General features: G+C 46.5%; 76 protein-coding genes, 3 tRNA genes and 3 pseudogenes (1 of these 82 cut by a window edge). 43 read left to right on the forward strand and 39 right to left on the reverse strand.

The genetic code is table 11. From position 1 onward, the window contains the following. Window positions 1–555, forward strand: partial view of a methionine synthase gene (gene metH, locus QUB37_RS10525; RefSeq protein WP_333161639.1) — the end only. 2,997 nt of this gene lie to the left of the window's left edge; the window shows 555 of its 3,552 coding nt (coding positions 2,998–3,552); its start codon lies off the left edge, out of view; the stop codon is at window positions 553–555. A 240-nt stretch (window positions 556–795) separates the two neighbouring features. Here the strand turns inward: metH and QUB37_RS10530 are convergent, their stop codons facing one another. Together QUB37_RS10530 and QUB37_RS10535 are read right to left on the reverse strand one after the other, a co-directional pair. Next, complete coding sequence (locus QUB37_RS10530) at window positions 796–1,419, reverse strand: hypothetical protein (protein WP_333161641.1); 624 nt, start codon at window positions 1,417–1,419, stop codon at window positions 796–798. Window positions 1,420–1,663: 244 nt separating this feature from the next. Further along, window positions 1,664–1,990, reverse strand: coding sequence for a YbjQ family protein (locus QUB37_RS10535; RefSeq protein ID WP_172184303.1), 327 nt, complete (start codon window positions 1,988–1,990; stop codon window positions 1,664–1,666). Between the two features lie 150 nt (window positions 1,991–2,140). On the opposite strand from QUB37_RS10535, the gene QUB37_RS10540 reads away from it, so the two are divergent. Continuing rightward, window positions 2,141–3,241, forward strand: a complete 1,101-nt coding sequence (locus QUB37_RS10540) for a tetratricopeptide repeat protein (RefSeq protein ID WP_445300019.1) — start codon at window positions 2,141–2,143, stop codon at window positions 3,239–3,241. Between the two features lie 464 nt (window positions 3,242–3,705). After that, entirely contained in the window at window positions 3,706–5,403 is a 1,698-nt protein-coding gene (crtO, locus tag QUB37_RS10545) for a beta-carotene ketolase CrtO (protein ID WP_333161646.1), read from the forward strand. Window positions 5,404–5,475: 72 nt separating this feature from the next. Here crtO and QUB37_RS10550 read toward each other — a convergent pair whose 3' ends face one another. Beyond that, complete coding sequence (locus tag QUB37_RS10550) at window positions 5,476–5,607, reverse strand: hypothetical protein (RefSeq protein WP_333161648.1); 132 nt, start codon at window positions 5,605–5,607, stop codon at window positions 5,476–5,478. A 287-nt stretch (window positions 5,608–5,894) separates the two neighbouring features. Between QUB37_RS10550 and QUB37_RS10555 the strand changes: the two genes are divergently transcribed. The 5 genes from QUB37_RS10555 (at window position 5,895) to QUB37_RS10575 (ending at window position 10,617) form a co-directional block, all read left to right on the forward strand. Further along, the gene (locus QUB37_RS10555; protein ID WP_333161650.1) at window positions 5,895–6,995 is read left to right on the forward strand and encodes a saccharopine dehydrogenase NADP-binding domain-containing protein; all 1,101 of its coding nucleotides are present in this window, start codon (window positions 5,895–5,897) and stop codon (window positions 6,993–6,995) included. A gap of 386 nt (window positions 6,996–7,381) precedes the next feature. Then, window positions 7,382–7,732, forward strand: coding sequence for a hypothetical protein (locus tag QUB37_RS10560; RefSeq protein WP_333161652.1), 351 nt, complete (start codon window positions 7,382–7,384; stop codon window positions 7,730–7,732). A 288-nt stretch (window positions 7,733–8,020) separates the two neighbouring features. Continuing rightward, window positions 8,021–8,542, forward strand: coding sequence for a hypothetical protein (locus QUB37_RS10565; RefSeq protein WP_333161654.1), 522 nt, complete (start codon window positions 8,021–8,023; stop codon window positions 8,540–8,542). 554 nt (window positions 8,543–9,096) lie between these two features. Further along, on the forward strand, window positions 9,097–10,431 hold the full coding sequence (locus QUB37_RS10570; protein ID WP_333161656.1) for a hypothetical protein: 1,335 nt from the start codon (window positions 9,097–9,099) through the stop codon (window positions 10,429–10,431). Window positions 10,432–10,443: 12 nt separating this feature from the next. Further along, window positions 10,444–10,617 carry a hypothetical protein gene (locus QUB37_RS10575; RefSeq protein WP_333161658.1) on the forward strand — a complete coding sequence of 58 codons (174 nt, stop codon included), beginning with the start codon at window positions 10,444–10,446 and terminating at the stop codon, window positions 10,615–10,617. 172 nt (window positions 10,618–10,789) lie between these two features. Here the strand turns inward: QUB37_RS10575 and QUB37_RS10580 are convergent, their stop codons facing one another. Beyond that, window positions 10,790–11,110 (reverse strand): hypothetical protein, encoded by a 321-nt coding sequence (locus tag QUB37_RS10580; RefSeq protein WP_333039230.1) that lies wholly within the window; start codon window positions 11,108–11,110, stop codon window positions 10,790–10,792. Between the two features lie 112 nt (window positions 11,111–11,222). Here QUB37_RS10580 and QUB37_RS10585 point away from each other — a divergent pair, with 112 nt between their 5' ends. From QUB37_RS10585 to QUB37_RS10610, 6 genes are all read left to right on the forward strand, one after another. Further along, a complete protein-coding gene (locus QUB37_RS10585; protein ID WP_333161660.1) occupies window positions 11,223–12,116 on the forward strand; it encodes an ion channel in 894 nt (297 codons plus the stop codon). Between the two features lie 61 nt (window positions 12,117–12,177). Beyond that, window positions 12,178–12,525: a DUF433 domain-containing protein gene (locus QUB37_RS10590; RefSeq protein WP_333161662.1), complete on the forward strand. Its 348-nt coding sequence runs from the start codon at window positions 12,178–12,180 to the stop codon at window positions 12,523–12,525. 150 nt (window positions 12,526–12,675) lie between these two features. Continuing rightward, window positions 12,676–13,851 carry an exonuclease SbcCD subunit D gene (locus tag QUB37_RS10595; protein ID WP_333161664.1) on the forward strand — a complete coding sequence of 392 codons (1,176 nt, stop codon included), beginning with the start codon at window positions 12,676–12,678 and terminating at the stop codon, window positions 13,849–13,851. Between the two features lie 261 nt (window positions 13,852–14,112). Beyond that, window positions 14,113–17,154, forward strand: coding sequence for an SMC family ATPase (locus tag QUB37_RS10600; RefSeq protein WP_333161666.1), 3,042 nt, complete (start codon window positions 14,113–14,115; stop codon window positions 17,152–17,154). An 88-nt stretch (window positions 17,155–17,242) separates the two neighbouring features. Continuing rightward, a complete protein-coding gene (locus QUB37_RS10605; protein ID WP_333161776.1) occupies window positions 17,243–18,412 on the forward strand; it encodes a pyridoxal phosphate-dependent aminotransferase in 1,170 nt (389 codons plus the stop codon). A gap of 16 nt (window positions 18,413–18,428) precedes the next feature. Then, window positions 18,429–20,342: an aminopeptidase P family protein gene (locus tag QUB37_RS10610; RefSeq protein WP_333161668.1), complete on the forward strand. Its 1,914-nt coding sequence runs from the start codon at window positions 18,429–18,431 to the stop codon at window positions 20,340–20,342. A 239-nt stretch (window positions 20,343–20,581) separates the two neighbouring features. Here the strand turns inward: QUB37_RS10610 and QUB37_RS10615 are convergent, their stop codons facing one another. From QUB37_RS10615 to QUB37_RS10625, 3 genes are all read right to left on the reverse strand, one after another. Further along, window positions 20,582–20,782, reverse strand: a complete 201-nt coding sequence (locus QUB37_RS10615; protein WP_333161670.1) for a hypothetical protein — start codon at window positions 20,780–20,782, stop codon at window positions 20,582–20,584. 54 nt (window positions 20,783–20,836) lie between these two features. Further along, window positions 20,837–20,909: transfer RNA gene (locus QUB37_RS10620), tRNA-Thr, on the reverse strand. Window positions 20,910–21,049: 140 nt separating this feature from the next. Beyond that, window positions 21,050–23,206 (reverse strand): WD40 domain-containing protein, encoded by a 2,157-nt coding sequence (locus tag QUB37_RS10625; RefSeq protein WP_333161672.1) that lies wholly within the window; start codon window positions 23,204–23,206, stop codon window positions 21,050–21,052. 379 nt (window positions 23,207–23,585) lie between these two features. Between QUB37_RS10625 and QUB37_RS10630 the strand changes: the two genes are divergently transcribed. The 5 genes from QUB37_RS10630 to QUB37_RS10650 all read left to right on the forward strand — a co-directional run bounded on the left by QUB37_RS10630 (window position 23,586) and on the right by QUB37_RS10650 (window position 33,164). After that, window positions 23,586–24,731 (forward strand): sulfate ABC transporter substrate-binding protein, encoded by a 1,146-nt coding sequence (locus tag QUB37_RS10630; RefSeq protein ID WP_333161674.1) that lies wholly within the window; start codon window positions 23,586–23,588, stop codon window positions 24,729–24,731. Between the two features lie 100 nt (window positions 24,732–24,831). Then, the gene (cysT, locus tag QUB37_RS10635; RefSeq protein WP_333161676.1) at window positions 24,832–25,692 is read left to right on the forward strand and encodes a sulfate ABC transporter permease subunit CysT; all 861 of its coding nucleotides are present in this window, start codon (window positions 24,832–24,834) and stop codon (window positions 25,690–25,692) included. Then, window positions 25,682–26,560, forward strand: a complete 879-nt coding sequence (gene cysW, locus QUB37_RS10640) for a sulfate ABC transporter permease subunit CysW (protein WP_333161678.1) — start codon at window positions 25,682–25,684, stop codon at window positions 26,558–26,560. Before cysT ends, cysW begins: the two co-directional genes overlap by 11 nt. Before the next feature lie 185 nt (window positions 26,561–26,745). Further along, entirely contained in the window at window positions 26,746–27,105 is a 360-nt protein-coding gene (locus QUB37_RS10645; RefSeq protein ID WP_015174211.1) for an NIL domain-containing protein, read from the forward strand. A gap of 710 nt (window positions 27,106–27,815) precedes the next feature. Continuing rightward, window positions 27,816–33,164 (forward strand): DUF4347 domain-containing protein, encoded by a 5,349-nt coding sequence (locus QUB37_RS10650; protein WP_333161680.1) that lies wholly within the window; start codon window positions 27,816–27,818, stop codon window positions 33,162–33,164. A gap of 145 nt (window positions 33,165–33,309) precedes the next feature. On the opposite strand, the gene QUB37_RS10655 is transcribed toward QUB37_RS10650, so the two are convergent. Next, window positions 33,310–33,690, reverse strand: a complete 381-nt coding sequence (locus QUB37_RS10655) for a cytochrome c (protein ID WP_333161682.1) — start codon at window positions 33,688–33,690, stop codon at window positions 33,310–33,312. A 180-nt stretch (window positions 33,691–33,870) separates the two neighbouring features. On the opposite strand from QUB37_RS10655, the gene petG reads away from it, so the two are divergent. Then, complete coding sequence (petG, locus tag QUB37_RS10660; RefSeq protein WP_006632329.1) at window positions 33,871–33,990, forward strand: cytochrome b6-f complex subunit V; 120 nt, start codon at window positions 33,871–33,873, stop codon at window positions 33,988–33,990. 100 nt (window positions 33,991–34,090) lie between these two features. Here petG and QUB37_RS10665 read toward each other — a convergent pair whose 3' ends face one another. The 10 genes from QUB37_RS10665 to QUB37_RS10710 all read right to left on the reverse strand — a co-directional run bounded on the left by QUB37_RS10665 (window position 34,091) and on the right by QUB37_RS10710 (window position 42,859). Next, window positions 34,091–34,309, reverse strand: a complete 219-nt coding sequence (locus QUB37_RS10665; RefSeq protein ID WP_333161685.1) for a hypothetical protein — start codon at window positions 34,307–34,309, stop codon at window positions 34,091–34,093. Between the two features lie 22 nt (window positions 34,310–34,331). Further along, window positions 34,332–35,414: a glycosyltransferase family 1 protein gene (locus QUB37_RS10670; protein ID WP_333161687.1), complete on the reverse strand. Its 1,083-nt coding sequence runs from the start codon at window positions 35,412–35,414 to the stop codon at window positions 34,332–34,334. 93 nt (window positions 35,415–35,507) lie between these two features. Further along, window positions 35,508–36,578, reverse strand: coding sequence for a glycosyltransferase family 1 protein (locus QUB37_RS10675; RefSeq protein WP_333161689.1), 1,071 nt, complete (start codon window positions 36,576–36,578; stop codon window positions 35,508–35,510). Between the two features lie 14 nt (window positions 36,579–36,592). Next, on the reverse strand, window positions 36,593–38,722 hold the full coding sequence (locus tag QUB37_RS10680; protein WP_333161691.1) for a glycosyltransferase: 2,130 nt from the start codon (window positions 38,720–38,722) through the stop codon (window positions 36,593–36,595). Between the two features lie 10 nt (window positions 38,723–38,732). Next, window positions 38,733–39,290, reverse strand: a complete 558-nt coding sequence (locus QUB37_RS10685) for a hypothetical protein (protein WP_333161693.1) — start codon at window positions 39,288–39,290, stop codon at window positions 38,733–38,735. A 239-nt stretch (window positions 39,291–39,529) separates the two neighbouring features. Beyond that, window positions 39,530–40,603, reverse strand: coding sequence for a glucose-1-phosphate thymidylyltransferase (locus QUB37_RS10690; protein WP_333161695.1), 1,074 nt, complete (start codon window positions 40,601–40,603; stop codon window positions 39,530–39,532). Window positions 40,604–40,888: 285 nt separating this feature from the next. After that, window positions 40,889–41,599, reverse strand: coding sequence for a M15 family metallopeptidase (locus tag QUB37_RS10695; RefSeq protein WP_333161696.1), 711 nt, complete (start codon window positions 41,597–41,599; stop codon window positions 40,889–40,891). 45 nt (window positions 41,600–41,644) lie between these two features. Then, window positions 41,645–41,869, reverse strand: coding sequence for a DUF433 domain-containing protein (locus tag QUB37_RS10700; RefSeq protein ID WP_333161698.1), 225 nt, complete (start codon window positions 41,867–41,869; stop codon window positions 41,645–41,647). 123 nt (window positions 41,870–41,992) lie between these two features. Then, window positions 41,993–42,655 (reverse strand): class I SAM-dependent methyltransferase, encoded by a 663-nt coding sequence (locus tag QUB37_RS10705; protein WP_333161700.1) that lies wholly within the window; start codon window positions 42,653–42,655, stop codon window positions 41,993–41,995. A gap of 36 nt (window positions 42,656–42,691) precedes the next feature. Beyond that, window positions 42,692–42,859, reverse strand: coding sequence for a hypothetical protein (locus QUB37_RS10710; RefSeq protein WP_333161702.1), 168 nt, complete (start codon window positions 42,857–42,859; stop codon window positions 42,692–42,694). On the opposite strand from QUB37_RS10710, the gene QUB37_RS10715 reads away from it, so the two are divergent. The 9 genes from QUB37_RS10715 to QUB37_RS10755 all read left to right on the forward strand — a co-directional run bounded on the left by QUB37_RS10715 (window position 42,843) and on the right by QUB37_RS10755 (window position 50,581). After that, window positions 42,843–43,313 carry a MarR family transcriptional regulator gene (locus QUB37_RS10715; protein WP_333161704.1) on the forward strand — a complete coding sequence of 157 codons (471 nt, stop codon included), beginning with the start codon at window positions 42,843–42,845 and terminating at the stop codon, window positions 43,311–43,313. The genes QUB37_RS10710 and QUB37_RS10715 overlap by 17 nt on opposite strands. A 163-nt stretch (window positions 43,314–43,476) precedes the next feature. Beyond that, window positions 43,477–45,165, forward strand: coding sequence for an efflux RND transporter periplasmic adaptor subunit (locus QUB37_RS10720; RefSeq protein ID WP_333161706.1), 1,689 nt, complete (start codon window positions 43,477–43,479; stop codon window positions 45,163–45,165). 342 nt (window positions 45,166–45,507) lie between these two features. Beyond that, window positions 45,508–45,645, forward strand: a complete 138-nt coding sequence (rpmH, locus tag QUB37_RS10725) for a 50S ribosomal protein L34 (protein WP_006632320.1) — start codon at window positions 45,508–45,510, stop codon at window positions 45,643–45,645. A 42-nt stretch (window positions 45,646–45,687) separates the two neighbouring features. After that, a complete protein-coding gene (rnpA, locus tag QUB37_RS10730) occupies window positions 45,688–46,092 on the forward strand; it encodes a ribonuclease P protein component (protein WP_333161708.1) in 405 nt (134 codons plus the stop codon). Then, the gene (locus QUB37_RS10735; RefSeq protein WP_333161710.1) at window positions 46,064–46,456 is read left to right on the forward strand and encodes a PH domain-containing protein; all 393 of its coding nucleotides are present in this window, start codon (window positions 46,064–46,066) and stop codon (window positions 46,454–46,456) included. The genes rnpA and QUB37_RS10735 overlap by 29 nt, the downstream gene beginning before the upstream one ends. Before the next feature lie 201 nt (window positions 46,457–46,657). Next, window positions 46,658–47,806: a membrane protein insertase YidC gene (yidC, locus tag QUB37_RS10740; protein ID WP_333161712.1), complete on the forward strand. Its 1,149-nt coding sequence runs from the start codon at window positions 46,658–46,660 to the stop codon at window positions 47,804–47,806. An 11-nt stretch (window positions 47,807–47,817) separates the two neighbouring features. Then, on the forward strand, window positions 47,818–48,291 hold the full coding sequence (locus tag QUB37_RS10745) for a Jag family protein (protein WP_015174192.1): 474 nt from the start codon (window positions 47,818–47,820) through the stop codon (window positions 48,289–48,291). Between the two features lie 90 nt (window positions 48,292–48,381). Then, a complete protein-coding gene (locus tag QUB37_RS10750) occupies window positions 48,382–48,894 on the forward strand; it encodes a YceD family protein (RefSeq protein WP_333161714.1) in 513 nt (170 codons plus the stop codon). Window positions 48,895–49,072: 178 nt separating this feature from the next. Then, window positions 49,073–50,581, forward strand: coding sequence for an AAA family ATPase (locus QUB37_RS10755; protein ID WP_333161716.1), 1,509 nt, complete (start codon window positions 49,073–49,075; stop codon window positions 50,579–50,581). 78 nt (window positions 50,582–50,659) lie between these two features. Here QUB37_RS10755 and QUB37_RS10760 read toward each other — a convergent pair whose 3' ends face one another. Continuing rightward, window positions 50,660–50,815 carry a hypothetical protein gene (locus QUB37_RS10760; RefSeq protein ID WP_333161718.1) on the reverse strand — a complete coding sequence of 52 codons (156 nt, stop codon included), beginning with the start codon at window positions 50,813–50,815 and terminating at the stop codon, window positions 50,660–50,662. Window positions 50,816–50,825: 10 nt separating this feature from the next. Here QUB37_RS10760 and QUB37_RS10765 point away from each other — a divergent pair, with 10 nt between their 5' ends. The 3 genes from QUB37_RS10765 to QUB37_RS10775 all read left to right on the forward strand — a co-directional run bounded on the left by QUB37_RS10765 (window position 50,826) and on the right by QUB37_RS10775 (window position 54,027). After that, entirely contained in the window at window positions 50,826–51,287 is a 462-nt protein-coding gene (locus QUB37_RS10765; protein WP_333161720.1) for an SH3 domain-containing protein, read from the forward strand. Window positions 51,288–51,745: 458 nt separating this feature from the next. Further along, on the forward strand, window positions 51,746–51,922 hold the full coding sequence (locus QUB37_RS10770) for a hypothetical protein (RefSeq protein ID WP_006632312.1): 177 nt from the start codon (window positions 51,746–51,748) through the stop codon (window positions 51,920–51,922). Window positions 51,923–52,452: 530 nt separating this feature from the next. Next, window positions 52,453–54,027: a peptidoglycan-binding protein gene (locus QUB37_RS10775; RefSeq protein ID WP_333161722.1), complete on the forward strand. Its 1,575-nt coding sequence runs from the start codon at window positions 52,453–52,455 to the stop codon at window positions 54,025–54,027. A gap of 177 nt (window positions 54,028–54,204) precedes the next feature. Here QUB37_RS10775 and QUB37_RS10780 read toward each other — a convergent pair whose 3' ends face one another. The 3 genes and pseudogenes from QUB37_RS10780 to lipA form a co-directional block, all read right to left on the reverse strand. Then, a complete protein-coding gene (locus tag QUB37_RS10780) occupies window positions 54,205–54,732 on the reverse strand; it encodes a transcriptional repressor (RefSeq protein ID WP_190742311.1) in 528 nt (175 codons plus the stop codon). A 440-nt stretch (window positions 54,733–55,172) separates the two neighbouring features. Beyond that, a complete protein-coding gene (gene sigC, locus QUB37_RS10785) occupies window positions 55,173–56,438 on the reverse strand; it encodes an RNA polymerase sigma factor SigC (protein ID WP_333161725.1) in 1,266 nt (421 codons plus the stop codon). 1,046 nt (window positions 56,439–57,484) lie between these two features. Then, window positions 57,485–58,360 (reverse strand): annotated as a pseudogene (lipA, locus tag QUB37_RS10790) (lipoyl synthase); the annotation flags it as partial. A gap of 102 nt (window positions 58,361–58,462) precedes the next feature. Here lipA and QUB37_RS10795 point away from each other — a divergent pair. Continuing rightward, window positions 58,463–58,536: transfer RNA gene (locus tag QUB37_RS10795), tRNA-Pro, on the forward strand. A 55-nt stretch (window positions 58,537–58,591) separates the two neighbouring features. Here the strand turns inward: QUB37_RS10795 and QUB37_RS10800 are convergent. Beyond that, a pseudogene (locus QUB37_RS10800) lies at window positions 58,592–59,286 on the reverse strand (IS1 family transposase). Between the two features lie 29 nt (window positions 59,287–59,315). Here QUB37_RS10800 and QUB37_RS10805 point away from each other — a divergent pair. Next, the gene (locus QUB37_RS10805; protein ID WP_333161727.1) at window positions 59,316–59,771 is read left to right on the forward strand and encodes a hypothetical protein; all 456 of its coding nucleotides are present in this window, start codon (window positions 59,316–59,318) and stop codon (window positions 59,769–59,771) included. A gap of 31 nt (window positions 59,772–59,802) precedes the next feature. On the opposite strand, the gene QUB37_RS10810 is transcribed toward QUB37_RS10805, so the two are convergent. The 4 genes and pseudogenes from QUB37_RS10810 to QUB37_RS10825 all read right to left on the reverse strand — a co-directional run bounded on the left by QUB37_RS10810 (window position 59,803) and on the right by QUB37_RS10825 (window position 62,785). Continuing rightward, window positions 59,803–60,054, reverse strand: coding sequence for a hypothetical protein (locus QUB37_RS10810; protein ID WP_333161729.1), 252 nt, complete (start codon window positions 60,052–60,054; stop codon window positions 59,803–59,805). Between the two features lie 168 nt (window positions 60,055–60,222). After that, window positions 60,223–60,657, reverse strand: coding sequence for a CAAD domain-containing protein (locus QUB37_RS10815; protein WP_333161778.1), 435 nt, complete (start codon window positions 60,655–60,657; stop codon window positions 60,223–60,225). A gap of 402 nt (window positions 60,658–61,059) precedes the next feature. Then, a pseudogene (gltX, locus tag QUB37_RS10820) lies at window positions 61,060–62,502 on the reverse strand (glutamate--tRNA ligase); the annotation flags it as partial. A gap of 133 nt (window positions 62,503–62,635) precedes the next feature. Beyond that, the gene (locus QUB37_RS10825; protein WP_333161731.1) at window positions 62,636–62,785 is read right to left on the reverse strand and encodes a hypothetical protein; all 150 of its coding nucleotides are present in this window, start codon (window positions 62,783–62,785) and stop codon (window positions 62,636–62,638) included. A gap of 101 nt (window positions 62,786–62,886) precedes the next feature. Between QUB37_RS10825 and QUB37_RS10830 the strand changes: the two genes are divergently transcribed. Both QUB37_RS10830 and QUB37_RS10835 read left to right on the forward strand, forming a co-directional pair. Beyond that, window positions 62,887–63,384: a DUF393 domain-containing protein gene (locus tag QUB37_RS10830; RefSeq protein WP_333161733.1), complete on the forward strand. Its 498-nt coding sequence runs from the start codon at window positions 62,887–62,889 to the stop codon at window positions 63,382–63,384. Window positions 63,385–63,483: 99 nt separating this feature from the next. Further along, window positions 63,484–63,693: a hypothetical protein gene (locus tag QUB37_RS10835; protein WP_333161735.1), complete on the forward strand. Its 210-nt coding sequence runs from the start codon at window positions 63,484–63,486 to the stop codon at window positions 63,691–63,693. A gap of 58 nt (window positions 63,694–63,751) precedes the next feature. On the opposite strand, the gene QUB37_RS10840 is transcribed toward QUB37_RS10835, so the two are convergent. The 4 genes from QUB37_RS10840 to QUB37_RS10855 form a co-directional block, all read right to left on the reverse strand. Next, entirely contained in the window at window positions 63,752–64,414 is a 663-nt protein-coding gene (locus QUB37_RS10840; RefSeq protein WP_333161737.1) for a Uma2 family endonuclease, read from the reverse strand. Window positions 64,415–64,577: 163 nt separating this feature from the next. Beyond that, window positions 64,578–64,651, reverse strand: a tRNA-Asp gene (locus tag QUB37_RS10845). 56 nt (window positions 64,652–64,707) lie between these two features. Next, window positions 64,708–65,835, reverse strand: a complete 1,128-nt coding sequence (locus QUB37_RS10850) for an esterase-like activity of phytase family protein (RefSeq protein WP_333161739.1) — start codon at window positions 65,833–65,835, stop codon at window positions 64,708–64,710. A gap of 88 nt (window positions 65,836–65,923) precedes the next feature. Continuing rightward, a complete protein-coding gene (locus QUB37_RS10855) occupies window positions 65,924–67,804 on the reverse strand; it encodes a TM0106 family RecB-like putative nuclease (protein WP_333161741.1) in 1,881 nt (626 codons plus the stop codon). 94 nt (window positions 67,805–67,898) lie between these two features. Here QUB37_RS10855 and QUB37_RS10860 point away from each other — a divergent pair, with 94 nt between their 5' ends. Then, on the forward strand, window positions 67,899–69,065 hold the full coding sequence (locus QUB37_RS10860) for an aminotransferase class V-fold PLP-dependent enzyme (protein ID WP_333161743.1): 1,167 nt from the start codon (window positions 67,899–67,901) through the stop codon (window positions 69,063–69,065). 17 nt (window positions 69,066–69,082) lie between these two features. Here the strand turns inward: QUB37_RS10860 and QUB37_RS10865 are convergent, their stop codons facing one another. The 5 genes from QUB37_RS10865 to QUB37_RS10885 form a co-directional block, all read right to left on the reverse strand. Beyond that, on the reverse strand, window positions 69,083–69,394 hold the full coding sequence (locus QUB37_RS10865) for a DUF433 domain-containing protein (RefSeq protein ID WP_333161745.1): 312 nt from the start codon (window positions 69,392–69,394) through the stop codon (window positions 69,083–69,085). A gap of 26 nt (window positions 69,395–69,420) precedes the next feature. Beyond that, window positions 69,421–69,693: a DUF433 domain-containing protein gene (locus tag QUB37_RS10870; protein ID WP_333161747.1), complete on the reverse strand. Its 273-nt coding sequence runs from the start codon at window positions 69,691–69,693 to the stop codon at window positions 69,421–69,423. A gap of 12 nt (window positions 69,694–69,705) precedes the next feature. Beyond that, a complete protein-coding gene (locus QUB37_RS10875) occupies window positions 69,706–70,263 on the reverse strand; it encodes a hypothetical protein (RefSeq protein WP_333161749.1) in 558 nt (185 codons plus the stop codon). 9 nt (window positions 70,264–70,272) lie between these two features. After that, entirely contained in the window at window positions 70,273–71,661 is a 1,389-nt protein-coding gene (locus QUB37_RS10880) for a ParA family protein (RefSeq protein ID WP_333161751.1), read from the reverse strand. A gap of 123 nt (window positions 71,662–71,784) precedes the next feature. After that, entirely contained in the window at window positions 71,785–73,035 is a 1,251-nt protein-coding gene (locus tag QUB37_RS10885) for a ferrochelatase (RefSeq protein WP_333161753.1), read from the reverse strand. A gap of 579 nt (window positions 73,036–73,614) precedes the next feature. Here QUB37_RS10885 and QUB37_RS10890 point away from each other — a divergent pair. The 4 genes from QUB37_RS10890 to QUB37_RS10905 all read left to right on the forward strand — a co-directional run bounded on the left by QUB37_RS10890 (window position 73,615) and on the right by QUB37_RS10905 (window position 77,310). Then, window positions 73,615–74,199 (forward strand): hypothetical protein, encoded by a 585-nt coding sequence (locus QUB37_RS10890; protein WP_333161754.1) that lies wholly within the window; start codon window positions 73,615–73,617, stop codon window positions 74,197–74,199. Continuing rightward, window positions 74,192–74,917, forward strand: a complete 726-nt coding sequence (locus QUB37_RS10895) for a DUF3120 domain-containing protein (RefSeq protein ID WP_333161756.1) — start codon at window positions 74,192–74,194, stop codon at window positions 74,915–74,917. Before QUB37_RS10890 ends, QUB37_RS10895 begins: the two co-directional genes overlap by 8 nt. Before the next feature lie 194 nt (window positions 74,918–75,111). Continuing rightward, complete coding sequence (locus QUB37_RS10900) at window positions 75,112–75,960, forward strand: alpha/beta hydrolase (protein WP_333161759.1); 849 nt, start codon at window positions 75,112–75,114, stop codon at window positions 75,958–75,960. 108 nt (window positions 75,961–76,068) lie between these two features. Further along, complete coding sequence (locus QUB37_RS10905) at window positions 76,069–77,310, forward strand: pentapeptide repeat-containing protein (RefSeq protein WP_333161761.1); 1,242 nt, start codon at window positions 76,069–76,071, stop codon at window positions 77,308–77,310. A 333-nt stretch (window positions 77,311–77,643) separates the two neighbouring features. Here the strand turns inward: QUB37_RS10905 and QUB37_RS10910 are convergent, their stop codons facing one another. The 3 genes from QUB37_RS10910 to ggt all read right to left on the reverse strand — a co-directional run bounded on the left by QUB37_RS10910 (window position 77,644) and on the right by ggt (window position 81,000). Beyond that, window positions 77,644–77,811: a hypothetical protein gene (locus tag QUB37_RS10910; protein WP_333161763.1), complete on the reverse strand. Its 168-nt coding sequence runs from the start codon at window positions 77,809–77,811 to the stop codon at window positions 77,644–77,646. Continuing rightward, window positions 77,795–78,673, reverse strand: coding sequence for a choice-of-anchor L family PEP-CTERM protein (locus QUB37_RS10915; protein ID WP_333161764.1), 879 nt, complete (start codon window positions 78,671–78,673; stop codon window positions 77,795–77,797). The genes QUB37_RS10910 and QUB37_RS10915 overlap by 17 nt, the downstream gene beginning before the upstream one ends. A 596-nt stretch (window positions 78,674–79,269) precedes the next feature. Beyond that, window positions 79,270–81,000, reverse strand: a complete 1,731-nt coding sequence (gene ggt, locus QUB37_RS10920) for a gamma-glutamyltransferase (RefSeq protein WP_333161766.1) — start codon at window positions 80,998–81,000, stop codon at window positions 79,270–79,272. Between the two features lie 795 nt (window positions 81,001–81,795). Here ggt and QUB37_RS10925 point away from each other — a divergent pair. Both QUB37_RS10925 and QUB37_RS10930 read left to right on the forward strand, forming a co-directional pair. Further along, the gene (locus tag QUB37_RS10925) at window positions 81,796–82,371 is read left to right on the forward strand and encodes a winged helix-turn-helix domain-containing protein (protein ID WP_333161768.1); all 576 of its coding nucleotides are present in this window, start codon (window positions 81,796–81,798) and stop codon (window positions 82,369–82,371) included. Next, window positions 82,332–82,491 (forward strand): transposase (locus tag QUB37_RS10930; protein ID WP_333161780.1); only part of this gene is annotated, 160 nt, incomplete at its 3' end. The genes QUB37_RS10925 and QUB37_RS10930, both read left to right, overlap by 40 nt.

The raw sequence follows: 82,491 nt of genomic DNA on the forward strand, positions 1-82,491 counted from the left end.
AATTCCCTGCATTTGTACGACCCGGAAATTATGAATAACGGGCAAGATGTATCGACACCCGCTGCAACATTCACATTTCCCCGCCAAAAATCGGCGCGACGGCTGTGCATTGCCGACTTCTTCGCGCCCAAAGAATCGGGTAAAATCGATGTATTTCCGATGCAAGTAGCGACAGTGGGAGAAATTGCTACGGAGTACGCGCAAAAGCTATTTGCTAACAATCAATATACCGACTATCTCTACTTTCACGGGTTAGCGGTACAGACAGCGGAAGCAATAGCAGAATGGACTCACGCGCGAATTCGGCGCGAATTGGGCTTTGGTAGCGAAGAACCGGACAATATTCGCGATATGCTGGCACAAAGATATCGCGGTTCGCGGTACAGTTTCGGCTATCCCGCTTGTCCGAACATGGCGGATCAGTACAAGCAACTGGAATTGTTAAAGTGCGATCGTATCAACCTCTACATGGATGAAAGCGAACAACTTTATCCCGAACAATCAACAACCGCAATTATCACCTATCACCCAGCCGCCAAATACTTCACCGCTTAATTTATAGGGTGGGCTTCACACTTTTTTCTGTCGTTTTTCTCGTTCCTTCTCCTCGTTCCCAGGCTCTGCCTGGTAACGCAGATCCAGAGGCTATGCCTCAATATTCCTCAACTTAAAAACCTGGAGGCTATGCCTCCAGAAATGCCTTTCCTGCTAGAACGTGGGAAGGAAAAACCAACAAAAAAGCACCTTAACAAAAGTGCTTTCATGTATATGAACTTTCCGTATCTGACGAAACTTTTATGAGTAATTCCGGGGAGTGCGTGCACCGGCAGATGCTCCTACCATCGAAGCAACTAAACCCAATAGTGAGCCGAATAAAAACGACCAACCAGCTTTCGCAGCATTACCAGCGATATTGCGAGTATCCTGAGCAGTGACGTTAGGCGCTTGGTTCGGCAAATCGACCCCGCTTTGCTGCGCTTGATTAATTGCTTCTCCCGCATTCGCAGCTATGACGCCAAAAGTGCCGGCCACGCCATTTGCTAACAGCCAAGAGCCAATTGTTAAGGTCGTTGCCCACAAAATTGCTCCGTTCAAAAGTGCTGTGTTGCGATTCATAGGGCCGCAAGCGCGAGCAGTTACCCAACCGCCAAGGGCTAAGCTAATTAACAAACTGATAATTGACCAAATTCCGACGCCGGTACCCACGTCCCCTGAAATAGTGCGCGGAGCTCCTGAATTAGCAATGCTGCTCAACCCGATCGCAGCGCCCAATGCACTTAATACCAGTTGTGTGCCGATCGCAATTACCAAACCTGAAAAAATCGGGCCCCAACGTACTCGATCGTGGTATTCCATCACTGAATTTACGACCACGGGTTCGGTACCAACGTTATCTACAGGTCTATTTACGTATGACATAGGTTTTTCTTTCCTCTGAGATTTGCTTTAATTTTTAACAATCTTTCACCTTAACCATTGATTGTGGCTGAGATTGATAAAAACTATATCTGCCTGGGGAAATAACCAGTATCTATGTCTGAAGAAAGAAACAAAAAAGTCATCCGCCCCCAGCCAGCCACTAATGACAGATGACAGATGACTGATGACGGATAACTATTTTATCCAGTTAGAAAAGTTCGCGGACGTATACAGAAAGGACAGCTTAGCGCAGTCTTACAGCCGTCCCAACGGCAGTAATCAGCAGTAAAGCCCCGCTGGAGTCTACATTAATCGTGCCGGTGTCAACTTCCACCCCGATTACGGCATTGGCGCCGAGGCGCTGGGCCCGTTTTTCCAGTTCCGCGAGGGCATCTCGCTGTCCTTTGAGAAACACTTCCTCGTAACTGCCGGTGCGTCCGCCGATGATGTCGCGAATGCCCGCGAAGAAATCTCGCAGGGCATTGGTGCCGTAGACAACCTCAGCAGTTACAATTCCCAGATAAGATTGAATTTCTGCTCCTTGGATGATATCAGTTGTTGTTACAATCATCAGTTGGCCTCAATCGCGAATATTTTGAGTGGGTCTTGTTCTGTAGATTTACTACATCTCGCCGCTCAAAAATTCCTGGTAAATCATAAGTTGTCAGCTTGGCAAGCTGACAGCAACTCGCTCTTCCATTCCACATACTCTTTGAAACACATGGCCGTGCACAAACAAAGTCTCTTGGTATTCAGTACGTTGCTAGTAGCAGGATTCGCTATCGCAGCGCCGCAGATAGCGCTCTCAGCAGAAACATCCGTTCAAGTCAACCCTCAAAATAATTCAGATTTAGATGCTCTGCTGCGACAAGGGCGCGAGTTGGTAGATCTAGGAGACTACAGTAAGGCGATCACCATTTATCAAGAAGCGGCACGTTTAGATACCGAAAACCCGCGCATTTTTTCTGGTATTGGCTATTTAGAAGCGCGTCAGGGCAACTATCAAGCCTCAGTAGAATTTTACCAACAAGCGATCGGTCTGGAACCGAACAATGCTGACTTCCAATACGCATTAGGGTATGCTATGGCGAATTTGCAAAACTATCCTGCAGCAGCCACAGCTTACCGCCGCGCCGCTGCGCTCGATCGCAAAAATGTCAATGCCCGGATCGGTCTTGGAGTGGTACTCTTTCAGCAAAAAGATTACAGCGGTTCTTTTAAAGCATACCAAGAGGCGATCGCCCTCGATCCGAAAAATTGGCAAGCTTATTCTTCAATGGGTTTAGTATTGATCCAGCAGGGAAGTTTTGCCAGTGCTGTCACCGTACTCCAACAAGCAGCCGAACTCGCTCCCAAACAAGCCGGTGTCCAGTTAAAATTAGGCACTGCTTTGCTGCGTGCCGGCTATACTTCCGAAGGGCTAGCAGCTTTTGAAGAAGCTGCCAAATTGGAGCCCCGGAATCCAGAAGTGCAGCTAGAAATTGGCGAACTTCTCCAGGCTCAAAACGACTTCGACGGAGCGCTGGTAGCTTATCAGCGGGCTATTGCGGTGCGACCGAATTTAGTGGAAGCACACGCAGGAATCGGGAAAATTCAACTGAAAAAACAAGATTTTTTAGGAGCGATTACCACTTTTGGGCGAGTGATTAAGCTCGATCCAAACAGGGCCGAAGCTTATTACAATATGGGTACGGCACTCAAAGCACGCGATCGCAAATCCGAAGCGATTGAAGCTTTTAAACAAGCCCTCGACACTTACCGCCAGCAAGGCAACAATGATGGTGCAACAAAAGCTGAGGCGGCATTGCGGGAACTAAAGTAATATTTCTCAAGGTACTAATTGGTAATTGGTAATTGGTAATTAGTTTTGAGTTTTGAGCAAGTAATTTTTGTAAGGCTTAACCCTTCCAATCCCAGGGTTGCGAGGAAGGAAACAATCTCAAAACTTTTTCTCTTGCCTTTTGTCTCTTGCCTCTTGCCTCTTCCTTCGTTGTTTCAAAAAATCGGGTTTATCGGGCAGATATTGCTGGTGCTTAAGTTTTTTGTTAATCACAGATAAACGCGGCTAAATGCGGTATTATACTGGGGCTAGTTTTGATTCTGGCGATCGCTCTGTAAATTCAAGAGGAAATCAGGGCGATCGCAGTTAAAAATTTGCGACAGGCTATCTCTTTTGTAAGATGCTCAAACTAATCTCTTAAGATCAATCTATTTCTATCGGTAGAGACTGGCAACTTGTTAACATTTGTAAAATGAGCAAAATATCCTATCCCCATATCTTCATCTATGCAAACGTATGATGTCATTATCATAGGCGCCGGTCACAACGGGCTAGTCTGTGCGTCTTATCTCCTCAAAGCGGGATATACGGTCTTGTTGTTAGAAAAACGTTCGGTTCCCGGCGGCGCGGCAACTACTGAAGCTGCGATTCCCGAATTGCCGGACTTTAAATTCAATATGTGCGCGATCGACCACGAATTTATCCATTTAGGGCCAGTTGTAGAAGAATTAGAACTGGAAAAACACGGTTTAGAATATCTTTTCTGCGATCCAGTTGCCTTTTGTCCGCATCCCGACGGCAAATATTTCTTAGCGCACAAATCAGTAGAAAAAACTTGTGCTGAAATTGCCCGCTACAACGAGCGCGATGCCAAAAAATATGCTGAATATACAGACTTTTGGCAGCGGGCTTTAGGTGCAATGGTTCCGATGTTTAATGCGCCACCAAAATCCCTCATAGATATTGCAGGCAACTACGATATTGCCAAACTCAAAGATTTATTTTCAGTAATAGGTTCCCCCGACAAAACGCTGGACTTTGTTCGCACGATGCTCACCAGCGCGGAAGACATTCTCAACGAGTGGTTTGACGAGGAATTTATCAAAGCACCCCTAGCAAGATTCGCCGCAGAACTCGGCGCGCCTCCTTCGCAAAAAACTCTGGCTGTAGGCGCAATTATGCTGGCAATGAGGCACAATCCCGGCATGGCAAGACCGCGCGGAGGGACGGGTGCATTAGTGCAAGCGCTGCTTAGTGTAGTGAAAAAATACTCGGGCGTGGTACTTACCGACCAGCACGTCGAGAAAATATTAGTTGATGACGGTCGCGCTGTGGGAGTCCGAGTTGCCAACGGCACGGAATACCGCGCTACAAAAGGTGTCATTTCTAATATTGATGCTAAGCGCTTGTTTCTGCATTTAATGGATGACAGCGATGTCGATGCTGCTGACCCGAATTTGCGGGAAAGATTGGAGCGCAAAATTGTTAACAACAACGAGACTATTCTCAAAATAGACTTAGCTCTCAATGAAATGCCCAAGTTTGAGCGCTGGAATCATCGGGACGAATATTTAATCGGTTCGGTTTTAATTGCAGACTCGGTGAGACACGTTGAAATCGCTCACAGCGACCCTTCAATTGGCCGAATTCCCGACTCAGACCCATCGATGTATGTGGTGTTTCCGACGGTACTAGACCCGTCAATGGCTCCCCCCGGACATCATACGGCTTGGATTGAATTTTTTGCTCCTTACATGATCGAAAATGCTGAAGGAACCGGCCAGCACGGTACGGGTTGGACGGATGAGCTGAAAAACCAAGTTGCCGATCGCTGCATTGATAAATTAGCAGAATACGCCCCCAATATCAAAAATGCAATTATCGGCCGCCACGTGGAAAGTCCGGCGGAATTGGGAGAACGTTTGGGGGCTTTGAAGGGAAATTATTATCACGTTGATATGACACTAGATCAGATGATATTTTTCCGTCCTTTGCCGGAGTTGGCGAATTACAAAACGCCGATCGACGGTTTGTTTCTCACGGGGGCAGGAACGCATCCGGGCGGATCAATTTCGGGTATGCCGGGACGCAATACCGCTCGCGTTTTCATGCACTCGCAGCAGCCTTTCGCCCAGACTTTCGCAGATGCGGCTAACACTCTGAAAGCGAAGGGTAAGTCGGTATTTCGGAGTAATGAGAAGTAAGATTTTTAGGAACCGCATATAAACGCAGATAAACGCAGATGTGATTCATCTGCGTTTGTTTGTATTGATTTATCAGTGGGCAAGTGCGATAATTTTTTCTGGTTGATTCCCTATGAAGGGAAAACGATTTGCGATCGCCCTCAATATCTTTTCTAAATCCGCTGCATCTTTCGCCAAGGCTGGCGGCGGTTCGCGCTGCGTCAAATCTGTTAAAATATTTTGTCATCAGAGAGCATATTCCCTCGAAAAAATTCTCAATATTAGAAGAAAAAGTTAACGCTGAAGCCATTTTTAAACTTAGTATCGCAGCCAAACCTCTAATGAAAGCAAAACAGGCAAGTCGCTGGTAGAAGTCGCTCCCCATCTCCGAATCAGGGCGATCGCCACTGATCCCCCAGCATCTGACATTCTCATAAATTCATACTTTATGTGGATGAAAACGCCGGCCCCAAGTTGAGAAACTGAGAAGTGGCGTTACCCTTTTTTTAGCGATGGCAAACCGAGTTTTGATTGTCGGCGGGCGGGGACGAATTGGCAGCAGCGTTGCCCAAGACCTTGTTACCCATACCGACGCAGAAATTACCGTTACCGGACGCAACTCTGAAGCCTCTATTGGGCCGGGATTGCCGCCGGATCGGGTGCAGTACCAAACTTTTGATTTAGCGGACAGTGCAGCCCTGCAAAAAGCTGTTTCAGAGTCTAATCTTGTCGTTCACTGTGCGGGGCCTTTTCACTACCGAGACGCCAGTGTATTGAAAACTTGCATCGAAGCAGGTGTTAATTATACTGATGTCAGCGACAGCCGCAGTTTTACTCGCAGAGCTTTAGAATTGCGCGAAACTGCTAAAAATGCTGGGATTACTGCTATTATTAACACGGGCATTTTCCCCGGTGTGTCTAATAGCATGGTGCGCCGAGATGTGGAACAATTAGATGAAGCAGAACATATCCATTTGAGTTATGTTGTCGGAGGTTCTGGCGGTGCTGGCGTTACCGTCATGAGAACCACTTTTTTAGGACTGCAAACCCCTTTTGAGGTTTGGGCCGATCGCAAGTGGCAGCAAGTAAATCCCTACAGCGATCGCGAAACAATTGAATTTCCCGCACCCTACGGCAACACAGGGGTTTACTGGTTCGATATGCCGGAAGCCATCACTTTGCCCGAAACTTTCGCCGTCAAATCAGTTGTGACTAAATTCGGTACGTCTCCCGACCTTTACAATCACCTTACCTGGTTTGTTGCCAAGTATTGGCCTGCTAGCTGGCTCAAAAATAACTCCGTGATTGAATTTCTCTCCTACGTCAGTTATGGGATGACCAGTGTTACTAATAGTTTTAGTGGGGTTGGTGTGGCAGTGCGATCGCAAGTGACTGGTCTCAAAAACGGCAAACCGACTAAAGTTTGCTCGACAGCGGTACACCCCAGTGCTGCCGTCGCTACGGGCATCGGTACTGGCAGCATAGCTCAATTAATGTTAGAAGGAAAACTGGAAAAACCCGGAGTTTGGTCGGTAGAACAAGCTCTTTCTACTGAGCTATTTGAACGAGCTATGCAGAACAGAAAACTAGACATAGAGCAGGTTGTTTTGTAGTTGGTAGGTTATTTTTAGCAATTTAAAATGTTGGGAAATGGGATTTTTGTCCGAACTGCGAAGACGCAAAAGACGCGCCTAAATAGAAGAGTCAGGGGCTTCGTAATTGATGAGAAAACCCCTAGATAGGGTTCCTCGCAGGAATTGCGATCGCCCCTGATATGAAATGAGTTCCGCTTGTCTAACTAATCTATCTTTTGGTAGAAGTAATAATAACAAGCAGGCGCTTAAGATATTGGAGGTCACGGGAAACATCCCTTTTGGCTCGCTCTAGATGCGGTAGCTGCGACAAAGATTGCGATTGAACCAAGGTTGTCAATGTGCGATCGCAGTGAAGGGGCGACAAACACCATAATTTTTGCGAAAAAATACCAGGAGAAGTTGATATGAAGCGGGTTTTAAAAGCTCTAGGACAAACATTGAGCCAAAGCATTTTGCTGGTCTGTACCCTGGCGTTCATTGGTCTGCTAAGTCTAGCGGTAGTACCCAGTCAGTCTGCTTACGCAGGTCAAGACAGAACTCAGGCGCAGCCAGAAGCTAAAATTACTGACCCCGCAGAAAGTTTCGAGGATCTGAATCCCCAAGCAGCTTACGAAGAAATAGTCAAAACCTCTCAAAATCCTGCAAAGGTCGAGAAAGCTTACGACGAAAGCTTAAAGGAGTACAAGGGAGAACACCCGCAAGAAGGCATAGTTCAAAAAGCTGAAGATTTGATCGAAAAGGTAACGGGCAACTAATAAATCAAGAGATTTATATCTAACTCAAGTTGCTGGTAAATACACAGCTTCCGTGAGTAAACAATTGAGCCGAGCTCAGAACTCACTTGAACATAATCATCTAGGGTGCGCCTCGGCGCCCCTGATCGCTTTAGAGTAACGTGTAAAACTACTTTTTGAGTCCCGAACTATTTTTTCATTTCCCTGCTTTTTAAGCTAGCAGATTCATCCTCAAGGAAGATGAATAGAGATGAGTTTAAAAGGTAAATTTAATTAAGAGTTACAGTTAGATAAAAGGAAAAAAATATCATGAGCGATGACAAAAAAACGGTACATGAACCTGATGCTAACCTCGACCCGATTTCGGGCGAAACAGGGGCTCATCCAGTCGCAACGGGTATTGGTGCGGCGGGTGCGGGTGCGGCAGGTGCTGCGATCGGCGGTGCCATCGGCGGGCCTGTAGGAGCAGTGGTAGGCGCTGTGGTGGGTTCGTTTGGCGGCGGTTTGGTGGGCAAAGGTGTGGGCGAGGCGATCGACCCCACGGTAGAAGAGGCTTACTGGCAAAGCAACTACAGTTCCCGTCCTTACGTGGACACTAGCGCGACTTACGAAGACTATCAGCCTGCATACCGCACGGGTTATGAAGGATACAGTCGCTATGGCGCTACGGGTAAGAAATACCACGAGATCGAAGACGATTTGCGGCGCGACTACGAAACAAATCGGGGTAAGTCTAAAGTGACTTGGGAAAAAGCTAAGCCCGCCACGCGCGACGCTTGGGATCGGGTGGAACGCGCTGTTCCTGGCGACATTGACAAAGACGGTCGCTAAGGGCTTACGCCAAGTATTTCTCTGTCTTGGAGACACACAAACTCAAGCGTTCCGGTTATTTTTAGCCTGGTACCGGAATGGAGGAAAGTGTTTGAGCAAAAAAACCCGGCTGCAGCGTCTTGGACTGTTGTTGATAGGTGCCACAGTTTTTAACGCGAGTTTAGCGAAGTTTTTGGGGATTTTCAGCCCCTCTCTACATCGGAGAGGGTATTTTTATGCTCCCTTGAAATCGCCTTTTTCAGCACGATTTTTTTTTATTTTACAGGACTGTTCGCTGCGAGAACTCCCTAGAGACGCAGAGGCTTTGCTGTACTCGACGATCGCACTCGTAATAAACGCTTTTTACCAAATCGGGATGCTTCTGTTGGAGATGGGCATTTTTTTTTGACTATTAGCCTTAAAATTAAGCTTATTCAGGACTGAGGCATCGATCGCATATTTCTGTTATTGTTCGCGATGCGCTTTCTTCAATCGCAGCCGGATCGTAAAGCATCGGTGGCTTCAAGTCCGATAATTGTTAATCTAAATCCTCTCATTCTAAATTGGTATTACTTGTGGATGAAATGTTGGAAAGAGCTTGGACACTCAAGCAAAATTTAATTGACTTTGTGCTGGATGCTGAGGGAGAGTTGGCGGTAGCTTTGGAAGCTTATGCTGCTGCTCGATCGATCGGCGAACGCTACGACATTGCTCAGCAAAATCAAGTGATTGACAGTTTTACCGTCGAAGGTAAAGTCGGAGACAAAACGCCGATCGACCTATTTGTCGAAAGTCAGCCGGATTTAACCGAGAGCGATCGTAGCTTGCTCGAAAGTTGGGAGCACAGAAGCTTCACTGGCTTATTTGAAATCACTCAACTTTCCCCCGACAGGTTTGAACTGATGAACTGGCTGACGGCTAAGCACTACGTTGTCAAGCCCAACAGTCCTAATTTTCTTGCAGAAATGTCTCGCTTTAAGTTAGGAGAAATCTTGCTGGCTCGGATTTCTCCCCTTACCGATGACTGGTGGGTACTTTCGAGCTCTCCCATCCTGAAGGGGAAATTGGGTAAGCCGAAGTTGGCGGTGGCGATCGGCAATTTCAAGCAAAATCACAAACAGAACCTGTACAGCGATGCGCCGGAATTGTTAGAGCAAGCTTGGGATTCGGTAGAAAAGTACCACGAAGATTTTACCGAATTTTTTGGCAGCGAGGAAGTAACGCTATCGGGATATCACCTGAATAAACAGTTGGCTGAATTTCAGGAATTTATCACTAAAAAACGCCTAGCTGATATCGGCGTTGATGGAAGTAAATCTCTGGCGGATATCGTTGAAGATGCCGGAGTCGATCGAGAAGAAGTCAAAGCAGCCGCCATCGCCGCAGCAGGTGCCGATGCTAACGCAGTTGAGGTAATGCTCGACAGCAATGCTAGTTCAAAAATGGTAATGCCAAAAGTCGAATTGCCCGATCGCTTCAAGAAAGCCGAACAGGTGACAGCACTTTCTCATCCTCGCTGGGGACAAACCTTTTTGTCTACTTACGCTCAATTTACTGCACTGCTAGCAGCCGAAGACTTTTCAACCGTTCCCGGTTACGAAAAGCTGGTGCGTAACTATCTAGAAGATCCTGCAATTAATGTCTGGATTTGGCAACGGTTAGCTAAAGTTAATCCAGCGAAATTAGAACAAGTTTTGCAAACTGTATTGCAGCGGACTAATTTTCAGATCGATCGCGATTTAGATGCCTTGCTGGAAGAGTTCAAAAAACCCTTAGAACCCGAACTCCCGGAAATTGCCAGCGTTCCCGTGCACCTGCACAACTTATTTCAGGAAGCTTTAGGCGAAGTTAATAAGTCAAAGTCCAAACCGCAGGAGAAAAAGAAAAGCTCTAAAGGCTTTAAATCCTAAGCAACTAAGTTAGTGGCAGACTCCTACACGCTATGCTATCGCATACAGTGTAGGCTGCTCACCAACTCCATCTACTGCTATGCGCTAATGCGCCGGCTTCGCCAAGGGATACTCGATGAGATTGCCGCAGCCAAGGGAAAGCAGGAAGAGAATGGCAATTTCAAGTGCGAGTGCGATCGACCCTAGCCATTTTGGGCGCGTTAGTCTGCATCCCTCGGATAATAAACCATTAAACAAGCTCACAGCTAGCTGTGAGCTTATTGCCCGGTAATATAACTCAATTAGCTTTGCAGTCAGGACTTGAGTTTTTGTTCACCGCGATCGAAAAAACTGAAGTCCTCACTACAAACACCTTTTGTTAATCTTCAACTCGTCGGACAGCCATGCGTTGCAGCGGCAGGCTGAGTATGCTAGAAGCAGTCAACAAGTAAGAAAGAACCGTAGTCAGCTTCAAACTGAGCAATAACCAGCTATCCTCTGGTAGGTGAAGTTTCAGCCCGAAGAAAGAGATGCAGTACACTATCCAGTAAGTAAAGCTCATCTTGATTAGGATTTCCTCGCTCAAAGTGCGATCGTCCGTTGGCTGCGAGTTGCGATTATCACCCAGCAGGACTAGACCCGCAATAGAAGCCACAAAAGAAACCATAACGAGATAGTCATGCCAGTTAAGCTCAACCATTTCTAAACTCCGCTTTTATCCGAATTTTTGGAATCAGACATCAGTCTAAAGGATAAGTTTTCCCGGTCAAAGCAATAGTTACAAATTGAAACAGCCGCAGTTACAAATCGCAATGAAAATCAACCGCAATCACCAGCCACAGGCTCGTTTAGTCAGTCGCCAAGGACAATTCCCCTTAAATATTGTCAAGTTGGGAGTACCTCGCCTGCATTTTGCCGACCTCTACCACAGGCTGCTAACTCTTTCTTGGCCGCGATTTTTCATCCTGATTTGTCTCTCCTATACAGTCACGAATTCTTTATTTGCCTTAGCTTACTTGGCGGGAGGAGATTGCATTGCTAACGCGCGGCCGGGTTCTTTCCCAGATGCCTTTTATTTCAGCATCCAAACAATGGCGACGATCGGCTACGGCGCTATGTATCCGCGCACGGATTACGCTAATACTATAGTCGCGATCCAAGCGCTTTTTGCTTTGTGGGGAGTCGCGATGGTGACGGGACTGGCTTTTTCGAGATTTTCCAGACCAACAGCTAGAGTTATCTTCAGCCGCGTAGCTGTGATCGCTCCTTTCAACGGCGTTCCGACTCTGATGTACCGCACTGCAAATCAGCGTTTCAACCAAATTTTAGAAGCGCAGCAGCGAGCTACTTTGATCCGTGACGAGGTAACAGCGGAAGGAGAATTTATGCGGCGTTTTTACGATTTGCAATTGGTGCGAAGTCACTCTCCGGTTTTTGCATTAACTTGGACGGTTATGCACGCAATTGAGGAGAGCAGTCCTTTGTACCAACTTACTGCTCAAGACTTGATGGAACAGCAAGCAGAAATTGTAATTACGTTAACAGGAATTGACGAAACAGTTTCGCAAACTATTCATGCGCGACATTCTTTTGTGGCGTCTGAAATTATGTGGAATATGCGGTTTGTAGATATTCTTTTGAAATCGGCGACGGGAGGGCGGGTGGTTGATTATACTCGGTTTCACGATGTGCAGCCGGTTGAATGAAAGTTTTGATTTAGCCACCAGTGCTAGAATACCTGTATGGCAAAAAAAAAAATTAATATTTATGAACTCAATAACGGCAAATACGACACTGAAAGAATTGCAACCGCAACTCTTAGCTTTAACTCCCGAAGAGAAGGCTCAAGCTATAGAATTACTAGCCCAAAGTTTAAGAAAATTTTGGTCGGGAATTCAAAAAACTCCCGGCGTGTGCGGCGGCGATGCTTGCATCAGACAAACGCGAATTCCTGTTTGGGTGCTGGTGAATGCTCGCGATTTAGGTATTTCTGAGGCTGAACTCTTAGAAGACTATCCGACTCTGCGTGCCGCTGATTTGGTGAATGCTTGGGCTTATGCTGAGGCATATTCTGATGAGATTGAAATAGCAATTAGAGAACAGGAAGAGGCATAAACTGTGGCAGATATTTATACCGCGATCGCACAAAACATTAAAACTGAGATATTTTACCATTTTAAATCAGGCTTTTATGAACGGGCAAGATGCCCGTTCTTGAAAATGGTACAACATCTCAGTTAACATAAACAAAATACTTCTCGTACTATGCGAATAATTCATACTGCTGACTGGCATTTAGGGCGGCGTTTTCGAGGGATAGATCGCACTTTTGAAATTGCGATCGCCCTCGAACAGATTTTGAAGCAAGCAAAAGCCTTGGATGTCGATGCTGTGCTCGTTGCGGGCGACATTTTCGACGTACCCAACCCTCCCGCTTACGCCGAACGCATTGCTTATAACTTTTTCTGCGAACTCCAAGCAGCAGGAATTCCCGCAATTGCGATCGCCGGTAATCACGATTCGGCATCCCGCATCGACAGCATCGCGCAATTGCTTTCCCTCGCCGGTGTTCGCGCTTTAGGCAAACCCAGGCTTTCCGCCGACGGTGGCACAATTACTATTAATACAAAAAGCGGTAAACTTTGTGTGGGAGCGATGCCTTTTGCTTCCGAACAAAGACTGTTAGATGCTAATTCTCTCTGGCAGTCTGGCGATGCTGATCGCCGCAAAGATTACCGCGAAATCGTAGCATATTTACTCGAAGATTTAAGCAGAGAGTTTAGAGATAATACGGTCAATATTCTCATGGGACACATGAGCATTGACGGCGCTCGATTGGCAAAATCCGAAGTCGCTTATTACACGCGAGAAAAATACCTGCTGTCAGCGCAAACTCTGCCCCCGGAAGCTCAGTATGTTGCCCTCGGACACATCCACATTCACCAGCGAATTTCTGAGACTTCTCCCGCTTATTATTCCGGTTCTTTGATTCAGTTAGATTTTGGAGAAGCGGAACAGGAAAAAGGATTTTGCTTGATAGAAGTTGAGCCGGGAAGTCAGGCAAAGGTGGAATTTAAGCCTGTGGCTTGCCACAAGCCGTTAAAAGTGCTTAAATGTCATAACGACAATCTCGATGAAAGTTTACAAGCTCATCAGTATCATCCGGGTTTCTTGAAAGTAATTGTCGAACTGGACAGTCCGCAAATCGGACTTGCCGATCGAGTGCGCCAAATCTGTTCTCAAGCGCTGTTAATTGAACCGCGCTATCCAGATGCAGCGCTAGAACCGACAGAAATAACTAATATCGATCCCAATAATTTCGATGCGGCAGCAGAGTTTTGCAACTATTATCAAAACCGCTTGGGAACGACACCGAAACCGGCAGTATTGGAGGAATTTAAAAATTTGTACAAGAAGTTTAAGGAAACAGTTAACAATTAAATGGGTAAAAAGATACAATCCAAAATCCAAAATCTCAAATTTCAAATAGTTTTAAGACTGAAACCCACGCTCAATGTCGCTTGTAGTCGAGTCTAGATCCCCCTAAATCCCCCTTAAGAAGGGGAGTAGGGGTTGACTTTGATAATACTCTTGTTCCCCCCTTGTTAAGGGGGGTTAGGGGGGATCGGGAAGACTGTAGAAGGAAGACAGTAGACCTGAATATAACAATCTAAAACCCCAAATCCCAAATCTAAAATCAGTATGCGTCCACTCGAACTTATTCTCGAAGGATTTACCAGCTTCCACCGCGAACAGCGTTTAGATTTTTCTCAACTCGATTTGTTTGCAATTACTGGTGCTACAGGTGCGGGCAAATCTTCACTGTTAGATGCCATGACTTACGCTCTTTTTGGCACTACTACTCGCAGCGGCAAACAAGTAAGTGATTTGGCGAGCCAAGGTAGCGAAAATTTAAAAGTGCAGTTGCATTTTGCTGTGGGTTCGGCACAGTATCGGGTGACGCGAAGGTGGCGTTTCCGTCCGAAATCTCCCGAAAACAAGGTGATTTTGGACAACTGGCAAAATGGTCAATGGGAAACTTTGGGGACGAGTATCGTTGCTGTTCAAAATACCATTGAACAGATTTTAGGAATGGATTTTGATACTTTTACGCGAGCAATTGTTCTACCTCAAGGCAAGTTTGATGAGTTTATTAAAGGGGATACATCAAAACGTCGGGAAATTTTGCGGCAGTTAGCAGGATTTGAGATTTTTGAGCAGATGCGGAAGGAAACAAATGAGCTGGCAAAGTTGCTGAAACAGGAACGGGAAATGGTTGAAAGGCAGCTAGCGGATTTGAGTGCGCCGACGGCTGATGAGGTGGCTCAAAGACGATCGCAACTTTTGATTTTAGAGCAGCAGTTGCCTGAGTTGGATCGCGCTGTGATGAAAGCTCAGAAGGATCTAGATGAAGAGGAACAGCTATTTTCGCAAATTGCTCGCTGGCAAGAGCTACAACAAGAACTGGCTAAATTAAATGCTAATTCTGCTGAGGTTGCAATTTTAGCACAGCGTTTAGAAAGAGCGCAAGCTGCCAATCATTTGCAGGGAGATTGGGCTTTAGTGCGATCGGCTCGCAGTCAGTATGAGACTGCAGAAAGTGCCTCGGTGGCAGCGCGAAAGCAGTTAATTAAAGCTCGCTCTGAGCTGGCAGTAGAGCAGCAGCAACTTGACTCGGCAAAAGCGAAAGAAGAGGTGCTAGGGCCACAAATTAAGGCTCGCGAAGATGCTCTCGCTGCTGCTAAAGTATATGAAGAACAGCGCGCTCAATTAGAAAAAGAAGTGGCGCTTGCCCAAAAAATTCAACAGGAAAAACTCCGCTTTTTTATGGCAGCAGATAAAGACCTGCAAGCTGCTAACACTAAAATTCAAGGCGCGGGTTTTCGAGTTACTCAAGCAGCGGCACAGCTCGCACAGTATTCGCAGGGAGGGAAGCGTTTAGAGCAATTGCAGCAAATTTCACCCTTATTGATGGAACTTCAGCTAATTACCAAGCAGGGAAAAGCTCAGCAGCAACAGTTGGATAAATCGATCGCAGATAAGGAAAAAACTCAACAGAGTTATGTGGAGGTTGCCACTAATTTAGAAGCAGCAGAAATCAGGTTAAAAGAGTGCGCCCGCGAGTTAGAAGTGGCCCAAACCGCTAATGCGGAAGCGGCACGTTTAGAGAGTGTTGCTGCTATCAGAATGTCGCTGAATTCTGGCGATACTTGCCCGGTGTGCGGGGGGGTGCATCCTGAGAGCGAGAGCCTGCCTCCTTTGCCGAATTCTAATATTGTCGATGTCGCTGGTTTGCGGCAGAAATTGGCGGCAGCAAATCAGGTTTTTCAAGATGCTCAAAGGTTGGCTGCTGAGGCAAAAAGTACAGTTTCAGCTTGCCAGCAAAAAGAGTCGGAAATTGCTCAAATGCTGGAATTAACGGGGAATAGAGTTGCCGAATTGCAGCAGCAAATTACTCAAGTTCTGGAAGATTCTCAGTGGGAAAGCTTGGGGTTGCAGCAGGAGTTGGCAATCCTTAAAGAGAGCGATCGCCAATACCGCGAAACCGAACAGCAGTTCCAACTGGCATCATTGGAATATGATAATTTTCAGGAAAGATTTAATTTGGCGGTGGCGACTCAAGCAGCTAAACAGCAGGAATATCAAGATGCGATCGCCGAATCAGACCGCCGCCAGCAGCAGTTCCAAAGTTGTGTAAATGCGCTTTATCAAATTACGGAATATCAACCTTATGCTAATTTAGCAAAAGTCTTAGAACAAGACAAGCAAGACTTGGCAAATCTGCTTAAAGTGGCCGAAAAATCATATCAAACTGCTCAAAATAAGGTTATTCAAGCAGCAGAGAGAGAGCAACAAGCTGGAGAGGCTTTTGGGCAAGCCCAGGCTCATAAACAGCAGCTAAACCTCGATTGGTCAGCAAAATTAACAGCGGCTGATTTCACAGAAGAGACATTTTTAGCAGCGGTTGCGACAGTTAAGGAACAATCAGAATGGGAAAATGCTATTCGCTCTCACCGCGAATCAAAAATTCAGTTAGAGACGCGGGCGAAAGATTTGAGCGAGGCGATCGCAGGCAGAACTACGGATGAGAATACTTTAGCACAAGTGCGATCGGCAAAACATACCGCCCAAGAAAACCTCAAACAAGCCAACAACAACCGCGCCGAACTTTTAGCTTGGATTCAAGTAGCAGCTCAAAATCTCGAACAAGCCGAAAGACTGTCACAGCAAATCACAAATTTCACAGAACAAGAGCAAACTTATCACACCTTAGCGCAGAATCTCAAATCCAACGAATTTCAATCCTACATTTTAGAACATTTAGAAGCAGAATTAGTCGGCAGCGCCACCTTAATTTTGCAAGAATTAACCGAAAATCGCTACAAACTAAAAAACCAAGACGGCGAATACTGGGTAGCAGATAATTGGAACGGTGGCGAAGCTAGACGAGTACGCACTCTTTCCGGTGGCGAAACCTTTGCAACTTCCTTATCAATGGCTTTAGCTTTGTCAGAAAAACTGTCTCAAGGAACTCACTTGGGCAGCTTATTTCTTGATGAAGGATTTGGCACTTTAGATACCGAAACTCTCGAAAGCGTTACTCAAATTTTAGAATCTTTGCGGCAGCGAGAAAGGCTGATTGGAGTGATTACCCACGTTCGAGAATTGGGCGAAAGATTGCCCGCACAGGTTAAAGTTTCTAAATCCCCGCAAGGTTCTAAAATAGAAGTACATAGATCCTGAAGCGGAGAGGCGAGTGCGTGAAATAGTAAACTTGCTTCAGGACGTACATTATCACGAAACCTGCCCCTAGAATTCCCTATAATATATGATGAAAAATCACGCGACTCGAATGCAATCGGTACAGTCGCCCATAATTCCAGTAGTTGGCGAACTGATTCGCCAAAATCCGGGAACGATATCATTAGGACAAGGCGTAGTTTACTACAATCCGCCACAAGAATCATTTGATAAAATCCCGGAATTTTTCGCAAATCCCGACAATCACAAATACAAAGCCGTGGAAGGAATTTCACAATTACAGGATGCAATCGCAGCCAAACTAAAAACCGATAACGGCATAGAAATTAATAGCAAAAACTGCATTGTTGTTACCGCCGGCAGTAACATGGGATTTACCAACGCCATTCTCGCTATCACTTCTGCGGGAGACGAAGTTATTATCCAATCACCTTATTACTTCAACCACGAAATGGCGGCAATTATGGCAAATTGCCGACCAGTGATAGTAGAAACCGATGCCAACTATCAACTTAATATCGATGCTATAAAAAAAGCAATTACGAACAAAACGCGAGCCATAGTTACCATTTCACCAAATAATCCCACTGGTGTTGTTTATTCGGTCGAAGCACTCCGGGAAGTTAACGAAATTTGTCGCCAGCACAACATATATCACATCAGCGATGAAGCTTACGAATATTTTACTTATAACGGTGTCAAACACTGTTCGCCCGCCGCTTTTCCCAACAGCAACGAATATACAATTTCTCTGTTTAGCCTCTCCAAGGCTTACGGTTTTGCTAGTTGGCGGATCGGGTATATGGTAATACCAGAACACTTGCTGGTTTCAGTGAGAAAGATTCAAGATACCATCTTAATTTGTCCGCCCGTAATTTCTCAGTATGCAGCCCTGGGAGCCTTGCAAATTGGTAGAGGTTACTGCGATAATTATGTAAGGGCGATCGCATCCGTGCGCCAACTCGTATTAGACGAACTCAATACCATCCAAAATTTGTGTACAATTTCCCCTGCCTGCGGAGCTTTCTACTTTTTCTTGAAAGTTGATACTGAACTCGATACAATGGAATTAGTAGAAAAATTAATTCGTGAATATCGCGTAGCCGTGCTTCCCGGTACAACATTCGGCATGGATAGCGGCTGCTATTTGCGGGTTGCTTATGGTGCTTTGGAAAAAGCAACCGCCACCGCAGGTATTAGGAGATTAGTTAAAGGTTTGAAGACAATTTTAAACAAGTAAAATAGGAAATTTAAAAATGGTTGCCACTAACTTAAAAGCAAATACAAAGATTCAAGATACTTCCGCTTCAAAACTGGCAGATTTGCGCGATTTGATGGCAGATTACGACTTAGATTGCTATTACATCCCAGCGGTTGACGAACATTTAAATTTATCAGTTCCAGCAGCCAAGCAGCGACGAGCTTGGATGTGCGGTTTTACGGGTTCCGCTGGTGATTTGTTGGTTGGCAAAGATTCCGCTTGGTTGTTTGTGGATTCCCGCTATTACGAACAAGCCGAATTGCAAGTCGATACTGGAATTATTCAAATATCGAAACTCGGCTTAGAAGGAAATTTAACCTTAATTGAAACTTTAGAAAAACTGGCTGTAGAATCGACCGAAAAATCAAGGAAAATTCGCATGGGTTTTGACCCGTTTACTGTAGCGACAGAGCAATATCAAAATTGGGTGAAAAAATTTGCAACTGCGGAGATTGATCTCATACCAATCCGGGAGAATTTGACAGACAAAGTGCGATCGCAAACTCCTTGGCAAACAGCAGAGACTTTACCCGCGATTGATGCAGAACCCATATTTAGCTTACCTGTATCCCTGACAGGAGAAACCGCCGCCGAAAAATTAGCCAGAGTTAGGGAAGCGATGCAAAAAGCCAATATCGATGTGCTTCCGATTACCAACTTGAATCAAATAGCGTGGCTGTTCAATCTCCGAGGCTCGGATATTCCCCACATTCCCATTTTCATATCCTATGCCATTGTTACCACAGATTCAGCGTTTTTGTTTACAAATCCCGAACGAATTTCACCAGAAATCAAGCAAGAATTGCGGGCGGATGTAACTTTGCTTCCCTACGCCGACTATCCGCATACATTAGAAACTTGCGTAAATTTGCCACATAAAGTTCGGGTACTTTTAGACCAGAAACACAGCACAGCAGGCACGTACCAGTTAATATTAAACCATCAAGAAGCGCAGTTATACAACATCGAAATAGTTTTTGATACTCATCCAGTAGAAGGGATGAAAGCTCGCAAAAATCCGGTTGAAATCGAGCAGATGAAATCAGCAAATTTCAAAGCAAGCCGAGCGAAAACTTTGGCTTTAAAGTGGTTGACAGAACAGCTAGAAAATGGTAATGTAGTGACAGAGTTTGATGTCAAAGAAAGCATCGAAAAATTTTACCAGCAAGAAACAGATTTTCAGACTTTAACTTTTAGAACGATCGCCGGTGCGGGAGCCAATAGCTCGATCGTACATTATGGAACCCCCAGCCCAGAAATAACGTTAAAACCGGGGGAACTGCTGTTATTGGACTCAGGCGCGCAATATTTAGCAGGTACAACCGACGATACGAGAACAGTAAGTATCGGAGAACCCACGGCGCTACAAATAGAACACTACACAACAGTCTTAATCGCGCACATCAACTGTGCAATGCAGCAATTCCCCAAAGGAACAACGGGAGCGCAATTAGATGCGATCGCCCGTGCGGTATTATGGCAAGAACAGCTAGACTACGGACACGGTACAGGGCACGGAGTCGGCGCGTTTTTAGCCGGCCACGAAGGGCCAAACGGCATCAGCAAATCTGTGCAGTATCCCCTGGAAGCGGGAATGGTAACGAGCATCGAACCGGGATATTACGAACCGGGATGGGGCGGAATTCGCATCGAAAATCTCTATGTTGTCAGGGAAATGCCATCCAAAAACGGTACGGTTTGGTACGGATTTGAATCGCTGACGTATATTCCGTTTGAGCGCAAATTGATAAATGTCGATCGACTCTCAAAGACTCAACTAGCATGGTTGAATAATTATCATGCTGCTGTAGTCGAGAAACTGGAACCCGTACTTGATGCAGCAACAATTGAATGGTTGAAAAAAGCCTGCGCTGCGTTAGGTAAAATTGATGTTACTGTTAGCCTATAAGCCGATCGTACTCTGCGTGCGCGCCGATCCAAAACCACAAAATACCCTGCTCAATCCCTATACCCAAAGCTCGGTAGTCTTGTCCGGCTCTGACTGACCAATACTTGCCGACTTTTTTGAAATGCAGCGATGGATGAGTTGGATCGGCTTTAAGTAACTCGTAACATCGATGGCTGAAAGCTTTACTGTTTCAGGTAAAGCGTTGTAGCATTCCCAAAATCGACGAGTCGTGTAGTGCATCAAATTTCCCGATAGCGCCCCGCCTCAAAATCTGCGATCGCCTCCTGGGCTAAATCTTCCAACTTACCGCCAGCAATATCTTGTTCTAACTGATCGTCCCAACGCCGATAATCCAACTCAAGAAACCATTCCAAAAGTTGATGAAACTTATCTGGTGGTAGATCCAGGATAGCGGCTTCAATTTGCTCGATCGTCAACATAGAGCTTATGATTTGTAGATAGTTATGTTATATCTATCAAAATTATACTAATAAAGCTGGTGACAGGATTTGAACCTGCGACAGGCTGATTACAAATCAGCTACTCTACCAACTGAGTTACACCAGCAGTGAAAATTAATATAGCAAACTTATAGTCATTAGCGCAACCCCCCCAGCCAACTTTTTTTTCAAATTCGCTCAAAACCCCTCCCCGTACAGGCCAAACCGGAATTGTCTGCCCGCTGCCCACAGCCCAGTGCCAATTAACTAATCGCAGCGCCAAATCTTAATCGTCTGATCCGCACTGCCGCTGGCGAGCAAATTGCCCGAAGGTGCGATCGCCACCGAGTACACCGTACCCGAATGTCCCTTAAGACTGGTCAACAATTCCCCGGTCTGCAAATTCCAAATATTAATCGTATTATCATCGCACCCGCTAGCCAAAGTCAAACCGTCCCCACTGATAGCAACCGACTCGCCCCGACTCACATAATTCTTCAAAATATGCAGGGCCTCATTCGTTCCTAAATTCGGTACACCCTTTCCCCTCCCAGAATTAGTATTTAAAATCCGCAACAAACTGCCCCTATGCAAATTTCGCAGCTTAATCGTATAATCATTGCTCACGCTAGCAAGAATCTGACCATCCGGCGCGATCGCCACAGAATTCACCCCAACATTCAACCCCGAAAGAGTCCGCAGCAACTTGCCGCTTTCCACATCCCAAACCTTACTCGTCGCATCCGAACTGCCACTCGCCAATATTTTACCGTCCGGGCTAAAAACCACCGCATTCACATTGTCAGAATGACCCTTCAAAGTCCGCAGCAACTCACCACTCCGCAAATTCCACAGCTTAATCGTATTATCAGCCCCGCCGCAGCTAGCAATTACCAGGCGCTTCGGGTTAATCGCCACCGAATTCACCTCCATAGAATGTCCCGGAAAAGTACACAGCAAATCGCCGTTGTGCAAATTCCAAAACTTAATTGTTTCGTCCGAACTGCCACTGACCAACATTTTTCCGTCATAGCTAATAGCAACCGAATTTACGCGATCGGAATGTCCCGTCAGAGTGCCAATTAATTCCGTTGTTTCTAAATTCCAAATCTTAATAGTTTTATCCCAACTACCGCTAGCCAAAATTTTGCCGTCAGGGCTAATCGCCAGAGAATTCACAAACGATGAATGTCCCGGCAGCGTAAATACACACCGCCATTTCTGATGTTTTAATTTATGAGCTAATTCCTTCACCCGCTTAGCTGCTGCCTCAGCTTCCTCTCTGCGTTTGAGTTCAGCCTCCTCCAAACGCTGGCGTTCCGCCCTAGCTTTCGCCTCTCGCAGCGCCAGCCGCCGCATCTCTCCCTTATAGACTATTCGCTGCTGCTCCTGAATTTCTTTAAGAGTTTCAATATAGGGTTGGGCCCAATCTTTAGAAAACCATTCCTGAGCAAATTCAGCCTGTAATTTAAATAACTGAGGTTCGTGAGTAAAATCGATATTTAAATAATACAAATCCGCTAAAAAAGCAGCCAATAACTTGTGAATAGTCACAATTATTTGCCGAATAATCCGCAGGCTCAGCTTTTTGTCTTTCCCCTCCGCCTCCAACTGGTGATAAACCTCTTCCCAATTCCAAGGCTGCATCGCCACTAGAGAAACGCTCTGATTGATGACTCCCCAAAAACCCACATGAAAATTAACTTCATAATCGCTGATATCGCTGTACAGTATAGCTGTCGGTACGGGAGACAACACAGTCTGCAACCGCTCCACATCAATATCAGAAATGGATTTTTTGAAATAGTCTCCGTAAAACTGAACCGGGCACAAATCTCCGTGCGGGGGGTAGTGCTGGTTCAAAAAAGCTCTTAACTTAGCCGGCAGCTCGATATTCAGATTGTGGCGAAACGAATCGGGGCAATCTTGGCTAATTTTTGCGGGAGCAACTAACAGCAGCAATCGGTGCTGCTGCTGCTGCAAAATCTGTTCAGTTTCCTGCCTGCTCAAATTAGAAAACCAGTTGTCCCTGTCCCAAATTGTTTGAATTTCGCTCAGCTTAACTCGAATTGCTTCTGATTGAAACTCCCGCATTAAGTCGCGGCAAAGTCGGCTAATTGCCCGCTTATCTCTTACTTCTTGTGCCTTAATTCGATTAGCCCGTTCTTCCTTTACCCTTTCTTCTGCGTCGGCGATCGCGATTAATTCTTGTTCTCTGGCCTGCTGCCGCTGCAAATATCTCATTTGTGCTTTAATCCAGCGGGGGTCTTTTTTGATTTGCTGGTTCAAAGCTGAAGAACCCGATGGCTCAATTTCTGCATAGCGTTCGCTGACAGCGTTTGCCCCCAATCTTTCTCCCAATTCAGAGGCTACAGGCTTCAACAGTTCAATTAGGGTGTCTGAGACGGGGCGGGGTAGGGACATACCAGTTAAAACTTTTTCTTAGTTTAAGGGCGATCGCGCGAGTCAGGCATATCTCGCTGGGGCGGGGACTCTTGGCAGGGCTATTACATTTGGGCGATCGGCCGATGGTATATGTAAGGCGTATCATGCAGGCGTATCGTGCAGCCGCGCAAGTTTAGCACCTTAACTCAATAAGAGTATTTATACACTTTACATTTTACCCCGAATCTGAATCGAAAACACCGACGGAAAAGACTTCAGGATATGCGATCGACCCTGAGTTCCCCCAATTTGTTTTTTTTGTTGCCTTTTGACTCGCTCTTGTCTATAATCGTACTTCACAACCATAATTACGGTATTCCTACCCAATAACCGTAGTTTATCTAGAGGAACAAATATAATGAGCCCGTGGCAACGCCTAACTCAACACCTTTACTGGCCGCAACAGCGATCAGCCAGCACAAATCAATCATTTACTGCCATGAGAAGATTTGTATCGCTATTTTTAGTGGGAATAACTTTAAGTCTGGCCGTTGCATCCTGCAGCCAGGGAAGCACCAACAACCCCGCAGCCACTCCAGGCGGTGCTACCCCAGCAGCTAACAAAGGCAACGTAGAATTAACCCTAGTATCCTTCGCCGTCACCAAAGCCGCGCACGAAGCGATAATTCCCAAATTCGTAGAACAATGGCAAAAAGAAAAAGGCCAAACCGTCACCTTCAACCAAAGCTACGGCGGTTCCGGTTCCCAAACTCGCGCCGTAATTGACGGTTTAGAAGCAGACATCGTACACCTAGCCCTCGCCCTCGACACTCAAAGAATCGAAAAAGCCGGACTAATTGAGCCTGGGTGGGAAAAAGAAGTCCCCAACGAAGGCATAGTCAGCAAATCCGTAGGAGCAATAGTCACCCGCGAAGGCAATCCCAAAGGCATCACAAACTGGGAAGATTTAAGCAAAGACGGAGTAAAAGTGATTACTGCCGATCCCAAAACATCAGGCGTTGCACGCTGGAATTTCCTCGCACTCTGGGGTTCGGTTGTTAAAACCGGAGGAGACGAAACCAAAGCATTAGACTTGACTACTAAAGTCTACAAAAACGTCCCCATCCTGACTAAAGACGCCCGCGAAGCCACCGATGTATTTTTCAAACAAGGCCAAGGCGACGCCTTAATTAATTACGAAAACGAGGTTATTTTGGCTGGTGAGAAAGGCGAAAAACCGACTTATACTATTCCAGACGTGAATGTGTCGATCGATAATCCGATTGCCATTGTCGATAAAAACGTTGATAAACACGGGACTCGCGAAGTCGCCGAAGCATTTGTCAAGTTTCTCTACACCCCAGAAGCGCAGCGAGAATTTGCCAAAACAGGATTTCGACCAGTAGATGCGACAGTAGCGGCGGAACCAGAATTTGTCCAAAAATATGCTCCCATCAAAACCCTATTTACAGCTCAAGACTTAGGAGGCTGGGGAGATATTCAGCAGAAATTCTTCGATGACGGAGCTGTTTTTGACAAAATTCAAGGTTCAATTAGACAGTAGTAGCCGGGGCGGGTTTACGAGATGATTGGTTTTAGGCAATTATTTTTGGTAAAACCCGACCCTACAGCAATTATTTTTTCCAACTCAAAACTCTTCACTTATGGCTGTATCATTTCCAACCAGTAACCCTCAATCTCCAATTCAGCATATCAAAAGGGCGATCGGCAAAATCACATTACCTTGGGGAATCACCCTAGGCTACCTCAGCTTAATGCTATTGCTCCCAGTTGCAGCAATGCTGCTGAAAGCCAGCACAGCAAACCCCGCCGAATTTTGGGCAATTGCCACCAGTCCGATCGCCCTTTCCGCCTACGATGTCACCTTCTTTACGGCATTAATTGCGGCATTAATTAACGGAGTATTCGGCACATTAATTGCCTGGGTATTAGTCCGCTACGACTTTCCCTTAAAACGGATTGTCGATGCAATCGTCGATTTGCCTTTTGCACTGCCCACCTCCGTTGCCGGTTTAACTCTCGCCACAGTTTACAGCGATAACGGCTGGATTGGTTCGCTTTTTGCACCTTTGGGAATCAAGATATCCTTTACTCGCTTGGGCGTAGGTATAGCGATGATATTTATTTCCTTGCCATTTATAGTTAGAACCGTACAGCCAGTTTTAAACGAGATGGAAAAAGACATCGAAGAAGCAGCTTGGTGCTTAGGTGCATCTCAATTTCAAACCTTCTGGCGAGTAGTCTTGCCGCCGCTATTTCCGTCTATTTTAACCGGAGTAGCACTCGGATTTTCGCGAGCGGTTGGCGAGTACGGCTCTACTGTAATCGTAGCTTCTAACATACCGTTCAAAGATTTAATCGCACCAGTATTAATTTTTCAACGGTTGGAACAGTACGACTATGCAGGAGCAACAGTTATCGGCACTTTCATGTTAGCTATTTCCCTGGCAATGCTGTTCGCCATAAATCTATTACAAGCATGGAGAAGACGCTATGACGGCTAATATCAATTCACCCGCTGGTTACACATTTCCGCCCAGTGGTTCTAGCCGGAGTCAGGAAAAAGCTTGGGTAAAACCAACTTTGATCGGAATTGCGATCGGCTATCTCGCTCTGGTCTTATTTATCCCCACTCTCAACGTTTTTTATCAAGCTTTCAGAAAGGGGTTTGAGCCATTTTTGTCTAACTTAACCTCGCCGGATTTTCTGCACGCAGCGCAACTTACCCTGGTAATTTCTCTGATAGTTGTGCCTATAAATACAGTATTCGGTTTGTGTGCAGCCTGGGTAATTGGTCGCAATAAATTTCGGGGCCGCACGCTATTAATCAGCCTTTTAGACGTGCCTTTTGCCATATCTCCCGTAGTTGCAGGTTTAATGATTGTACTGCTTTACGGTCGAGTGGGATGGTTCGGGCCATGGCTGGAGGCGGCCAATATCAGGGTTATTTTTGCCTTCCCTGGAATGGTGCTGGCTACTGCTTTTGTTACCTTGCCTTTTGTGGCGCGCGAAGTGATTCCTGTTTTGGAAGAAGTGGGAACAGATCAAGAAGAGGCGGCGAAAACTTTGGGAGCAAATGACTGGCAAATTTTCTGGAATGTCACGCTTCCGAGTATTCGCTGGGGATTGCTTTACGGAGTAATTTTGACCAATGCTAGAGCAATGGGAGAATTTGGAGCCGTCTCGGTGGTGTCGGGAAATATTGCTAAAAAAACGCAAACTTTGCCTTTGTTTGTAGAGGATGCTTACAAGCAGTACGCGACACAAGCCGCATTTTCGGCTGCGGTGGTTCTCGGTCTTTTAGCAGTTGTTACCCTCGTGCTTAAGGAGATTTTAGAACGAAAAACTAGGATCAAAGAAGTTGCAGAATAGTCATTAGTCATTAGTCATTAGTCATTAGGGCTTTAGGGTGCGCTGTCAACCTCATCCCTCAAACCAGTCATTATTAAGCTGCGACGCTATCGACAATCTGGTTGGAATATCGAAAATATCGCAGATCCGCACCCTACAAGATATTGGTGCAAAATGTAAACTGAAACAAACATCAGGAGGCTCAAATGTTAGCTCACAACACTAGCGAATCTGAATTTGAGGCGATCGGCGATTTTCACAGAACCCAAGAATCAGATATTCCCCACTCTGATAGTGGTGACAGCAGACCAACTCAAACCCGCATTCGCATTCGTGTTCCTAAAGAATACCATCAGGAACCTGTCATCTCTAACCTAATTTCTGAATACGGTTTGACGGTTAATTTTAATGCCGCTTTGTTGGGTGTCAAAACTTTAGATGATGGTTGGTTTGACTTGGAACTTAACGGTACAAGTAAACAGATTGAAACGGCTCTGATGTATCTCAATGATTTAGATGTGGAAATCTGGAGCAATTCCAATAACCCGGATGAAGAAACTTGGTAATTAGTGAGCCTTGGACGCACACAACTGGAAGAGGAGTTAATATTCGGGACTGCACGCCTAATTTTATTTCTTCGAGCCGGTTAATTGAGTCTAATAGTCTCTAGGAATGTTAGTCATGAGTCAGCCTATCTATTCCTGTAAAATAACTGTTATCAAGGTTCTAGTGAGGAATGCAAGCCTTCATAAAACTCAGAGGACTTGCATTTCTTTCTACAAACCGATTTGATTGCGGTTGTTCGTTAGCGAAGCCCTCGAAGACGATCGCACATACCGATAATTCAGCAGCCAACCACTACCAAATAACACCAGCTTACAGCTAATAACCGTGATTGATGACTCTTGATTAACAAATATCGATCGCCATCAGTTAATTATTTGATTGACAGTTTTTATAAAATCTGGTACTTTGTCCATCTCTGGCATATCAATAAACAGCGCGCAAGTCTTCTCCAACATTAATGTAACAGCCGGAACAATATCCCCTTTAAAACTTCTAAACAATCAAACTAACTCAGTTAGGGCAGGGCAGCATAAAACAACGTTTTTGTCAATATTCAATTTAGGTGAAAGTTAGGTGAGGTAAAACTCAGGGGCGATCCTCTTAGAGGGCTTGGCCAACGACTCTCATCCGCGCTGGAAAAAGATCGATGGCTGCTGCGGTTGGTTTGTGATATGAATTTGATGTGTGCGTGTACCAGGAGAATTTGAACGTGGAACTGTATAAAGAACCGAAACACCAGATAGTTTTTGCAGATTCAAAAGTTAAAGATTGCGAAAGTTTAACAGAAACGGTCAATCCCGATACAGAAATTGTTATTCTGAATGCCGATCGCGACGGCATCGAGCAAATCGCCGAAACACTTAAACAGCGGCAAAACATTGCAGCCGTCCACATTTTGTCTCACGGTGCAGCAGCCAGCTTGCAACTGGGAGGCACAGAACTAAATCTGTGCAACATTGAAAGCTACCGCAATTATTTAGAAACATGGTTTGCTTTGCCAGCAGCCGAAGCAAACTCTAACTCTCCAATTACAGCTAAACCCGAAATTCTGCTTTACGGTTGCAACGTCGCCGCCACAGAAGCAGGTGTCGCCTTCGTCCAAAGGCTGAGCCAGCTCACGGGAGCAAATATTGCCGCTTCCGACAACTTGACTGGGAATGCTGCGTTGGGTGGAGACTGGGAACTCGAAGTAACTACGGGAACCATTGAAACACCTTTGGCATTTTCGGCGGAGGCGAGGGAAGCTTATAGTGCAGTTTTAGTCGCCACATTTGGCGAACTGCGCGATAAGATTCTGGTGGCAAATGTTTTGACCGACACCGACACGATTGCCATCACTGGCGACATCACCTTAGCCGCCGGAGACGTTCTGCCGAGAATCACTAACCCCATCACGTTGACAGGTGGCGGTTTTACCCTAAATCTCAACACTAACCGGGGCTTCTCTGTAGACAACAATGCAGCAGTCAGCATTTCTAACCTGACAATTGCCAACGGTAGCGCAGTGGGTGGTGCCGGTACAGCCGGCGGTGGCGGTGGGGCCGGCATAGGAGGCGCACTATTTATCAACAACGGCGCTGTCACAGTTAACAGCGTGACCTTTACTGGCAACACCGCTACAGGAGGCGCTGGGGCAGCAGCGGTAGCCCCAGCCGGTGCTGGTGGCAGCGCTGATTTCGGCACCCTCTTCGGTGGCACTCCTGGCTTCAACTTCACAACTCCGGGCGGTGCTGGTGCGCCTGGTACTGCTGCTGCACCCAACGCTGGCAGTGGTGGTGCTGGCGTTAACAATACTTTTGGAGCGGGCGTTCCCGGCGGCCAAGGCGGTCCGGGCGGTCCCGGTGGCATCACTACCTTCGCAGGCGGTACTGGCGGCGCAGGCGGCCCTGGCGGTACCGGTGCGGGAGGCGTCCTTGGCGGTGGGGGCGGTGCTGGCGGTACTGGCGGTACTGGCGGTACTGGAGTTGCTGGCAACGGCGCAGGCGGGGCTGGGGGTGCTGGCGGTGCTGGTGGCTTTGGTGGCGGTGGCGCGGCGGGCGGTCTTGGCGGTACGGCTACTGCCCCTGCTGCTGCAGGCGTGATCGGCAACGGCGGCGCTGGCGGCTTCGGAGGAGGCGGCGGCAGCGGTACAGCAGGCGGAGCCAGCACGACCGTCGGAGTTTTCACCCCGGGCGGCGTCGGCAGCCCAGCGGGTGGGGGTGGCGGTGCTGGTTTGGGAGGCGCAATTTTTGTTAATACTGGCAGTTTGACCCTGAACAACAGCACTTTGTTCAGCAACACAGCAACCGGAGGCGCGGCTGGCGGTGTGGGCGCTACACCGGGCCAGGGCGCGGGTGCGGCGATTTTTGTCAACAGCGGCGCTACAGCAACTCTGACTAACAACACGATCACTGCTAATACTGCTACTGCAACTGCTCCTGCTGTTGCTGTGGGCGGGGGTATTGCGACGAATGGCGGTACTGTGAATGTCCTAAATTCGATCGTCGCCGGGAATTTGGGCGGCGCGAATCCTGACGTGTTTGGGACATTCGCCGCCACCAGTATCAACAATTTGATCGGGAATCTTGCTGGCAGCACTGGCTTCGCAGCCACCCAGCAACTGACCGTTCCTCTAGCAAATGTCATCGCCCCTACCGCAGAATTGAACCAGGCTACAGACGTTCCCGTGACTTATGCTTTGGCTGACAGCACTGGGACTCCTAATCCGGCGATCGATACTGGGGATGCCACGGCTGCGGCTGCTGCTGGCGCGACGGACCAGCGGGGTGCTGGCTTTCCCCGGACGATCGGCACTGCTGTTGATATCGGTGCTTATGAATACGGCCCGATCGTCACAGGCGTTAAATTCAACGACCTTAACGGGGATAGCCTGCAAGGTGCCGCGGCGACTGAACCAGGTCTTCCGGGCTGGGTGATTTCTGTAGGTACGAAGAGCGCTACTACCGCAGCCGACGGCACTTACATCCTCCGCGACGTAAAAACAGATACTCCGATTACAGAAGCGCCACCCGCTGGAACCCCTGCGACTGCTTGGGTGCAGACTCTCGGCCCGACTCCGGCAAATACGGGTATTGTGAATGTCACCGGTGCCAATTTCGGCAACTTCCAACTGACATCGATCGCAGGCAAAACCTACACCGATCTCGCGGGCAACGGCTTCACGCCCGATGACACCGTATTAAACGGCATCACCGTTAACTTATACAAAGATACCAACGCCAACGGCACGCTAGAAGTCGGCACAGATACTGTTGTCGGCACTGCACAAACCACTGCGGGAGCCGGAGATTACACATTCTCGGAGATAGGCCCCGGCAATTACCTGATACAAGCCACTGCCCCAGCCAACTCCAGCATCTCTTTCCCCGCTGCCGCAATTCTCGTTAGTGCCCAAAGCGGTACTCCCGTCACCGGTCAAAACTTCGGCGTTTTCCAAAACATCACCGTTAGCGGCACCAAATTCACCGACCTCACAGGCAACGGCTTCTCTGCTGACGACACCCCCCTCAACGGCACTACCGTTCGCTTGTTCAAAGATACTAACGATAACAGCACTTTAGATACGGGTGACGCGGAAATCGCCTCTCAAGTTACCGGGACAGCGCCAGCGGCTGCTGGGACGTATAGCTTTGCCAACGTCGGCTCCGGTCGGCACTTTGTGAGAGAAGACGTGCCGACGGGATTCTCACAAACCGCCGGGCCGACTTTTTATCCAATTAACCCAGTCAGTGGCACAAACATTACGGCTCAAGACTTTGGCAACCTCCAGTTGGGCAAAATCAGCGGGATTAAATTTAACGATCTCAACAAAAATGGCGTCCAAGATGGGCCAGAAGAACCACCGCTAGGAGGCTGGACAATTTACTTGGATGCCAACAATAACGGTGTGCAAGACGCAGTAGCAGCCGAAACAGGCACTAACGCCGCCGTCACCGATGTCGCCGGTAACTACCAGTTCACAAACCTGCCAGCCGGCACTTATACAGTGCGGGAAGTGCCACAAACAGGCTGGACGCAAATTGTGCCCCCCGTCAACGAAGCTACGCCTACTCTTTCCGGCGCGTTTACGATCGCCGTCACCAGCGGCACAGACTCCCAAAACAACAACTTCGGCAACTTCAGACCCAACTCGATTAGTGGTCTTAAGTTCAATGACCTCAACAGCAACCGGGTACAAGATACCGGGGAACTAGGGCTGGTCAACTGGCAATTCTTCCTCGATACCAACGATAACGGCACTCTCGACACCGGGGAACCGAACACCCTCACCGATGCCGCCGGTAACTACCAATTCCTCGATTTATCAGCAGGAACCTACAAGGTGCGGGAAGTCTTGCAGCCTACTTGGACGCAAACTACCCCCGACCCGGATGACATCACTGTCACCAGCGGTCAAGACATCGCTAATATCAACTTCGGCAACTTCCAGTCGAGCACTATTAGCGGTCAAAAATTCAATGACCTCAACAACAACGGCGTTAAGGATGCCGGAGAATTGGGACTAGGTAACTGGCAAATATTCCTCGACAGTATCACTCCCGATGGCATCTTTCAGCAAGGCGAACCGACTACCATCACTGATGCAGCGGGCAACTACACTCTCCGAGATATACCCGCAGGTACTTACCAGGTAAGGGAAGTCCAGCAAAACGGCTGGACGCAGACGACCCCCAACCCCGCCCCCGTTACGGTTAATCCCTCGGATAACATCACAGGCATTGACTTCGGCAACTTCCTGCCGCAACCCGGGGCGATCCGAGGTCTGAAGTTCCAAGACACCAACAACAATGGCACTCAGGATGCTGGAGAACCCGGTTTACCCAATTTCCAAATTCAGTTAACCAATGTCGTAGCTGGAACTGCTCCTGCTCCTGTTACCACTACCACAGACAACAGCGGCAACTACCTGTTCGCGAACCTAACCCCGGGAACCTACCGCGTCACGGAAATCAATCAACCTGGGTTTACCCAAAGCACACCTCAACCCGCCGACATCACCCTAACTTCGGGCGCTATTGTCAGCGGGATCAACTTCGGCAACTTCCCAGCGCCGACGCCGACTCCGACGCCGCCGCCGACTCCGACGCCGCCGCCACTGCCACCTGTACCGACGCCGACGCCTGCACCTGCACCTGCACCGACGCCTGCACCGACGCCGACGCCTGCACCTGCACCGACGCCGACGCCTGCACCTGTACCGACGCCGACGCCTGCACCTGTACCGACGCCGACGCCTGCACCTGTACCGACGCCGACACCTGCACCAACGCCGACAGATTTGGTTTGCCCTGATGACTTCCCCAGGATCGCTACTCCCAATGAGCCCGGCACTCCTTCAGCGGGTAATGTGCTCAACGGCCCTAATGGCAACGATACGATCGTGGGTAGTGCCGGCAATGACTCTATCTTCGGGTTGAACGGCAACGATTTGATCTTTGGCCGAGGGGGCGGTGACTATATCAATGGCAATGTGGCCAACGATACTGTCTACGGAGGCATCGATAGCGATACTCTCTTCGGTGGCAAAGGCTTTGACCTGATTTTTGGCGATCGCGGTAACGATACGATTTTTGGCAATCGTGGCAACGACTCTCTTTCTGGCGATGAAGGCAATGACTTATTGTACGGGGGCAAAGCCGATGACGTAATGTTGGGAGGCGCTGGCGACGACGTGCTATTTGGCGATCAAGGCAATGACACTCTCTGCGGCGGCGAGGGTAACAATACCTTAATTGGCGGCAGCGGCGATGATTTGCTCTTTGCTGACACTGGCGATGACTTGCTCTTTGGTGGCATTGGCAGCGATACCCTCGTCGGTGGCAGTGGCAGCAATGGCTTTGTCTTGTCAGCGGGCGGAGGAATTGACACGATTTTCAACTTCACCGCAGGAGTTGATTCGATCGAGTTGGTGGGAGGCTTGGACTTCAATCAACTGTCATTAACCGAAACTAATGGCTCGACGGCGATCGGAATCGCCAACAGCGACCAGATTTTGGCTATACTGACGGGCGTACAGCCGAGCCAGTTATCGGCTCAGAGTTTTAACTTGCTGGTTTAGTCTGCAGATCAAACTCGGCAGTTACAGCCGAGCATAAACTTGCCTGCCGTCCCTGCAGAGAGGGACTAGCGGGAAGCAGAACCTCTAAGCATGGGTTTCGAGGCTCTGCCAAAGAAAGGGAACGAATTCCGTTCCCCTTCTTTGGTCAAATTTGTTCGAGATACTTCAGCAAGTCGGCCATTTCTTGCGGACTCGGTTGAAACTGCGGCATTGGTGGGGTTTGCCCGCTGGTGACTTGCCGGATCAGATCCAATTCGGATTTGCGATCGGACACTCCGTGCAAGTTGGGCCCGACTTGACTGTCTGAAACGGAGATGTGACAACCCGCACAGTTCATTTGAAATATGGCGGAACCCTGAAGCGGGTTGCCCGTGAGGGATAGGACACTTTTGACGTAAGGATCGGCGACTTGAAATTGACGTATTGTGAGCGTAGCCAAGATGATGACAAGCAACACCGCTAGCACAAATATGGCAAGTCGCTCGATCGGGTTTTTAATTTCATTCCTGGCAAGTTGGTTATTCAAAGGAGTTCAATTAAAAATAGTATCTACAAGAAAATTTATTTCTCATAACATAGCTTAATCGTTCGCAGCGGGGAGAGCAAGATCTAATACTCCCGGAAGGGCGTTTTTCGGGAAATTCATCTGTGTAAGTGCTGGTAATATTAAAAATAGGTTGTTAAATCTTAACGTTAAGGAGCTCTCATGGTAGAACCGCTGCTTTCAGGTATTGTTCTGGGTCTAATCTTTGTTACTCTGGCGGGGCTGTTTTTTGCTGCTTATCAGCAGTACAAGCGCGGCGATCAGTTGGGTATCAATAAGTAAAAGAGGCTACAGTCCCTAACTCAGGCTGTCAGGGGGAGGGGGAATTGGGAATTGGGAATTGGGAATTGGGCATGGGGGATGGGGCATGGGGCATTGGTCATTAAATCGGCCTACTTCCTTCTTCCCTCTTCCCTCTTCCCTCTTCCTTCTTCTCAACATCCGTTACATCCCTTACATCCGTTACCAAATCCGTTGCCGAACTTCCCTCTTCCTTCTTCTCGAAATCCCTTACATCCGTTACATCCGTTACCGAATCCGTTGCCGAACTTCCCTCTTCCTTCTTCTCAACATCCGTTACATCCCTTACATCCGTTACCAAATCCGTTGCCGAACTTCCTTCGTTAAAGATATCGATCGAGAATAGCAGCAGTTTCCAAGCCTGTTTTTTCCCAGCTAAATTGTTTTGCTCTGGCTAAACCGAGCTCCCGCAAGTGCGATCGAACTTTGGCATCGACTGCAAGCTCTTGCATAGCCGAAGCAATTTCCTCGACGCTGTAGGGGTTGACTAATAAGGCGCCGTCCCCCGCCACTTCGGGCATTGAAGACAGGTTAGAGGTGATGACAGGAGTGCCGCAGGCCATTGCTTCGAGCACGGGGAGGCCGAATCCTTCCCAAAGACTGGGGAAAACCAGGGCGATCGCTTGGTTGATGACTTTGAGCAAGTCGGCCGCGGGAATGTAATCTAAGAATTTTACTCGATCGACCAATCCCAATTCTTGAACCTGTGCCTTCAGCAGCGGCGTATAGCGTTTGTCTTCCGAACCTGCTATCCACAATTCGTATTCGGAATTATGATGCAAAGCAGCAAAGGCTGCTACAACTCGCTGCACGTTTTTATAAGGATTGTGGCGACCGATATAAAGAAAATAATTGCTTGTTGGCAAGTCTAAAAAACGGAAAAAACTGGTATCATATCCGGGGAAAATTGGCGTAATTAAATTAGTAGGAATCTTGCAAAAATTAGCGATATCTTTGGCAGTTGATTCCGAGTCGCAGATGACGTGTTGAGCCTGCTGCAGCACTTGGGGAATGTAATAGCGGTGGTAAGGCGTCAGAGGATCGAAGCGGCGGGGAAATCGCAGCGCTATCAAGTCATGTACTGTAATTATATAGCGGCAACCTGCAAATAAAGGAGCTTCGGGAATTGGGGAAAATAACAGGTTTGATTTTAGCTGTTTGTAAATTTTGGGGAGTTGGGTTTGTGTCCACAGCAATCGGTTGATGTGTCCTTTGGTTCCTTGTTCAGGTGTGAGGTTTGGGGGGATTTGGTAGCAATTACTATTGGGGAATTTTTCGGCTGTTAGTAATGTTGGATTGAGGGATTTTAGATGGGGAAATAGGTTTTTGGCGTAGATGGCTAAGCCAGTTGGTTTGGAAATTAGGAAGGAAAGGTTGATTAGTAAGTTAGATTGGGGATTGGGCATGGGATAATATGTAGATTGCGGTTGTTTGGTGGGATTTTTTTAACCGCAGAGGGCGCAGAGGACGCAGAGAGGAGAAAGGAAGAGAGGGAAGATTTAAAGATATTGCTGTAAGATGTTGGCGGTTGCTGTTCCGGTTTTGTGCCAGCTAAATTGAGATGATCTGGCTAAACTAGCAGTTTTTAAGTTCGATCGCACTTTTGAATCTGTGGCTACTGTTTGCATGGCTTCGGCTATTTCTCCGACGCTGTAAGGATTGACTAATAATCCGGCATCTCCGGCTACTTCTGGCATCGATGACAGGTTGGATGTGATGACGGGTGTGCCGCAAGCCATTGCTTCTAAAATTGGTAAGCCGAATCCTTCCCAAAGTGTAGGGAAAACTAGGGCGATCGCCTGATTCATCAATACGGGCAATTGAGAATAAGGAACGTAACCGAGAAACTTTACCAAAGATTGTAAACCTAATTCTTCCACTTGTGCTGTCAACTGCGGTGTGTAGGCATTGGGAGGCCCTGCTAGCCACAATTCGTAATTTGTGCGATCGGGCAAACTCGCAAATGCAGCAATTAATCTTTCTAAGTTTTTGTAAGGATCGTGTCTACCCGTATAAAGAAAATAATTTTTGGTTGGCAAGTCGAGATATCTAAAATTAATATTATCGCAAGCTAGGGGAATTGTGGTCATTTTCTCAGGCGGAATGTGGAAAAAATTAGCAACATCTGCCGCCGTTGCTTGAGAATCGCAAATAATGTGTTCTGCTTGCCGCAAAACCTGCGGTATGTAGTAGCGGAAATAAGCTGTTAATCTAGAAAACCGTTGGGGAAACCGCAAAGGAATTAAATCGTGAACTGTGACAATGTAGCGACACCCGGAATACAAAGGTGCTTCGGGAATAGGGGTAAATATCAGGCTTGACTGCAATTTTTTGTAAATTTTAGGTAAGTTGAATTGAGTCCACAGCAGCCTGTTAATTTGTCCTTTCGGCCCTCGATCCGGAGTCAGGGTTTCTGGAATTTGATAGCAAGTATAATTGTCAATTTGCTGGGAAGTAAGTAATGTTGGTTTTAGCTTTTGCAGTTGCGGGAAAAGATTAGCTGCATAAGTTCCGATTCCCGTTGGTTCAGGACTTAAGAAGGATAAATTGATTAAAAGTGGGTTAGACACGCTTGAATTAGCCTTTAAGTTCGATCGAGCATTTGAGCTATATCGGCAGGATTTGGCAGCCGAATTGTAGCATACTCTTGATGAATAATATCAAAAAAACTATTGACTTTTTTTTCAAAATGTGCAAGTCTAAAGTTCTGACTGCGTTGCTGTGCACCAGCTTGAAGTTCTGCTAGCAAATCAGGATTAACAATTAGTTGATGTGAATGCTGACAAAGTTCCTCAACGGTATTGAACACAAAGCCCGATCGCCCATGTTCGACAATTTCCGGTTGGCCGCCGCCGTTGAAAACAATCGGAGCACAACTGTTGTGCATTGCTTCCACAGTCGCCATCCCGAAATGCTCAAATCTTTGAGGATTGACTTCACCCAAACCGCAGCCGTGCCAAAATATGCTTGCTCTAGCATAAAGCGATTTTACCTCATCGAAGTCAACATTGACTTTTAGCTCTATCGCCCTTGAATCTTGCTTCAGTAAATTCTGAACAGTCTTTAAATAAGGATTTTTCGGAATGCTGCTGCCAACTAAAATTAGTCGCCATCCTTGAAAATCTTCGGGGTAATCCGCTAGCAAACTGCGGAAAGCTTTAATTAGTTCAATTTGCTTTTTTGTTCCCCCAGCTTCAAACTGTCCCACCGCCAAAATTATGTTTTCTTTCGGCACTTTAACTGTTGCCATTTCCACGGGCGGATAAAGCAGAAAAGTTGGCTGTAGGTTCCAGCGTTTCTCCAACCACTTGACGGTAAATAGACTGTTGGCAATAATGAAAGTGTAATCATCGACAGCAAAGTGACGGTTGCGGAAGGTATTGGGAAAGTGACAGAAAAATACTGAGATTGGCGACAGTGGTTTAACTTTTTCCAGTTGGTTAGCGTTGATGAAAATATCGTAGTTTTTGCTTTCTCTGGCAATTTCATCAAAGGGATTTTCCATATCCTCCACGATGATGCTGGAATCGATGCACTGCATTCCGCGTTTCTCATAAAACGCCAAGGGAATAATTTTAATTTTGCATCCCGAAAGGTTGAGTCCGTACCAGGATTCTAAATCGGAAACAGCAACTGGTTTGTTAGCAATAAAAGTAATGTCAAATTCATTTTGTAACAGCGAGGCGAGGGTAGCGACGTATTTTTGACCGCCACCAATAAAATGCAGCCCATGATCGTAAATGGCGATCGACATTTTGCGATCGCCCCGAACCACCTGCAATCGAGACAAAATGCGATCGATCTTCAGGCGACTGTAAATCACCGCCAACTTTTCCGACAACTGCGGCAATACAGTTTCAATGATTTCTGGTTTCTGATAATCAAGCAGCTTTTTAATCGCTACAAACAAACTCTCGAACAGCAAATCGTACTGCTTGTTAGTGAAAAAATCTGAAGTATGAATTCCTTTGACTAATTGCAAAGGTTCATGTTTTGCCAAATACAAAAACCGATTGCGGTTGCAGAAATACTCGGTAAGTTTGCTGCCTTTACTCGAACCTCTATATTCGTGATGGGCGATAGCGGCGGGAGTATAAAGCATTTTCCAACCGCGTTTGTGGCAGCGTTGGGCAAACTCTACATCCTCAAAATACATCACAAAATCTTCATCTATTGGCCCCACATCTTCGAGACATTTCCTGCGGAAAAGCACCGCCGCCCAACAAAGCCCTTCGACTTCCCGTTCTGTATCGTACTGTCCCGCATCTTTTTCGCCAAAACCGACATCTTGCCAATAAAAATTAGGTAATTGCTGAATACCCGCGCTGTTAATTCGCCCGTCTTTAAACAACAATTTGCCGCTAGCCGCACCTAATTCTTTATTAGTTTCTAGCCGTTTTACAAGAATCTCTAACCAGCGACTGTCAAGGGTAGCATCGTTATTTAGAAATCCGATATATTGCCCTTTTGCTTCGCTGATGCCGAGGTTGAGGGCTTTCGCAAAGTTGTTGGCAGTATTGACAAAAACCCGAACTTTGGGAAATAGTTCGCGCAGGGAATTAACGGAGTCGTCTTGAGAGCAATTATCAATTACAATTAAATCTAGTTGCGATTCGGGATACGCAAGTTTTTGTAGAGATTTTAAGCAATCTTTGGTGTGGCGCAGACCGTTATAGTTGACTATAATTAAGGAGCATATGGGCAGTGTGGTCATCTTTGATGCTTTATTTTTGTCGATCGAGCAATTGAGCGGTAATCTTCTCTAAAATAGCAGTATGTTGCTCCTGCACTGCTTTAATCTGCTCTATTTCAGACTGAAAAGCTGCGATCGCCTTTTGTTGAGTCTCAAGCTGTGCTGTAACTTCGGGAGATGCGCTGCTGAACTCCGATTTAATTTTTTTCTCTAGAGTTTGTTGATTTTCTTGCAATTTTTGCAATTGAATGCTCAATGTTTGAACGACGCGGGTATTCGCAAAATTGTAAATTACTTGTCGTTCCAGTACGGGTCTGAGCAATTTTCTGACTATTTTCCTAACTGCAATTACTGCGGAACCAAGCCGCCTTTGATAAGAGGTAATGGGGATGTTATAAATGTCGAAACCCGCCTTTAAAAGGGCGATATCTTCGTCATCTTCATCTCTGGCGTGAAGCGAAGCTATCCCGAAGGGAATCGCACTATTTTCTGTTCCCAACAGCGACGGCTCAGCAATACCAATCCGCGGCTCCAAAGTTTGCCGCAATTTATCTATTATCTGTTGAGTTGGTATTTCTTCTGACTGCAAACTTTCCTCTCCTTTAGATAACTTATAATGACTTATTATGGAACAGGCATCTTTGCTGTTTCCATCATTGTAACTAATTGTGGACAGACCACTTTGCTGTGTGAATAATTGTAATTAATTGTGGAACAGGCATCTTGCCTGTTCAAGGGCGGGCAGGATGCCCAACCCTACTCCCCACAAGAAAATTTATCTCTATGTTAAATCAGGATTATTGCTTCCGATATTGGCAATATCTCAATTTAAGCTAACTCAATTTGACTGTCATCACCAATCAGAAACCGCAGAGCTTTTGGACGAGCCGGCGCATTGGTTAGTTGAGCTCGCTGCCCAATCACGCTGTCAACAATTCGCTGGTGAATGCCAAGTATTTTCGCCCCTTGCAATATTACACTGTGTTCGATATCAGCATCAATCATCGTCACGCGATCGGCAATACTGCTGTAAGGCCCGATAAAACAGTTTTCAATGCGGCAATTTTCCCCAATTACCACCGGCCCGCGAACTGTAGAATTAATAATTTCCGTTCCTTCGCCTATTTGCACTCGTCCGATAATTTGACTTTTCGCGTCTACTTTCAATTCAGTTGAAGCTACGATACGGCTATCTAAAATGATTTGGTTTGCACTCAGCAAATCGTCTTTTTTACCCGTATCCAGCCACCAGCCCTCTAAATTGCAGGCTTCTACCTGTTTTTCCTGATTCATGAGCTGTTGAATAGCGTCTGTAATTTCCAGTTCGCCGCGGGCCGAGGGTTGAATTTGATCGATCGCCTCGTGAATAGTAGGAGCAAAAAAGTAAATCCCCACCAGTGCTAAATTCGATGGCGGATCTTGTGGTTTTTCTACTAACTCCAAAACTCTTCCTTTCTCATCAACTTTTGCAACCCCGAAAGCTGAGGGATTGGGAACGGGACGCAGCAAAATCAGAGCGTCTAGTTTCTGCTTGTTAAAAATCTCTAAAAACGGATCTAACTGATTCTGAATTAAGTTATCTCCTAAATACATAATAAACGGAGAATCGCCCAAAAATGGTCGGGCAACTTTTACCGCATGAGCGAGCCCCGCCGGCTTTTCTTGCAAGATATAAGTAATTTTTGCCCCGAAGCGAGATCCATCTCCTGTTTTCGTCTTCACCTCTTCCCCGGTTTCGGGACTAATAATAATCCCAATATCTGTAATCCCAGCCGCCACAATTCCTTCAATTCCGTACCACAGTATTGGCTTATTTGCTACAGGAACCAACTGCTTAGCACCCGTATAGGTGAGGGGACGCAAGCGTGTTCCTTTGCCGCCAGAGAGGATGAGTGCTTTCATTGGGTGAACTCTGAGTTATCCTTTAGGGTTTGCGGTGCTGGCTTGAGTTGCCTGCACTTGTTCGCTCTTGTTGATTTTAAAGCACCGCTACCCTGCTGGCAATAGTTGTCGTGTCTTATGATACAAATTATTTATGCCGATCGAACTTTTATAGTCCAGGACGCACAGAGGGTCAGAAAGGGGGTTTCTTGCTGCTTGAAGTAGCTAAAAGCTGAGGTTTCTTGTCAACAAACCCGGTTTCTCAAGGTCGCGAGTCCACCAGTCCAGATTTAATTACGTACCCTTTTAATAGCGGCCATATCGAGCAATCAATTGGCTACCACTATTGTTTTGATTTGTCAACCAAGCCCACATCTGATCGCCCAGACAAAAATGCCACCATTCGTTAGGATGCTGCTGAAAACCCGCAGCTATCATCGCATTTTTTAAGATTTGCCTATGACGGTGGTATTGCTGTTCTTGTAGATGATTGCTGTTAGCAAAATAATCTGGATACGAACGTTCTGATATTTCATCAATCGGAGAACCCATATCAATTGGCCGATTATTTTCATCCACTAAAGTTACATCTAAAGCAGCACCTGTACTGTGAGGGGGAGGCGTCGCGCGATCGAGGCTCGGCACTGCCCAAAATTGATAGACGTGTTCTATAATCACTTGGCGTTTGTCTTCGGAAACCGGAAATTCGCAGCCTTGAGCAAGGGCAATTTGATTAAAAGTATAATCTACCATAAATTGCTGGACTTCCACCGGCCGATAAGCGTCAAATATCAGAATTTTCCAATTTTGATAATGTTGCTGTAGCTCAGTTTGGGCTGCGATTAAACTATCTACGACTCCTTGCCGCAAATAGTAAGGCGAATCTGCTTTGCTTTTGTGATAGGGAGCACCCAACTTTTGATAAGGGTGCGGGATTTCAAAGGAAAATTTTTCTGGTGGAATGGGGACTAAAGGTTCGCCGCATTCGTCGATCGCTATTTGCTGATATGGTTTCATATCAAGGTGTTACCATACTTTATGATTAATGATGAACTACAATACTCAGTATATGCTTTTTACTTGAGTCATCCGCACAACAAATAGCAAAGCAGCTAGAATATTTTCATGTTCTAAATCGTCATAGTCATCTATAATTTCTTTAGCATTCATACCCAAACTGAGTAATTCAAGAATTAACTCTACTGGATATCGGAGACCGCGAATACAGGATTTTCCGTGGCAGATATTTGGATCGAGTGTGATGCGCTGCCAAAGCTGGTTTTCCATATTCGAGGAGCAAATATTAAATATACCCTAACCTAAAGAGCGTAACTTGCGATCGTTTTGTAGTAAGGACTTTAGTGCTTTGAATCTCCACCTAAAGTCCTAAAGTCCTTACTACAAAAAATCCTAACTTTGGCGGTAAGCAACTACCGCATAAAACGGATCGCCGCTTCCTATTCGCAGCATTTGCATAAAACTCGGCAAGTTAGGCTTGCGAACAATTACTTCCGGCTTGCTAAATCCGGGTATGTTCGCTCCTTTGACAGAATCAAAGTAACCCTTGACTAATTCTACTCGATCGCCCTCGGAACCTTCCCGCCAAGCCGCGATCGCCTTTTGATAAAACATCCGGTTGGAAAAGCTCATAATTGCTACGCCACCAGGCTTCAAAATCCGGTGCATCTCGGCAAAAATCGCATCCGGGTGCTGCAAATACTGTACCGAAACGCAGTTGACAACCGCGTCAAACTCTGCATCCGGCAGCGGCAATTTGGGATTGGCGTTCAAATTCTGCACGAAATAATGATTCAGTCTGCGATTCTTTGCCAACTCATCTTCATTCATGCCGTGCCCTTCGACATGGGCAAATTGCATCTCGTCGGGCAAGTGAGAAACCCAACTGCTCATCATATCAAAAATCCGAGTATTCGGTTTCAGCCGTTCCCGATATAAATCGGTTAGTTGCTGAATAAATCCATCGTCTACGTGAGTCACAAACCGGGGAGCGGAATAGAACAAATTGTCGTCGGTGTCGTCTAACTTGGTGCGTTGGTCGGCTGGAAGCAACATAAATTCAGATCGCAAACTAGATTTACTCTTTCTAGTTTAAGAACAATAAGAATTGTTAACATATCCGGCAGAGGGCGGATTCCCGGTTTTAGCGTAGCAGTCGATCGCCAAAAAACCTGCTTGCACCCCCTTGACATCTCCCAAAAAGCACTTTACACTAATAGTACGAACGCTAAGCAATAAGCCGATGGTTACTACATCCACTGTCGATCGCACACATCTAGCTCAGTGGCACGACATTCTCGCCCCCCAAAGCCTGGGCTACCGTCTCAAACTTCTGGCACAGCTAGGCAGTCGCAGGCTGCAAGAGGTACTTGAACCCTTTGGATTGACACCTTTTCACTGGCTGGTACTGTGCTGCTTATGGCAAGAAGACGGTTTGCCGACTTCCAGCATTGGCGACAAACTGCAACAGGTAGGCGGGACGCTGACAGGCGTGATCGATCGCATGGAAGAAAGAGGCATAGTCCGCCGCGAGAGAGACACTCGTGATCGCCGCATTTGGCGCATTTGGCTGACAGACTCCGGCAGGGAACTGCAAGAGGTATTGCCCCCGCTGGTAGCTGCAATCCGAGATCGAGGTGTCGAGGGCTTTTCAGAGGCAGATCAAAAACTCTTTTCCCAACTGATCGATCGAGCGATCCTGAATCTTTCCTAAATCAACAAATCAATCTTTTGAGCGAAGTGCAGCAGCATCTACCTCCACTAAATTACAAATAACCGCAAAATACTACGCACTCTTAAAAAAAGCCGTCTTACTAAATAAAAACTACGTACCCTAAACAAACGACATCTTACTAAAGTATCAGGAGTCAAATATCATGAAAGCCCCAAACGAAATCAACCCAGCAGAATTCAACGGTAACGGCAACGGCAACGGCAAAGCAGCCGCCGTATTAGAAAAGCCGATCGACGACAGCATCGCTAAAAGCCTACCAGTAATCCCCATCCCAGAGACAGAAATCAACGCCCCCGCCGAGGCCAAAACAGGCGCAGAAACAGAACTCCAAGCACCCCTGCCGACGGCTGCAACACCCAAGAAAAAAGCCCCGAAAGCGTTGATATTAGCAGCGCTGGGCCTAGGGGCGATCGCAGCAGGCAGCTTCGGCTACCGCTACTGGCAATACGCCTCCATCCACCAAGAAACAGAAAACGCCACAGTTGCCGGACACATCCACCAAGTCAGCAGCCGCGTCAACGGTACTGTCGCCGAAGTCTTAGTACAAGACAACCAACAAGTAAAACCCGGACAACTGCTAATCAAACTCGACCCCCGCGACTACCAAGTTAAAGTCCAACAAGCCCAAGCAGCCTTAGAAAACGCTCGCCGCCAAGCCGAAGCAGCCGAGGCAAATATTTCCCTAGCCTCTCAAACCAGCCAAGGCAAAACAGCCCAAGCCCAAGGAGACATCGGCAGCGCCAACGCTGCCATTTCCACCGCCCAAGCAGCAATTAGAGAAGCCGAACAAGGCGTACCCGCAGCCGTTGCTGCAGTCGCTGAAGCCGAAGCCGGCGTACCCGCAGCGCAAGCTAAAGTCGCCCAAGCTGAAGCCGGCATTCCCCAAGCTCAAGCCAAAGTGAGGGAAGCCGAAGCCGGCATTGCCGCCGCGCAAGCTCAGCTAGCACAAGCGCAAGCTAATCTCGTCAAGACGCAAGCTGATTATAGACGGTACGAAAGCTTGCAGGAAGAAGGTGCGATCGCCCGCCAGCAGCTAGACGCAGCCAGAGCCGCCTACGAAGTAGCCCAAGGCCAAACCACAGCAGCCCAACAAGGAATTGCCCAAGCCAGAGCGCGCTTAGCTCAAGCCAAGGAAGGCGTAACCGCAGCCCAAGCAGCAGTAGCCCAAGCTCAAGAAGGAGTAAAACAAGCCGAAGCGCAAGTAGCGCGCGCCCAAGTCGGTGTCGCCAGCGCTCAAGCTAAAGTCGCCTTAGCCGAAGAAGGCATCAGCACCGCAGAAGCCAAACTTGCTGCATCAAAGGGGGGATTGCAACAGGCGCAAGCGACGGGCGAACAAACTAAAGTCAGTCGAGCGCAGTATGATGCTGCTAAAGCTGCGATCGGGCAATCGGAAGCGTCGGTTAAAGACGCTCAACTGCAACTTTCGTACACGAATATTACTGCTCCCGCCGCCGGACAAATCGGCCGCAAATCGGTTGAAGTCGGCCAGCGGGTGCAGCCGGGAACTCCGTTAATGGCGATCGTCAGTAACGATTTGTGGGTAGTTGCTAACTTCAAAGAAACGCAACTGGCTAACATGAAACCAGGCCAAAAAGTAGAAATCAAATTAGATGCTTTTGGTGGCCGTAAATTTGAAGGTCATCTCGATAGTTTCTCCCCTGCTTCTGGCGCTCAATTCTCCTTATTGCCTCCCGATAATGCTACGGGCAATTTCACCAAAGTTGTGCAGCGGATTCCGGTAAAAGTTGTGTTTGATCCCGAAAGCATTAAAGGCTATGAATCGCGGATTGCACCGGGGATGTCTGCTACGGTAAATGTTGAACTGAAATAAGGGCAGAACACGGATGAATTTAGAAGTCTGGGATTTGATTTTTTGTGAATAGAAGAGGAAATCCCCGACTTCTGGGAGTTTGAGAAGTTTTAGCAGTCGGGGATTTTATTTTTTTCGGTTAAGGGCGATCGCTCTTGCAATATCATCTTAGAAAGTTAGGGATATGGTAGTGAAAACACAACCGAAATTTCGTCCAGCAGCTCGAACACGGGTTGTTGCTTTGTGATTAGTGGCGATCGATTCAAATCGGAAAAATATTATTGCCAACAAAACAGCACTATGGTATACTAGAAGATTGTGAATATTAATCAAAAGTAAAGTAGCAAGCCGGGAGAAATTAAAATGACACAGCAAACCCTGCACGGAACCAGCCGCAAAAGAAAAAGAACATCCGGTTTTCGCGCCAGAATGCGTACCGCAACCGGTCGATTGGTAATCAAAGCCCGCCGCAGCAAAGGTCGCCACCGCCTCGCAGTCTAGCACTGCATCAAGGTTGAGAGGCCTCAACGATCGCCCTACGCCATGTTGCCCGAGACAAACCGACTTAAGCACCGAAAAGACTTCAGCGCCGTATACCGCAAGGGAATGCGCCGCAACTCCGCTCATTTCAGCTTAAGAGCTCTGCGTAAACCCAAAAGCGTCGAATTAAGCAAACCGACAGCCGAAAAATCCTTGCAGCCAACTCGCACAGGCATTTCTATCAGTCTGAAGGTTAGCAAACGCGCTGTAGTCCGCAACCGGATTAAGCGTCAGATTCGGGCAGCTTTGCGACAGCTATTGCCCCGATTAAAATTAGGGTGGGATTTAGTAATTGTCGTGCGTCCGATCGCACAAGAGTGCAATTATGCAGAAATTCTGCAAGAATTAGAGCAGTTGTTGGTAGAAGCCGAGGTACTAGATGGGAATTCGAGAGGAAGTATATTATGAAGGCGGCCCCGCGCCCGGAGACTTGATCCTCAATTTACTCTTGGGGCTGACTGTGGTGGGAATCCCCCTCGCAGTAGGAGCAATTGTCCGGGCTCTGTGGCTGCGGTATCGGATCACGAGCCGCCGAGTGTCCGTAACTAGCGGTTGGATGGGGGGCGAGCAGACAGACGTTATCTACTCAGATATAGTCAAAATCGTCACAGTACCTCGCGGTTTCGGGACTTACGGAGACATGGTGCTCACCATGAAAAATGGCAGCCGCTTGGAACTCAGAGCTATGCCGAAATTTCGAGCAATGTATGACTACATTAACGAAAAACTGCCCATAGCCGCTCAAAAAGCAAACGCGGCCAAAGCTAAATAACCGAATCGCTTCGCCCTCAAATCAGGGTAAAGTGAGTGCGAGTATTGGCAAACTCATTACAACAAACCGCTAGCGGGCGGTCGATCAACGGGCAATGTCCTAAGATAGAGACAAAACCCTAAAAATTGAGGCGGCTCGCCTTCAGCGGGTAAAAATAGTTCTCAACAGCAAACATAGAGCACCTAAATTAACTCAAAGCGAATGGATTTCGGTATCTCGTTTCTCTCCAACAACCTCATGCTCCCGATCCTAGATTTTTTCTACGGGATCGTGCCAAGCTACGGTTTAGCGATCGTAGCACTGACGCTCGTGATTCGCTTTGCTCTTTATCCTCTCAATGCAGGCTCTCTTCGCAATATGCGGCGCATGAAAGTAGCGCAGCCATTGATGAAAGAGCGAGTAGATCAAATTCAAAAACTCTATAAAGACAATCCTGCCAAACAGCAGGAGGAAATGAGCAAAGTATACAAAGAATTTGGTAATCCTCTAGCAGGATGCTTCCCGTTGGTGCTGCAAATGCCAGTGCTGTTTGCACTGTTTGCAACGCTCCGGGGTTCGCCGTTTTCTGACATAAATTACAGCGTCAACGTTCAAGTTTTGCCGAAAGAACAAATCGAAACTGTTCAACCGCAAGCTTTTGCTACACCGCCACAAAATATTTACGTCACAGGTACTTTTCATGCTCCTGTTGTGGGCGTAATTCCAGGCGGCGACAAACTCGCAGTCGGCGACACAACCAAGATTAATTTTCAAACCCCAGAGGGCAAACCTCTCAAAATTTTAGCGGCAGAAAATAAGAGCGAAATCGACTTTGAACCCGGCTGGAAAGTCATCAAAGGCGAAGATCTGATCAAGGTAGATGAACAGGGCAACATCACGGCCTTAGCCCCCGGTGAAGCCACAGTTCAAGGCACAATCCCCGGATTGGCTAGTAACAAAGGATTCCTGTTTATTGAAGCTCTAGGCCGCGTTGGCGCGATCGACTCAGACGGTACAATCCACTGGGATATTTTGGTAATGATCCTGGGCTTCGGCATCAGTTTATACATCAACCAAACCCTTTCAGGACAAGCACAAGGGCCAAACGACAACCCCCAGCAGGCTACAGTTAACAAACTGACGCCAGTCATATTTTCAGGGATGTTTTTGTTCTTCCCGCTGCCCGCCGGCGTGTTGATGTATATGCTGATTGCTAACATCTTCCAAACAGTTCAATCGTTTATTTTGTCGCGAGAACCGCTGCCCGAAAACCTCCAAAAAATAGTGGACGAAGCAGAGGCGAAAACCCAAAAAGAACAAGGATTAGATGCACTTCCCTTTGAGCCCAAGCGTTCTAAGAAAAAGGCTTGATTTTAACAACAATGAAAGACTCTCAAATGCAGCGCGGACAGGCATGGTTAGAAGAATTGCTACAACTGTCCGCAATTCCTTCAAAAGTGGTATGCGAACAACGAGAAGATTGCTATTGGATGACAATAGATGAAAGCAATCTGACTCGAGAACAAGTTGCAATCTTAGTCGGGCCAAACGGTAATGTCATAGATGCCATTCAGTACCTCTGTAACACGGTTCAGAATATAGGTCAGGAAGTAGAGGAGTCAATTCCTTATACAGTTGAACTAAATGGCTATCGCATCCGCCGCCAAGAGGAATTGCGATCGATGGCAGAGTACGCAGCAGATCAAGCCCGATCGACGGGAGTTGAAGTTGAAATAAAATCGCTGTCTTCGGCAGAACGCCGTCAAGTCCACAGCTTTTTGAGCGAATGTGAGGATATAGAAACTTACAGTCAAGGACAAGAACCCGATCGGCGTTTGGTAGTGCGCCTGCGCTGACGCTAAAGAAGGAAGAAGGAAGAAGGAAGAAGTTAAAAATTAACTATTCCTTTTGACCTTTGAATTCAAGAAGTAGGAAGGCAAAAGATTATGGAGACAATTTATATCCCTCATCTACTCACAAAAACAGAGCGGAAAGAGGTCATTGATTTTGAAGAATTTATCCCCGATTTAGAAACTCTTACTCCGGTGCGAGGACGACTGCAAGTGACTCACCAAGGGAATTATCTTGAGGTGAAGGCGAAAGCAGAAACAATTGTTACTCTCACCTGCCACAGATGCTTGAAACAATACAATCATCGTTTGGCACTCAACTCATCGGAACTAATCTGGCTTGAAGAAACAGCAAATCAAACAGATTCAAGTTCAGCAGAAATAGAAGTTGCTTTAGAAGATTTGGTGGAAAATTTGTCCCCTGGTGGCTATTTCTCTCCGGGCGATTGGGTGTACGAGCAAATGTGTTTGGAACTGCCGCATAAACAGATATGCGATACTGAATGTCCGGGAATTTCTTTAACTGATGATGCAAATACAGAAATCACCGAAACAGTCTCAGACACTCGCTGGGCCTCTCTGGAAGCACTTAAACGGCAATTGCCTTAGTCAATAGTCAACAGTCAGTAGTCATTAGTCAGTAGTCATTAGTCAGCAGTCAGTAGCTAAGAACTAATAACTGTTGAATAAGGACTGCAGAAAAAATCACATCGGCTAACATCTAATAACCAATAACTAAGGACTAATGACTAATAACCAATGACTAATAACCACTGACAACTGACTAATGACTATTTTTAGCGACGAGTTTGAACTACTCCTGCGATCGCGCTACCCCCTAATTTACATTCCCACACGGGAGGAAGAGCGCGTAGAAGCGGCGATCGCCCAATGTGCCAAAAAACAAGGTTCTCGCGCCGTCTACATCTGGGATTTTGTTGATGGCTACCAAGGCAATCCCAACGATGCCGGTTTTGGCAAGCGCAACCCGCTGCAAGCTTTGGAATTTCTCGAAAAATTACCCGCCACCGCGCCGGCAATTTTTATTCTGCGGGACTTTCAGCGGTTTTTGGAAGATGTCTCGATTTCCCGCAAGCTGCGGAATTTGGCGAGAAGCCTCAAATCTGTACCCAAAAATATTGTCATCGTATCTCCTCTAATTTCGATCCCGGAAGACCTCAGCGAAGTGATGACTGTTTTGGAGTTTCCCCTGCCTGCGGCGGCGGAAATCAAACTTGAGGTGGAAAGACTGTTAGGGGCTACCGGGCAAGCCATTGAAGGGCGTTTGCTGGATGAAATGGTGCGCTCCTGTCAAGGGCTGTCGATCGAACGAATCCGCCGAGTTTTGGCAAAGGCGATCGCCACCAGAGGCGAACTCCATCCCGACGACGCGGAACTGATTTTAGAAGAAAAGCGCCAAACAATTCGCCAAACTCAAATTCTGGATTTTTACCCAGCCCGCGAAAATATCTCCGATATCGGCGGTTTGGACAATCTCAAAGAATGGCTGCTGCGGCGCGGCGGTGCTTTTTCCGATCGAGCCCGCCAATACGGTTTGCCGCATCCCAGAGGTTTGTTGTTAGTCGGAATTCAAGGAACCGGAAAATCCTTAACAGCAAAGGCGATCGCCCACCACTGGCATTTGCCTTTACTGCGGTTGGATGTCGGGCGCTTGTTTGCCGGATTAGTCGGAGAATCCGAATCCCGCACCAGGCAAATGATTCAGCTAGCGGAAGCTTTGGCCCCCTGTGTGCTGTGGATTGACGAGATTGACAAAGCTTTTGCGGGATTAGACGGTAAAGGGGATTCCGGGACAACTAGCCGGGTGTTCGGGACTTTTATTACTTGGTTGGCAGAAAAAACTTCGCCGGTGTTTGTAGTCGCAACAGCCAACAACATCCAGTCTTTGCCGCCAGAAATGCTGAGAAAAGGCAGGTTTGACGAAATATTTTTTGTGGGTTTGCCCAGCCAGGAGGAACGGCGGGCGATTTTTGAGGTACATTTGTTGCGGTTGCGATCGCACAGCATCAAAAATTACGATGTAGAGCGCTTGGCTTACGAAACTCCCGATTTTTCAGGGGCCGAAATCGAGCAAACTTTGATTGAAGCAATGCACATTGGGTTCAGCCAAAATCGAGACTTTACGACTGATGATATTTTAGAATCAGCTAGTCAGATGGTGCCCTTAGCCAGAACGGCTCAAGAACAAATCCAGTTTCTCCAAGATTGGGCCGCTGCTGGGAAAGCTCGCCTTGCTTCTAGATACGGCAGTTTGAGCCGCCGGATTCAGGGTTAAGCTTTTGAAGTCAGTAGATCAGTTATCAGTTGGCAGTTGGCAGTTACCAGATTTTACTCAACATTCAACATTCAGCAGTCAACCCTCTTCCCTCTGCCTTCTTCCTTCTTCCTCCTTCCCTCTCTCTGCCTTCTTCCTTCTTCCTCCTTCCCTCTGCCTTCTTCCTTCTTCCTTCTGCCTGACATCCGTTACATCCGTTACAGAATCCGTTGCCGAACTTCCTTCTTCCTTCATTTGCGGTTTTATGAACACTGTATATAGCGTTTTCAAATTTTTAGTGGGTTTTCTGCTCGCGATCGTCCTGATGGCAGGTGCTAGCGTGGCTGCTGCACTTTACTTTGCCGCTAAGCTAACTACTGTGCCCGAAAAACCTGTTTTTTCCAACGACAAAACACCAGCTCAGGTTGCGGGCGGTGCGCCGAAGTCAACAGCCCAGGCTAGCCCTGTTTCTACATCTAGCGATGCCCCGTCTCCGAAACCGCTGGAACCGGGAGCTTACCGCGCGATGGTGACTCAGCCGATCGGCTTAATTCTCCGGGATACAGGTAGCCGAGACTCGAACCGCATTGGCGGTGTTGGTTACAAGGAAAGAGTCGTAGTTTTGGAAGAGTCGCCCGACAAAGAGTGGCAGCGAATTCGGATTGAGGAGGACAATCGCGAAGGTTGGGTCAAAGGTGGCAATACTGAAAAAGTTGAGGGCGAATAAAACTTAGATAGTAATTAGACAACAAATATACTCATCTCATTGTGAGGGCAGCCAAGCAATCGCAGTGTGAAAATTGTTCACCAACGCCGGGTTTTTTCCTGTTTATTGTTGCCAATAGCCATATACACATTTATCACAAAAAGTCAAGTTAAATTTATTTACGATATTTGGGATTGCAGTTTGATGCGCTGAGACTGCGGGGGCGATCGCCTCTGCAAAATCCTGAATTGGACATAAAAGCCCAGCAGACAAAAGGTTTCAAGAGCTAAAACTCAGCATGAAAACTCGAAAATACATAATCCTAACTTATGTTATTCAGCAGAGTATGTTAAGAAAATTAGCAAAATTTTAAGGTTAGTTGCAAAACCCAGGCGGTTGTTACCGCCGCAGAGGCAAGAGTGGTAGCTTGGATTACAAGATGTAAGTTTTCAGCTCTTCAGCTACCAACAATAAAAAATATGTACGACAAACGTCCCGATCGAGATTTGGCGACTGCTGCTGTTACTGCGGCTTTGGGAGCTGGGGTCGTTACCTCTTTTGCGGTTAGCAGAGGGCAAAACCCGCTGGTAGCCATCGCAATTACTGTTTTTGCAGCGGGAGTAGCTGTAATTTGCGATCGGTTCGGCTTAATTTAAGCGATCGTCGATTTTTTACTACAAAGTCAACTTCTCAAGAAATCCCCGCCCGATTTGCAACTAGCAAAAGTGGGGATTTTTAGTCGCTAGTTTTTTGGTTAATCAGCGGTACTTTCCCAGACGCACTCGCCACACGAAGAAGCCGCGTTTTTTAACAAAAAAACTGCAATTTCAGGCTCTTTACCAGATAACCAATTAAGATGATGACAAACTGCGCCCAAGTCTTGTGGTAATTTCTGCGGCAGCCAGATAAAATATTAGCCAGCACTACCCCAGAACTTATTGTCTTTTGGTCTTAAAGGCTAAGACTATGCCTGCAAACTTTTTTGCTGAGTCTCGCGTCTCTAGAAGCAGCAATGCTATCTTGGGTGTTACCTGTAATTATTTTTGACAGTAAATTTTTTATAAACACGGGTGCTTCGCGCTTTCCAAGTAGAACTTAGCGTTGATAGAATCCAAGCCAAGCGTACCAAAAATCATTTTTGGCAGTTTGCTCACACAACCCACCCACAATTTCACACTAAAAAATTATGGAATCTCTTGCTTACCTCGAACTTGCTCTTGTATGCGAAGCACCCGCAGAGTCGAAAAATTTTGATGAGCCCAAGTGGCAAAACCTATCGAGTCAGGCTTACGTCCGTTTGCTATCTCTGGCTTTGATGCTGTCGGTTTTGAGTGCAGCCGGTTCGGCTTTTGCTCAAATAGATCCGGGATATCCGAATGTGCGAGCGGTTCAAGACAGGTTGCGGGAACTCGGTTATTTTCCCAGATCTTCGACAGGTCAACTCGGCCCGGTTACTCAACAAGCGCTGGCTAACTTTCAGCGAGACTATCAACTGTCGCTGACTGGTAGGCCCGATCGAGCTACTGTGATAGCACTCAACAGTTTTGCCGGGGACGATCGACCTTTTAATACTATTTATACAAATTATCGGGAGCTGCGTTTTGGAAACGCGGGTGCAGATGTTTCTGCTCTCCAGCGCAGGTTGAAGCAGCTAGGCTACTTCAGTGCCCATCCCACAGGGAGTTTTCGCGAAGTTACTCAAAATGCGGTTAGATACTTCCAGCGAATTAATCGACTGCGGGTAACTGGAATTGCCGATAGGCAAACTTTAGCTTTGCTGTTTGGTTCCACTCGGTCTGTTCCCCCCGTTACGCTTCCAGAGAATATTTCGGGAAATGGCGGTTGCAAGGGGCTGCGGTTCGGAGACAGAGGAGCGACGGTAGACTTGATCCAGCGACAATTAAAAGCTTTGGGCTATTTTGAAGGTGGCGTTGACGGTAAGTTTCGGGAACGCACTCTCTACGCTGTGACTCGTTTTCAGCAAGATTACAATCTGGTTTCTGACGGCTGCGCTGACACTGCTACTTTGACTGCTATTGATGCCCAGATGAGGCAAGCTGAAATTACCTCCTGGACTGAGGAAGATGACCAACAGAGTAATGCCGGAGATTTTCTGGAGTTGGGCGACAGAGGCCGACAAGTAGAATTTGTCCAGCGGCGGCTGCAAGAATTGGGTTATTACAGGAGCCAGATTCACGGTTGGTTCGATCGACCAACTCAGGCAGCTTTGATCCGCTTTCAGAGAGATAGCGGGATGTTCGGGACTGGAAGAGTTGATCGCAGCACTCGATCAGCTTTGCGGCAAGGCAACAGGCAGGCTGCAGCGCCTGTGCCGCAAATTGCCGCTGGTCTGCGACGGGGCGATACTGGGCCTGCTGTCCGACAGCTTCAGTCTACGCTCAGAAGTCTGGGCAAAAACCCCGGCCCGGTGAACGGAGTATTTGGAGCCGAGACCGAGTTTGCGGTGCTGTCGTTTCAGCAGGAACGCAATTTGTCACCGGCGACGGGTATTGCCACTCCGGCGACTTTGGCTGCGATCCAAAACGGATTAGCTGGGCGGGTAGCTGTTTCTGCTGTTCCAATTAGCAGCAGTTCCAACTCTCGATCGAGCATTCAGCAATTACAAAGGCGACTGCAAGACCTCGGCTTTTACACAGGCTCGATCAGCGGAGTTTTGGATACTTCGACGAGAGACGCTCTCGATCGAGCTCAGCGCAGTTACGGGATCAGCAGCGACGATTTGTTGAGCCAAACTTTTTAGCCCCACGCTTGCGGACGCTACATCAAAGAAATCGGGTTTCTTGTTTCCGGCTCATTCCTGAAATGATGTATTTTTCCTAAGAAACCCGGTTTCCGCGTAACTGTGATCGCACTTGGGCTACCAAGTTTTGTTAAAAGTTGTAACAAGTCATACTTGAAATGCGAAAATAGTGTAATGTCACTCGATTGAATCCGGGGCGCTGCTGCCGTTGTGGGCGATCGACCTCGGACAAGACCAATTGCTGGAAACCAAAGACGGCCATCCCATCCGCAAAGCTTCGTGACACACCGTATGAATGGTTAGCTGGCAGTCTAGCAGGTGCAACCCAGACTTTTCAGCTTGCTTCATGCCAATTTTCAAAATCGAATCGTTGTTAAATTCGATCGTTCTGTTGCACTGAACGCAGACTAGGTGGTGGTGGTGATGCGGGTAAGGCTGGTTTATTTCATAGTGTTTGTGACCTTCTGCTAGTTCGAGTTCGCGGAGGAGGCTCATCCTTGCCATTAACTTTAAAGTTCGGTAAATGGTGGACAAGCTAATATTTTCTCCGCGATTTTTTAACAAAGTGTACAAATCCTCCGCACTCAGGTGATTGCCTTTGGGGAGGTTCTGAAACACGTGCAAGATGGTTTCCCGTTGGGGAGTCATCCGCCAGCCTTTGTCATTGAGTTCGGATTTGAATGAGGACGCGGTATAAAGTGCCATAGTGACCCTCTCAAGAAAGTCTGCCTATTGACAATAATACACAACGATCGAGATATTTTGCAAATATCACAGCTTATTGAAAAAAGATTGAGGAAAAAATTTGGTTTTTGATATTTTTTGACTTTTAACAAGCTTTATGACTGAAAGCATCCAGGATACAAGCCCCCGGATTCATTCCTTCGGAGACTCAGGACCCAGAAATAAAAAACCTGTATCCGATGAAACTTGCCCCCCGAATTTATCCGTGGGGTCAAGGCTTCAATTCTAAAATCTAAAATCTAAAATCTAAAATCTAAAATCTAAAATCGATTGACTTGCTGCAGAGGACAGAGAAGTGGTTGAGAAGTAAATATTGTTACTTCTGCCGAATGCCTCATGCCTTCTGCACAAGTGCCAAATGCCTTGCTCCCTGATTAATCGCGCTGACTGACCGGCCAAATTTAAGTCAGAGACTCCAGATAGTCGCGGACGCGGTTGCGACGCTTAGGTTGGCGGAGTTTTTGCAAAGCTTTGGCTTCAATTTGACGGACGCGCTCGCGGGACAAGTCGAGGGCGCGACCGATTTCTGCCAGCGAATAGGGGTGTCCGTCACCCAAACCAAAGCGCATCAGAATTACATCTCGCTCGCGGCTGGTCAAATCTGCCAGCAGTTGCTGCAAGTCGCGGTGCAAAGCTTCTCGCATCAGCATTTCTTCTGGGGAGATGCTGTCGGTTTCTAGCAAGTCGCCCAACTCTGTATCTTTTTCGTTGCCCACTTTAGTTTCCAAAGAAACAGAACGGGGTACTCGCAGCAAAACTTCTCGGACTTGGGGCGCTGTCATGTCCAACTCGACAGCGATGTCTTCGATCGTAGCTGTCCGACCTTTTTCTTGAGAAATTTTGCGCTGGGCTTTTTTGATTTTGTTAAGTTTTTCGGTGATGTGGACGGGGAGGCGAATGGTGCGGCTTTGAGTGGCGATAGCCCGCGTAATTCCCTGCCGAATCCACCAGTAGGCATAGGTGCTAAACCTATAGCCCCGCGTCGGGTCAAACTTTTCTACAGCTCGCTCCAGTCCGAGAGTACCTTCTTGTATTAAGTCGAGCAATTCTAAACCGCGATTTTGATATTTTTTCGCCACCGAAACCACCAGGCGCAGGTTCGCCTTAATCATGTGGTCTTTCGCTTCGATGCCTTCAGCTTGAATTCTTTCGATCGTCTCGACCGTCATCTCGGCTAACTCGGCCCACTGGCGCTTGCCTTCAGACATAATTCGCTTGAGTTCTGGCACGTCACTGACACCGGCGGTTAATGCCCAGCGTTCCAGGGAAGGTTTATGTCCCAACTGTGCTGCTAACCGATCGCGCACCTCAATTAAATGCACGAAGCGCCCAATTAGCCCTTCTTCCTGGGAGGCGACGGTGTTGCGTAATTCCAGCAATTTGATATAGCGCTGAACTTTTTGAGCTTCCGAGACTTCTTCGTCTCTACCCAAGAGACGAACCCGACCTATTTCTTGGAGGTACAGGCGCACTAAATCTGTAGTGCGACGGCTGGCATTTTTTTGCAATTTGGCTGCTGGGTCTGCATCTTCGGTCTCTGCTGGGTCTTGGTCGAGCAGTTCGTCTCCAGCTTCTTCAGCATCTTCATCCAACACATCACCTTGCAAGGGATTGACTCGCAGTTGTTCGTCGAATTCAGCTTCAGCGTAAAAAGAGGTGGCTGGCATAGTGATTTTCTCAGTTGCTCCGGGTGAAAAGATGCTACGCTTAGCGGTTATTTATAATTAAGATGCCCATTTGGTTAAGACGAAGCATCACCGCTTTGTGTTTCTTTAGTAACTTTTCTGACTTTTCTGCTGTTGTTCGATCGAACTTTTGCTGCCCCACTTGTTTTACCAAGATTCTGGAAAACGCTAAGAACTTTCTGATGTAACAGGTTGAAGGCCCGAAAAGTGTGTTGTACTTCTTTGTTTATGTAGCTAGTATAGATAGTGACTAGCTAGAAACAAGTGACGTTAGTCAGAAGTTAAGTTAATCTTCATCACCGATAACCTGGTTCCCGATCACTTCGGAAAATTAGCCATTTTTTTAATAAAACTTTATATAACTCGGCGCTCTTGATTAAATACGCTGTTGCGAGCGCAGAAGTTTAATCCATTACAGCATATGAGCTTCAGAGTTGCTATAGTCCGCAGTACCGAGTTATTGACTGACGCAAAAACCGGGTTTCTTCCTCAAATTTCTGGATTAAAACCTAGAAGTTTGAGCAAGAAACCCGGTTTCGGGATCTCTTTTGCCTAAGTCGCGACTTTGAGGCGGCGATCGGCTGATATTTTTTTTGCTGTTGGCCATTGGTAACAAGTTAAGCTAAGAAAGCATTTGCCAATCAGCAACTAGGCTCAACATTTACTCGGATTTTGGGCATAAAACTGAGATGTGGGCGATCAAGGAATCATGCCTCCCATGATGTTTATACCTACTCCCTCTCAAATCGTAAATTTTCCACTCCTAAAAAAGCAGTTTTTTTGAGTAGTATTACTGATTGACAAATGCAATTAAGTCTTAACTTGTCACCAATGGCTGTTGGCTACTGCTTCCCGCTTAACATCACGCCCCGAACACCAGCATCTGAAACCGGGTTTTTTGCCCTGGGTCTGCATATCAAGCGCAAGTTTTTCCTCGCTGTTACCCGGTTGATCGGGTTTTAGTGAGAATGGTGCGATCCTCTTCGAGGGCTTCGCTAACGGGCGCGAGTCAACTCAAATTAAAATTGCTAGCGTGGGTAAAGTTTCATCAGTTCTCTTACCTGTTCGGCGTGATAGGAACTGCGAGTTAAGGGAGAAGCGACAACCTGCAAGAATCCCAAAGATTCGCCAAACTTTCTCCAAGCATCAAACTGTTCTGGAGGCACAAAGTTTTCTACGTTCAAGTGCTTTTGAGTCGGTTGCAGGTACTGTCCAACTGTTAAAATATCGCAGCCGACAGCCCGCAAGTCTTGCATTGCCTCGCGAATTTCGGCGTCTGTTTCTCCCAGTCCCACCATGATGCCGGATTTGGTGTAAACCCCAGGTGCGAGTTCGCGGCTTCGCTGCAATAGTTCCAAGGTGCGATCGTACTTTCCTTGCGGCCGCACCTTCCGGTAAAGTCGCTTTACGGTTTCGGTATTGTGGTTGAGTACCTCTGGCCGGGCTGCGAGAATGATTTCTAAAGCTTGCCAGTTGCCGCACAAGTCGGGAATCAAAACTTCTATAGTTGTATCGGGCATCGTCGATCGCACTGCTTGAATGCACTCGACAAATTGAGACGCCCCCCCATCCGGCAAATCGTCCCGGTTGACAGAGGTAATCACGACGTGGTTGAGTTTGAGCCGCTGCACCGCTTGCGCCAATCTTTGGGGTTCTGTGGGATCTAAAGGTTGGGGCTTTTTCTCAAAATCGATGTCGCAGTAAGGACAGGCGCGGGTACAAGCCGGGCCCATAATCAAAAATGTCGCAGTACCTGCGTTGAAGCATTCGCCGATGTTCGGACACGACGCCTCCTCGCAAACCGTATTTAGGGATAAATCCCGCAAAATTTCTTTGACGTTGCCGACGCGCTCCCACTGGGGGGCTTTAACTCGCAACCACTGGGGCTTAACTGTCACGTCTGTCTCCGCCTGAGTAGTATTTTACAAATAATTATAAAATAATTATATACGAGCTTGCTCAATTTTGACTTGAGTATGATAGGGTAAAAATATAGTGACTAATTTCGGGATGTAGCGCAGCTTGGTAGCGCACCTCGTTCGGGACGAGGGGGTCGCAGGTTCAAATCCTGTCATCCCGATTTACTTTGACTGTTTACAGGTAACGGGTTTCAGATTTATTACCGCGTTGCTGAATCAGTTTATGATGGGCTGAGGAATGGGCACCTCTGGGAACTTGAGGTAGTGAAGTAACAATCGAATTGAATGCGCCAACATTTCTACTGATTTGGAATAACACAATGTCTTCCGATGTAATCGAGCCAGATAATGGCGTAAGCGAGTGTTTTCCCCCTTGCACTCGGGTCATGTAAGTTTTACTCACAATCTGGTCGCCTTCAGGGATAAAACCCGGATAAACAGACCACCCATCGGTGACATAGAAGTAGCACTGCCAGGTTGCCACAACTGTCCACAAAGGCTTGAAGATCTCAGCACGCACGATCGCCTAAAACTCAGCCTAAGATCCCTGGCTTAAAGTGGTCAAACGCCGTCCACAGCCAGATTTTGTTTTTTTTGACTTCACAAAAGTTTCCAGTTCATAGAGTTCACCGACTTCAAGAGCATAGGCATCAGGAAGTAATTCACCCACTTGCTTGACCCAAATAATCACGGTCGTATGATGAACCCCTTTGACCCGTTCAATCCCTCGAAACCCTAAGCCATTGACGTACATTCTGAGGCACTCACGCTTAAACTCATCCGAGTATCCTGCAGGCGGAGAATAGGTATCAAAGAAATGCCGTCTGCACTCCTTGCAGAGGTGATGAGTGTTTACCTTTCTGTTTCTCATTTTTACTGATATTAGTCGAGCCACATTCTGAACACTGCATCGTTTCTCCCCTGATTTCATAGCTCCATTATGCAACGCCACTACCGCACTAAAATTATTAAAGCCTTTCACAACAGCAGGCAAATTCACCGCATACTGTTTGATTTTTACCGACAAGTGGAGGATAATGTTAATTGGTTGCAGCAGCGAATAGATGAACTAGACAGCACTTTGACTACCGACAATTTACAGGAATTTAAGGACGAGTTGAAAAAGCTACTGAAAACAGCATTGACTTACACTCAAGGGCTGACAAAATTAGAAGATTACAGCAATACAATTGCGATAAATCTTAACAATTATGTTAAGAACTTATATCAAATCTATGCTAAAGTTGAAAGCGATGAGGAAGAACTATCTATATTAAATCACTTCAGTAGAAAAACTGCTCCATATATGCGATCGCAAATAGCAGGCGACTTAGGATATTTCCGACACGGCACAGGCTTAATCGAACAAGCGATCGCCTCATCCGAGGGAGAGTAGAAATAGAACAAGCCCGGAGCGATCGCGCCAATCAAATAGAACTCCGCAAGAGCGAATTAGCAGAGAAAAACCGAGACGATCGCCTATAAAGCACAATACAGGCGATCGGTGTCGGTTTAGCAGCCGGAGGAATTGCAGCATCAAGCGGCACAGACAAACTCTTCGAGACGCTGCGACAAAACCACGTCCCCGCACCCTTAATCCTGTGGTATCCGTTTGTATTTTCCTTTGTTTTTAGTTGTGCGATCGCCCTTGGATCTGCTGCGATCGTCTGGTGGCGCACTCGGCCAAAGAATTAGCCATTAACCATTAGGTCGCGTAGGCAGACTTCGTTTGTTTTCCCGTAAACTCAGCGATTTCAATCGCCCATTCCTACAAAAAAAACCGACACCAACAACTTATTTAAAGTTATCAGTGTCGGGAACAAATTCAACAAATTACCAGCAAAAGTTTAGGACTTTTTGCCGAAAACTTGTTCTTTCAATGCTTGAATTTCTTGAGCTAATTGTTGCCGGTTGGACGATCGCAGCAAATAGCGGTAGATAAACCACCCGGCGTATCCAATACCAATTAGCTCGAATGTGGGTGCTAGCAGGGGGATGTCGTTGAGTTCGTCTATTACGCCCAAAAGCACTTTCAAAGAGACAATCGAGGCTAAAATTACACCGACAACAGTCAGGGGACTTTTGTACTGTTCGTAAAAGCTGCCGATGTAAGCGGGAAACTCAGACAAAATTGCGATAATTTGTTCTTTGATCTGCTGGGTCTGACTTGGCGGTTCGTCGGTAATTATGACTTTTGTGGTATTGCTGGAACTGTCTGCTTCATTTCCGGCAGGAATTTCGGTGATGATAACGGTTGTTTCTGGTTCGTTTGATGAAGTCATTTCTCCACTCGCAATAGTTTTTTGCTGGTTGGCGGCAGGTATTTCAACTGCTGCTGCGACTGTTTCAAGAGCCGGTATTTCGACTGCTGCAACCTCCCCGTCGGTTGGTTCAAGAGCCGACACTTCGCCTGTTTCTGTAGTCGGTATTTCGACTGCTGTAACTTCCACTGCTTGTTCGACAGTCGGCGTTTCGACTGTTTCGATCGCAAGTTTTTCCACTTCTGAAACCTCTGCTGCTGATGGTTCAACAACCGGGGTTTCGACTGTTTCAATAGTCGGTGTTTCGACTTTTGAAACCTCCACTGCTGACTGTTCTGTAGCAGAACTTTCGGCGACTGTTTCTGCGTGTGGTTGTTCTGGGGTAGGAGTTTCGTCCGCGACACCAACACCAGGCAAATTCAAGTTGCTAATGGCATCAAGCAAACGGGTTTTAGCCGTTCCTCGCTGGTGAAGGATTACCCAAGATTCTATCAGGTCGGGGCCGTGCATTGCACCTGTCAGAGCGGCTCTGAGCGATCGCATAATTAGCCCTTTGTTAAGATTTTTCTCTTTACTGAGCTTTTTAGTGATTTTCTGAGCTTCCGCTGATGTCAGGGACGAATGACTTTCCATCGCTTCTACAACTGCTTGTAAAGCCTGTGCAGCCCCTGTTTGCTGCAATTGTGCGAGTGCTTCTTCTTCGTATTCCACGGTGGTGGAGAAGAAAACCTTACACATATCCACAGCATCGGTTAAGCGAACGAGACTCGGGCCGATTAAAGCAGCTATTTGTTCGAGCCAGGGGCGGTCTGCCTCCAAGTCAAACTCATAACCGCCTTTCTGCCACCAATAAGGTATCAGCAAATCTGTCAATTGCGGCACTGGCATTTTGTGCAGATATTGACTGTTCAGCCAATTGAGTTTATCCCAATCAAATTTTGCACCGGCTTTGTTGACTCGATAAAATGTAAATAATTCTGCTGCTTCCGACAGTGTAAATATTTCCTGCGTTGAATCCGGCGGAGTCCAACCGAGCAAAGTCATGTAATTAACTAAAGCTTCGGGCAGGTAGCCCATATCTTTGAAGTCAGAAATCGAGGTTACGCCGTCGCGTTTAGAAAGCTTTTGTCCTTGGGAGTTTAAAATCAGTGGCGTGTGGGCAAATTCTGGGATTGTCGCGCCCAAAGCTTCGTAGAGCAATATTTGTTTCGGAGTATTGCCGATGTGATCTTCGCCGCGGATGACGTGGGTGATGCCCATGTCTATGTCATCGACAACTACGGCGAGGTTGTAGAGTGGTTGGCCGATGACGCCGCCGCTGGATGCCCGGGCAATCACCATATCGCCGCCGAGGTCGCTACCTTTCCAGGTTACGGTGTCGCGTACCATGTCGTTCCAAGAAATCGTGCGATCGTCGTCGATGATAAACCGAATCACAGCTTGTCGCCCTTCGCCTTCAAAAGCTGCGCGCTCTTTGCTTGTCAAGTTGCGGTGCCGGTTGTCGTAGCGGGGGGCTTGTTTGTTGGCTTTTTGTTCTTCCCGCATTTGGTCGAGTTCTTCCGACGTGGTGTAGCAGCGGTAGGCGAGTCCATTGTCGAGAAGGGTTTGGACTGCTTGGCGGTATATTTCCAGACGTTGGGACTGAAAACTCGGGCCTTCGTCCCAGTTCATACCCAGCCAGGTGAGGCCTTCGAGGATGTTATCGGTGTATTCGCTTTTAGAACGTTCTACGTCTGTGTCTTCTACCCGCAGGATGAATTGGCCGCCTTGGTTGCGGGCAAACAGCCAGTTGAATACGGCGGTTCTGGCGGTACCGATGTGTAGGTTTCCGGTGGGACTGGGGGCTAGACGGACTCTGACATTCATGTAGATTTTTGCTTTTAGATTGGGCGATTTGCTGGTTGGGGGAAGAGCTGATGTTTAAGACTTTAAATTTTATTATATTTTGTTGCCGAATTAACAGTTGTGCTTGGCAGGTGCTTTGCCTCGAATTGTTTGATCATAGGCGATCGTCTTCGAGGGCTTTCCTTCGGATCGCGGAGCTAACGAGCGATCGGGCGAAAGTCTCCGGCAAGGCAAGAAAGGGCATCTTGATGATAATAGCTTGCGGGTGGCCAAGACTGGATTGACCTTTGGGACTATTTTTCACACCACAAATAACTGCTTTAGGAGTACCGAAGCCGCACCTGATAACTATGGATGCTTGTAAAATGTTTGTGTGCGATCGATGACATTAAAATATATTTCCCTATGTCTGCTGCTAAAACTGAGTTTTCCGAATCTGTTGCGCCCTCACCCGAGTCTGTTGCGCCTGCTTGGCAGATTGAGTTACTGTACGACGGTGAATGTCCTCTGTGCGTACGGGAGGTTAATTTCTTGAAAAAACGCGACGCGGGGCGAGGTTTAGTGTCGTTTGTGGATATCGCGGATGATAGCTACAACCCGGAAGCCCACGGCGGAATCGACTACGAAACGGCGATGGGTCGGATTCACGCGATATTACCCGACGGTACGACGGTGAAAAATGTAGAGGTTTTTCGCCGCACCTACGAGATTTTAGGTATGGGATGGGTTTATGCTGTGACTAAGTTACCAGTGATCGGGGCGATCGCCAATTGGCTGTACGGAATTTGGGCAGACAGGCGGCTGATGTTGACGGGAAGGCCGGATTTAGCAACAATTATGAGCGATCGAACTCAGCGGATCGAGTGCGAAAGTCAGGGCCGCTGCCAACCCAACTCGAAATGAGTAATATTTGGGAAATTCGATCGACCTATCAGAAGATGTCAGCAGAAACAGACTGCAACTAACATTAAAGATAGACTACTATCAAAAGCGGGAAAGAAAATGCAAGATGCAGGCTATACAGTTTTCATTGGCTTCGGCGGCCTCTGGGTAATGATGGGAATTGTCGCTGTGATTGTCCTCTTCAAATCGGACGGTCAAAAAATTAGCTTTGGCAAATGGGGATTGTTAGTGGCTATTCCGATTCTCGTCCCCATCTTCCTGGTTTTGACATATCAGATCGCCCGACCCTTTCTTTCCTCGCACCTTTGAGCGCTGCTGGGAGTCGATCGTCGGTGGGAGAAAGGAATTAGTTAAATTAAGTTAAATATTATTGCTCATTTTCGGGCGATCGCAACTGCTCGTTCGCCCATTGACGCAAAGACCGAATTATGGCATTGTCATCTTGAGTTTCTGCCATCTGCAAGAATTGATTGAGCACTGCTACAGAAAGGATGGGAAATGTCGGACTGCGATCGCAAGTAATATATTCCCGATTTTGCAACTGATAAATTTGTACAGTTTGTGCCCGATACCGCCAAACTTCAGGGATTTCTAGCTGTGTGTAAACTACAAATCGATTAGAAGAAGGACTGGTAATATCAACTTCAATTACCAAGTCTGGGGGAGGATCGGTTGAGATGTCAAGCCTTCTTCCTAGAATGCGATCGACATTTTGGATATAAAAACATGAATCTGGTTCTGCACCTTGTTCTAAATCTTCACGGTTGAGAGTCGTCGAACCAAATCCCTTAATCTTCAAGTCCAACTCCTCAGTTAAAGCTGTAACAATCCGTTTGAGCAAACAGTTAATAGTTTCATGCAAGTCGGATGGCATGAGAATTTCTAAGACTCCTTGAGAATATGAAAATCGCGAGGATCTCTTGTCTCCTGCTTCTGCTAATAAGCTTTCGTAAGTCTGCCAACTGATATTAGATAATACTACCCGTTGTGTAGTTTCTTCCGGTGAGGGCTTAATGTTCGTAACGGTCATGTTTTCCCGCTCCTTAATCATGTCTAGCTATGTAAATATCATAAGATTCGCAGTCAGGACTTTAGTCCTTTTTTATCCGCAGAAGCAATAAAGTCCTGACTACAAACGAACTCAATTTAGAAAGAGATTTATGAAAGGTTTAAACTTTCTATTTACGAGAGAACGGGACAGACGGGGCTCGAACCCGCAACTTCCGCCGTGACAGGGCGGTGCTCTAACCAATTGAACTACTGTCCCTCGTTTTGCCGTTTTTTCAGGCACAATTTCTATTATGCCTATAACTTCACCTTTTGTCAAGAGGTTTTTTGAACTTTTATTTGGAAGCCCAAAAATTGAGTCTCTTGCAGGGGACTGAAGTTGTTGTCGCTCACCAAAATCAGATCTCTGCTACCATCGCCTAACACCGGGCCTAATGTCAAGCCCTCAATGTTATCTAGGGGAATTTTCAGGGTTTCCAAATCCAGCAGCAGGCGTTTTTGAGCGGGAGAAACCTCGCTGAGACGGCTTTGGAGGCTTTCGAGTGCTTCAATACGATCGCTCTTTTCCAAGGAAATCTCAAATAGTTTAACAGTAACTCCGGTTTCCAGGGAGAAAGCACGCTCTAAACTCAGCAAACGGTTATAGTCGATCGCCACCAAATCCACTAAACCGTTGCTAGTTAATTTTCCCACAGGATTTGCACCAGCGGGTAGCGGTTCGGTGATGTAGAGAAACGAGGCTTCTGGATTGGCGCTCACCGCATCGTAGCGCAAAATCCGGCACGGGCTCCCGGTTTCCAGGGAAGGTACAGCGCCATCTTGAACTATAGCGTTTTCGGTAGCCGTGAATAGATATTTGCGATCGGGCGTTAAAGTCAAACTTTCAAATGATAGGTTGTTGCGGATGCCTTTACTACCTTTGTCGTCGGGCAAAAATAGTTCAGGAATTGCCAGCGTTTTCAGGAGTTTACCATCGAGAGAGAACTCTTTGATGAAAGGATTGATGTTGCGATCAACATCTCCCTCAGAAGAAACAAACACGCTATTGCCAGTAAAAACTATCCCTTCCGGATCTAAACTTAATTCAGGAAAACCTTTGCCGTTTTCATCTAATAAAGTAGTGACACCAGTAAAAGTAATTTTTTCTTTTTCCAGTTTACCAGATTGCAAGTTGATTTTGAGAGTATAGAAGCGCGCCGGAGCCTTGCTGCTGCGGTCATCAGAAATGGCATAATAAACTTGTTTGTCGGCATCATAAGTAATGCCCGAAAGTCCGCCAATTTCCGTACCCTGAAAAGGAGAACCTGTAGGAAATATTGCTCTGCCGATAAAATCTATTTTGGTAACGGCGAAAGATTTGGCTGACTGGTTTACCCAAATAGCAACAGTTGCTGCCATCAAAAAACAGACAATAAATATAGTTGCTTTTGCTAGCTTTCGCATTTTACCAATCAATACATGATTACCTATCTTATTGTTTCCTTTCTTCCTTCACGCCATTCGCGTCTTCGCTGTTCGTTAAATCTGAAAATCACGGCTCATGATTTAGCAAAAAATTGGTCAACCAATCTTTAACTACATAAGTAGCACGACAGTCGTCCTCATTGTAGCGGACGATCGCCTCCAAGAGCGATCGATCGCCAGTTTTGAGCCAATCGTCGTACCAGCAGACGCACTGAGCACCATTAGCCTTAGCATCTCGCCAGTCAAAACCCAGCCAGCGGGCAATTGGTTTGAGTGCGTAACTTTCCACCGGCATAATCGCCTTTTGCGTCACTTGTTTGTGAATATCTACAAACCGTTTCAGCACGGGTTTCCACAAATAAGCTGGAGTATTGTAAAGTTTAGCCAGTCGCTTAAAAGTCTTGACTTCGTAGTCGCAAAAATGGAAAATCGGAGCAATGGGATAAGCCCACATTAATTCTAAAAATTGCTCCCAAATTGCACCTTCCTCTGCTGCTGATTCTGCTAAAAAACCGTGGAATTTTTCCGTATTGTTGTACCTGTCAACAACTAAGACTCCGTGGAGGTAATCCAAGTTTAACTCGGGTTCTGCTTCAATATCAAAGTAGAGTTCGATTGGGGCGATCGGCAAAAAGACAGATTGGGAATAGGGAATTGGTTTCTTGCGGAGAATTGGCGCAGGTATAGAAGATGTCGCAGGTTTATTTTCTCTAATTTTTACTTCCTCAACTGCGATGTCATTCAAGATATTGTCTACAATATCTGGTACTATTTCAGATGAGTTAAGTTCTTCTGAATTCTCACTTCTACGTTCTTCTCGATCGTCAATCCCTGTATCCGCGTCAAAATCCGAGTCGTGCCTTCCTTCTTCCTTCTTCCCTCTTCCGACGGACATCGGACTGACATCCGTTACATCCGCTACATCCGTTACAGAATCCGTTGCCGAACTTCCTTCTTCCTTCTTCCTTCTTCCTTCTTCCCGCAACAGCGGTTGATTTAGCAAGTGAGATCTAGCTTGCTGCACCACATCAAAAGCAACTCTGTCGGGGAATTCGGGATACTCAGCAAGCAGTGCGGAACTAGCATTAGCGAGAGCTTCTACATCAGTAATTTCGAGAGTTTTTAGTCTAGCATAGCGGCTGGCAGTAACTCCCGGCAATAACGAAAGATGTTTAATAGATTCGGCGTCGGCGTGACAGATAGTATACCAACCGCAAAGATTGCACTTTTGCCGGGAAATGAACACCTCTGGTTTATCCCGATTTTCTATCATCTGAATGCAATCATCTAAAATCTCGAACATCTGAGGAGTTCGCTGGCCGAGATTCACCGAGTACAGCCCTTTTTTTCGCAGCATCAGCCACGCAGTATCGGGCATTGTTTCCTGTACGGAAGCTAAAACTTGGGCGTGAAAAGCTGCGATAATTTGATACTCTTGTTTTGGTCGCTTACTAAGCCAAATATCCGCAGTAATATAACTCCAATTGCCAAATTTTGATTTTCCAGGCTGTTTGATTAATAAGTGGGGGTGGCTGATTAGGGTAATGTTTGAAGAGGGAAGATTGGAGGAGGAAAGATGAACGGGAGTTTCGGGGATTTCGCCAAATTCTGGGAAATATTGACTGTCAATTCCTACCAGAGAAGTTGTTGCGCCGTTGGTTTGGCCGAATTCGCCCTGGATCAGAACTCCTCGGTAAATGCGATCGACCCCTTGCTGCATTAAACTCAATGTAGCGGCCGCGCCAGCTTCCCAATCCCCTCTAGGATAATATGGTTGTTGGTAAGTCTCGTGTTCCAAAGCTTGCTGCTGGTATGTGGCGCTGTCTCGCATCAGTTTCAGCAAAAAGTCGCTGGGGGGGTCTAGTTGTTTCCAGTCTCCACAAGTGTCTAAAAAAGCTCGGAGATGGCATCGCTGATAGGAAAGTAGCAGTTTGTCAGTTATTAACATTTAGTATTCGCAAGGCATAGAGTATCAGGCAAAAGGTATAAAATTCACAGCATTAGTTATTCAATATTAACGCTATCAATAATTCCCCAAAAAAATGACAAAGGACAATCACCGGCAACAATTCCCAGCTTTGGCCAATAAAGCTTATTTTAACTACGGCGGACAAGGGCCGCTGCCTGAGCCTGCTTTAGAGGCGATTTATGAGGCTTACAAACGGGTGCAGCTTGGGGGGCCGTTTTCGGGGGAGGTGGGGGCTTGGGTGATTCAGGAGGCGATGCTGACGCGACGTGCGATCGCATCTGAGTTGACCGTACCTCCTGAAACCATTGCCCTAACTGAAGATGTCACCGTCGGCTGCAATATTGCGCTGTGGGGCATTGACTGGAAAGCAGGCGACCATTTGCTGATTTCTGACTGCGAACACCCCGGCATTGTAGCTAGTGTAATGGAACTTCAGCGCCGTTTCAAGATTGAGGTTTCGATTTGTCCGTTGGTGGCTACTTTGAATGAAGGTGATCCGGTGGCCGTGATTGCTGATAGTTTGCGGCCAAATACTCGCTTGTTGGTTATCAGTCACATTTTGTGGAATACTGGCCAAGTTTTGCCTCTGGCTGAGATTGTGAAAGTATGTCATCAAACAAAAGTCAAAGTATTAGTTGATGCGGCTCAATCTGTGGGGGTTTTGCCTTTAAATTTGATTGAATCAGGGGTTGACTTTTATGCTTTTACTGGTCACAAATGGTGGTGCGGCCCGGAAGGTTTGGGCGGACTTTATGTGAGTGCGGAAGCTTTGGCAGATTTGCATCCGGTGTTTATCGGTTGGCGGGGAATTGTGACGGATGCTAATGCTAAGGTGCTTGGGTGGAAGTCTGGATCGCAGCGCTATGAAATTGCGACTTCGGCTTATCCTTTGTATGCGGGTTTGCGGAGTGCGATCGCCCTGCAACATGAATGGGGTACGATCGAGGAAAGGTATCCAGAAATTTGCCGTTTGAGTAAGTATCTCTGGGAGCGTTTGTCGGAACTTCCCGATGTGGAATGTTTGCGGAAATCTGCGCCGGAAGCTGGTTTGGTTTCGTTTCGATTAACTAACGGGATGCCGCACAAAAAGCTGGTCGATTTGTTGGAAAAACAGGGAATTATGGTAAGGACTATTCTTAATCCTGATTGTGTGCGGGCTTGTGTTCACTATTTTACAACTGAGGCGGAGATTGATAAGTTGGTTGGGGCGATCGCCATAGCGAAGTTTTCCTTTGAGTAAAACTTTAGCATTGGCAGTTATTCATTTTCAGCAAGCCACAGCTCGATTTCTTCTCGGTTGTGTTCGTAATAGTTCGCAACCGCTTGCAAATCTTGAAGGGTGAGTCCTGGATAATTATAGAGAAGTTCGGCTTCAGTTGCGCCCTGTTGTTGGTAGGCGATAATCGTCCAGACGGGAATGCGGGTATCGCGAATTCGCGCTGCACCGCCACAAATTCCTGGAGTTTTGTGAATGGGATGTTGAAGGGTTTGGACGAATTGCAGCGTTTGTGCTAGCAAGTCATCAGGCAGTGTTTCAATTGTTTGGAGAAGTTGTTCTTTGATGGTCATAATCGATATCCAGATGCAATAGCGGTTTACACATTAACAGCTTCGATAATTTGCTCAGTGGCAATAGAGGCATCTATTTCCTGAGAGTGGGCCGCATAAAAAGCGAAAACATCGTTCACTTGAGCTTCACTTAAATCATACTCAGTGGCAATTTGGTTTGGCGAAAAACCCCATTTCTGGGCTGCAAATACTATTGTTTGCACCTGCAAGCGAGTGCCGCGCAAAACGGGTACGAGTTCGCCACTAGCGCCACGCACATAGGTGATTTCAGGAAAAGCGCTATCGCCATTCTGTTTCATGGAAAATTGGTATTAATTAACGGTTAAAAAATCTGATATTACGGAAATTTTTGCTTTCCCGATTCCACATTTTAAAGTAGTCAAAAAGTTGAGATTTTTAGGCTTCTTGGTCTTCCTGTATTCCATGATAGCCTTGGCAGTTTTCAAGGAATTAACCTTGTCAAAACTAGGCTGTTGAGTTTTGACGCGCTCTAGTGCTTCCTGTATTTCTTGCTCGGAAGCGACAAGGATATTAGTTACTGCTATTGGCGAAGTAATAACCAGCCCAGCTTCTATTTGTACCTGTGCCAGCATTGGCTCATCAACAATGATGCACCAGACGAAATCCTTTTTAGCTAAACGGGCTCCATCTAATATCTGAGTATTGAAAACTGATTGGTAGTTGTCTTGATCTAATAGCTTAACTACAACAGGCAAAATGTTTTTTTCAGTTTTACTCAACTTCTCTGCTATGGCTTCGATTTGTTTGAAAGCTACATTTGACTTACCCTGAATAAACTTACATGGTAATTGTAAAACTTGTCCCAGTGGAATGTCAGTTGAGAATTCTTCTTCTTGAAAAATTGCCATAATTACCTGCTAATTATCGATAAAGTTGTGTTCGAGAAATACCTCTTGGGCAAGGCTTTTGTATAGTTTAGTAATGGGGGATTTGTGCCAGCAAATTACTGGTGCTTGTGAAAATTCTGCAACTTTAGTCTGAGCATAAATTTTTAACTCCGTCTTGTATGGCTTTCCAGTAAAGTTTAGTTGTTTGATTGTATTGTCGATGTGAGTCTGGAGAATGGTGCCCTTTTCAGCCGGACAATTGCTGAACACTAGACCAAGGTTCCAGGGAGCAATAGGCAATTTCCCATTCTGAACACTCAAATTTCTCAATTTAGGAATTAACCTGTCAACTCCTGCTGCATGATGCAGTGATTTTTTGTCATAATCCACAGGGATTAAAATAGTATCGCAAGAAGCTAGCATCCCCGCTGACAAGACATCTGGTGTAGGGGAAGCATCAATGAATATGTAGTCGTATTCGTCACTCAGCAGCTTAATAATTGTCTTGATGCATAACCTTTTGAGCGAGTCTGGCAAGTTAGGGTGATCTCGAAAACCTTTTAAGTCGTCCGCCTCTCCCGGCAGAACTGACAAGGAAAAAGGCTGGCTGTCAGTGGTAGGGAAATTGCGGACTTGGATGGCACTGCTCAAAATATCCTTGGCGATTTTGTCCTCTTTAAATTGAATTTTATCACTGCACTCCTTCAAGTAGTTCTTAACTATAATCTTGGCTTTCAGCCCTCTGGTTAAATCAGTTTGCGGGTCTAAGTCAATCAGCAAAACTTTCTTGCCTTCTGTAGCGAGTGCTGCACCTAGATTGATGGTGTTAGTTGTCTTTCCTACGCCTCCTTTCTGATTCCAAATGGCTGTTACCAAAGCCCGCTGAGGAGTCAAACAATACTCTAATTGACGCAAAAGCTTAGGAAAATTTGCTGCTGTCACTTTAATCACAGGAGTTAAAGGGAAAATCAGCCCGTCAACTCGTCGCCAAATTTGAAAGAAGTCACCATTAAATACCCATCCGTAAGCAGCCAGATACTCAAGCGGCACTTTTGTATTGTCGAGGTACTGCTTAATTCCATTATTTTTATTACTGCCGGGATAGCCTACCGCCTGTTTATAAAGCTGCTGCGGCTGGCAAAAATCGGAAAATCCGTCCTCTGGAGCGGCATGAAATAAGTTAGTACGCTTTTTAATTTCAACAACTATTCGAGGTGGCTTGTCTAATTCATTATATATTAAATAATCGGGTTTTAAGCCTGTTCCAGCACCTAAATTTCCAGTTGTTATCTGATTGAAGTTAAGACCTATAGCATCCCAGATCAAGGGCATTAAGTTCATTGCCAGATCGGCTTCTGAGTAGTTACTCGGTAGAGATTGCCAGCGATTTATTACTAGGTCAGTAAGACTGCTTCCCATTTTTCTCTAACCCCAACAAGATTGTGGCTGCCATTGTTAAGTTTTACAGTAACATAAATTAATAAAGGAAATCGCCCCTTCTCTAAAAAAAGCAAGGGGCGATCGACTTTTTAACTCAATTAATTAATGACTGTGCCCGTGCCCGCCATGAGAATGCCCGTGTCCTTCGTGAGAATGCCCGTGCCCGCCATGAGAATGCCCGTGATCACCATGAGAATGACCGTGCCCGCCATGAGAATGACCGTGCCCTTCATGAGAATGCGCGTGTTCGCGGTGCGCTGCCGCCAAACTCGGATTAACAGCAACCGCAGTCTCACTCAACAACGCTTCAATCTGCGGATTTGCCCACTCGGCCGCCATTTTCAGAAACTCTGGATGGTCGTTAACGCAAGGCAATTTGCGGTAAGTAATTCCTTGACGCTGTTTCTGCAAAGACTCAATAATGTGGTCTACATCTAACAAAGTTTCGTGATTTTCTGTCGCAAACCCGATCGGCATAAAGACGATCGCAGTTGCACCCAAATCGATCAAATTCTTCGCAGCCAACGTCGCATCCGGCTGCGTCCATTCAATCAGCGGTGTGTCGTGATTCAGCCAACCCACCGAAATCAAAGGATAGCGATACATCAAACGTTCGCGCACGCGATCGTACAAAGCTTGACTTTCCACAATACCCGAAGTAAAGCCCTTCGCCTTGTGCGGACAACCGTGATTCATCAGCACAATTCCAATCTGAGAAGGCAAATGCGCTACAGCTAAATCGTTCTTAATTTCCTCTTCAACCAAATCCGCCATTAGCTGGATGTAAGCAGGTTCATCGTAAAAAGAAGGAATGTAGCGCTGTCCTTTTACCCAATGTTCCTTACCATCAAAGGTTTGTGCTAAAGCTTTATTCACCTGTTCGACTGCAATGCCGCTGGTGAAAACAGAATCAACTACCAACAGCGGATAAATCAGAATTTTGTCAAATCCTTCTGCTTGAATTTGAGGGATTACTTGTTCCGGCAAAAACGGCGCGCAAAAGTTAAAAGCTTTGAACACTTTTACTTTATCGCCCCATTTCTCCTGTAAATTCTTTTCAATCCCAGCGCGCTGCTGTTCAAAAATTGCATTGTGCGGCGAAACGAATTGACCGTGTTGGTGACTCCACTCGTGCAAGTCAAAGATTGCTAAAATCTTCGCCAGCGGCGGATAAATCCAAAGCGGTACTGGCGCAAACTTTGCCGTAAGCAAATTTAAAGCTTGTTCGTTGTAGTTGGCAAAATCGTCGTAGCTTTCGACTTCGCCGTAACCCATCAGCAATACAGCAACCCGATCGTTACTTGCGGGTGCTGCAGATGTTTTAGACTCGATTTTTTCTGGAGAAGCAACCACTTTGTATTCCTCAATTTTATTTATTCTAAGAGATCCAGGCAGGATGAAGGGTGAATGGGAGATTTTTCATTGTTTGCGATCGCACGACTGACGTGCGCGGGGCTGATTCCCGGTTTCTGCGCCCATACTTCCCGGTCAAACCTCTTATTTATCCTAGAAACCGGATTGATGAGCATCAGTCCTAAGTGGGTTTTTTGACCCTGACCCGAAATTTGTAGGGCAGCTAAGCTGGCAGGCCTCTAATTTTCACAATCCTGTTTCTTTAAGCTTTTGTGGGGTCGGCTTCGACGCCGCCAAAAAAGTTAAATCTAAATACAGAACTGCTTAAAACTAGAATCAGGCTTTGCTAAGCTTGACAGGGAATGGGGTCGGGGGGGATAAGTTTTATGTTTTCTTAAGACTCCCTGACCTTGCCTCAGATTAATGCGGTTTGGAGCGTTCCCAGCTTTTAACATAGGGGGATACTCTTCAAACTTGACTCTATTATAAGTTTAACACCCTATCCCCTGGGGTAGTATATGATATAGTAGCTATATGATAAAGTTATGTTGCGAAGTATATTAACTTTCTTGACGAACTATGAGACTGGTAATTTGCCCCGGAGTCCACGAACCAAAGCTAACCGACTGTTTCCTGACGGGACTTTCGGGGCTTTGGGGACTGGCTGCCGATCGCCAAAACCAGCAAATAGTCGATCGTGTCAAGATTTTTCCCGCTCATAAATATCCGCCTTTTTCAGCTATTGACATATTGCATTTTTTGTGCATGGAAGAGTTAGCAGGAGAAAGTCTAGTATTTGTCAGCTTTTCGGCAGGAGTAGCCGGGGCGATCGGGGCGGCTTGGATGTGGCAGCAACTCGGCGGCAAAGTCGGGGCTTTTTTTGCCTTAGACGGTTGGGGAGTACCCCTGGCGGGCAATTTTCCCATCCACCGAATCAGCCACGATCGATTTACGCACTGGAGTTCGGCAATTATCGGCAGCGGTGGAGAGAGCTTTTATGCAGATCCGCCGATCGAACATTTGGATTTATGGCGAGCTCCCCAAACGGCAAAAGGCTGGCACGTCAGCCACACCGCCGCCGGAATTGAGACTGTCGCACCCACAACCGCAGCAAAATTTTTAGTCCACCTATTGAAACAATACGGAGTCCAATCAGTTGTTTAATCTAAATTTAGTATCCTCAGCGATCGCACCTATTGCCACCATCGCCCGCCTCGACAATTCTGTCTCTTCAGGCGCAACAAACAGCCTCAAACAGTGGTTAATATTTAGCGCCTCAGCATTTTTAGTCTCAATTCCAGTCTTCGTGCAAGCACCCTTAGTGCGTTTATATCCAACCATCAGTTTGCTGTCAACTATCCCCTGGTTCGTTCTGAGTTTAATTCTAATTTTCCGGCCAAAAACACAACTTTGGGGAGATTTATTATTAGGATTTGCCGGATGTTGGCTCGCAGGTTCTATCTATTGGGGCTGGTTTAGATGGGAACCAATTTTACATCTACCTATAGAATCAATTGGCTTGCCTTTTGCTATTTGGTGCTTGGGCAAATCTTGGGGAAAAGTTGGCAGCTATTTTTACTTGGGTTCACTATTTGGCACTGCCATTACCGATTTATATTTTTACTTAACAGGGTTGATGCCCTACTGGCGGCAAGTTATGCACGCGGAACCGGAATTAGCTATGCCGATTTTTCAAAGTGCGATCGGTCAAATCGAAACTCCTTGGGGCATAGGCTGTGCTTTAGTTTTAATCGCTGTGTTGCTAACCGTAGGTTTGCTGAGTTTGCGCGGCACGAAACTGCACTGGCGCGCGTTTAGCGGCGCGGTGTTAAGCACGCTTTTAGTAGATGGTTTATTTTGGCTGGCTGCTTCTGCGGCTTAAGATTTATGATTGGTTCCTATGTTGGTAATTTTTGACCGCAGATGTGGGCGGATTGACGCAGATTAACGCAGATTTTTTGATAGATGTAGTCTTGAGATTCCTGACTTCTTTAAGAAGTCGGGAATTTTGGTATTCAGTGAACAATTATGAGTTAAAATCTAAAATCTAAAATCTAAGAATCCCAAATCAATATCATGTCTTTCATTTCAATTCGCGGTGTAGAACATTATTACGAGTGGATAACGGCAGATAACAGTGCCCAACCTAGCGGCAAACCCGTGATGGTATTTCTGCACGGCTGGGCGGGCTCAGCGCGCTACTGGGAAAGCACGGCACGGGCTATTGCTGATGATTTTGATTGTTTGCTTTATGATATGAGAGGTTTTGGCCGATCGCCCTTGCCGAAAGAGCCTCCTGAGTCCAGCTACGAACTCGAAACCTATGCCCACGACTTAGCGGAATTATTAGAATCTCTGAATTTAAGCCGCGTCTTTCTCAATGCTCACTCTACAGGTGCTTCAATTGCTACTTTATTTCTCAACCTTTACCCTGAAAAAGTAGAAAAAGCAATTCTCACTTGCAGCGGGATTTTTGAATACGATGAAAAAGCCTTTACAACTTTTCACAAATTCGGTGGCTATGTGGTAAAATTTAGACCATCTTGGCTGGCATCGATCCCTTTTGCCGATCGGCTATTTATGGCCCGGTTTTTGCGCCGTTCCCTGCCTACAGAGGTCAGTCTGGCGTTTCTCAAGGATTTTTTAATGGCAGACGAGCAAGCTGCTATAGGTACAATGGTGACGGCCGTCAGCAAAAGAGCAGCCGAGGAAATGCCCCAAGAATTTGCGCGGCTGAGTGTTCCCACGCTGCTTGTGGCCGGAGAATTCGACCAAATTATCCCCGCCGTCATGGGAGAGCAAGCGGCCTCCCTCAGCAAAAAAGTAGAATTTGTTATAATTCCGAATACGGCTCACTTTCCGATGCTGGAGGATGCCGCAACATACTTGCAGCGAATTCGAGAATTTTTGCCAGCAGCGGCTTAGCTGAGTTATTGTTCATCTAATGTACGATCGGACAAGCAAGCTTTGAGAACGGCTTTTGCTCCGATCTTAATTTTTAATTCCTAATTTCTTAATGCGAAAGGTGGTACAATGAACGACCTCGACCAATACTATAAAGTGCTGGGACTGTTGCCGGGAGCTTCCAGAGAAGAAATTAGCCAAGCCTACAAGGATTTAGCGTTCATTTGGCACCCCGATCGCATCCCCAAAGACAATCCCCGACTACTACAGAAAGCTGAAGAAAAGATTAAGGAAATTAATCAAGCTCGCGAACAATTGCGATCGATTCAACCAAGAGGTCAGAATCAGAACGTTCAGCACAAACATACTCAGCACAAAAACACCCAGCAACAAAACACCCAACACAAACACAGCCAGTACCAAAACACCCAGCAACAAAACGCTCAGTACAGAAACACTCAGCAACAAAACACCCAGCAACAAAATACTCAGTATAGAAACACTCAGCAACAAAACACCCAGCAACAAAATACTCAGTATAGAAACACTCAGCAACAAAATACCCAGCAACAAAATACCCAGTACAGAAATACTCAGCAACAAAATACCCAGCAACAAAATACTCAGTACAGAAATACTCAGCAACAAAATACCCAGCAACAAAATACCCAGCAACAAAACACCCAGCAACCCAATACTCAGTACCAAAACACTCAGTACCAAAACACTCAGCAACCCAATACTCAGTACCAAAACACTCAGTACCAAAACACTCAGTACAGAAATAGTCAGTATCCAAACACCCAGCACCAAAACACCCAGCCACCACCGGCCACCCCAAAAGAACCCCGCTACTCTTCTGAACCCTCTTCAGGAAAATATGCTGGAAATTATGCGGGAAACTATGGGGGAAACCCTGCAGGGCCCTATTCAGAGGCGTCCCGCTACCAATCGCAGCCACCGCCATCTCAGTCCTCTCAGTCTTACCGCCAAGCTGGGCCGCAAGCTCCCGATTTGAGCGGTTCAAACTTCAAAGGAGCTTCCTTAAAAGAAAAGGATTTTTCAGGAAGAAACTTGAGCAATGCAAACCTGAGTGAAGCCGACTTAAGTGATGCTTTTCTACACAACGTCAATCTCACAGGCGCGAATTTGCACCAAGCAAACTTGTTCAGGGCCAATTTGTTAGGAGCTTGTTTGATCAATGCCAACTTGAGAGAAACCAACTTAATCGGAGCCGATTTGAGCGGTGCTGACTTGAGCGGTGCTGACTTAACAGGAGCGAAAATCGGTTACGGCGATCGAGTTATGGTCAAACTTACTCGGACTACATTAACAGGTACAATCTTACCCGACGGTACTGTTCATAGCTAAATTATTTACTTTTTAGTGAGTGGGTATAGACGCGGGTTTTACCCGCAATATTTGCTGCAATTCCAAATACAAAAAAATCTGCCCTTTGCGAATTTGGGATAAAAACTTATATATTGTCTGCTAGAACAACCGCAATAAAATTGGTTCGTAGTGAGGGCATTAGTCGTCAGAATTGTATGAGGACTTGCATTCCTCGCTGCGTACCCATAATGCTTAAATTACTTGATATGATACTACGCGATCGCGATCGCACAAACCTAGTTTTTTTACCCGGTTCAAGAACGGCAGCGAGGTCTTTTCGTTCATCAAACCCCGTTTCTGTCTCCAACAGGGCTAATCTAGATTCATATTACAGCAACCGCCAAAATGGTTCCTGTTCTGTTTTTTCCTTCTTTCTTCTCCCTTCTTCCCTCTTTCTCCTTCTTCCCTTTTCCCTCTTCCTTCTTCCTTCTTCCCTCTTCCTTCTTCCTTCTTCCTTCCGTTATTAATTACTTCCGCCACGGCGATTGCGCAACTTTCGTCCAGCAGCCAGCATAGCGCCTCCCGCCATCAAACCCCCAATAGTCATCGGTTCGGGAACCGGCTCAGGTTGAACCGTCCCCACAGAACCGCCTTTAATAAATACAGCAGAATCTAACTTCCCATCGCCCACATCTTTAATGCGGATACTGAGAACATTCGTCTGATTTTTCTTGAGCAAACCCTCAAAACCTAAAACTTTAGTAAAACCGTCCAGCTTAATGATGTTAGCAGCAATACCTGTGAAACTTGGGTTGTCAATATAGTCGGGGTGATCTTTAGAGCGATTATTTGGATCTGGAACAAGATTATTAATCGTAACTGTTTTTCCGTCGCTCAATTTTGCCAAATTAGTGCCGTTCAGCAGCAGTTCAAAATCGTCATTATATTTAGAACCGCCGAACTCAGGAAACTCCTCAGAACCAAATACATATTGAAAGAATAACTTTTCAACCGTCCTATCAGCAAAAAAGCTGAGGTTTAGCTGAGTCAGATCCCCCTCTTCACCTTCAAACCCCAAGTCCGTGCTTAAATCGCTGTCCTTTTTCGTGAAGTTATCTTTCCGATTCTTACCCGGTATATCGGCGACTTTACCAGTGCTCAGAACAACACCTGATGTCAAACCGAAGGGGTCATTAGTGAAAGTACCAAAAGCAGCAGAATTACCCGTAATTGAAACAGAGAAATTACTCAAGCCGGCTGTATTAGTCCCCAATAAATTATTTTTTAAAGTCTCCGTGTTATTAGTTGCCCCTACCGAAAATGCCATTGCTGGCGCTGCCAACAAACTCAGAGCAGTAGTTAATGTAGCTGTTAAAGCAGCAATTTTGTGAGTGATTATCATAAATTTTTCCTGGAAGATACAAACCTGATCCTATGCACAACTTAATTTTTACATTATATAACTATCAATGTCTAGTACCTTTACAATAACTTTACACATAAGTGTATCTACGCTTTTTGTGGTTATTTTTTTTGTATTTCTTGGCAATTAGTCAGCCTATAAACCTCAGCGCAAAAATACGGATGCAAAAATACGCGTCCACAGACTAATAATTTCAGGACTTACGCACTGGAGACAAAAAAACCGGGTTTTGAAATCTTTTGCGAGAGCCAAAATGACTAATGACTCATGAAAGATGACTAATGACTCATGAAAGATGACTAATGACTCATGAAAGATGACTAATGACTCATGAAAGATGACTAATGACTAATAGCTAATGACTCATGACTAATAGCTAATGACTCATGAAAGATGACCTCGCCCAAAAAAACCATACAAGCCCCCGATTTCGGTCGTAGAGAGATCAAGTTTTTTGACCCTAGTTGAACATCTCAGATTCATCTCTGGAGTAAATCTAAAATTTTTCGACGCTCACGGGAATCGACGGCTCGCCGAACTCTAAAATCTAAAATCTCTAATCGACTGACTGATGACTAAAACCCCCTTGCTTCTCCTTCCCCGCGCCGATCGGCAGCCCCTTCCAACCAACCGTCTGCAGTCAAGACGATCGCATTGGCATTGCCCCAGCCGTCACGTTCGACAATCTGGTGTCCCCGCCGCCGCAACTCCGAAAGCGTCGCAGTCTCAAAACCTCCCTGTTCCACCATCAGGCGATCGGGCTGCCACTGGTGGTGTACGCGAGGTGCAGATACAGCATCGCCGACATTCATGTCGTAAACCAATACGTTCAGTACAATTTGCAGCACCGTGGTAATAATCGTGCTGCCTCCGGGAGCTCCCGCAGCGAGGCGAAATTTGCCATTTTCTGTCACGATGACCGGCGTCATGCTCGATAAAGGAGTTTTGCCCGGGGCGATCGAATTTGCCTCCCCGCCCACCAAACCAGACGACAAATTCGGCACTCCCGGCGCTGCGGCAAAATCGTCCATCTCGTTGTTGAGCAAAATTCCCGTACCCGCAGCCACCACCCCGGCCCCAAAACCGCCATTCACTGTAAACGTTAAGCTTACTACGTTGCGCTCTTTGTCAACTACCGTCAGGTGGGTAGTTTCGGGAGACTCCCACAGCAGACGGTTCAAAGTTTCAGCGTTAACAGCCTTTACCTCGCTGGAGGGTGTGGCTTTTGACATTTGGATTTGCGATCGTCTCAATTTGGCATAATTGCTGCTAGTCAGAGCTTTGACCGGTACACTCACAAAATCCGGGTCGCCCAAATACTCAGCCCTGTCAGCATAAGCAATCCTCATGCTCTCCGCCAGTAAATGTAACGTATCTGGACTTTGTCTCCCCAGCCTCTTGAGATCCGAATCTCCCAGAATATTTAAGATTTGCAACAAATGAACGCCACCGGAAGAAGGAGGGGACATCGCGCAAATTTCGTAAGTGCGAAAGTTGCCACAAACCGGATTTCGCCAAATCGGCGTATAGTTTTTCAAATCTTCCAGAGTGATAAGGCCGCCGTTTTTAGCCATATCGGCGGCGATCGCCCGCGCAATGTCCCCGGTATAAAAACTCTGCGGATTTTGTGCAATCTGCCGCAAAGTCCGCGCCAAATCCCGCTGCACCAAAAGCTCACCCGGCTGGTATAAAATGCCACCACGAGTAAAAACCTCCCGCGCCGCCCGGTTTTTTTTGAACACATCCTCTCGTCGCCCGGTAGCCGTGGTAAACCGCGAACTTACTGGAAAGCCATTTTCCGCCAGGGCGATCGCCGGCGCCACCACCGCAGCCCAAGGCAACTTACCATACTCGCGGTGCACCGTATAAAGTCCAGCAACAGTACCCGGAATACCCGCCGCCAAATGCCCGTCCCGACTTGCCCTTGGGCGCACCTTACCTTGCTTATCGAGGTACATATCCCGCGTCGCCCGTTTCGGAGATCGTTCCCGGAAATCCAGCGCTTGCACAGTCCCCGTTTCGGCCCGCCGCAGGAGCAAAAAACCCCCGCCGCCGATACCCGCCGAAAAAGGCTCCACCACAGAAATCGCCAAAGCCGTAGCCGCCGCCGCATCCACTGCATTGCCTCCCTGTTGCAGCACGGCCAGCCCCGCAGCGCTCGCCAGAGGGTGAGCTGAAACTGCCATCCCTTGTTTGCTGCGCTGTTGCTGCAAGGTTGCCTGTAGCTGCTGCTGGCAGCCACCCAACACCAAGACTGTTAGGCAACAAGTATAAATTTGGACTTTGCTCAAGAACTTTGGCAACATTTTTTACGGGTAAAGCGAGGGTTTTGTATAGTATAATTCTACGGTCGTCTTCCCTAAGACCTAACGGTACTGAGTTCAACCGCAGATAAATTACCTGTTATGGCAGAGGGGAAAACGATTTGACCCTGGGAGGCTCTCGCGGTACAAGAGGAAGAGAGAAATCAGGGACAGCTTAGGGCAATTTAATAATTAAACAAGTTTGAAAAATCATTTTTGTTGAGAAAATACAGATTTCACAAAAGCTGATGAACATAGAAAAACGGTGTTCTGGTTTATTGTAGGAAAAACTAAAGATGCAAATCATATAAAACCGTGTTCACAAAGCTTCTGAATTTTCAAATTATTTTTGTTTTTTAGCCTGGTTAAGCAACAGCAAAACAATCATTATTTTATGTGATGGCTATGCTAATCCAACACATATATCAATCCCTGCAAGTCGTATTTTTTTTACCCCACCCCAACCCTCCCCGAACCCGCTCGATCGGGAGTAAGAAATTCACCAATGATGCGAGGATTGCTATAGCAGAATTATTAATTAGAGCCGTTTTTGGGTAGGGCGGTTTCATTCTAGCTAGGGGCAATCCCCCGTGGTTTCCCCATGTTTAAAACGCCTGTGAAATCGTCTGCGGCGGGTAAGCATTCTTGGCACTACAAGAGTCAAATCGCGATTTTATTAATCATGAAACAGCCCTGTGTTTTTTGGGAGTTGTTCGACTGGTTAGTTAATCAATAAGCTGTTGTGCATTTAAAACGCATAGTGGTATAATATAACATAATGATATTCAGAAAAAGTGAATGCCTGCTAAAAATTTTCTAAGTTCCGAAACAAAGGAAACTCTTCAACAAGTATTAAAAGAGCATGATCATCCAGACATTCGGCAAAGGGCCTTAATTTTTTTGTTACTAAATAACGGAAATACACAAGCTCAAACTGCTGAACTAATTGGATGTTCTCTCAGAAAAGTAGCTTATTGGAGTATTCATGGTGATCCGGATCGATTAGATAGTTTTAAAGATGATAGGATGAAGGGTAACTACCGAAAAGCTACAGAAGAATACATTGATTTACTTCTAGAGACAATTGAAGTAGAACCTGAGAAATATGGCTATGAATTCGGGAGATGGACAACAGCTAGACTTGCCATATATTTAAAAGAGAAGACAGGAATTGAGCTGAGTAGTACCCAAGTAAGGAGAATCTTAAAATCAAAAAAGTATGTTTACCTTTGGGCTAAATACAGCTTAAAAGATAAGCAAGATGCCGTAGAAATGGGTTTATTTAAAGATAAATTAGATGAGTATTTAAAAATAGAAAAAAATCTCCAAACCTATTGCAGATATGGTTTTGGAGCGAAAGTGGATTTAGTTTAAGAGTAATCAGAAGGAAAAACTGGTGTAAAAAGGGGACTCGAAGTAATAAAAGAGGAGACCGACGAAAAGGTCGTATTAATGTTATGGGTGGAGTGAGATACTCAGACAAAAAAAGATGGG

The organism is Microcoleus sp. AT3-A2 (assembly GCF_036705685.1).
Taxonomy (GTDB): Bacteria; Cyanobacteriota; Cyanobacteriia; order Cyanobacteriales; family Microcoleaceae; genus Microcoleus.

Bases quoted from the DNA above. Each gene is read 5' to 3' on its own strand.
- QUB37_RS10530 (WP_333161641.1), bottom strand. From the start codon at position 1,419: ATGTCATACGTAAATAGACCTGTAGATAACGTTGGTACCGAACCCGTG.
- QUB37_RS10535 (WP_172184303.1), bottom strand. From the start codon at position 1,990: ATGATTGTAACAACAACTGATATCATCCAAGGAGCAGAAATTCAATCT.
- QUB37_RS10540 (WP_445300019.1), top strand. From the start codon at position 2,141: ATGGCCGTGCACAAACAAAGTCTCTTGGTATTCAGTACGTTGCTAGTA.
- crtO (WP_333161646.1), top strand. From the start codon at position 3,706: ATGCAAACGTATGATGTCATTATCATAGGCGCCGGTCACAACGGGCTA.
- QUB37_RS10555 (WP_333161650.1), top strand. From the start codon at position 5,895: ATGGCAAACCGAGTTTTGATTGTCGGCGGGCGGGGACGAATTGGCAGC.
- QUB37_RS10560 (WP_333161652.1), top strand. From the start codon at position 7,382: ATGAAGCGGGTTTTAAAAGCTCTAGGACAAACATTGAGCCAAAGCATT.
- QUB37_RS10565 (WP_333161654.1), top strand. From the start codon at position 8,021: ATGAGCGATGACAAAAAAACGGTACATGAACCTGATGCTAACCTCGAC.
- QUB37_RS10580 (WP_333039230.1), bottom strand. From the start codon at position 11,110: ATGGTTGAGCTTAACTGGCATGACTATCTCGTTATGGTTTCTTTTGTG.
- QUB37_RS10585 (WP_333161660.1), top strand. From the start codon at position 11,223: ATGAAAATCAACCGCAATCACCAGCCACAGGCTCGTTTAGTCAGTCGC.
- QUB37_RS10590 (WP_333161662.1), top strand. From the start codon at position 12,178: ATGAACTCAATAACGGCAAATACGACACTGAAAGAATTGCAACCGCAA.
- QUB37_RS10595 (WP_333161664.1), top strand. From the start codon at position 12,676: ATGCGAATAATTCATACTGCTGACTGGCATTTAGGGCGGCGTTTTCGA.
- QUB37_RS10600 (WP_333161666.1), top strand. From the start codon at position 14,113: ATGCGTCCACTCGAACTTATTCTCGAAGGATTTACCAGCTTCCACCGC.
- QUB37_RS10605 (WP_333161776.1), top strand. From the start codon at position 17,243: ATGAAAAATCACGCGACTCGAATGCAATCGGTACAGTCGCCCATAATT.
- QUB37_RS10610 (WP_333161668.1), top strand. From the start codon at position 18,429: ATGGTTGCCACTAACTTAAAAGCAAATACAAAGATTCAAGATACTTCC.
- QUB37_RS10615 (WP_333161670.1), bottom strand. From the start codon at position 20,782: ATGTTGACGATCGAGCAAATTGAAGCCGCTATCCTGGATCTACCACCA.
- QUB37_RS10625 (WP_333161672.1), bottom strand. From the start codon at position 23,206: ATGTCCCTACCCCGCCCCGTCTCAGACACCCTAATTGAACTGTTGAAG.
- QUB37_RS10630 (WP_333161674.1), top strand. From the start codon at position 23,586: ATGAGCCCGTGGCAACGCCTAACTCAACACCTTTACTGGCCGCAACAG.
- cysT (WP_333161676.1), top strand. From the start codon at position 24,832: ATGGCTGTATCATTTCCAACCAGTAACCCTCAATCTCCAATTCAGCAT.
- cysW (WP_333161678.1), top strand. From the start codon at position 25,682: ATGACGGCTAATATCAATTCACCCGCTGGTTACACATTTCCGCCCAGT.
- QUB37_RS10645 (WP_015174211.1), top strand. From the start codon at position 26,746: ATGTTAGCTCACAACACTAGCGAATCTGAATTTGAGGCGATCGGCGAT.
- petG (WP_006632329.1), top strand. From the start codon at position 33,871: ATGGTAGAACCGCTGCTTTCAGGTATTGTTCTGGGTCTAATCTTTGTT.
- QUB37_RS10670 (WP_333161687.1), bottom strand. From the start codon at position 35,414: ATGCCCAATCCCCAATCTAACTTACTAATCAACCTTTCCTTCCTAATT.
- QUB37_RS10680 (WP_333161691.1), bottom strand. From the start codon at position 38,722: ATGACCACACTGCCCATATGCTCCTTAATTATAGTCAACTATAACGGT.
- QUB37_RS10690 (WP_333161695.1), bottom strand. From the start codon at position 40,603: ATGAAAGCACTCATCCTCTCTGGCGGCAAAGGAACACGCTTGCGTCCC.
- QUB37_RS10695 (WP_333161696.1), bottom strand. From the start codon at position 41,599: ATGAAACCATATCAGCAAATAGCGATCGACGAATGCGGCGAACCTTTA.
- QUB37_RS10700 (WP_333161698.1), bottom strand. From the start codon at position 41,869: ATGGAAAACCAGCTTTGGCAGCGCATCACACTCGATCCAAATATCTGC.
- QUB37_RS10705 (WP_333161700.1), bottom strand. From the start codon at position 42,655: ATGTTGCTTCCAGCCGACCAACGCACCAAGTTAGACGACACCGACGAC.
- QUB37_RS10715 (WP_333161704.1), top strand. From the start codon at position 42,843: ATGGTTACTACATCCACTGTCGATCGCACACATCTAGCTCAGTGGCAC.
- QUB37_RS10720 (WP_333161706.1), top strand. From the start codon at position 43,477: ATGAAAGCCCCAAACGAAATCAACCCAGCAGAATTCAACGGTAACGGC.
- rpmH (WP_006632320.1), top strand. From the start codon at position 45,508: ATGACACAGCAAACCCTGCACGGAACCAGCCGCAAAAGAAAAAGAACA.
- rnpA (WP_333161708.1), top strand. From the start codon at position 45,688: ATGTTGCCCGAGACAAACCGACTTAAGCACCGAAAAGACTTCAGCGCC.
- QUB37_RS10735 (WP_333161710.1), top strand. From the start codon at position 46,064: ATGGGAATTCGAGAGGAAGTATATTATGAAGGCGGCCCCGCGCCCGGA.
- yidC (WP_333161712.1), top strand. From the start codon at position 46,658: ATGGATTTCGGTATCTCGTTTCTCTCCAACAACCTCATGCTCCCGATC.
- QUB37_RS10745 (WP_015174192.1), top strand. From the start codon at position 47,818: ATGAAAGACTCTCAAATGCAGCGCGGACAGGCATGGTTAGAAGAATTG.
- QUB37_RS10750 (WP_333161714.1), top strand. From the start codon at position 48,382: ATGGAGACAATTTATATCCCTCATCTACTCACAAAAACAGAGCGGAAA.
- QUB37_RS10755 (WP_333161716.1), top strand. From the start codon at position 49,073: ATGACTATTTTTAGCGACGAGTTTGAACTACTCCTGCGATCGCGCTAC.
- QUB37_RS10760 (WP_333161718.1), bottom strand. From the start codon at position 50,815: ATGAAGGAAGAAGGAAGTTCGGCAACGGATTCTGTAACGGATGTAACG.
- QUB37_RS10765 (WP_333161720.1), top strand. From the start codon at position 50,826: ATGAACACTGTATATAGCGTTTTCAAATTTTTAGTGGGTTTTCTGCTC.
- QUB37_RS10770 (WP_006632312.1), top strand. From the start codon at position 51,746: ATGTACGACAAACGTCCCGATCGAGATTTGGCGACTGCTGCTGTTACT.
- QUB37_RS10775 (WP_333161722.1), top strand. From the start codon at position 52,453: ATGGAATCTCTTGCTTACCTCGAACTTGCTCTTGTATGCGAAGCACCC.
- QUB37_RS10780 (WP_190742311.1), bottom strand. From the start codon at position 54,732: ATGGCACTTTATACCGCGTCCTCATTCAAATCCGAACTCAATGACAAA.
- sigC (WP_333161725.1), bottom strand. From the start codon at position 56,438: ATGCCAGCCACCTCTTTTTACGCTGAAGCTGAATTCGACGAACAACTG.
- QUB37_RS10805 (WP_333161727.1), top strand. From the start codon at position 59,316: ATGCAACGCCACTACCGCACTAAAATTATTAAAGCCTTTCACAACAGC.
- QUB37_RS10815 (WP_333161778.1), bottom strand. From the start codon at position 60,657: ATGACTTCATCAAACGAACCAGAAACAACCGTTATCATCACCGAAATT.
- QUB37_RS10830 (WP_333161733.1), top strand. From the start codon at position 62,887: ATGTCTGCTGCTAAAACTGAGTTTTCCGAATCTGTTGCGCCCTCACCC.
- QUB37_RS10835 (WP_333161735.1), top strand. From the start codon at position 63,484: ATGCAAGATGCAGGCTATACAGTTTTCATTGGCTTCGGCGGCCTCTGG.
- QUB37_RS10840 (WP_333161737.1), bottom strand. From the start codon at position 64,414: ATGACCGTTACGAACATTAAGCCCTCACCGGAAGAAACTACACAACGG.
- QUB37_RS10850 (WP_333161739.1), bottom strand. From the start codon at position 65,835: ATGCGAAAGCTAGCAAAAGCAACTATATTTATTGTCTGTTTTTTGATG.
- QUB37_RS10855 (WP_333161741.1), bottom strand. From the start codon at position 67,804: ATGTTAATAACTGACAAACTGCTACTTTCCTATCAGCGATGCCATCTC.
- QUB37_RS10860 (WP_333161743.1), top strand. From the start codon at position 67,899: ATGACAAAGGACAATCACCGGCAACAATTCCCAGCTTTGGCCAATAAA.
- QUB37_RS10865 (WP_333161745.1), bottom strand. From the start codon at position 69,394: ATGACCATCAAAGAACAACTTCTCCAAACAATTGAAACACTGCCTGAT.
- QUB37_RS10870 (WP_333161747.1), bottom strand. From the start codon at position 69,693: ATGAAACAGAATGGCGATAGCGCTTTTCCTGAAATCACCTATGTGCGT.
- QUB37_RS10875 (WP_333161749.1), bottom strand. From the start codon at position 70,263: ATGGCAATTTTTCAAGAAGAAGAATTCTCAACTGACATTCCACTGGGA.
- QUB37_RS10880 (WP_333161751.1), bottom strand. From the start codon at position 71,661: ATGGGAAGCAGTCTTACTGACCTAGTAATAAATCGCTGGCAATCTCTA.
- QUB37_RS10890 (WP_333161754.1), top strand. From the start codon at position 73,615: ATGAGACTGGTAATTTGCCCCGGAGTCCACGAACCAAAGCTAACCGAC.
- QUB37_RS10900 (WP_333161759.1), top strand. From the start codon at position 75,112: ATGTCTTTCATTTCAATTCGCGGTGTAGAACATTATTACGAGTGGATA.
- QUB37_RS10905 (WP_333161761.1), top strand. From the start codon at position 76,069: ATGAACGACCTCGACCAATACTATAAAGTGCTGGGACTGTTGCCGGGA.
- QUB37_RS10915 (WP_333161764.1), bottom strand. From the start codon at position 78,673: ATGATAATCACTCACAAAATTGCTGCTTTAACAGCTACATTAACTACT.
- ggt (WP_333161766.1), bottom strand. From the start codon at position 81,000: ATGTTGCCAAAGTTCTTGAGCAAAGTCCAAATTTATACTTGTTGCCTA.
- QUB37_RS10925 (WP_333161768.1), top strand. From the start codon at position 81,796: ATGCCTGCTAAAAATTTTCTAAGTTCCGAAACAAAGGAAACTCTTCAA.